This window comes from Thorsellia kenyensis, assembly GCF_042432445.1.
GTDB lineage: Bacteria > Pseudomonadota > Gammaproteobacteria > Enterobacterales > Thorselliaceae > Thorsellia > Thorsellia kenyensis.
The window spans coordinates 1-105406 of sequence record NZ_JBHLXE010000048.1 but is presented as its reverse complement, the minus strand read 5'-3'; the positions used below and the strand labels follow the sequence as shown (position 1 = coordinate 105406).

Genomic DNA, 105406 nt, shown 5'->3' with positions numbered 1-105406 from the left:
TGTTGTGGTGACCTTACCAAATGGTGAAGAGTTAGTGTTCAGTACCGATCCTAAAGAGGGCGAGTATCCACTGAGCTATGGTCCAACGGATGAGGATGGCAATGCAGAGTTTGAATTGCAAATTCCAGAAGGCAAATTAACTGACAATACGTCAGGTGATTTAAGCGTTAAACAACGTGATGACGCTGGTAATAACAGTCCAGCCTTGACCTATCCTGTGTTGGTGGATACCACACCACCAGGCTCAATCGAAAACTTGAACATCGAAGGGTACAACCCAGACACAGATGGCTTGAATACGACGACGCCAACCATCACAGGTAAAGGCGAAGCGGGTCAAGATGTTGTGGTTACGTTACCAAATGGTGAAGAGTTAGTGTTCAGTACAGATCCTAAAGGTGACGAGTACCCATTAACCTATGGTCCAACGGATGGTAACGGCAATGCGGACTTTACCTTAGAAATCCCTGAAGGCAAATTGACTGACAATACGTCAGGGGATTTAAGCGTTAAGCAACGTGATGACGCTGGTAATGACAGTCCAGCATTGACCTATCCAGTCATTGTCGATATTTCAGCACCTGAGAATATTGAGGTATTCATTACATCGATAAGTGATGATTCTGGTGTTATTGATGACTTTATAACCAATGATAAAACACTGGTTATTTCAGGAACGATCAGCCGTACATTAAATACAGATGAAAGAGTTGAAATAAGCATTGATGGTGGAAATACTTGGGCATTAGTAGATTTACAAGGTCAAAATTGGTCTTTTGAAAATACTAATAATTTATTGCTGGATGGAACTTTTACTGCTCAAGTTCGTGTCATTGATATCGCGAATAATGTCGGTGCTATTTATGAGCAAGACATTACTGTTGATACAGTAGGCCCAGGAAATAATGCTATTGAAATCTTAGCAATTACACCAGATACTGGTATAGATGGTGACTTCAAAACCAGTACAAATACAATTACAGTATCCGGTATCATTGATAATAAACTTGCAAATGATGAAATTATCAAAGTTACTTTTGATGGTGGTAAGACATGGAAAGACGCTATAGTCAATAACAACACTTGGAGTGTGGAACTTGGACCATTAGCAGATAATAATTATACATTGCAAGCTCAAATATTTGATATAGCAGGAAATCCAGGGGCTGTCGATAGTCAGGATTTACAAATAGATGGTACTGAGGTAGGTGAAAACACCATATTGATTCAGAGTATATCTGATGATTCTGGTGCAGAAAGTGATTTTATTACAAATGACAACACACTTATTGTAAATGGTACTTTAGACAAACCATTAGGTATTGGCGAGAGTATTGAAATTCGTATCAACAATGAAAACTGGATTAAAGTCCCAGCAGTAAATATTATTAATAATAATTGGGTATTTACTGGTTTTGAGGATAGGATATTAAATGATGGAGACTATATAATTGATGTCAGAATTGTTAACATAGTAGGCAATACTGGATCAATCGATACGAAACAAATCACTATTGATACCGTAGGACCGGATATTAATAACAAAGTTTACTTTGATAGAATTAGTGACGATGCAGGTTTTGCTGATAATGATTTCAAAACAAATGATACTTCATTGGAATTTTTTGGTCATCTCGACAAAGAATTAGAAGAAAACGAATATGTTGAAATTAGTTTTGATGATGGTCTGACTTGGAATAAAACGATTGTTTCAGGTACTGAATGGTACTATGACAGACAAGCAACACCGTTCGAAAATGGGACTTACAAAGTAAAAGTAAGAGTAATTGATTATACCGGTAATCTAGGGTATGTCACTGATAGTCAAGATCTTGTTATTGATGATTCTCAAATATTTCAGAATTCTATTGTAATTACAGATATTTCAGATGATAAGGGTGTAAGTAACACTGATTTTGTCACGAATGATAATACGCTTGTATTGCGTGGTACCATTGAGGAAACACTAGAAAGTGGACAATATATCCGCCTAAGTTTAGATGGTGGAAATAGTTGGCTAAGGGCGACAGTTAATCCTGATGGAAAAAGCTGGATCTTGGATTTATCGCAAAATACATTAGGTGATGGTATCTATGATTTGAAAGCACAAATCGTTAATGAATTTGGTACACCTGAGGCAGAATATGTACAATCGTTAACAATTGATACTGCTGTGACTCAAACCACTATTTCAATTGATGGAATAAGTGATGATACTAACATTGATAATGATTTTAATACTGCTGATGATACGCTAATCTTTTATGGTAGCTTATCGACTTCTCTTGATAAGGATGAATTTGTTCAAATTAGTTTAGACGGTGGCTTAACATGGAAACTTGCGACAGTAGATGGTAAAAATTGGACATATGATAATACGAGTCAACCACTTGCTGATAAACTAGACGGGTATGATGTTAAAGTCCGTGTGGTTGATGAAGCGGGTAACATCTCGGGACAAGATTCCCAGAATGTGATTATTAATAAAGCGCCTCCTGTTGGAGATGTGACTGTTGATCCTATTGCAACCCTTGATACGACTCCGACAATCACAGGAACTTTTTCAGGCCTTCGCAAAGGAGAAACCGTGCAAGTGACAATTGCTGGTAAAGTATATTCAGAGATAAATGGTAATCTTACAGTGAATAACTCTACAGGAAAATGGTCACTTAAAATTGCAGATGCGGATGCGATTAATTATAGTGGACGAAATAATTTGGAGTTAGATGTACAGGCTCAGATAGTTACCTTAAGTGGCGCTGTCAAAGAAGATAGTTCAACGGATGAATTAACTATCTATCGTGCTGCAACAGTCACTAAATCACCTGATTTTGATTATCTTGCAGATGATACACCAGCCTTTGTAGGACGTGGTAACGTAGGAAATGGTGATGTCATTACTGTGGTAATTAAAAACGAATTAGGCCAAACTATAACTACGTTTACCAGCAATCCTGGTGGTGGAATTGAGGTTGATAAGCTGAATAGTAGCTGGAAAATAACAGGGAATGCTTGGACTTCAAAAGGTTTATCTTTAGACAAGGGAACCTATACCATTACGACATCGACATCAACGCTAGATGGGCAAGGTCAACAATCAGGGAACACAGAAGAATTTACAATATTTAAGCCAGAGACAACACCTGCTGTCACAACAGTTAATAGACAAGATACAGCGTCTAAAGTCTATGCTCAACCTGATGGTTCATACTGGTTATTTTACGTAACTAATTCTGGAGCTAACTATAATAATGATTTTAACTTGTATGCCCGTAAATTTAATCAAAAAGGCGAGCCTATTTCTAATCAAATTACTATCGCAAACAGTCCTTATTCAGATGGTCACTCGTTAACGGATAATTTGCATTTTATTTATGCGTATGATGTTGTTTTCAATGACCAAGGTGAATTTAGGGTATTTTATACATCAGTAAATTCACAAACGCCTTATATCGCTAATTTTGATAAAGATGGTAATAGATTGTCACAAGGCCCAACGACTAATGTTCAGGCGTTCGAGTTAGATCCAACAATTGTTCAAATGGATAACGGGGATTATGTGGTCTTTTTCGCGTCAGGTACAATTCACGACTATAACTTGTATATGCAACGCTATAAAGCGGACGGTACAGCAATAGATACAACGCCAGTAGCACAAACTACAGGTGTCAATGCAGGTAATTCATTTACCTTCAATCTAGATGGTTTAGTTGGCGCAATTCAGGGCTCAACGAATACGTCTACTACAGATGGTTTAAATGCTACGCATGTTAGTGGTGATATATACGCAGTAACTTACATGTCATCAAAAAATAGATTTGATGATGGTAATACCCGTGATACTGATGTTTGGTTGCGTTTATATGACTTTAAAACTGGCAAGCCACTAGGGGAAGATGTGCAGGTTAATGTAGAAGATAAATTTTTACAAATATCACCCGTTGTTGCTTATTTAGCAGATGGAACGATTGTGGTAACTTATTTATCTAATCATACGTCAACGAATGGAACCGCTGGTAACATTCAGGATTTTGATATTTACTCAAGACGTTTTAAACTTGATGCTGAAAATAAACTAGTTGCTCTTGATGATACAGATGTGCGTGTCAATACGACTACGGACGGCGTAAATGGCATGTTATTTGATAGGGTATCAACCCATTATGATATGACAGCGCTAAAACACGGTGGATATGTTGTCACTTGGAGTAAATTTACAGCGGGCAACCGTGCTGAAGTTTATTCTCAAGCTTTTGATGCCGCGGGTAATAAACTAGGTGGTGAAACACTTGTTTCTACTAATAGTTCTGAATTCATAGATGCAAGACCATATGTATCGGCATTAGATGATGGTGGCTATGTTATTACGTGGACTAAGATGGCGGATAGTAATACAAATGCATGGACTAATTACACAGGCGATATTTATTCGGTTGTTGTTAATGCAGATGGCTCTATTCGTGGTCAAGGTGACGAAAATGTCTATCCTACAAATGCAAGTTATTTAGATGGTACTGGAGCGTTAGTTGGTAGCGACAGTGTCAATACACTAGATGATAAAAATGGTGCAACTTCATTCGATGCTGGAGAAGGAAATGACTATATAATTATTTCTGATTCTGATTTTGATTTTGTAGATGGTAATGAAGGGGATGATACTCTGATATGGAATAGCTTTGAAGATTTAAACCTTTCCGATATAAGTGGAAAAGTAACATCGATAGAATATATTCATATGAATGATGCATATGCAAATACACTGACATTAAATATCGAAGATGTATTAGCAATGACACCCGAAAACGATCATTTACTTGTTATTCAAGGAGGCGAAGAGGATACCGTAGATTTAGATTTATCTAACAATGAGTGGTCTTCATTAGGTGCACAGACATTCCGTGGTGAAACATATAACGTTTTTGTTCACGCCACAGAAGATGCACAACTTTGGATTCAACAAGATATTCCAGTAATCTAAACTAATTATTGTTGTTAAATTGCAATTTAAAAACCTAGGGCTAAAATCCTAGGTTTTTTTTGGTTTGCCCTGCAAAGCTGGCAAACCCGTCCAATTGAAAGAAAGTGTAAACACCCTGACTAAGGTATTAACGTATTAACACGGTGAACACATCTATTTTTTAAATTCAGAAACTCTAAACTGTCAGTCATTCCAACAAAATGAGGATATTACTGATGAATCTGATATTTGAAGATAAAATTAACCATTTAACTGCCTGGAGAAGTTCTGGATTAACCCAAAGGCAATACTGTGAATTGCACAAATTAAATTACAACACATTTAAAAGCTGGGGGTGTAATCCTCCCTAAAAATAATAAGAGCTAAAAATAGAATTTTCTCTTAAAATAAAGCAACATAGCTACAACTGCTTGACAATGATTGATATAACATGGCTTAGTTTTAGGAATGACGCGATCAATATAGTCTATCAATCCAACCTGTTTAATAAAACCAAGAACCAATCCAAGATGCACATAATCATATACGTCAGCATTATCAAAGTTCATAATCACCATCTAAACAGTCATAATTGGTCTTTTTTTGGAACTGTGGAATGTGGAGTGTTTACCTAATCGATAAAGCATTGATTAAACTCATCAGGTTTGATTAACCTAATCACTCGGGTAAACGTATCATCGATAGGGAAAACATTTTTAAATTCTAGAAATTCTCTGAGCTATTCCAGCTTTTCAACGCCAAGTTGTCTGATATATTTCCAACTGAGTACGCCTGAAATAACTGCACTAATGGTAAGAAAAAATATCAATAAAATCATGATTTTTATTAATATTTTCTCTAGAGTCTTTTACAGTTTTAAAAAAATTAAAGTAATTCTATAGCCTGCTCCTTTTTTTATTTATCGTATTATAAACAAGAAACAAAAAAATGAATTAAGCATAAATAATAATGTATTAAAAGGTCTATTTTTGAATCAATGATTTAGTGCATTCTTGTGAATATAAATTAATTGGAAGCGTAGAAAATATTATTTAAATTTTAGGAAACATTAAATCACTTATTTGCAATAGTTAATAGATTGGCTAACTCTTATTCTAATTTAGTTCTTAGCCAGGCAAGTGCAAATCTGAATGAGGTATAGTACCAAGCCCATTAATAAAGTGTATTTTAAATGTAATTTTAAAATTGAAACTTAACTGAAAAATAAGCTGCGTATTAAGTGAAATCACTTATTAGAGCATTAGAGCTACTAAAAGATAAAACGCTTTTTTGAAGTGAATAGTTACAATGATAAAGACGCTCAGTTAGAGCGCCTTTATATTGAAAATAATGAAATTATATAAATTAAACTTGTTTTAAAACCGCTTTTGGTCCTGTATCACTTAAGTAGTTAATGGTGGTTTATTAACCCCCCTATTACTTGATTGTGCATTTTTAAATCAGACTAATTAAATTGTATTAGTTTATATGAACAAAAGCGATAAATAAGTTATTTTAAATTAATCTGTAAACTAAATATTTTCAATAATTAGTGTAAAATCTGACTCGTTATGGAATTTAATCATTCCGTTTTCACAGTTATTTTCTTCGATGTCAATAGTTTTTTCTATTGGCAAATTTATGAATTGGCTGTCTGAGTTTTTTGAATTAATTACAATTTCATCACAAAAACTGTTTGTGTAAAAAGAATTCGTAACTTTTAACTCAGACTGCTTCTCTAATTTATCAAAACTATACTCAAAATCACAATCTAAGGATAAAGTTTCATATGCATCGAACATAAAGTCATCTACTAATTGTGTTTTTGTATTAATCATTGTTTTCCCTTTTATTATTTATAGAACAAATACTAAATGTTATATTATTTTAGTGTACTGGTTGGAGTTAATTGCTTTCAACGATTACAAGTATAAGATATTCAGAAAAAGAGACAATTCTATTTTATAAATATGACTTTTTATAACAAATTAATTCACTTTATTATTTAAATTTACATTTTGATGTATTGACTTTTTGAATGATAAGTTAATTAAAATTTGCGAATGGAAATTTATACTATATGATTTTAAAAGGAAATATTGGGAGTTGGTTTTATTTTATGAATTTTTGGTGCCAAAAAAGTGAATTTAAGTCAAAAAAAATGAATGAAAAATTAAATTATATTTAAATATTTTGAATAATAGCAGATTCTGACTTTCAGTAATTTCGATTTTAAAAAAATTATTAATGCATCTAGGGAAAATTCAAAAGAGATTCTAAAACGGTGAATCAAGTTTTGTTCTAAAAAAATGATCTTAGGATGTGAGGATAAACCAAACGATAGTTGGATATCATAAATCGATAATGTAACTACCACAAGGATTTGACGGGGGAAATTATCTAATTAAATATATGAATCAGCGTAGAGAATTTTTGTACAACTTAATTGAAGGTACAATCATGCTGGATCAACCAAAAAATTGCTTAGATCCGACATGATTTGTAGAGAGGATAAAGTTTATTATTCAATTTAGTCTATAAATAATTATTTAATCCTTAACTTGATTTAAAAGTGTTTGCCAGTTTTGTTGCGAAGCGTGTATTAATGAAATATAATGCAAAAAACCCTTTTTATTCAATAAGTTATATGTCTCTTCAGGCAATTGAAAGATCTTTTTGTCATTTAAAAATTGCAATCCGTGCATCTGTTCTATCTCTCCATTATTCTTTTTCAAGCTGATTTTTTTAGGGACAATCATTTGTAATTCTTCAATAGCCTGCACAAATTTTTTTGTTTTATTAAAACCATTTTGGAAAGATAAACAATATTTTAATGCACTATTAGTTATTTCAGTAGGTTTGTTTTCAATGAATAAAGGGTTCGCATAGTTAGATTCTAACAGGTTATTTGAAATAACGTTGGGTTCTTTTAAATCTATGCCTAAAATATTAACAGCGGGATTAACATTAGCATTTTTTATAATTAAAAAGGGGTACCTTTTTAAATATTGTGGCATATAGGTACCTACTTTCCATTCCCCATTTTCAATAAACTGATTTTTTCTATTTGCAATACCCATAACAGCAACTAAACAAGAAGGCACTGAAGTTGTAAAAACAATTGGAAAGTGTTTTACAGCAGATCTTAATTCAGAAAGTAAAATAGGTATAAGAAGATCTTCTTGTGCGAAGGAATAGTCTATTTTAGGAACTAAAAATAAATTGCTGTGTTTTTTTTGGTCAAGAGCGACTGGGTTCTTGTATAAAGGAATGCTATTAGTTTGCATAGTAATCATCCTTTGATGTTCTATGAAAAAAAATTTGATTATAAATCATATGAGTAAAATGTGTTAGTTCAATGCAGAACTATACATCATTACCTTCAACACATATAATCAAGTTATTACGAATATTCAAAAATCTAAATTATGTCAATGATTATCAATTAGTGGCTAAATAATGTCAAGCAACAAATTAATAACAATTAAAAATTGTAAAAATTAAGAAATACTTTTTGGTGGTAGTTTCTAGCATTACTTAATGCGCATTTAATCGCCATCGAAACATATTTACCCCTGAAAGTTAAACTAACGTCACTCTAGAGTTAACGCTGCATGTATATCTCCGCTTATAAAATCAAATCATTGCTTGCAATTTTTTTTGTAAATTTATGTACTTTATAATGCTTTGACCCTCCAACAGTATTTTCCTTATAGTTTCTAACATCCACTAAAAAAATAAGCAAAGCTATTGATAAATTATTTATCTTTTTAGGGCACTTATTCTAATTTATAAAGTAAAAAAGTGTTTTTTTTAACTTCTTCAAAGTGACGGGACGACAATTGAATGACTAACATTTTTTAACTTTATTACACGTCATAAATTTTAAATTAATTTTACTGTTGGCATTTAGAAAATAACTTATTAGTCACTCGAAGTTAAATCCTCGCTAAGGAAAAGTTGATTTTTTGTTGCGCTTATTTATTACACAGTTTAAGAGGTGTAACGGATACAAAAATTGATCTATATCAATATATAATGGAAATAGTTAGTTACTTTTGTAAAAAAAATTGTCAACTTTCTTACGTTAATTTACTTTTGCAGGGTTAAAAATTAGTAATTACTTGTGATTGTTACTTTTGGTTACTATGATTTTAGTTAAATGGAAATTTCAATTTCAATATTTCCGTAAGGAATGAAAATGAGAGTAACTTTGATAAACACTATCTACACTGGTAAGTTGTCATAATAAATTGAATTTAATGATGTTAAGGTGATTTTTTTGAAAACAATATTTGTAACTCTAAATGTAACGGTGAAAGCCATTACTTTAATTATTTTAACTCTATTGATAAATGTGAATTTTATACAAGCTGAATCTACCAAAATAATTGCTGAATCTAACTCAAATTATCAAATCAATATTCCTAAATTTAATCGTGAAATAGTCAATTCTGAAAATATTTCCATAGGAAATTATGCGCTTAATTTTGCTATAAATGCTCAAGAAAACTTAACAAGTTATAGTGATTTGGGATTCAATAAATCCGAGGTGAGAAATAAAATTAACCCTATAAATTTACCAGATATGCAAATAACGCACTCTGATGAATCAGCATCTAAGAAATTTATAGCTCCGTTAATTGAAAACTCCTTATTTAATTTAAATCAAGATATTGAATCATTTACTGCAAAAATGTCTAAATCTTTAGCAGCAGGAAAAACAGCAGAATCTATTGCGCAAGAAAATATAGAAATGATGGTAACAAATGCAGAAGCAGCATTTAATAATGAAACAAATCGTCAAATAAATACGAGAGCACAAAGCATTTTAGGTCAATTTGGCAAATCTCAAACAAATATTACTATTGATAGTAAAGGTAATATTACGAACTATGATTTAAGTGTTTTCTCTCCACTATATGACCGTGACCAACATGTGTTTTTTTCTCAAAATGCGATAAGAGAACAAGGTGATTCTGGCGAAAAACGAATTGTTGGGAATTTTGGCCTAGGTTACCGCTATTTTCAAACTGATGGTGATTTTGCCGTTGGTTTAAATTCTTTTATTGATCACGATTTTACCGGTAGTAATACACGTATGAGTCTGGGGGCCGAATATTGGAAAAATTATTTCAAATTGGCGGCAAACTATTATCTACCAATAAGTGAGTGGAAAGATTCCTCAGTTCTCCAAGGATACGATGAAAGACCCGCTAAGGGATATGACATTAGAATGCAAGGTTACTTACCAAGCAATCCCCACATTGGTGGTTCACTAGTTTTTGAACAATATCTAGGTGATGAAGTAGCCCTTTTTTCTAAAGAGGAATTACAACACAATCCTCTCGCATTAAGTGCAGGAATAGATTACACACCATTTCCTTTACTTACGGTAGGTGCGACGCACAAAATAGGTGAGAGTGGACACTCAGATACTCAAATAAATATGCAAATGAATCTACAAATGGGCATTCCATTAGAAGAGCAATTAAAAGCAGAAAATGTCGAATTAACCAGAAACCTAATGGGTAGTCGTTATGACTTAGTCGATAGAAATAATGAAATTGTTTTTGAATATAGAAAGCAGTCCTTTGAGGTAACTATAACTCCTCTAAATTATATTAATTCATCTGCTAATAACAGTTATGAATACTATTTATCTGATTTAATAAATATTTCAGCTAGTAATAACAGCAAAACACCAATTAAAAATTTTAGATGGGTGATTACCCCTGAATTTAATCAAAATACTGTTTTTACAAATGAAAATAAGCTTCAATTTAACGCTCTCAGTACAGGAACATTTTACGTTACCTTGTATTTAACTAATGAAGAGGGAATAACAGCGAAATCTAACACTTTATTACTTAAGGTCATTGATGGTAATAGTAATTATGTTGCTACATTATCCTTTATTCAACGAACCGACATAAACGAAGGACTGTTTGATTTTAATCGTAATGGACAAATAGATGAAAATGGATCGGATATAGATGACCGACCGAATTTACTTTATATTTTTAATGACACAAGTTTTATTCCATCACAAGTCCCCAATAAACTGACAAATCAATTTGTACATTTGACTGTGGATCTAGAAACCGTGGATGGACGAGAAGTTGATTTAAGTGATGCAGATACAGATATTAATATCAACTATATTTATGAGGAAGTGAAGACGCAAATTTCTCTTGATATCAATGAGGTAGATTCAAAATTAGTTGTATTAAAAAAATATCGTGATGCAACTAAAATAAACAGATGGCACTTTATTGTTGTTACTTCAAGTTTTGACGTGTACTTGGAATCTACAGAAGTTTCAGGTATTCCTTTACAAGCTGAAATTATTTATGCAGATGAAACAATTAAAACTAACAACGAAAAGCTATTTGTAAATTATCTACAAACAGATGCAGTAGCCACAGATCCTTTATTACAAATACAGCTTATTGAAAGAGGGCAGGATGGGTCTGAAAATGGCATAGTTATATTAGATACGGGCGGAATGCAGCGTCGTACAGTCAAAAAGAATATTAAGTTAGATACATATTATGAAGTGAAAGTATTCGAAACTGTATTAACTGAAATAGATGGCAAGCCAACTTGGTTTACTGCGGAAATTACACCTGAAATTCAAGATACTCTTGTGTGGCATTATTATAACCCAATACAAGAAAAGGCTATAGGTACTGTTAATAGAGATAATCAATATTATGGATTAGAAGCGTGTCAGGGTTTTACCATGTTCTCTACACAGGTAAATAATTTTCAGAATAACGAATTGGCTTGGGGAGAAATAGGGGATAACTTTATAAAAATAGCCAGTGAGGAGTTAAATAACAATCAAGCAATGAATTTAAATTCTAAAAAATTAACAGAGCAGTATCTTCAGTTAGAAGTTCAATTTGATATAAGTAGACGCGTCAGAACCAAGAGCGAGTTAAATAAAGAAAAAATACTATGCAGTGATAAAATTCCTGCATCTGAAAAATATTATGACTTGATGCTTAAGATTGCCGATATTGATCCTAAGGTCAATGAAAATCGCTCTACCATTGTTAAAACTGGAGCAAAATAAAATGCGTATATCAAGAACTTCAATTAATCTTATGTTTTGTTTCTTTTTTGGTTCGGTAGGGCTAACAAACTCTAATTATACAAAAGCTGCTTTTTTGTGTGAAGCGAGTGATGCAAGTTCTGCTAAGAATCTACTATGTTCTGGTTTAACAGAAACTTCCTTAGGAACTGCACCTGAATTAGAATTAAAATTCTTCGCAAGAAATTCACAAACCATGCCTTATGAAGGATTAGATAATTCAATTATTCCAAAAGAGATCACCTTGACTCAAGGAAGTGAATTAAAAATAGAGTATTTATTGGCTAATGGATTAGCTAATGCTTTGGTTGGTGAAGTCGATGTAAATGGTAATGTAATACGCAGCGAATCGATGCCTTTACCTAAGGGGAAATTTGATAAAGATGGCGATCCTATTGATAACACTGCAGTATATCAAAGTATCGAATGGGCCTTAATTCAATCAGATGGACAAAAGCGCATTATTGAGAAAACAGTGGACAAAGACATTTTACTCCTTGATGCAATGAATTGTATCAATGGCAGCAAAATAGAAGTGACTGCTACTCCATATACAGTAACAGGCGAACCTAAACAAGGTGATCCCATAACTGTCATACTGCAAGATGCTTCGGGCAATGACTACATTCTGAGTCAATGTGACAAGCAGATATCAGAAGACATGGTCAAGGTGACTATTCTAAATAAAACTCGCAATACGTATTTAGTTGATGAAACTAATTTAAACTCTACCAATAAAGATGCTCGGATAGGTGATGAATTGGTCGCATATATTTATTTACCGGTTCAGGACACTGCGAGCAATACGACTACTTATGAAGATGTGACCGAACAATTTGTTGAAACATTTGTTTGGGGTTATCAAACGAATCAAGGAGATGCTTTGTATTTTGAAAATGGTCAGCAAGCTGACTTTGAAGAAATTATATGGATGGATGGTTCTCAAAATGTAGCTTCTGGGATTTATGGCATTGAGGCTGATACTACAGGTAAACAAGAATTTAAAGTACAGACTACAAATAATAAAGCTCGCGCCTTGCATAAAGTCAATCAAAGTGAGCAGTCTATGAAAGTTATTTTTAAATTTGGAGGTAATGAAATGCAAAAAAACAATTAAAGTTGAGCTTAAGTTATCTACATATTTAAAGCGCACACGAAGTCAAATGTTAATATAAATAATTACTTAATAAAATAGGATGTAAAGCATGAAAAAAAATTTTTTCAATAAAACGACCATTGCATTATCTGTGGCAGGTCTAATAGTAGCGACAAATGTATCTTCAAGAAGTTTAGGTGTTACAAATCAAATCAAAGGTGATCGCCCTGAGCTACAGGCTGTTCAATTATCAGGGAAGTTGCAAGTCGGTATGGAGCTTGCAATTCCAGATAATTATGTAAAAGATGGTTTTGAAGGAGCCATTATTACAGATACTGATGGAGACGAACCTCTAACTTTTGCTGATTTAGCAACGTTAGTGAATTCGCCAGATGGTAATGTGTTTGAATTTATTGATACTGGAACTAAAAACCATATTGAATGGTTTTTAGTTCCAAAGAGCTACGAAGAAGTTGATGGTAAGAAGGAGAACTGGCTTACTCAAGAAGAGTTCGATAATCTAGATGCAGAAATCAAAGAAGACATTGTTTTTCTAAATGGTAATGCAGCAACAGTTGATGGGAAGCAAGTCACCACACCAAATTATACAGGTTTGCAAAAAATTATTTTACCAGCAATTGCATTAAATAAACGTATTGGTTTCAAAATTACAGCGAGAACAAAAACAGGTTTTCCTATTGATGCAGAACCTGTCTATGTTATGAATGCTTTTTTAACCGATAATAAAGGGCCAACAGATCCTAAACCTGATCCTGAAACTCCACCAGGTACAGTTGACTTATGGACTACGAAGGTAGTTATTCAAACAAGAGTTGCAGGGACACAGGAGTGGAAAACTGTCATAAACGAGCTAAAAGATGATATGCCAGACTTTTATCCTGTTGATACCACCTTAGAAGTAGACGACTATTCTGTTGTTAATCGTGAATTTAAGGCGATGTTGTTTGATGAAGAAGGCAGATCATTAGATCATTTATATCAAAGCGTTGATGCTTTTGCATGGCGTTTCGTAGTAAAAGAGGGAATGACTTACAATGGTAAACCTATAACTTCCGCAGACCTAGAAACAAATGATTTCAAACAAGCTTTAGCATTTAAAGCAAATAATTATACCTATGACAATACAACAAAAGAAGACTTCTTTATCTTCACAGTGCAAGACACTAACATTAATAGTAAAATCAAACCTTTAATTGAGCAGGGTATGCAGTTAAGTGTAGATATAGATGATACGAAGGCTGATATCGGTTTAGAAAATCCTGATCCAACATCACCACTATCAGTATTAGAGCAGTAATAGTTTAGTTGTTGACGTTTTCTAATAATAGTTCAAACACAATCTATGTAGGTGTTTGAACTATTCATTTGATCTGGAAGATTAAAATAATTTATTCTCTTATCCCATGTTTATTAGGATAAATTTGGAATGAGTATAGAATTCTAACGTAGCCTCAAGGTAAATATAAGACTAATGACGCACGTTTTATCGAATTGCAATAAATTATTATGGATGTCTATTCAAATTTTGATAAGAAGCCTATTGATTAGGAGTTTATACATTATACGAGTTTATTTTTTAGTTCATATCTAGTGACTTAAAAAATAATTCTTGTCGGATTTAACACTACTACTAAAGACAACAAAAGGTTTAGAAATGAAAAATAAAGATCAGTTATTTGCACCCATACGCATCCTAGGTAAATTCTTTTTGCTCAATGTGTGCTTTACTGCTTGTGTGTTAGCAGAACCTATTAAAGCTATGACAGTGACCAATCAGATTAAAGGCTCAGCGCCTATATTAAAATATGTAGGCGCACAGTTTGCAGAGGAAAATATTTTATCTGACATAACAATTTTGCCAACTAATGGGCAAGCACCACAGCCAATAATTCCACAATACACTATAATCAAACAAATCATTGATGCTAGAGAAGTGTTTCTTCCAACAGTTAACAGTGTCTTAGAAATACCTAAAGAGAACTTGAGTAGTCGACTATTTTATTATATCGATATCGATGGAGATGAATTTTTATCAAACAGTGAAGTCAAATGGTACAGTTCTGAACTTAAAAATCCTTTGAAACGATGGCCTGACTCATTTACTAATTTTACCGATGTCAGTGCAAGCCCTGAGAGTATGATTAATGAATCGGACTTAGAATTAACACCTATTCCTTCTTTTGAAAATAACCCATTCAAAATACAAGTACCAATCAGTGCTCTAAATAAGCGAATAAGTGTATCTATAACACCAAAATCTAAAACAGGTTTTCCTGCAAATGGACAAAAAATATTTATTGCTGATTTAAACTATTTTATGGGGCAAGAATATGACAAGGGAAAAAGTCCTGCAAATGTTATTCCTGCCGAGTTAGCGGGTAATAATTTTAATAGCGGTGGGGGGATTGTATCTTTAAGGCCTGGTTTAGATTCTAAAATCCTTAGTTACGAATTTTTTGCAAATTATGAGTATACTGTTAAGTATGAATTCATTTATAAGGTCTCGGATATATTATCTGAGAATGAATTAAATCTTATCGATTCTTCAATAGAAGAATTTCAAAATACTACATTGTTTATATTAAAGCGTGCAGACACTGGAAGGGAACTATTCAGAAAAGAGGCTGAGCCTATTCCTGGAGAAAAAAATAAATTCAAATTAGAATTTAAGGTAGAAGGAGAAGACAAATTCAAATTTTTACAACTAATAGTAATTCCCCAAAACAAAATGGGCATCATAGCCCCATCTTATACTTTAACTGTGTCTAATCCAGGTGGCATTGTCTCTATCATTGAGACAATAGACAAAGCCACTCGATTTTTCGAACAAAATATTTAAGGGGAAAATAATTGCTTACATTAACATTATTTTGATTTAGCTAAAGTTATTTTATAGCTAAATAAGTTACTATGGCCTTATAATACAAGCACAGAAATAATAAACTATGTTAGAATAGTTTTATTAAAATATATGATGTATAAATTATGGTATTTATACACAAGTCAGAATGTATTAAGGCTCAGAATGTTCAAAGCATTATTTCCCTATATCAAACTATATAAAAGTTATCTAGGCTGGGTTATTTTAGGCCTACTGTTAGCTATTATAACTATATTTTCTGGGATAGGATTATTGACTCTATCTGGATGGTTCTTAGCATCTAGTGCGATTGCAGGTATTGTAGTTTTTACAACATTCAACTATTTATTACCTGCGGCTTTTGTGCGCGGGCTTGCAATTAGTCGAACCGCTTTTAGATATTTTGAAAGGATTGTTTCACATGAAGCTACCTTCAGATTACTTGCTAAATTGCGAGTTTCCGTCTTTAAAATGATATTCCCGAGGCAACATGCATTATCGCAATCATATCGTCAAGCTGATGTTTTAAATCGATTAATTAGCGATGTTGAAACATTAGATAATTTATATTTACGCGTCATTACCCCCTTCATTAGTGCATTTGTAGTCATCTGCTTCATGACTTTAGTGCTGAGTTTTTTTAATGTCTCTCTGGCTTTATTGTTGGGGGCCGTTCTTCTTTTAATTCTTATAGTGTTTCCACCTGTATTTTATTACAAGTCAAATCCTCTAGGGGATGAAGTCGTTTTGTTAAAATCTAATTACAGGGATGAGTTTAACCGATTTTTAACGGGTCAAACCCTTTATTTGATTTATGCTAAGTGGCACCATCAGGCTAATAAATTAGATAATATTGATAGCAAACGAATGCTAATTGAAAAAAAACTTTCACTTTATCAACAATTGTCTAGTGCGGGCATTCTAATTTTATCTGGCTTAACAGTTTGTATAATGATATATTTTTCAGGTATTTGGATTAATGAACAAAATGTTACTGAATTATTCAAAAAGGTTGTACTAGATTCTCTCTCACAAGAAGAAACGTATACTAACCAAGTCATTTTTCCAGCGATGGCAGCCCTGTTTGTGTTCGCTACCCTAGCCGCGTTTGAAATGTTAGTGCCTATTAGTCATGCTTTTGTGCATTTAGGTTCCGTTGTATCTTCTGCCAATCGACTAAATGAAATTAATAACATACAGCCAATAGTAAAATTTGACTCAAAGGCGTCTGTTTTTGAGAAAAAATTAACAACATTAAAAAATATCATTTCCTTAGAATCTGTATCATTCACTTACCCTAATCAATCCTATAGAGTAATATATAAAGCAAGTTTCGACATTTTGCCTAATCAAAAGGTTGCCATTACAGGACATACTGGTGCAGGAAAATCAACGCTTTTTCACTTATTAACACGCGCTTATAGCCAGCATGAAGGGGTTATAAAACTATTTGAGGAAGACATAAAACAATACAATGAAAAATCACTAAGAGAGTCAATTTCAGTGATCCCTCAGACAATCTATTTATTCAATGACTCATTAAGAGATAATTTAATGTTGGCTTATAATCAAAGCTATGTCAATGAAACATCGAATGAATTAGATGACCAACTTAAGAGTGTATTAGATAAAGTGGGATTAAGCTATTTACATCATAATGAAGGATTAGAACAAATCATGGGAGATGGAGGTCGGCAGCTATCAGGAGGAGAATTGAGACGTATAGGCATCGCAAGGGCTTTACTTCATAACGCTCCTGTTTGGCTTTTTGATGAACCAACTGAAGGACTTGATCCTAATACTGAAGAGCAAATTATGTCATTAATCTTTCACCTATCAATAGACAAAACACTTTTAATGATAACTCATAAGATTAAGTCTTTATCTAAATTTGATAGGGTTCTTTCGGTTGAAAATGGACAATGGACAATTAATTAAGATGCATAAGCGGCTACTTTTATTGTCTCATATTGATAATTTGCCTGATCCTAACAGTGCACTTGAAGAGCCTAATGGGCTGGTAGCAATAAGCGAACAATTGACTCTAAAGCATTTAAAAAAAGCTTACAGTACAGGTATTTTTCCTTGGTATAGTGAAGGTGAGCCGGTGATGTGGTGGTCTCCTGATCCGCGGGCTGTACTTTTTGTTCATGATTATAAACCAAATAAGCGTTTTATTAGATTCTTAAAAGCAAGTCATTGGAGGGTAACTTTTAATCATGCTTTTGAACAGGTTGTTAGGCAGTGTGCAGTCAGAGAAGAGGGTACTTGGATCTCAGCGGAGATTATCAAGTACTATACTGCTTTAGCTAAAAAAGGGATGGCATCAAGTGTTGAAGTTTGGGATGATGAGCAATTAATCGGCGGTCTTTATGGCATACATCAAGGTAAAGTATTTTGTGGTGAATCAATGTTCAGTATAAAAAGCAATGCTTCTAAAGTGGCTTTTCACTCGATGGTACAAGAATTTAAATTACTTGGCGGTGAATTAATTGATTGCCAGATTTTGAATCCTCATACAGAGTCACTTGGAGCTATAGAGATCCCAAGAAGTGAATTTCTTTACTATTTAAAAATGTATCAAAATCAAGATGTTAGATTTTAATTTGTGAGTTTAATTCGCCATTGATAATTTTCATTAGATAAAAGCTAAAAATTAAGATTGATGAGAGCTAAAGGGCAATTAAATTAAATCTACAATTCACTCTATTATCCCCTCAAATAAACAATAAATACAAGCAATTTAAGGGGACAAACTTATATGTTATTGAGTGCTAATTAGCTCTTCGCCAAGTTTTTGAGTACCAGGTACAGATAAACCTACTTGAACTTCGGATTTAGTAGGTTCAGATTGGTTTTTACCTAATCTCTTTTGCAACTCATAATCCTGCAATAGTGCATTGATACGTTGTCTTTGCTCTTGTATTTGCAGTTGTCTTTGACTAATTGAATGAGTTGAATCAGAAGATGAACCAGGAACACCAAGGCTTACCGCTGTTGCTTCACCAATAATTGGTAAAGTATTGAATGTTGGGTTTTCACTAAACTGAAGTGTATTTTCCGCGTCAGATTTATTAATTTGCTGTACACCAATAATTAAAGCAAAAGCAAAAGAAGCAGCTAGACCAAACTGTAAAACATTTTGACCGAAGGTATTTAGCCTTCTTTTTGGTTCAACATTGCTTTTGCTTGATTTAGTTTTAGCCTGGGTTGAGCCATTAAAAATAATTGGTTCATCTTTTAATCGTTCTGCTACTTTATCCGCTATGTCAAGAGCAGTGAATTGCTCTTCTGTTGCTTGCAATTTTAAAGAATTTGCAACCTCTGCTCTGAGAGTATCTCTCATTAAATGATAACGCGACCATGTGTTGCGTAAATCGGCGTCTTTATTCATTTTGTTGATGAGTGAATTGGCAGTTTGATGATTGCTAATTTCACCATCCATTAATGCTGAAAGCGCTTCTTTTTGCATACTAAATTACCTTTAGTTAGTTAACGTTAAGTTTAAATATTAATTTAAACAAGATCTTACCGATTTTTTAAATGCGGTAAAATTAAATTATCGATATGTTCTCTTGCTCGAAATATACGAGAACGAACAGTACCAACAGGACAATTCATTTTTTCAGCAATCTCATCGTAACTTAGACCTTCTAATTCTCTGAGAACAATTGCTATTTTAAGATCATCAGGTAATGATTCAATTGCGGCAAAAACAACTTTATGCAATTGCTCTGAAATGATGATATTTTCAGGATTATCTATCGCATGCATATGCTCATTAGATTCTAAAAAAGAGGCATCATCAGAGTCAATATCCATTGAATCAATAGTTCTACTTTGTGCAGTAAGATGATTTTTAGCAACATTTACCGCAACACGGTATAACCATGTATAAAAAGCACTGTCTCCTCTAAAAGAATGCAGAGAGCGATATGCTTTTATAAAAACTTCCTGAGCAACATCTCCAATATCGCTTGGAGGAACAAATTTTGCCACAACATTTGCTATTTTACTCTGGTATCTGATGACAAGAAGATTAAATGCTTGTTGATCTCCAGATTGGACTTTTTCGACTAACATTTGATCTGTCAATTCTTCTTGCTTCATCTCTGACATCCTGTGTCTTACTTACTTAGTGTATTAAAAATACAACACAGTGAGTAAAATTGCTTACCTTACTTAGTCACTTTATTTTTTGAAAAGTTCCCTGAATTATGAGAAAAACTTTTAAATAACTTTACAAAAAACAATTTACTTTGTGTTATGTTATTAAAAAACAATGAGTTAAATGCATTCACTTACTTAATGTAAAGAAAATTTTGTTAAAAAAGGGACTCAACCCATTAAAAAAGAAACTATAAATACGCAACTTATAATTACTTTGAACAGTATTCTACCACAAAAAAAAAGGGTTTGGATAGATATTGAGAGGGGGGCGGTCACTGGACAATTATAAAAGTTTTTCGATTATACTCTGGAATAGATTAGACCGTTTTTTGAATTACACTATTTTGTCATTGTTTTTTTCTGTAAGAAAACCTATTATTCTGGTATCTGGATGGTTAAGCTGTTCTCTCTAAACTTATAAAATGGCGATACAAAATGGTTATACAAATTAAACGTAACACTTAATGCAGTGTGCAAATGAGCTATCAATTGATAATGCCTTCGATTTAATGATGCTCTTTTATTTGAACTTTTGAAAACATTGATAAATTTTACCTACAAATGGACTTATTATGCTAAAACCTTTATTTAATTCAACGACCCTATTAAACGCTACAACAAAAGAGAGTGCTAAAGTCATTAAGCATTCTAAATTGATTATTTTAGGTTCTGGACCAGCTGGATATACAGCCGCTATTTACGCGGCGAGGGCGAATTTAGAACCTTTACTCATTACCGGTATGGAAAAGGGGGGGCAGTTGATGACGACAACAGACGTTGAGAACTGGCCAGGAGATCCTTCAGGACTGCTTGGGCCTGCTTTAATGGATAGAATGCATCAACATGCAGAAAAATTTCAGACGCAAATAGAATTGGATCATATTCATCGTGTGAGTCTTAAAGAAAAGCCAATGAAGTTAGTTGGCGACAAGTATGAGTATACGTGTGATGCATTAATAATAGCGACAGGTGCTTCAGCTAAGTATTTAGGATTACCTTCAGAAACACTGTTTAAAGGTAAAGGTGTTTCTGCATGTGCTACCTGTGATGGTTTCTTTTATAAAAATAAAAAAGTTTGTCTCGTAGGTGGTGGAAATACGGCTGTAGAAGAGGCGTTATATCTTTCTAATATAGCAAGTGAAGTTCACTTAATCCACAGAAGAGAGAACTTTAAAGCAGAAAAAATTCAAGTAGATAGATTAATGAAACGTGTTGCTGAGGGGAAAATTATTTTGCACTTAAATCACATATTAGATGAAGTATTGGGTGATGATTCAGGAGTGACGGGAGTAAAGCTTGCTTCTACTGTGAATAATGAATTATCACAATTAGAAGTTCATGGTGTATTTATTGCTATTGGGCATTCGCCTAATACACAACTGTTTAAAGGTGAATTAGAACTTATTAATGACTATATAAAAATTAAATCAGGCACTGAAGGTTTTGCAACGCAAACGAGTATAGAGTCAGTGTTTGCTGCTGGAGATGTGACCGATCAAGTCTATAGACAAGCCATTACCTCGGCAGGTTCGGGCTGCATGGCTGCTTTAGATGCTGAAAAATACTTGGATGCTAAAGATGAGTGATTGTATTGAGCTTTTAATTAATATAACTCCCTCTGAAACACGCGTTGCACACATCGAAAATGGCTTATTACAAGAAATTCACATCGAACGAGAATCGAAACGTGGAATGGTGGGAAATATCTATAAAGGAAGAGTGATAAGAGTGCTTCCTGGCATGCAAGCTGCATTTGTTGATATTGGGTTGGATAAAGCTGCTTTTTTGCATGCTTCGGATATCATGCCTCATACTGAATGCGTTGCAGGCGATGAACAAAAGCAATTTCATGTCCATGATATTTCCAAATTAGTCAGTCAGGGTCAAGATATTATTGTCCAAGTTGTCAAAGATCCTTTGGGTACAAAAGGACCTAGATTAACCACAGATATAACAATTCCTTGTCGTTATCTTGTGCTGATGCCTGGAACTCCAAATGTGGGCGTTTCTCAACGGATTGAGAGTGATACAGAAAGAGAACGATTAAAAGAAATTGTAGCACCACATTGTGATGAATTTGGTGGCTTTATAGTGAGGACAGCTGCTGAGGGAGTTGGGGAAGAGGAGCTTATTCATGATGTGGTTTTTTTAAAAAGGCTATGGCAAAAAATTACAGAAAGAAAACAGAGATTAGGCAGTAGTAAACAGCTATATGCAGAATTGCCCCTTGAGCAAAGATTATTAAGAGATTTTTCTAAGGGGCATTTAGCTAAAATAAGGATAGATTCAAAAGAGTCTATGGATGAGTTGGTAAAATTTACCAATGAATATATTCCTGAATTAACCCAATTTATTGAACTCTACACCGGCAAACAGCCCATATTTGAGTTGCATGATGTTGAAAATGAAATTCAAAGGGCATTAAATAAGAAAGTTTTGATGAAATCAGGTGGGTATTTGATTATTGATCAAACTGAAGCTATGACGACCATTGATATCAACACAGGTGCTTTTGTTGGTCATAGAAATCTTGAAGATACAATATTTAATACTAATTTAGAAGCCACTCAGGTGATTGCAAGACAACTTAGATTAAGAAATTTAGGTGGGATCATTATAATAGATTTTATAGATATGAAGAATCCTGAACATCAGGAACGGGTGTTAAATGCTTTGAATGCAGCGCTTTCTTTTGATAGAGTTAAAACAGTAGTAAATGGCTTTTCGCAATTAGGCTTAGTTGAAATGACACGCAAAAGGACCCGTGAAAGTTTGGAACACATTTTATGTCAGCCTTGCCCTGCGTGTGAAGGGAGGGGGCGAGTAAAAAATATAGAAACTTTGTGTCATGATGTCATGAGAGAGATTGTTAGAATGAATCAATTATATCATGCTGATAGTTTTTTAATTTATGCGTCTAAAGAACTAGGAGAAGCTCTACAGGCTGAAGAAAGCCATAGTTTGGCGGAGTTAGGGATTTTTATAGGTAAACAAGTAAAAGTACAAATTGATCCCTTGTATTCACATGAGCAATTTGATGTTGTTCTCACTTAAGCTTTCGCTATGAGTATCAAGAGTATAGTGGTGGTGAGTAATAACCGAAAATTTCAAAAGATTTTCAACTAGATTTTTTCCAGTATATTCGTTGTCATTTCATACAAATTTGGGTCTCAATCTAAATGCCTTAAATAGGCGAAAAATAACGCACTTAAGTTTTTTTTTTAAATATATGTTTGCGATTTTGACATTACTCTGTATAATTCATCGACTTTAAGTGTATTGATGCGCAAGTTTTAAAGGGCTTTCAGTCTGCGTATCGATCTTGTGGTTTTAAATTTTAATATTATAGGTGATTATAATGAAACGTACTTTCCAACCTTCAAATACTAAACGCGTTCGTGCTCATGGTTTTCGTGCTCGCATGGCAACAAAAAATGGCCGTAAAGTTTTAGCAAACCGCCGTGCAAAAGGCCGTAAACGTTTAACAGTATCATCTAATTAATATTACGTACCTGATTTAAACTAACTCAGGTTTGACCTTTTTAAATCAGGTAATCATTATTGTGGTGAAACTGACATTTCCTCGGGTGTTGAGATTACTAACACCCAAACAATTCAGTCTTGTGTTTGAAATACCATCACGAGCAGGTACCCCCGAAGTAACAATTCTTGCCAGAAAAAATTCCCTAGATAACCCAAGACTTGGTTTGACCGTCGGTAAAAAACAGATCAAAAGGGCTCATGAAAGAAATAGAGTTAAGCGTCTAGTTCGAGAATCTTTTCGACTAAAGCAGCATGAATTGCCAGCGATGGACTTTGTGGTTATAGTGAAAAAGCCTGCTGAAAAATTAAGCAATAAAGAATTAGATTTAATTTTGGATAAATTATGGCACCGTCTGTCTCGTTTGGCTCTAAATGCTTGATCAAACTTGTTAAGGGTTATCAGCTTTTTATAAGTCCTTTATTTGGGCCGTCATGTCGGTTTTATCCTACTTGCTCGCATTATGCTATTGAAGCAATTGAGCGTTTTGGCATAATTAAAGGAATATTTTTAAGTGTAAAGCGACTTTCAAAATGCCATCCTTGGCATGAAGGTGGAGAGGATTTAGTTCCATGTAAACCGGTTAAGTTAAATAAAGATATACCAAAAAAGCAGACTTGTGCATGTTCAAAGGGGAAAAGGGAAACTCAGCCCTAAAATATTCAGTTTAATCAGTAGGAGAGAATGAAACGCAATGGAACAACAACGCCATCTTTTTTTGATTGCATTTCTTGTTGTAAGCTTTTTAGTTTGGAAAGCCTGGACAGATGATGCAACTAAAGCGCTTGAGCAAGCTAAAGCGATTGAACGTGTAACTATAGATCCTTTAGAGGTAGCAAAAACTGAAGGTAATTTAATTACAGTCAAAACCGATGTCTTAGAACTGACTATCAACACTTTAGGTGGTGATGTTATAAAAGCATCTTTATTGAATTATCCTGAAGCCCTCAATTCAGACACTCCTTTTAATCTACTGACTACATTACCTGGATATACCTATCACGCCCAAAGTGGATTAACAGGTCCGAACGCAATTGATACAAATGAAGGTAGAGCAAAATTTACCACCACACAAAATGAATTTGTATTAGAAGAAGGAAAAGATAGCTTAGTTGTCCCCCTTAGTTTCACCGCACAAGATGGTGCTGTGTATACAAAGAATTTCTTATTTCAACGCGGTCAGTATGTTATTGGAGTAGATTATAAAGTACAGAATAATACCAACGATCCATTAAGACTGCGCTTATATGGTCAATTGCAGCAATCAATTTCACTACCTAAGGGACGTGAAGGAGAAAGTGATAATTTTGCTTTGCACACCTATCGTGGTGCGGCCTATTCGACCACTGAAGATAAGTATAAGAAATATGGGTTTGATGACATCGAAGATGTTCAGTTAAATGTCGAAACACAAGGTGGCTGGATTGCCATGTTACAGCAATATTTTGCTACTGCGTGGATACCAAATAAAGAAGATAAGAATACTTTTTCAACTTATTTTAATGCGAGTACTGGTATTGCCTCTATCAATTTTATTGGAACTGAAATTGAAGTATTACCGGGCAATAATCATACATTTTCTTCTAGATTATGGGTTGGCCCTGAATTACAAGATGAGATGAAGAAAATAGCTGACAGTTTGGATTTAACCGTTGACTATGGTTGGTTGTGGTTCTTATCTCAACCACTATTTAAATTATTGAAAATAATTTATGGAATCGTAGGTAACTGGGGTTTTGCAATTATTGGTATTACTTTCATCGTAAGGGGTATTATGTATCCACTTACAAAAGCACAGTATACCTCTATGGCGAGAATGAAATTGCTTCAGCCAAGAATTCAAGAAATGCGTGAAAGATTTGGTGATGATCGCGCAAGAATGAGTCAAGAGATGATGAAACTCTACAAGGAAGAGAAAGTCAATCCGCTTAAAGGCTGTTTACCTGTTATTATCCAAATGCCAATCTTTTTATCACTTTACTATATGCTCATGAGTTCAGTGGAATTAAGACATGCTGACTTTATTTTCTGGATTAACGATCTCTCTGCACGTGATCCTTATTTCATCCTGCCGATACTTATGGGGGTGACTATGTTCTTTATACAGAAGTTTTCACCGACCACAGTAACAGATCCTATGCAACAAAAAATTATGACTTATATGCCAGTCGTATTTACTGTGTTTTTCTTATGGTTCCCTTCGGGGTTAGTTTTATACTATACCGTAAGTAATATCGTAACAATCGTTCAACAACAACTGATTTATCGTGGTCTTGAAAAACGGGGTCTTCACGTCAGAGAGAAAAAAGAAAAATAATTAAATCTTTTATTAGACGGTCTTTTTAAGGCCGTTTTTTTTGTCTTGCTAAAATCGAAAATTAAGAAACTGACCTGATGATTTTTATAGTACTGAAAGCATAATTGATTAAATCAATTGAACCTGAGGTTTTATGAATTTTTTAGCGCATGTCTATTTGTCAGACAACATCCCATTAAGAGCCATTGGTAATTTTATTGCTGATTCAGTGAAAGGAAAGGATTATCTCAATTATCATGGAGAGATGCGTATTGGTATTTTATTACACCGCAAAATTGATAGCTATACGGATGGACATCCTATTTTTAGACAAAGTGTTAGACGTCTGTTTGAACAATATAGGCACTATAGTCCTGTGATCGTTGATATGTTTTATGATCATTTTCTCGCCAAATATTTTAGCCAATTTCATTCAGTTAAGCTTGAAGTTTTCATCCGGAATTTTTATTTACAGCTAGAAGATCATCTGTCAATTTTACCTAAAAGCTCTCAAAGGATTGTCCCAATTTTATTAAGTGAAAATTGGTTTTTAAAGTATAAAACCATTGAAGGCTTGGAGGAAATTTTAGTGCAAATGGATAAGAGAAAGCCTCGCCAATCGATAATGCATCAATCGATAAGGGAATTACTATTAGATTATAGTGATTTTGAAAATGATTTTTTTCAGTTTATGCCATTAATAAAGACTTATGCAAAACACCAAGCAGATGACTTATTAATAAAAAATAACTTATAATTAAGTTTACTAGGGATGTTATCCTAATAGCAATAGGAAAGTTTATGTCAAATACAGAAGCACCACAAATTAGAAATATGAATGACTTAGCTGCAATGATGAGAATCATTGGTAATTTATTTTATCGTAATCCAGAATGCACAGTGTTAATTAGCCTTTATGATATGATTTTTGAAGGTAAAATTCAGTCTATTTGGCCTTTAAAGCATGATGATCTTTTTAAGCGATTAGAAAAATCGGATAAAGGGAAGATTATTTTGGAATACAAGAAATTATTTGAACTTCATAATGCACCGGTTTGCCTTGATATTATACATTTAATTGAGAATAATGAAAAAGAACAAGCTCTTGAATTTATAAATAGAGTAATTGAAGAGACAGCTATGCCTATCAGTCAGGAAAGTAACATAACACATTATGGCTTTTTATGGCTGCTTTTAGCATGGCTAGAGACTAAAAGAGAAGAACAAGTTTCTGAACAGCAAAGCTCAGGAAATTTAAGTGAACAAAAAAAACTGGTTTTAGAACAACTCAGTGAAAACCAGTCATTATTATTTTTTGATTTTATACTGCCATTAAGCAAAAAAATTCTTAGTAAAATAGAAACCTACAGTCAGAATGATTTTTATAAAGTACTGGCAACGATCACACGTGATCTTGTGGATGAATTTGAAATTGAATTATCAAACGATGAGCTTTCTAAGGCTATTGAATAAAATAATTTGCCATTTAATTGAAACTTTAATACAAAGGAGAGTTTATGAAGCCAGTATATAACTTTAGCGCAGGTCCTGCGATATTGCCAAGAGATGTTTTGCTTAAAGCACAATCTGAGCTCTTAGATTGGAAAAATCAAGGAACTTCGGTTATGGAAGTTAGTCATAGAGGTAAGCCATTTATGGATATTGCTGCTAAAGCTGAACAAGATTTACGGGACTTAATGAATATCCCTACTAATTATAAGATCTTATTTTGCCAAGGCGGAGGACGCGCACAATTTGCTGCAGTGCCATTAAATCTATTGGGTCATAAAACTACCGCTGATTATATTGATGGTGGGTACTGGGCTCATAGTGCGATCGAAGAAGCAACTAAATATTGCAAAGTGAATGCCATAAATATTAACCATATTCATCCGGATGGAATGAAAGGGGTCAAAGCAATGAAAGATTGGGCTGTATCTGATGATAGCGCATTTATTCATTATTGCCCTAATGAAACAATTGATGGAATTGCTATCCATGAAGCGCCAGATTTTGGAGATAAAGTTGTGGTTGCTGACTACTCATCCTCTATATTATCACGCGAAATTGATGTGACGCGTTTTGGTGTCATTTATGCTGGTGCACAAAAAAACATTGGCCCTGCAGGGTTAACCATCGTAATTATTAGGGAAGATTTACTTGATAGAGCTCATCTTCACACGCCATCGGTTTTAAATTATCAAGTACTTGCTAAAAATGACTCTATGTTTAATACTCCTCCTACGTTTGCTTGGTATATGACAGGACTTGTCTTTGAGTGGTTAAAACAACAAGGCGGCGTTAAAGGGATGGAAGCACGTAATGATGAAAAGCAAGCCTTACTTTATAAAACAATCGATGAAAATGATTTTTATATCAATCAAATTTGTGCACAAAATCGTTCATGGATGAATGTGCCATTTCAATTAGCTGACAATAGTTTAGACGCTCTGTTTTTAAAGGAAGCAGAACAAGAGGGTCTTCAAGCACTTAAAGGTCATAGAGCTGTTGGGGGCGTAAGAGCATCTATTTATAATGCGATGGGTTTAGATGGCGTTAAAGCACTGTGTGATTTTATGAATGAATTTGCTAGAAAAAGAGGATAGGCTTTTTAGAGTTGTTGGCATGAGATGAAAAAATAAGTAGGGCTAAGCGTCTGATAAATCAACAATTGAAATGAATAGAATTAATAAGTAGGCATGGCACATTAATAATTCGCTTATTAACCAATATTATTAAAGTGAAAGTGTCATGCCAAGATTAAATTTATCAGATATAAAGTGAGAGTACCAATAAGACTTTTTAAATACCTTAGTTTAGGTTATATCAAAGTATCATACCGATTATTGTTTGTGGCTGCTTGATATAAGTCCTCGCTGTTATCCCTGGCGTGAATTACCCTATTATGGGGGGCATTGGAATGATGTTTTAAACCATTTAATTGATGAGCTAATAAACAATGCTTTTTAGAGTTTTAAGGCAGTTGCCACGTACCGCAGATACAAAATGGGTTTTAGCTGAGGGTCAATTGGCACTGCACGTCAGCAGACTACCAGTGCAGTAAGAGATAGCTGTGAAGCTATTGTTAAAAGTTGTGGATGTAATTCTACTAAAATAAATCTTGTTATTGAAATTTTTTGACTCAAAAGTTTAAAGATAGATTGTTGTCAACTTTAACAAAACGTCCCTTATCCTAAAACTTATTTAAGCTAGGGAGTTAAAGCTCGGAGCAATTGATAAATACTTATTCAAAATACGGCACTTGGTTGGCAATGCTTTTGCTAAAATAAAGCAATATAGAGTAATTGTAACTTGGTATGATAAATTCCAAATGTGTTTTAGTTAGAAGATTGAAACTTCTTTTATTGTGATGTTGTCATGCAGATAGGCCAAATATGGTCTCAAAATATCAATAGCACCAAAAAATAACTAATGATCATTAATCTAACAAAGATAAACACCTCTCTATAATATATGTTAGAACTCTAACCTAAGATTAGGTAAAGTTAGCCCAAGAGAAACGGATTTAATCATCACTTAAACAATGATAGTATGGCAAAAAGATAGATAGAATTTCTTACAATAATTCAATGATCTCATTGAACTTTTAATGTGTCATTCAAAAATTTTTTATTTATTGTTCTTAATGCTTGCTTGACAATACGCTGAGTATAGGGGGTTTCACTTTCTGTCAACCATCTTGAGCATAAGTTAAATACAAAGGAAGGGGAGCTTTTACTCGCATCATTTAACCAGTTAGCAACGGAATCTTGGACATATTTTTCAGGTTCATTTTTTAATGGTTCAAGTATTATCAAAGCCATTTGTGGTGTTTTTTTGAGTTCAGCAATATGCTTACACCAAACCCCTCTGGGTCTTAAGCATTCAACAGCAAAACGTCTCATTAGGGGATTTAAATCCTCTACCCATGGTGACAATAATTTTATTGAGGTGGTTAATTCTAAAGCTAATTTTTCTCGTATCGCCATCCAAGCCCATTCTCGAACGCCAAAGTGATTATCAATGGCAAAAAGTTTAATTTTGTCTAATAGCTCAGGCACTGAAAGGTCAGGTGTTTGGAAAGCTAAACTAAAGCAGACCCATCCCCTCACTGTGTCTGATGGATGTTTTGACAGGTATGCATACGCTTCATTTGTAATATTTCCATGGGTAATTGCATCAGCTAGAACTTTTCCTATCCCTTTCATTTTTGATAAAATACCTTCTGTTGAATTCTTGTCAAGTGCAATTAGCATTTCATTCAAAGAAGATTGTTCACAAAATTCCGCAATAACCGATTTAAAAAGAAATTCTTGGTTTATTTGTAAACATTCCTGAAGATGGGTAGTGCTTTCAAGGCCTTGATTTAATTTATCTAATCTTTGCATTGCTGATTTTCTCAATTCATTATTTATCAATGACTACTTAATTTTTGGATACAGTGATTTTATTTAACAGGTTTGTTAAGGTCTCTAGTTCAAGAACAGAAAACTGCTTGGTAATACTTTCAATCCAAGAAATATGATCTTGAAATAGATTCATGATTAACTTTTTTCCTTTTTCAGTCAGTTTAATATCCACTTGTCGTCCATCCTGACTGGTTTTATTTTTATAAACTAATTCGTCCTTAAGTAAAGAGTGGATTAAAGATGTCATTGTAGGTTTAGTCACCCCGCATAACGTTGCAATTTTTTTTGACGACAGTACATCATATTCCAACAAAAGCGTAAGAATCATGAATCTACTCTCAGATAATTGATGTTCTCCTAATTTTTTAGCACAAGCTTGATTTATTTTGTCTGCATAGGAAAGTAGCATAAAACAAGCCTCAATACCCACAAGATTGTTTATATGCTGCTTTTTTAAAATACTCGTTAATGTTCTATATTTTGATTCTAAATACATAAAAATAGTCCGCTTATAATTTAGTTAGCCACCTAACTAAATTATAAGCGCGTAACACTTGTAGTGTCAAATTTTTTTGCAAGTACAAGGTATTTTATTTTTACTCAAAATACATATAACTTATTTGAACTGAGATACATAAATCCTCTACTATTTAAAAAAGTGTTAATTCATTTTTTATATATTCTAGTTATAGGAAATGTTCCGATTAGAGGATATAAATTTAAAAAGTAAATTATTGATTGTAAGGTTAAATTATGGATTGACCTAATCAGACCACACAGAACATTAGTTGTGTATTATGCAAGACTCCCTATTTCAAGAGATGAAAAATACTAGATTTAGCTCTATTCTTCTTTATACCTCGATTGTTAGGGACTTTAAACAGTATTGTATGCGAGATAGTTTTTGAAAAATCCACGATAGCCAATTAAATAAAAGATATGGTCCTGATGTTTAGAAATTATTAATCATGTTATTAGCAGGGCATAATTTTCAAATTCAATATTGTTTCAATGAATTATAAAAACAGAATCTTACTAATTCCCACTATGTTGTAAGAACAGCTGATTGTTCACTTTATGAAATGACACTTTGCATGGCGATGCAAATTTTTCAGGTGCATATTTCAACTTTCATGATGGTCGTATAATGGCTATTGAGAGATAAAATAGCCCAAGGGAGAGTGCCTAGATGAAAAATTTATCGGGTTATATAAGCATCAGTATAATAGTTTCACTATGACTTAAAGTGCACGGTTTATTTTTAAGCATCACATGATAGATACATTCAATTTTAATTGTATTTTTTAATATAACCTACAACGAGTAATAACTGATCATATTCTTTGATATCCGCATTATCAAAATTCATAATTATCACTAAGAAGGTTGCTTGACAACCATCGGTCTGTTAGATAATTCTACTGTTCAGCTTGTTAAATTAAACTTGGCATGACGCTTATATTTTTATAATGCTCTATTACAAGTAAATTATAAAAGTGTCATGCCTATTATCAAAGATATATAATTTGAAAGATCTATTTCCAATCATTTTGAATGTGATTGTGTTTTAAAGTTAAATGTCAACACAACTAAATAAACTATGAATCCTGATCAAACATTCCTGATTGGAGTATTATTGGCTTTAAAGTAAGGGGCATCTGATACAGGTAATGGCGCTTTTTTCATTATAATATCCGCAATTTTTTCAGCCATCATAATTGTACAAGCATTTAAATTACCAGTGATTATTTCAGGCATAATTGAAGCATCCACGACACGTATTCCTTCAATTTCATGTACTTTACCTGTTGCATCAACTACGCTCATATCATCGTAACCCATCTTATTTGAACAGGAAGGGTGATAAGCAGTTTCGCCAAATTGTTTTACAAAATTATCTAGCTCATTGTCAGTTGTGACATTGATACTCGGTGAAATCTCTTTACCTACATAAGGAGCTAACGCTGGTTGCTTGAATATTTCTCTTGTAATTCTAATGCCCGCTCGAAATTCCTTCCAATCCTGTTCATGGGACATATAGTTGAATAAGATACTAGGGTGATCAAATGGATTTTTAGACTTGACTTGAATTCTTCCTCTGCTAGGAGATCTCATTGAGCCCATATGCGCCTGAAAACTGTGGTAATTAATTGGATTGGAACCATTGTAATTAACAGCAATTGGTAAAAAATGATATTGAATATTAGGCCACTCAAATTCTTCATGAGTACGGATGAATCCCCCTGCTTCAAATTGATTACTGGCCCCTAGCCCTGTACCTTTAAATAACCATTGTGCACCGATCATCAGTTTTCTATGCCATTTTGTTGCAGGGTAAATAGAAACAGGCTTTTTACATTCAAATTGCAAATATAATTCTAGATGATCTTGAAGATTTTGCCCAACACCAGGAAGTTGATTGACTACGTGGATATCTAATTCTTCTAATAATTTACGTGGACCTATACCAGAACGTTGAAGAATTTGTGGAGAAGCAATAGCCCCTGCGCAGAGAATAACTTCGCGATTCACAAAAGTTTCATGTGTTTTCTTATTTTGAATCCATTTGACTCCAATCGCTGTTTTATTTGAAAACAAAATTGTATCAGTAGTTGCATGTGTGACAATAGTTAGATTATTTCTATTTTTCGATAGATCAAGGTAGCCTCTAGCTGTACTAGATCGCCTACCATTTGGTGTTACAGTTCTATCCATAGGTCCAAAACCCTCTTGTTGAAAACCATTCAAGTCATCCGTACGAGGAAATCCAGCTTGAACAGCAGCATCGACCATGGCATGAAAGAGCACATTATTATTTAATTTAGGCGTTGTAACACGGACAGGGCCTGAATCTCCATGATATTCATTAGCACCTATATCTCTTGTTTCAGATTTTTTAAAATAGGGCAGGCAATTGTTATAAGCCCATTGTTCCAAGCCTTTTATATTTGCCCAATTATCATAATCCATAGCATTACCGCGAATATAACACATTCCGTTTATCAAGGAGGAACCACCTAATCCTTTACCTCTTCCACAATCCATTCGTCGATTATTCATAAAAGGTTCAGGTTCCGTTTTATAGGCCCAATTATAACGGGTTCCTTGAAGTGGATAGGCTAGAGCTGCAGGCATTTGTGTTCTGAAGTCCAAACGATAATCAGGACCTCCTGCTTCTAGTAACAAAACTGAAATATTAGGGTCTTCAGTCAATCTAGTCGCTAGAACATTACCAGCTGAACCAGCACCAATAATAATGTAATCGTATTCTTTTTTGAGTGTATTGGGCATGTAAAATCCTCATAATAAAATTTAATGTGACAAACATAGAGCACTTTTCCACAGCAGGTCTAAGACGCATAAATATATTTGGGAGATTAAAATACAGAGTTAAAATCACCAAGTTCGATCTGTATTGATTTGATTTGTGTGTAATGTTCTAAAGTCGTTATTCCATTTTCACGGCCAATACCAGATTGTTTATATCCTCCTACAGGCATCTGTGCTGGGGACTCTCCCCATGTATTAATCCAACAAATTCCAGCTTCTAATTTATTTATTACACGATGAGCTTGGCTTAAATTATCAGTAACAATACCTGCAGCCAGGCCAAATTCAGTATCATTTGCACGCTGGATAACTTCATCTTCTGTTTGATAAGTAGTGACACACATTACAGGACCGAAAATTTCTTCTTTAAAAATTGACATATCATCCGTGCAATCAACAAAAACAGTAGGTTCAATGTATGCACCTTTGGCGAAATTACCTTTTGCTCTGTTGCCACCAGTAAGTAATCTAGCCCCTTCGGTCTTGCCCTTTTCTATATAGCGAAGTACGTTATTCATGTGTTCAAATCCAACCAGAGGGCCAAAATTTGTATCTGGATTTAAAGGATCTCCCATGTGAATATTTTTAATTTTTTCAATTATCTTTTCTTCGAATGCGGTTTTTAACTCTTGTGGGATGAATACTCGTGTTCCATTAGTGCAGACTTGACCAGTACTATAAAAATTTGCCATCATAGCGATATCAACGGCTCTGTTTAGATCGCAGTTTGCAAAAATAATGAGAGGTGATTTCCCTCCAAGTTCTAAAGTTGCTTCTTTTAAAGTCGACAGAGCCCCTTCTGACATTACTTCTTTGCCTGTTTCTACACTGCCAGTAAAAGAGATTTTTGCGATATTTGGATGAGTAATGAGTGACTGACCTACATCATGGCCAGAACCTTGAATTATATTAAACACACCAGGAGGAACCCCAGCTTCCATATAAATTTCAGCCAATTTTAGCGCCCCTAAAGGAGTCATTTCACTTGGTTTAAATACCATCGCATTTCCAGCAGCTAAAGCGGGTGCTGATTTCCACATGGCAATTTGTATAGGGTAATTCCAAGCGCCTATGCCTGCGATAACACCTAAAGGTTCTCTTCTTGTATAAAAAAAACTACTTTCTCTTAATGGTACTTGAATGCCCTGCAAACCTGTGATGAGGCCGGCAAAATATTCAATTACATCGGCGCCGGTGGCTATATCAACATACTTTGTTTCACTGATAGGTTTACCTGTATCTAAGGTTTCAATATGAGCAAGTTCGTCATTGCGTTCCCTAAGGAGTGCTACGGCCTTCAATAAAATTCTGCTTCTTTCAACCGCAGTTGTAGCAGCCCAAACTTTTTGACCTTCAAGAGCGCTTTTAACTGCGTCTTCCACATCTTGAGAACTTGCTTTTTGCACTTTTGCAATAAGGTTGCCATCTGCAGGATTGATAACATCAAAAGTTTGATTGCTAGTTGCATCAACATATTGACCATGAATAAATAATTTATGTATAGGCACATCACTCATACTAACCTCCTTAGGTTAATTAATTTACTTTTTGACAAGATGATCTTGATATTTAGCTAATTGCAAATCTAAATATTCAATAGCGATGTATATAGCTTCAGCTTTGTTAAACTCATCTTTTTGAGACAAACTGCCTCTTAACCAAAGACCATCAATAATAGCAGCTAAACCCTTAGCAACAATTCTTGCTTTTTCTGAGGGTAATAATTTTTTAAGATACCAGGTTAAGTTTGAATAAAGCCTATGATCATTTATTTTTTGCAATTGGCTTAATTCATCAGAATAAAGGCTACTAGCCCAAAAATTAAGCCATACTTTCATTGCTGCTCGATTCACTTGAGTAGTATCAAAATTTCCTTCTATTATAGAAACGATGCATCCTCGTGCTGAATTATCCTTATTTTGTTGCATCTTTAGATTTATCGCATGCTTCAGATCGCTTAATACCTTCTGCATGACGGCTCTCATTAACCCATTTTTATCACCAAAATAGTGGCTAACTATTCCTACTGACAATCCGGCAGTTTTAGCTACATGGTTAATTGTGGTTTGTTGTATTCCTCTAACTTCAATCACCGAAAATGTGGCTTCAATGAGTTGTTGCTTTCTAATTGCTGGTATTTCTGCTTTACGCATTTGATATCCTTTTTTGTAAAAATTGACTAGTAAGATAAAAAGAAAATTTAACAAAAGTGCAACAAAAGTATGCTTGATATCACAATTTCATTACACAATAGCAAAGATTGATTGAATGTTCAATCAATAATAAATAAACTTATACTATTCACATTAAAGACTGTGACCTTAGTCAAAAAAGTGAATGTTCTAAAAATTAAATTATGCTGTTAGTTATATTTTTTATAAACAGGGGCGTTCACTATGATGAAAAAATACAACACAGAAAATAAAATGCATGTTAATAAATTTGTTTTTTACAGCTCTGCGATTATATCAATATTATTAACTCTATTTATGGGTTTATTCCCAAAGCTAGCTGAAAGAGGACTAATAATTGCGCAACAATTTGTATCACATTATTTTGGGTGGTTCTACATGCTCGTAATGATAATTTGTTTAGTGTTTGTTTTTTGGTTGGCTTTTTCTAAATACGGGGCGTTACGTCTAGGTCCAGATAATGAAAAACCAGATTTCAGTTACCTAAGCTGGGTATCTATGTTATTTTCTTCTGGTATTGGTATTGCTCTACTTTATTTTGGAGCGTATGAACCTTTGCATCATTTTTTGAATCCCCCAACTGTCAGTACAGAAGATAAAATCTCACTAGCACAAGCTGCGATGGCACAAACCTTCCTACATTGGGGATTACATGGTTGGGCACTGTATGGACTTATGGCTGTTTCCATGGGGTATTTTACTTATAGAAGAAATTTGCCACTAGCACTAAGATCTGTATTACATGGCTTGCTAGGTAATAGATATGATGGTTGGATGGGCAATATGGTTGATGCTTTTGCTATAATTGCGACACTAATCGCTATGGTGACAAACCTTGGAATTGGAGCATTAGTGTGTCTTGCTGGTCTGAATTATCTTTTTGATCTTCCTGAATCCCCAATTATATTAGTATGTTTAGTTATATTCATGATGCTTGTTGCAACTTTTGCAGCAGTTTCAGGGGTTGAAAAAGGGATTGCTTGGCTCTCAAATTTTAATGTACGGTTATTGTGTGTTTTTTTATTTTTTGTCTTTATAACAGGCCCAACATCACTTTTACTAGATGGTTTTATTCAAAATACAGGGAATTATATCGGGTTTTTGTTGCCTAAAAGTTTTGAAATGTATCTTTTTAATGAAGAAGGTAAGGCCTGGTCTGGAATGTGGACGATATTTTATTGGGCATGGTGGATTGCTTGGGCGCCATTTGTCGGGATGTTTATTGCTAGGATATCAAAAGGTAGGACTATTAAAGAAGTTATACTAGGAGTACTTTTAATACCGTTAGGTTTTACTCTAGCTTGGTTATCGATTTTTGGTAACACAGCTTTAAATTTAGTACTTTCTTCAGAAAATGCATTAATTTTAGATGCTGTAATTAATGATCCACCAATGGTATTATTTCGTTTATTAGAAAATTTGCCTTTTACAACCTTTATGTCAGCCGTTACGACAGTCATTAGCTTTATGTTATTTTTAACACCTGTAGATTCAGGAACATTGATGATTGCAAATTTATCAATGAGATTTGAAGGTGAATTTAAAGATTCAGCTATTTGGATGAGAGTTTTTTGGGCGATAACTACAACAGCTATATCAATAGGATTATTGCTAGTCGGTAATTTTTCAACTATACAAATGGCGGTTGTATTATGTGGATTACCATTTTCTATTGTGATAGTTTTGTATATGATTAGTTTAAGAAAAGCGCTTTTTGAGGATATCAAAGCAAATGAGCAATTATCAGATGTTAATGACATTCGACCACTTAAGACTGTAATAAGCAAGTAATCAATCCTAGCTACTTTATAACTTATGAGTTAAAAACTTTTTATGTTGAAGTTTTTTGGGGCTAACTTATTTTAGAAATATTTTGAAAAGTATTATTGCAGTTGAAAAGATAAAGCAGTGGAAGGGTAGATGCAAGCTTTGTTTTTTGTCAATTGATTATTTTATCAAAAAATCTTGTTTTTCCTCATCACTACAGAAGCTTTTGTTAAGAACAATTTTCTAAACCTAATGGTAGTTGCCAAAGAGGCACAAATGAGAATCTGAATGGCTGGATTAAGCGCCATTATCCACAGAAAACAATATTAGGCAGTATATCTAAAAAAGACATAAGAAAGAATGGTAAATGAGATAAAAAACGGACCTATAAGAATACTAGGTGGGTGATTAGCAAATGACGTTTTCTATGATTATGTTGCAATTGCAGCTTAATACTAGCGTAAATCACTCAATACTATCACCAATAAAAAAGCCCTGAATCAGGGCTTTTTTATTGGTGATATAAACAAAAGAGTGTAAAAAAAATTGAACTTTAACATAAAAACTTAAAGAGATGATAAAGCTAAACTCTAGTGTTTATTTGTGAACCCACTGAACCAGTTGATAGTGCATCAGGAATTTTTTCAACAGCTCTGGCTGTTTCAATCACTTCTTCAGTCATGATTTTTCTGACTTCAGTAGCTTGGTTTTGTTGAGCAAGAACATTAGCTTGCATTTTTGATGATTCAACAGGCATATCTACAGCGGAAATATCCATGACGCCTCCTTAATAAATAAAGTATAAAAATATACAGAGTGGTTCTTTAAAAAAGTAACTGAGACTAAATCATGATTCTAGGATAGGGTAAAGTTAGGCTTAAATCAATCTTTTTTTCGTATATTTAATAACCAGAAATAAAAATGGATGCATCATTTATTCTTTAATAGTATTTTGTACAAAAAGGGTACGATATATTTGTGTACATGAAATTAAATTTTAAAATTAATAGAGAGATTTTATTGTGAAGCGTATAATGCACTTAATTATCAACATCAAGTTATAGCATAGGTAAATATATGAGTTCATTAAGTTACATACATCCAGAAAATCCACAGCCAAGATTAGTTAAGCAAGCGGTAGACGTAATTAAAAATGGCGGGGTTGTTATTTATCCGACTGACTCGGGTTACGCTATGGGATGTCAAATTGGTGATAAAAATGCATTAGAACGCATTTTAAGGATCAGGAAAATTGATGCAAAACATCACTTTACCTTAATGTGTAGAGATTTATCTGAACTTGCTACTTATGCATATGTAGATAATAAAGCCTTTAGAATGATAAAAAATAATACTCCAGGTAGTTATACATTTATACTTAAAGCAACGAAGGAAGTACCAAGACGTTTGATGAATGAAAAACGTAAAACTATCGGTTTAAGGGTTCCAAGTAATCCAATTGCCCTTGCAATTTTAGAAGAATTAAGTGAACCTATGATGTCATGTAGTCTTATTATTCCGGATGCTCCCGAAATGCTAAGCTCCCCAGAAGATATCTATGATTTTCTCTCTAACCAAGTAGATTTAGTGATTCATGGGGGAAACTTAGGTGAAAACCCAACAACTGTTGTTGATTTGACTGAAGATACACCCATCATTGTTCGTTATGGCATCGGTGATGCTTCACCTTTTGAAGTTTAAAATAACGAATGAAATTAAATGATGCACAACAGCAGGCGGTTACTTTTGTAACGGGGCCTTGTCTTGTTCTTGCGGGTGCAGGTTCAGGTAAAACTCGGGTAATTATTAATAAAATAGCATATCTCATCAGAGAGTGCGGTTATTTACCCAAACAAATAGCAGCTGTTACTTTCACTAATAAAGCAGCAAGAGAAATGAAAGAGCGTATTGCGTTTAGCTTGGGTAAACAAGAAGCTCGCGGATTGACGATTTCTACTTTTCATACTTTAGGCTTAACAATTTTGAAAAAGGAATATCGAGCAGCTGGAATTAAATCTAATTTTTCTCTATTTGACGATCAAGATCAATTAGCCCTTTTAAAAGAATTAACTGAGCCTTTGCTAAAAGAAGATAAAGATTTACTCAATCAATTGGTGAGTTATATCAGTCGATGTAAAAACCAAATGATTTTTCCAGATAAGGCTAAGGAATGTGCAAGAGATCAGAAAGAAAGTGCTTTTGCTGCCTGTTATGAGCTTTATAGTATTCAAACTCGAGCTCTTAATGTACTAGATTTTGATGATTTGATTTTACTCCCAACACAACTTTTTATTCACAATAGTGAGGTAAGAGAACGCTGGCAGCTTAGCATTCGCTATTTACTGGTTGATGAGTATCAAGATACAAATACAATGCAATACCAGTTGATTAAAATGTTAGTAGGAGATAGAGCTCGATTCACGGTGGTGGGGGATGATGATCAATCTATCTATTCTTGGCGAGGTGCACAGCCTCAAAATATGGCTTTATTAAAAGAAGATTTTCCGCATCTTAATGTAATTAAATTGGAACAAAACTACCGTTCTACCGCTGTTATTCTAAAGGCCGCAAACATATTAATTGCTAATAATCCTCATCTATTTGAAAAAAAATTGATTTCTTTCCATGGACAGGGCGACTTAATAAAAATCATAAGCGCTAAAGACGAAGAAAATGAAGCGCAAAGAGTAGTTGCTGAAATTATAGGACACAGATTTATTCACCAAACGAGTTATGGTCAATATGCTATTCTGTACCGAGGTAACCATCAGTCTAGATTAATTGAAAAAGTATTGGTTCAAAATAAGATCCCTTACCGAATATCAGGCGGAACTTCATTTTTTTCCCGAATTGAAATCAAAGACATTCTCGCTTATTTAAGGTTACTCACTAATAGTGAAGATGACACTGCATTCTTGAGAGTGGTAAATACTCCAAGAAGAGAAATTGGTCCTTCGACTCTGCAAAAACTTGGTGAGTTTGCAACATTGCAGCAGAAAAGTTTATTCAGCGCAAGTTTTGATATCGGTTCTACAGGGCTTCTAAATGCAAGACAATTAAGTGCTCTTCAAAGCTTTACTTACTGGATAGATAAACTATCTGAATATGCTAAAGAATCTCCACTAGAGGCTGTTAGAGATTTACTAACTGAAATTAATTATGACAGCTGGTTATTCGAAACATCGCCTTCACCTAAAGCTGCTGAGATGCGACTTAAAAATGTCAATCAACTTTATGAATGGTTAGGCGACATGTTAAATGGCAGTGATATTGAAGAGCCGATGACATTGACCCAGGCAGTTAATCGATTTACGCTCAGAGATATGCTAGAACGTGCCGAAGATGATGAAGAGAGCCATCAAGTACAGCTGATGACAATTCATGCATCTAAAGGTCTAGAATTCGATTTTGTCTATCTATTAGGGATGGAAGAGGGAATTTTACCTCACCAAAATAGTTTGAATGAAGGTCAAATAGAAGCTGTAGAAGAAGAGAGAAGGCTTGCTTATGTAGCTATTACAAGAGCTAAGAAAAATTTGACTATTACTCATTGCCTTGAAAGGAGATCGCAAGGAGAGGTGATTAAACCAGATCCCAGTCGTTTTTTAAAAGAATTACCACAAGATGAACTTAACTATGAATCGGGCGGGCAAAAAGTAACCGCTCAAGAGCGTATGGTAAAAGGACAAGCACATCTTGCGTTAATTAAAGCTAGATTAAATAAGAAGTAAGCAATAATATTCAAGACACCAGAAAAAAATAGTGAATATGTATAGGTTCGACTAAGATGTTCTTGTGCCTTGATATGATGTGTGGTTCGATTTTATTTCACTTCACACACCTCGCAAATAGCAAAAGTTTGAATATTTCCAATGCCATGAGTGGTATTTTGCATTAATACTTCTTGAATACTTAACTCTTGAAGGTAAGGTTTAAAGCGTTCTGGAATAAAAGCATTTAATTTGTTATCAAAAGCCATATTCATATTGAGCATGAAAGCTTCCATAAAAGTAGGCTTTACTTGGAACCACTTAATATTAGGTTTCTCAACGTTAGCAAGCTTAGCAGCGAAATCAATTGCATCTGCTAAATTTCCAATTTTATCAATGAGTTTATGATTGAGCGCATCTTGTGCTACCCAAACTTGACCTTGGGCTACTTTATCGACCGCTTCAATTGGCAACTCTCTAGACTCAGAGACAATAGTAAGAAATCTATCGTATCCATGATTAATATTGAGCTGGATAAGTGATTTAAAATCATCACTTAATGGTTCAGTAATGGAGCCCGCACCAAATTCAGTCGTAGCAACACTACTTGAGTAAACTCCTATTTTGGATAAAGTTTCCTCGAAAGTTTGTATTATGCCAAATATACCAATGGAACCTGTTAGAGTATTTTTATTAGCAAAAATGTGATCAGCAGGCATAGCCACCCAATACCCACCAGAAGCAGCAACACCACCAAACGATGCAATAATAGGCCGTTTGGTTGCCTTAAATTCCATAAGCTCTGAGTAAATAAGTTCAGCTGCCGTTACTGAACCGCCTGGGCTATTAACTCTTAGTACTAAAGCAGCTATATTTTCATCCATCTTAGCATCGAATATTTGTTCAGATATCGTTTCTGAACCTGTAAAACCAGGACCGCTTAATCCATCCACTATAGGACCTTCAATATGAATGATTGCGATATTTGGTGAAGTTAAAAATGCATCAGAAGAATCTTCAAGTTCATAATCATAGATACTGATGAAACTCATTTCTTGCGTACCAAAAATACTATCAATTCTATCTTGAATTTGTTTTCGTGAAGAGAGTTTATCAATCCACTTATTATTAAGTGCCATTTTAGCCATATCGCCATTGGCATTTTCAAGTGAGGTTATAAGTGTCTTTGTGTCTTTAAAAAATTGTGTTGTAGAATCTAATCCACGATTGTGAGACACTGTTTCAAGATAATTTTGCCACAAAAGTGATAAAAAGCGTGTAGTCATAGCTTTTGCTTCAGGTGACATATCATCTCTTATATAAGGCTCAACAGCCGATTTATGAGTGCCTACACGAAATATATGTGTATTTACACCTAATGTTTCTAACAATGACTTAAAATAGACGTTTGATGTACCTATGCCGTGAATATCTACATGACCGAAGGGGGTTATGTGTATTTCGTTTGCAAAACTTGCGAGGTAGTAACTTTGTTGGTTCAGGTTATCAGCAAATGCAATAATAGGTTTTCCTGTTTGCTTAAATGTTGCTATTGCTTCACCTAAGGCTTCAAGATTAGCGTTATTTGCACCATAAAATTGATTTAGAGCGATGACTAATCCTGTAATTTCGGGATCATCTTTTGCTTGCTCAATTTTATTAATGAATTCAAATACGCTATTTTCTTTATATTTAGAAGTATCGTTACCTAAGAACTCTTCAATACTTGCCTTTAAAGCATTTTCACTGGAGGGATTATCCACTAATAAACCTTCGATATTTAAAAGTAGCGCACTATTTTTAGGCTTGATACTATTGTCTTTAAATAGAGCGGTAAAAAGAGATATAAAAAGGATAATAAATAGGATATTCCAAAAGGTTTCCCTTGAATATCTTAATGTAAGCCAAGTAAAACGAGGTGTTTTTTTTAATAATCGCCACATAAATGGGGAGTCCTTAAAGCATTTTGAATTAATCGTTCTATGAAATGTTCGGGTATAGCGTTATAATTATAGCCTATATTAATAAAAAAGAGAGGAGTTAAGTGCTTTTATCTTTAATAACTTTTAAAAGGGCTTAACTTGTTCTAATATACACTAAACCTTTTTAGATTATAGAAATTGTGAGTGTAATGAAACCGATACTTGTTTCATTAATAAAAAAGAATAATTGGAGTATATATGGACGCTATAAGTTTACTTTTAAAAAGGCAGTCTCACTCAAAATTAATTAAACCTGCTCCAGATCTGCAGGCAATAAACACCATTATAGCTGCTGGATTAAGGGTTCCTGATCACGGTCATCTTTCTCCATTTAAATTCATTATCATTGAAAATGAGGGGATAATACGCCTCAGTGAGCTATTTGTTAAAGCATCACCTGATGCCGATGAAGAAAAAAAACGTCAAGTAGCAGCGCTTCCTTTTCGTGCGCCATTGATTATTGCAGTGATAGCCAAAGTAGTAGAGCACCCTAAAGTACCTGACTGGGAACAAATAGTAACTGCTGGCTGTGCGGTTCATGCAATGCAAATGGCTGCATTTTCTCTAAATTTTGGTGGTATATGGAGAAGTGGGGCCTGGTGTGATAATCCCGTCGTAAAAGAAGCTTTTGAGTGTAAAGAGAGAGATAAGATTGTGGGATTTTTATATTTAGGCACACCTGAAGGAGCACTCAAACCATTACCGTCAATTGATCCCAACCAGCATGTTTCTTATTTTTAAATACAAAATTTTATACATTAAAATTTAATGAGGCACCATGAATTTACATAAAACACTTTGTGAAATTGCTACCTGTCCAATTTGTCATACTCAACTTCATTTAGACAAAGAAAATGAGCAATTTATTTGTGATAAAGACAAAAAAATCTATCCAATTAGAGAAGGAATAGCCGTGTTGTTAACGGAAGAAGCTAAAGATTTTTAAGATAATAAGCTGAGGGTTTATGACAAATTTTATTGCAATTATACCTGCAAGATATGGTTCTACGCGATTGCCTGGGAAACCTTTATTAGATATTTTAGGTAAGCCAATGATAGCCCACGTCATTGAAAAGGCGCAATCTGCTGGTGCAAAAAAGGTGATTGTTGCAACAGACAATCGCAATGTATTTGATACAGTTGAAAAATTTGGGGCTACAGCATGCATGACTCGAGAAGATCACGAGTCGGGAACTGAGAGGTTGGCTGAAGTAATCACTCAAATGGGCATAGATGATAATGAAATTGTTATTAATGTTCAAGGTGATGAACCTTTAGCGCCTCCAAGCATTATAAGACAATTAGCAGATAACCTGGCTAATACAGATTATGAGATGGCTACATTAGCGACGCCTATAACTTCATGGGAAGAAGTATTTAATCCCAATGTTGTCAAAGTCGTAAGAGGAATTCATCAGCAAGCACTTTACTTTTCTAGAGCGACAATCCCCTGGGATAGAGAACATTTTGCTAAGCTGGCAGGTGGAGCTTTAGGTCATCATTCTAATAGTGATAGCAACCTTACGAATTTATTAAATGATATGTCACTTCTAAGGCATCTTGGTATCTATGCTTATAGAGCAGGCTTTATTAATAAATATATTAATTTAACCCCGAGTCCACTTGAAAAAATTGAATTACTAGAGCAACTTCGTGTGCTTTGGCACGGTATTGCTTTGCATGTTGATCTAGCAAAAGAAGTTCCTCAGGCAGGAGTCGATACTCAAGATGACATTGAACGAGTGAGAAAGTATTTAAACGATAAAGTTAGGGAATAAACTAAAACAGCTTCTTGTATAGGTAATATATTTATTTTTGATGGTTTACTAAAGGGTGAATTACCTAAAAAACTTGTGCTAGAAGTAATTTTTACAACTAGTATAAATATAATAATAAAAGCTGCCCATAAAAAAATTTTTATAAGAGCAGCTTTTATCTGTGCAAAAAATTAGCTATCTATTTAAAGAGATCTACATAAATAGTTTTATTTGTACCATTACCTTCTTTTGTCAGTGTAATTCTGTAGTATTTCGCTCCGCGTTTATTTGCTTCTTTTGCGACTTTATGGGAGATGTCCACAGACGTATTAAAGCTTCCTCGTATTTCTATAGAGTCAAAAGGTTCCATTTTTGCCGCAGTTGCACGGTTAACTTCTTGTACTTTTGTACCATCAGCCAGAGTCACTGTATAGCGTTTTTCAGGTGAAGATGAGTCACCCTCCCAAAATTTAACTCTACTTCCATCAGCCTTAATATCTTGTGGTGATTCAACCAGTTCAGGACGTCCTTCTGCAATAGCTTTAGCCGCTGCTTCTGAGCCTGCAGGAATTAAGTCGTATTGTTTTCTCTCATTTCTTGGCGCATCTTTCTTGTATAGAAGTGCTTTAATTGATTTTCGAGTACCACTATTGTTAGCATCGCGAGACTCAATAATATAAAAAGCGGCAGCGTCTTTTTCAATTGCTAATTTAGCAATACGATTATTGATATCTATTGGATTAGTAAAAGTCTCTTCAATATCAATATAATCAAAAGGCTCAAGTACTTCATAATCATCTCTAGAGAGTTCCTTTATGCCTCGATAGGTCAGACGAGTGTCTTCGGTATTTTTTTCTGCATTTTCCTCATAAAGTGCTACAGAAATATTATAGCGCCCATTGCTATTTTCAATTGAGTCAGTGATATAAAATGCATGAGCACCTTCTTTTTCTGCACGTTTTTTTGCAGCGTCATTTTGTGCAGAAATTGATGCAAATCGACCTTGAAATTTAATTTCTTTATAAGGTTTTAATTGTGCAGCTTGTTCTGCATCATATTCTATCGCTGAAAACGCACTCATAGAGGTGACAATTGCTATAGGTAACAATGCAAGACGAGCTGTGTTTAAGAAACATTTAAGGGTTTTGCTCGATTTGTTCATAATAAATTTATCCATTAGAAATTAAATAATAATCCTATTCGCTTTTTCTAGGCGAAACAGGGGAAGAAAATCCATTGGGTTTAATAACCAGTAAATCGCAAGTAATATGGTTTATTACTTCCTCAGCCGTATTGCCAATGAAGGCTGCGGATAAGCCGGTTCTACCCATAGTACCGATGACTACAATACCTGCTTGTAACTCATTTGATTTTTGAGGAATAATTTGTTCAGCACTACCGCTTAAGACATGAGTTTTGTCTTCATCAATTTCAAATTTCTGTCTTAGAGATTTCATCGCTAAAAGATGCTGACCACGAATGGCGTCATTATAAGCACTTGGATCAAAATCAGGGATCTCAATGGCTATATTTATGGGGGTTTCAGGATATGCGGTAACCAAATGTACTTCAGTTTTATCTACATGAGAAGCTAATTCAATTGACTCAGAAATAAGTTTTTCATTTAAGCTTGCGTGATAAGATTCTTCAGAGGATAAATTGACTGCTACAAGTGCGGTGCCTCCTTCAGGCCAAGGTTTATCCTTGACCATCCAAACAGGACAAGGACATTTTCTTAATACATGCCAATCAGTAGGAGTAAATATCAATGATTCTAGCTTATCGTGTTGTTTTGCCATCTTAAGGACTAAGTCATGGTTATATTCCATGACTTCTTGAATGATTGCTTCAAAAGGTCTATTGTGCCAAATAACTTTAATATCAATAGGTACGCCAGCTTCAAGGTAGTATCTTGCTTGGTATTTAATCCATTCAACACGCTCATCGATAACACTTTGGCGCATAGAGGCTCTGTCTGTTGGTGAAAGCAGGGTTGTCATCTCGTAAGAAAAATCATAGATAGGTAAAAATGCCTTAATTTTTCCGCCATTTTTTCTTATGAGATAAACTGCACGTCTTAAAGCGGGCTGTTCATCCTGACTAGGATCGATAGCGACAAGTAGATTTTGATAGATTGACATAGTTAAACTCCTTTTTAATTACAGACGCATCGGCATAATGACATATTTGGCTTTGTCATCAAATTTATCTGTGATAAGAACACTTGAAACCGAATCCGTTAGATGAAAAATGGTTTCGCCGGTTTTGATGGTATTTAATACATCCAACAAGTAAACAATATTTAATCCTATTTCTATGTCAGGACCTGCATAGTCAACATCCAATATTTCCTCTGCTTCTTCATGTTCTGGATTATTGGTTTGAATAACTGCTTGATTTAGGCTAAGAATCAAACGAACACCTTTATAACGATCTGTAGATAAGACATTTGCCCTAATAAATGCTTGTTTAATTGTTTCAGTATCTACACTAAATACTTTATCCGGTGCTCTAGGAAGTGTACGGCGATAATCAGGGTATTTTCCATCAATCAATTTAGTTGTAAAAATGGTATCTCCAAAATTTGCTTCTAAATTACCCTGATTAATTTTAAGGGACACTTTGGTTTCACAGGTGTCTAATAATTTGATGAGTTCTAGGATACTTTTTCTTGGAATGATGACGGATTGAGGGGCAATAGGCTCTTCTATTAATTTTTCACTTAAAGCCAGTCTGTGTCCATCCGTAGCAACAGTTCTAATATGTGATGCATCAATTTCGAGTAACAAGCCATTAAGATAAAAACGGATGTCTTGTTGTGCCATCGAAAACTGAGTTGAATCAATTAATTGCTTTAAGGTGATCTGCGGTATTTCAAATGATGAGATGGAATCAAACTCTTTTAAATTAGGAAAGTCTTCAGCTCTTAATGTATTGAGTTGATAGCGACTTTTCCCTGAGGAAATAGAAACTCTGTCCTTGTCATGTTTAAAAGTGATGTCAACACCATTAGGAAATGCTCTGATGATATCTAATAATTTTTTAGCGGGCACCGTAATCGCTGCTTCTTCGCAAAATTCATTGAGTGTCACCTTACTCAACATTTCAATTTCTAAGTCAGTACCAATTAAAATCAGTTCATTGTTTTTTACTTTGATAAGAACATTAGATAAAATTGGCATTTGATGCTTAGTTTGGATACAGTTGTTAACAAGCTGTAAAGGCTTTAAAATTAACTCTCTATTAATTGTAATTTTCATGTGTTTTTCCAAAATATGCAGATTCAACTCTTATTATGATTTAATTTACTTAAATAAGCAATTAAGACAAGATAAACAAGACTTCTAACAATAATTAACGCACTAAGAAGATAGAATTCTTATAAGATTAGCATAATCCTCTTTGATGTCATTGCTCTCTTTTTTGAGCTCGTCAATTTTACGGCACGCATGTAAGACTGTAGTGTGATCACGACCGCCAAAACCATTGCCTATTTCAGGTAGGCTATGGTTGGTCAATTCTTTTGCTAAAGCCATGGCTACCTGCCTTGGTCTCGCAACAGAACGCGAACGACGTTTTGAATGAAGATCAGCCACTTTTATTTTATAGTAATCAGCCACTGTTTTTTGAATATTTTCGATAGTGACCAACTTTTCTTGGAGCGCAAGTAAGTCTTTAAGAGCTTCGCGAACAAAATCGATTGTTATAGGTCGCCCTGTAAAATTTGCATTCGCAGTGACTCGGTTTAATGCCCCTTCGAGTTCTCTTACATTTGAACGCAATCGTTTCGCAATAAAAAAAGCCGCTTCACTTGGTAATCGAATGCCGTTTTCGTCTGCTTTTTTCATTAAAATAGCAACACGAGTTTCAAGTTCTGGTGGTTCTACTGCAATTGTTAGCCCCCAACCAAATCTTGATTTAAGCCTGTCTTCCACCCCATCAATTTCTTTGGGGTATCTATCGGAAGTGAGAATAATTTGTTGATTCCCTTCCAAGAGTGCATTGAAAGTATGAAAAAACTCTTCTTGAGATCTCTCTTTTTTGGCAAAAAATTGGATATCATCAATCAATAAAGCATCTACTGAACGATAAAATCTTTTAAAACTTTCAATTTCATTTTTTCTGAGTGCTTTGACCATATCCTGCACGAAGCGCTCTGAGTGCATATAAATCACCTTTGCATTCTTATTTTTAGCACAAATGCTATTACCTACAGCATGAAGTAAATGTGTTTTTCCAAGCCCTGTACCACCATAAATAAAAAGGGGATTATAGCCTTGACCTGGATTTTCTGCTATTTGTTGGGCTGCAGCCCGTGCTAATTGATTAGAATTTCCCTCAACAAAATTAGAAAATTGATGTTTAGGGTTTAGGTTAGAACGATAATTTAGACTGGACGTTTTGAGCTGTTGTTGCCATCCTGCTTGAGCTTCATTATCATGAACTGAATGAGTTTTTTGCACGCTAGAATTTTTATGAACATTTTCTTGGTTAGTCGTATTTAAGGGCGTCGAATCCGAGTGTTCTTTTGATTCCTTTTGAATAGAGGCTGTTTTATCTAAGTGAGAAGGTAATGTTTTTTCCCTTGGAGCCTCTTTTTTTTCAACGGGTTTACTTCCTTCTTTTAGACTAAGAAGGGGAGCATTGTCAGCAAGTTGTTCATTTAAAAATTCGGTAATTTTAGTGGCATATTTATCCTTAACCCATTCAAGAACAAAGCGATTAGGAGCATAGAGTACAATTGACTTTTCAGTTTCAGAGGCTTGTAGTGGTCTAATCCACATATTGAATTCTGTTGAAGTCAAAATTTCTTGCAAATAATCGCAACAGCTTGACCAGTTTGAGGCTGACATACTAAAACTCCATTGATATAAATTTAAAAGGCGTACAATTATAACAATTTAAACAAATGAGATAAAATTTTTTGTGGAAAATATGAGAGTAAAGTTAAACTCTATTTTGATAAATTCTATTAAAGTAAGTCTAATTGAGACTTACTGATAATAAATACGCCATCACCACCTTTTTTAAATTCAATCCATTCAAATTGAAAATGTGGATAGGCATCAATAAGATGGACCATACTGTTGCCCACTTCGCATATTAAAAACCCCTCTTCTTTAAGATGATGTTTGGCTTCTTTTAAAATGCGCTTTGTGATATCTAATCCATCAGATCCTGATGCCAGAGCAAGTTCAGGTTCATGTAAAAACTCTTCTGGTAGATCACTCATATCTTCTGCATCAACATAAGGAGGGTTAGTGATGATAAAGTCATATTGCGTATGACCAAGGGCATCAAAAAGGTCGGACTGAATAGGAAAAACTCTATGAGTTAATTGATGAGCTTGAATATTTTCATCACAAACAGCGAGGGCATCAAAAGAAATATCTACAGCATCTATTGAAGCATTCTCAAAAGCATAAGCTAATGCGATAGCAATGCATCCGCTTCCAGTGCATAAATCTAAAATCATCAATTCTTCATTTTCAATCTTACGTTTTTTAACTAAATTGTCCGCATAAGGAGATAATTTTTCTGTGATAAGTTGCCCAATAGGAGATCGAGGAATTAAAACATGTTCATTCACATAAAACATTAGGTCAGCGAAAAAAGCTCTTTGTGTAAGGTATGCCGTTGGAATTTTATCAAAGATTCTTTTTTCTAATAAAGCGAGAATTTCTTTTTTTTCCGTGGAAGTCAGTCTTGCATCTAGATCAAGATCTCCTAGTGTAATAGGCATACCTAAAGGAACAAGCGTTAAATGGCGTGCTTCGGTAATATAATCATTTGTCCCGTGACCAAGATAAATATCAGAATGAGTCAATTGAGTGGATACCCAACGTATCATATCACGCAGGGTAACTAATTCATTTTGAGCTTCCAGAAATTGAGCTGTATGCACTGGCAATCCTTATTTTACGTTAAGTGAGTAAATGAAAATCATATAATTAGAATAGCATCGTCTATTTTGTATTTAGCTTAATAATTCACTGTTATTTTCTAACCACATCACAATCTCTTTACCGAAGATAGGATCTTTAGTGGCATACTCAATAAATGTGGTAATGTAGCCAATTTTATTGCCGCAATCATGGCTGCGTCCCTTAATATGATGTGCTTCTATTGTTTCTTGGTTAAGTAAAAGCTTGAGTGCATCGGTTAATTGAATTTCATCGCCAGCACCAAGAGGTGTTTTTTCCAGCATAGACCAAATAGCAGGTGATAGAACATATCTACCTACAATTGATAAATTGGATGGTGCCTCGTCTTCGGTAGGTTTCTCTATCATATTTTTAATGGTTTTGCTTTCACCTGGTAATAAGTCGTCGCCATCAAAATCAACAATACCATAATTTTTCACCTCAGAGTAAGCAACAGGTTCTACAAGAATTTGGCTATTTTGGGTCATTTCATATCTTTTTATCATTTCGCTTAAGTTATCTCTAGATAAATCCGAAGCATATTGATTTAAAATAACATCGGGTAAAACGACCGCAAAAGGATGGTTCCCTACGATGGGTTTTGCACACAAAACAGCGTGTCCTAGTCCTTTGGCTATACCTTGTCTCACCTGAATAATAGTCACATCCTTTGGACATATTGATTGGACTTCGTCAAGTAATTGTCTCTTAACACGTTTTTCTAGAATCGCTTCAAGTTCAAAACTTGTATCAAAGTGGTTTTCGATAGAATTTTTTGATGAGTGAGTGACTAGGATGATTTCTTTTATTCCTGCCGCAATACACTCATTGACCACATACTGAATCAGGGGTTTATCAACAATAGGGAGCATTTCTTTAGGAATCGCTTTAGTAGCAGGCAACATTCTCGTTCCCAACCCAGCGACTGGAATAACTGCTTTAGTGATGAGTCTGGTATTCGATTTCATAAAACCTCTGAATGAATAATTGTTCGATAGGTAGAAATTGTGCTCATAGTATTTTTAATTCTATCAATTATAGCAGTTAGCTAACTTAGAGTACACTGCAATTAGTTTTGCTGATCTGCTCTTTATGAAAAAGCATTTTGAATCATCACAAAACGCTTTAAATTACCTATTTCAATAAGAAAATCTATTTGCCTAAATGTCATTATTCATTTAAAATAGTATGGCTTTATCGACGATAAAGCTCAATTTTTATTGCTGGGTCGCCTGTAGTAGGAGTTGGTCACTTTTTTATAATTGAAATAAGAGATATATTATGTTAAAAATTAATGCAGAAGTACGTAAAGAGCAGGGAAAGAGTGCGAGCCGCCGCCTGCGTAGAGCTGATAAATTTCCAGCGATCGTATATGGTGGAAATGAAGCTGCTGTTTCAGTTGAATTAGATCATAATCAAATCATTAATATGGAACCTAATCCAGCATTTTATGACGTTGTTGCTCTAGTAATCGATGGAAAAGAGCACAAAGTGAAAGTTCAAGCAGTTCAACGCCATCCATTCAAACCAAAAATTACTCATATCGACTTCGTTCGCCAATAAAAGTAAATTTTCACAGCCTCTTTTGAGGTTGTGAAATCTAAAATCTCTAAATCTTCATAAGCACTTTACATTTATAAACAATCGCTTAGTGATAAACCCTAATAAATATTAATCTCTTGTTTATGTGATCTACAGACAGTACTCATTACTTAGTTATTCTCAACACCCACAGTATTGTTCGTTTGATTAGTTGTAACTTTTATCGAGGTAATATTTGGCTAAATAACTCTCTACTTTTGAACGGTTTACTGCCAACATAAGGTTTTAATGCTATCCGGGTAAATTGTTTTGCACAATTCAAAGTCTCTTTATCTAAAAAATCCAAATGTCCCATTGCTAAAATATACTGTCCCAAAAAAACATTTTTATTGTTCATCATACTTGCCACAAAGCCTTTTTCTGGATAATAAATATATGTCATATCAGTAGCTATTTTTTGGCCGCTCCCTGCACAATGAAAAAAATCGACTGAATAGCCAAGATGTTTTAAAAGGATAAGTTCGAATCTTCTTAATACAGCTTCTATTGAGAGTTCTTGGGAAGCAAGGCTTTGTATCGCAAGTAAGTATTCAGAATAAAGCAATGTACAATCAACTTCTGACTCAAGCACTCTTTGAATCAGTTCATTGAGGTATATTCCGCTGTAGAGATAAGTATTGGATAACGGCAAAGTGAGTGATATAGGTTCAACAGCGACTAATGTTTTTACCTCTCCTTTGCCTAAGAATTTAACTAATAATGGTGTAAATGGCTGCAAGTATGCTTTTTGAGCTGAACGTTTAGTTCTTGCCCCTTTGGCTATTGCAGTAATGGCTCCTTGTTTTTCACAAAACAAAGAGACGATTAAGCTGCTCTCGCTATAAGGGCGACCATGAAGCACAAAAGCTCTTTGCCATTGACTTGCTACATTTTGCTCTTTAGACATTTTTGTGTCGCCAAAAAACAATTAGTTTATATCCAGATCTTCAAAACTTTTAACTAAATCATCAATGGCTTTCATCTGTGTTAAAAATGCTTCCAATTTTGCTAATGGTAGCGCTGAAGGACCATCACATTTTGCTGTATCAGGAGAGGGATGAGACTCCAAAAAAAGCCCCGCTATTTTAACGGCCATACCTGCACGGGCTAATTCAGCAACTTGTGAACGACGACCACCTGAGGCTGCGCCGAATGGATCACGACATTGAAGTGCATGCGTTACATCAAAAATCACAGGAGAACCTTGTGTTGCTTTTTTCATTACGCCAAATCCTAGCATGTCTACAACCAAATTATCATAGCCAAAATTCGAACCTCTATCACAAAGAATTATTTTGTTATTACCACACTCTTCAAATTTTTCCACGATATTACCCATTTGGCCTGGACTTAGGAATTGTGGTTTTTTTACATTAATAACCGCACCTGTTTTCGCCATTGCTTCAACTAGATCAGTTTGTCTGGCTAAAAACGCCGGCAGTTGTATTACATCTACAACTTCACTTACTGGTTGTGCTTGGTGAATTTCATGAATATCAGTGATGAGTTTCACTCCAAACTTTTCTTTAAGGGCGCTAAATATTCTAAGTCCCTCATCCATACCAGGACCTCTATAAGAATGAATAGATGAGCGATTCGCTTTATCAAATGATGCTTTAAATACAAAAGGGATATTCAGTTTTTGAGTTACCTCAACATAGTGCTCACAAACACTCATTGCCATGTCATAGGATTCTAGTACGTTCATTCCCGCGAATAATACGAATGGTTTATCGTTGGCAACAGCAATTTCTCCGATAGAAACGATTTTTTCTTTAAGTATGCTCATAAAATGACCTTATGTAGTATTAATTAGTTGTAAATTAAATGCTCATGAATAAGATTTTTGTGAAAAAATACCTTATTGTATTCAAATGAGCCTTTTGTTGTAATAGATTAATTGACTATTTTGAAGCATCAATAAATTGTAAAGGAATTTCTTTTTTTTGTTTTTTTGCGCAATTTGAATAAGTCATCGCAGCAACTCGCGCAGCTAAATTGGTAAAGATTTCTGTTATGCGATGATTTGGTCTAGCTATTGTTGTTGGACATCCAGCATCTAAATCTTCACGAAGAACAATATCCAAAGGGATATTGGCCAGTAAAGGTAATTTAAATTCTTCTGCAATTTTTTTTGCGCCATCTATTCCAAATGGATGTGATTCATGTCCGCATGATTCACAGGTGTGCCAACTCATGTTTTCGATGATACCTAATAAAGGTACTTTAACTTCATTAAACATCATAACACCTTTTTTAACATCTAATAACGCAATATCCTGAGGGGTTGTGATAATGATTGCACCACTTAACTCAATCTGTTGGCCAAGGGTAATTTGTATGTCCCCTGTGCCAGGGGGCATATCTAAAATAAGATAATCCAAATCTGGCCAGTTTGTTTCTTGTAATAATTGAATTAGAGCCTTACTTGCCATTGGGCCTCTCCAAATCATTGCATCATTTCCTTTAGATAGATACCCAATAGAATTAGTTACGAGGCCAAAACTTTTTACAGGTTCCATCAGCTTACCATCAAGAGAGGTTAAATCAGCATCAGCCATACTCAGCATAGTAGGAATAGAAGGGCCGTATATGTCAGCATCTAAAATACCAACTTTTGCCCCTTGAACGGATAAAGCTGCAGCCAGATTTACTGCAGTACTAGATTTTCCAACACCTCCTTTGCCAGAACTTATAGCAATAATATGTTTTACTCCTTTAACATGAGTAAGTGGTTTATGGATGAGTACTTGGCTATTATAAATCCATTTTATTGATGGTATTGAGAGTTTATGTAGTAAAAGAGGCTCTAGCTGTTCTTTCATTTTTAAAAAACCAGCCTGCCACGCAAAAGGGAAGTGGAAATTTAAAAATAGCTCTAAAGATTCATCAATAGAGCAGTTGAGGAGGCAATTTTCAGAAATTAAAAAATCAGTTGTTAGTGAAGTTTCTAAAGTGAAACTTGAATATTCTTTAAAAACAGAGGTTAAAACTTCTAACTGATGATCGTTTAAAGAATTAAAACGTTTAGAGGACGCAGGCATATCAAATAAACTCTGTATGGTAAAATGAAAACAATTAAATAATTATATTATAACATGCAGCTAGCAAAAGCATTATCCTTAAATGATAAATCACATAAAATAAGAAGCAATATTTCATTTTTGAGTAGAATTGAAGTTAATCAATTAGGATATCAAATATTTCAGTAGATTTTATGTTAATGAAATAAACGATTCTAGAGGAATATTTTCATAAATTCAGGTTCAAGAAAATAATAGAAAGTTTATAAGATATTTAAATTTGAGAGTAATTTACATAGGCGAATCGAGGATGTCTCCTTATTTTAATAACGAAATAAAAATAAGGAGAGAACAGACTATTTATTTGTGATAAGCATGGGACATTAATTTGTCAGTCCATGCAATGCCTAAGGCAGAAAGTACAAAAATAACATGGATAATAACCTGCCACATGATTCCTTCAGAGGTAATTGTGGCACAATTAACAGTAATTTCTGAAGTACAAGAAGGCAGTCTACCTAATTGAGAAGCGGAAATGAATGTTTTAAGAAGATGAATAGAACTAATCCCAATAATAGCCATGGCCAATTTTACTTTTAAGACACTCGCATTGACATGGCTTAACCATTCAGGTTGATCTGGATGACTATCTAAGCCCAGTTTAGAAACAAATGTTTCGTAACCACCAACGATGACCATCACTAAAAGATTTGAAATCATAACAACGTCGATAAGCCCAAGAACCATGAGCATCACATCAGCTTCTTTCAAATTTGTAATATTGTGCACTAGGTGCCAGAGCTCTTTACCAAATAAAACGACATAAACACATTGCGCTGCAATTAGCCCTAGATACAGAGGGAATTGCAACCAACGAGTTGCAAAAATTAATCGAGGGAGAAGACGTATTCTTGTATGTTGTTCGGACATCATCGTTAACCTATTTGTAAATATTCCAATTGTGGTTTAAGTGTGAATTCTATAACTAAAATGTTAGCAATAGATTTCTTTTGTAAAATTTTTATTAAATACAAATGGGTATTTTATATTAAAAATTTTAATCTCGCATATATTTTTAATCAGTAGGCTAAAAAATCATTAATAGTAAATAATAGGAACTTTGATGGGGGATCAGCTTAGTTTCCTGTGAAGCAAATCATTAAGAAATTCATATGTTTTATTTGTGATGATGAAAAGGTAAGCAACATCGGCTAGCAACAGTTAGTATGAAACGGCTCGAGGTGCGTTATCTGAGAAATATCTTGTTGAACGTGGAGTTAAAAGCAATGCATAAATTGACATATATAAGATAAAAAGCTAAAGGAAGATTAACGATTGTAGATCTATCATTAACTTATGCAATAGGGCTACTTTTGATAATTTAAAACTGTTTGTTGGATAAACTCGATAGGTACGCTCCTGATATTTAAGAACGTGATCCAAAAAGAGCGAGGGGACATTCGAAAGATATATAAACAAAATGACTAACTTTTGAATGCCTATAAAATTACACTTGTAAATAAATGTATTTTACTTACAAAAAAAATAATAAATTTACATTTTTATGTTGTAATCTTGCGTAAAGTCAATACACCAATAACGATAGTGACTAGATCTTAGGCAATAGCCCAAATGTAAAAAGTTTTAAATTCAATTTTTTAGTTCATTATACAATTAATGGCTAAACGATTTATAAATCATCATTCAGAAATATTGTCTGAATATATTTAACTAAAATAGACTTTATCGAAATAATTAATCCCTGGCTTTATGATATTACTTATTCAGGTAAGAAATAGATAAGAGATAGAAAACCTATGACAATACTCATAAATTTTAATAAACCTAAAAGTTTTACTTTAAGGCCTTTTATTTTTCTGGTATAAATGTAATATTGTGTAACTAATTGTTTTGGCATTTATAGCTTTAAATGCTTTTGCTGACAGCGAAATAAATTATTAGTAAACATAATTTATTGAAAAATAATTGCTTATAAATTGATCGTTATCAATTTATATACTGGCTTGTTTACTCACTAATCAATTAAGGTCGTTATAAGATGAAACTTAACAAAATTGCTCAATTTATTAAATCACAAGTAACAAGTAAAAACTCTTTTAAATCAAATTTTCACGGCAGTTTAAGTGAAAGAGGGATGAATAATACAAGTTTGACTAAAGTAGGACTGCTTACAGGAATACTTTTAGCTACAGCTTTACCCATGGGAGCAAATGCTATAACTGCACAGGATTGCCTTGTGGAGTCAAACTGTACTGTGGTTTCTAATAGCACTCAATTAAGCAATGCGTTAAGCACAACAGGTTCGGCCACAAGGATAGTATTAGCTAATGATATTACTTTGAATGCTGATATTAATGTAAGAATGATCGAGTCTGGCCGAAAGAATATAGTCATTGATGGTAATGGTTTTTCTCTAAATACCGGCTTATTTGATTTTAATATAAATGGTAATACTAGTAGCGTCTGGGGTGAGGAATTAGGATCATTTAAATTTGAAAATATAAATGAATTAACTTCTAGTACAGCAAGTGATACTTGGGTGATTAATGTTGGTCAATTTACAGGTGTTAATGTCATATTTGACGATATTAAACGTTTTACAGATAGCATGTATGCAGTAATGGGCCAACAAGGTAGTAACATCAATGGTAATCGTATTGCAGAAGTGGTTTTTGGCAATATTGAAAAAATGGATAAATTTACTCTAAAAATAGGGCATCAAATTGTTGAAGGCGGGCCTCTAAGGTTTACTGGGGATTTTTCTGTTTTCTCTGATGGTGCAGCTGGTGAATTCAACACTATCTTTTGGTCAAATTCACCTAATGAATTTAATGTTATGAATTTTGAAAGTAATGCCAATTTTTCAGCCCAGGTTACATTTCTTACACTAGGTTCAATTGCCAACAATGATGCATATAAATATATAATGCAAGATGGTGCTAAAATTAAATTATTAACGCCACAAAATATTTTTGGTCTTGTTAATAATGGACTTAAAATTGGATCATACGATCCTAATAAGGGCTTTGGTGCAGGTGTTCAACTTGATATTGGTAATTTTCAAGGTGGGGCTGTAGTCGGTCACGGTATCAGTAACCTCGGCGGTGATGCTACTGGAGGACTAAAAAATGGAGCCGCAAGTAATGGGGATGTAATTTATAATATTGCTTCAGGTTCAACCTTAAGATATTCCGGCTCAGATAATGCAGGAATATTTGTCCAAAAAAATAAAGGTGTAGGAGGCGATGTATTTGTTCGCAGTGATGCGATATTACAAGCTACTAATGCTAATGGTATTAAACTTAACATGAATGGAACCGGACAAGTTCTCATTTTGAATGATACTAATTCTATTATAAATGCGAAAAAAGGCATCGATATTACAAGTTCTGGTTCAGGGGACCCATTTAATATTTATCACTTAGGAACCATTAATAGTTCGATTGATGGTCTATCTATTAATACTACTGTTCCTCGAGAAACAAATATTAATATGGACGGGGGTATAATCAATGCAATCAGTGGTAATGCGATTAACATTCTGGGGCAGTCTAATTTAAACTTAAACGGCGGTACAATCAATTTAAGTTCTGGCTCTACAGGATTAAATGTCAGTACAGCAGGCGAAGTTACTATATCTAATTTGACACTTAATAATTCTAATGCTAGCAGTAAGAGTATTGTTAAATCAGGATCATCAGTTCTTAATTTATTAAATAGTACTCTTGACATATCAGGAACGGCAAAAGGGTTAGAAAATATCGGTAGTATTAAATTATCAAATACTAAAATAAATGTAAGTGATTTTGCTACAGGTATTGATATTACAACCCAAGATATAGCAAATTGGATAGTTGAAAATTTAGTCATTAATGTTTTTGGTGATGGTAAAGGTATTGTTTTAGCCAGCGGACAAAAAATAGATCAAGATATTAGTATTAATATTGCTGACAATGTGACTGGTTCTGGCCTTGTAATTACTGATGGTGCATCAGAAGTAACATCTATAGATTCAAACTTACATATATCAAGCGGTACAGGTACAGCCATAAGATTAACAGGTACCTCTAATAAAACACTTAATTTAAATCAATCTCTCTCAGGCAATATTTTATTAGATAACCAAAATCAGAGCACCCTTAATATAAATAATGCTTTAAATGGTGAAGTTATTGCAAATTCTGGAAATTTGCATACGTTGAATTTTGGTTCTAATTCTGACTTTTTAGGTAATATTAAGTTAAATTCTGGAGAAAATAACCTACTATTTAACGCAGGTTCTTCTTCAGAGGGCAATTTAGTTACTGGAAATTTGGCTGATAGTGTTATTTTAGCTAATGGGACTTTAAGCCATTTAAATATTAATTTAGGTCAAGGCGATAATAGTCTAATTCTTAATGAAAACAGTACTTTGTTGAATAGTGTTTTAATGGGAGATGAAGACGATACAATTAGATTAAGTTCAAATGCCTCAATTACAGGGATGATAGATTTAGGTGCCGGCAATAACCAAATTTTTACCAACGGTAAATTTAATCTAACTGATCTTCAAACTGGCTCTGGTGACGATTCCTTCGTTTTTTCAAATCTCACAGCAGACTCTTATTTCAATTCACTTGATGCGGGAGACGGATCAAACTTACTTAATCTGACATCGCAGTCAAACTTAGTTTTATCAGAAGAACAAAAAATAATAAATTTTAGTAACATAAATGTAGAAAAAAATTCGCAATTAACATTTGCTAATTTAAATAATACAGGTAATAGTCTTATTTCATTAGATGGAACCTCCTCACTTAATTTATCAAATGAATTATTTGGGACGCTAAATAATTCTGTAGCAGGGCAAGGTCGAGTGAATATTTATGGCGATATTTTAGTAGAAAAAGGTAATGCTAATTTTGAAGGAATATGGTCAATTGCACAGGGAGCTATATTATCTTCTTCATCTGATAATGTCTTCGGTAAATTAGCTTTCGCGTCTATAGACAATAATGGATTATTAAATTTAAATAATAGCAGTCAATTAGGTTATAGCTTGACTGGTAATGGAATAGTTAAAATCAATCAAAATTCTCTCGTACCATTGGACTTCGCTTTTACAAATAATGTGGGGGGGGCTTTCACTGGTATTTATGAGTTAATGAATAGCCGAATAGTTTTAAATCAGAATGACAATCAAATAGCATTGGCTAATTCAAATTTGAATTTATCAAATAATTCAGTGGGAATTATATCCGCTAATTCTAAGATAGGCGATTTGAGCTTAAGTGGCGGTGAACTAGATTTCATATTTTCTGGTCCAACAACATCCCCCGTATTAACAGTAAATTCTCTTGATATTACTAATCAAAAGCTTAGCCGAATTGATTTAGCAGGAAACGTTAATTTAGACGTTAGTCAACTGCCAGATGCCCCTCTAGCAGGTAATTTTTTAGATCAAGATAGTCAAGTAGGCAATAAGGGAATTCTTCTTGTAAAAGCTGGTTCTGTATTAGATGATGGAAAACAAATAACACTCAGTGTAAATGGAAATGCTACAGATACTAGTAAGCAATTTAATGGTGTTTCTGATGGAACGAATAATGATATAACTGCAATTTACGATTATACAGCTGTTACATCTAATAGCAGCGTCAGTGGCTCAGGAATTTATGTTGAATATTTACTAAAAGAATTAGTGTCTAATTCTAATATTATTTTTAATTCTATAACAAGTGCTAGTAAATCGTTAGATGCTTTAGTATCAGGTGTAGGTGGTATTGAAATCATCGCGAGTAATGAGGAACCATTAATAATTACAAACGAAAATAATAGCTATTCTGGAGAAACTAAGCTAACTGCGGGCTCAGTCAGGTTAGGTGGAAATAATGTGCTAGGCTCTACATCACTTTTAAACATGGGGATAGGGACTAAGTTAGAAATAAATGGTTACTCCCTTTCGTTAAATGGTTTAGCTGGTTCTGGTAACGTAAATATCGATTCAGGTGAATTGCTAATTCAAAATGGTCAAGAAACTGTTGGCACTAATTTTATTGGTTCATTTAGTGGGGATACGGGTTCTCTCATAATTGCAGGAGGGGAGTTTGGTATTACTGGCGAACAAACATTTACAGGCACAACACTAATTAATCAAGGTGCCAAATTCAATCTAGGTTTTGGTGTTGATAATATAGTAAGTTACCTAGGCGATATTGTAAATAATGGCACAGTAATTTTTGATAGCCTCCGACCAATTTTTTATAATGGTGTAGTTAGTGGCTCTGGTAATGTAGAAATAAAAGATCTAACCATAACTGAAGCACAAACATATTCAGGCAAAACGACTATTTTTGAGCAATTAACTTTATTGAATGAGGGCAATTTATCTGGAAGTGTACAATTAGATAAATTTGCAAAATTAAATTTCAATAATCAAAGTGACCTTGACTTCAATAACTTCATTGAAGGGGAAGGGGGGATTTCTGTCAATACTAATGGGCGTATCAGCTTAACTAATAACAATATTTTCAGTGGAGATACGGTTATCAATAATGGTACGCTTGCATTAACCCAATCAGATGCCGCTGGTACTAGCAATATTAGTATTTCTACTAATGGGGTTCTCGAACTTAATTTTGATAATATGAAATTTGATAATACTTTATCTTCTTCTGGAACAGTAAATGTACAAGGGAAAAGTATTACATTTAATGCGGATAACACAGCCTTTAATGGACAATTAAATATTTTAGAAGAGGCAAGTTTAGGTGTTACCTCTTACAACCAAATAGGTGCAAGCACGGTTAATTTGGCCGGTAGATTAGACCTATCACAAGATGAAAATCTTATTTGGGCTAATAGACTTAAAGGTGATGGCTATTTAAATGTAGACTTGAATAAGAACATGTTTACATTTTCTCCAGCTTCTAACGAATTTACTGGGACCTTAGCGCTAAACAATACATATTTTGATTTAAGTGATCTTACAAACAGATCAGCTATTGAAAACGGGACCTTAACCCTTAACAGTGGTTCAATTACAGAGTCAACAGTTAATGGCGCAAACATTGGGAATTTAAATATCAATGGCGGTGAATTAATCATTTCTATGATTAACCCTACAGAAGCAAACGAATTAAATGTGAAAAATCTAGCTGTTGATCCAGTTAACACAGGAAAGCTCAATTTAAAAGGAATTACGTTAGAGGTTCCTGAAGGGGTTAGCGGAAGCACTTTGCTTGATCAAAATACATTAGATTTGAGTTCTGGATTTATTGTAGTAAATGCTGAGACGGTTTCAACACCAGGTCAATTCCTAGATTTATTTATCGAAGGCTTAGCTGTCGAGCCTCAAGAAGCTGTTATCAAAGATGACAAAGGAAATGATATCAATGCTACTTATAAATATATCTCAGTGGCTGCAGATAACAATTTTGCTGAAGGAATAGACGCAGGATTATATGTTACTTATCAACTCACTAAACTTGAATCCTTAACAAATTTAATAATTGATTCATCTAATTCAGTTTTTAATAATCTTATCGCGAAAGTAACAGGAGAAGGAAATCTAACTCTTCAAGGAAAAAATGCAATACAAATCAGTAATGCCAATAACGATTATACAGGTCAAACATTAATAGAGGGTACTACTGTAATGCTAGGCGCTAATAATGCGCTTGGAAAGACTAGCCTTGTTGAATTAAAGGATGGAGGTTCATTAAATTTATCTGAAACAAGCCAGACTATTGGTGGGCTTTCAGGTTCAGGAAATTTCAATATAGGTAAAGGCGAGCTTACCATAAATGGAACTGGTCAGGGAAATGTTTTTTCGGGCACTTTATCAGGCAGCTCTGAAGGACAATTTTTATTAGGGGGTAATCTTACCTTAACTGGTGTAAATACATTTAAAGGTAAAACAGCAATCCAAGAAACTGGTGTGTTAACTATTGGACATGATACTTCTTCAAGTAGTTATGTTAGTGATATAGAAAACAATGGTCAGTTGAGTTTTAAAACAAATGAACTAAATGGGATAACATATGAAAATGTGATTTCGGGTTCAGGAAACTTAGATAAGTATGGAGCTGGAACCTTAATCCTTACAAATGATAATACATTCGAAGGAATAACAAATTTATTTGCTGGTACAATTCAATTAGGTAATGGTGGTCAAACAGGTTCTGTCAAAGGTAATATTTTCTTAGATAGTGACTCTTCGCTGCTTAAAATTAACCGCTCAGATAACTTTGAGTTGCAAAATAACCTCAGTGGTTTAGGTAAACTATCACAATCAGGAGAGGGATTAATCACTCTAACAAATGTCAATAACACCTTTGCTGGAGGGATAGACATAGCTGAAGAAAGTGGTGGGATTTCAATTGACAATAATGCTAAGTCTGCTGGAACAGGAGCAATTCAGAATAATTCCTTGTTAAAGTTAAATTTTAGTGATCAAGAGTTTTCAAATGTCATTTCAGGTGTCGGAGTTACAGAAATAGTGGGTAACAATATTACACTTAACGGACAGTATGATGATTTTCAAGGTAATTGGCTTATTGAAGGATCGGCAGTTATAAACACCCTATCATCTGAACCTGCACTTGGAACAGGATTAGTCAATTTAAATGGGGAATTACGTTTTAACCTGGCCGATAACCTAGAAAAATTCACCCTTTCAAATCGTTTTGAAGGAGAAGGTTTACTCGATATTTTTGGTGGGCAAAACGTTGAAGGATTGACAGAACTCAATATTTTAGCGAATAAGGGCCATAACTTTAAAGGTACAATAGGCTTAACCGACCTCAAACTTACGCTTAATAATACAAATAATTCATTTTTAAGCCAAGCTAATCTACAAATTAATTCAGGTACTAATTTGATTAATGATAGTTATAAGGCAATAGGTGATTTAACGTTAAATGGCGGAATTTTCACTTCTGTTTTTGCTAATACAACTGAAGCATTCTTATTGACAGTGAATACACTGAATTTAGGAGATGGAGCGAATAGCGGTGATGTAGATATAGGCACTGTTAATCTCGATACAACAGGTATTGATACGGCTATTAGTGATAAATCATTCTTAGACCAAAATACAGCGGATGGTGATGCAATTCAATTAATCTTAGCAAATAATGTCTCTCAAGATGGTGTCATGCTTGATTTACTGGTGAATGGTCTAGCGGTTGATACTACGACAATTGATAATTTGAGTGATGGCTTTGGTAACAATGATATTGGTGCGGAATATTCTTATGAAGCTGTTTCTAGTGCTAATGCTGGCGCTAATGGTAAAGCAGGTCTGTTTGTTGACTATGTTCTTAAGTCATTAATTACTAAAACCGATTTAGTTATTTCCACAAGCAATAGTACATCTAAAACATTGGGAGCTCTGGTACAAGGTGCTGGCAACCTAAATCTCAGAGGGGATGATGGTATTTTGACTATCGCAAACAGCCTGAACAGCTACGAGGGAAATACTGTGATTTCTCATGGTGGTGTTAAACTTGGTGCTGATAATAGTTTAGGTAAAATTGGACACGTTATCCTAGAAGAAATGAGTTATTTAGATTTGGGGGGCTATGATCAATTAATTAATGGACTATTTACTGCAAATGGAAGTACGCTTGATTTGAATGGGGGTACGCTAACTTATGCAGGTGCTGCAGATAGTTCTATTGAACAAATAGTCAATGGGAATATGAAGGGAGCTGGTGTATTAAATATTCAAGGTGGTTCAGTCAGCATCAATAGCGAAAATGAAGATCTTAGCGCTGATATTAATCTTAACAATGATGCTAGTTTAGTACTGTCAGGCAAAAGTCAAATAGGTTCTGGAATATTAAACATTAGTGAAATGGCTAAACTAGAATTAAATGGCAGTAGTTCCTTAATTAATAATATATTATCAGGCAATGGAACGATTGATTTGAATGGCAGTCAAGTATCCCTAACAGAAAATAGTGAATCGTTCGAGGGGCTCTTTAATGTAGATGGGAAAAGTAGATTAACTTTAAATAATTTGAATAACCTTGGAAATGCTACGGTTAATAATTTGGGTACAGTTGCTTTTGATTTTGTTAAAGCACTTGATCAAACTCTGAATGCCAATATTTCTGGTGAAGGTGATTTAAACAAATTAGGAGAGGGAATTTTACGAATTAAATCGGATTATTCAAATCTAGGTTCATTCAATGTAGAAAATGGGTTTTTAATTTTGGATTCTAAAGATGCTATGATTAGCGCACTTTCAATTACCGAAAGTGGGTCTGCGGGTGGTTATGGTGTAATAGATGGAGATGTTATTAATGAAGGTATTCTTTATGTTGGAGATGCTTCAGGAAAAACTGATTTAGCATTACAAACTCTAAATATTGATGGTGATTTATATAATTTTAATACGATATCTTTAGCTGGTAGCAAAGCAGGAAACGTTTTGAATGTGGGTGGTAACTATGAAGCTCGTAGTGATTTAGTTTTTAACACTGTACTTGACGGTGATAATTCGAAAACTGACAAATTAAATATTTTAGGTAATACTAAAGGTCATACCACTGTTTTTGTAAATAATAAAGGTGGTAGAGGTTCGCAGACAGATAAAGGGATTGAATTAATATCTGTCACAGGGGAATCAGTAGGTACATTTAGTTTAGCGTCACGTCTCGTCGCTGGAAGTTATGACTATCAATTAGTTAAAGTAGACAAAAACTGGTTCTTACAATCTGATTTAAGGGCGATACGACCTGAAATAGGTGCGTATCTTGCTAATATTGATATAACGAACGCTAATACTATTATGACCTACCATGACCGGGTTAACAGTATCAAATCGAATGCTATAAAAAATGAACAACCTAATAATAGCGAACTTAATATTTGGGGACGGATTGTTGGTGGGGTAACTGATAGCCAAGCTGCAAATGAAATAGAACAACGCTTTTATCATAGCTATGTTCAATTGGGTGGAGACTTAATTCATTTAACAACTGACCAAGATAATAGTTATACTGCAGGGGTTATGGGTGCAATTGGTCAATCACATTCGAGTAACACTAATAGTATATCCCGTTTTGTTGCGAACACAAATCAAGATAATTATCGTCTAGGGGCTTATGGAACGCTTGAATTTAGTGGTTTGTCGCAAAACCAACCAGCCTATCTAGATACTTGGATGCAAGTTGGCTGGTCAAAAAATGAAGTAAGAGGTCAAGATTTATCTGGAACAGAAAAATATGATTCTAACAATTTTGCTTCGTCTTTAGAGTTCGGTTATCCCATTAATTTTTATCAACAAAGGAATACATATGTTGATCTAGTTCCAGAAGCACAGTTAACTTATAAATACCTTTCAGCGGATGATTTTACGGAGTCAAATGGCACAGTAATCACGCATCCGACCACGGATGGAATTGAAACACGCTTAGGTGGGAAAATAAAATACAGTTATAACATGGCAAATGGAACTGATTTTAAAAGTAATGTAGGTTTAAACTGGATACATGATAATGTTAATGCTTCTGTAAAATTAAATGATCTTATTTATTACTCTGATAGGCCTGCTGATATTCTAGACATTAATTTTGGAGTTTCCTTAGATTATAAATCAAGACTATCCTCACACATTGATATCAGTAGTAAGCATGGTAGTAATGGTTTTGAAGAAATATCTGGTCGATTAGGTATAAGTTACTCCTTCTAGATTTTAAAACTATTTAACTACTATTAAAGTCAAAAAAATGACCTACTCCCTCAAACTGTACTTTTTATCTTACTTGAGGGAGTTGTTTAGTAAGTGGGTTAGACTTAACGCTTTTAGGTTGTCTAAAATATATTTGGTATATCTTGAGGCAAGTATAAAAACAGGAAAGAATGAATGTAGCTCACCACAAAAGAAGTACTAATAAACGCACTAAATGTCTATTATCTGGTGCCTTTTATAATCAAGAAAGTAAAGAATGCTATAAAATAGAAGATCAAATCTATCCTTTGACAAATGATTCAACTAAAAGGCCCAAACATACTAGCTTAAATGATTAATCCTTAGTTGCATGGGATAAAGAATTTATATCGGATTCTGTCATTCGGATTAAGTGGCATATTGCAGATATTTGACACACTTCTACTACTCTAGTTGATGAAAAAGAGTAAGGAAATCAAAGGAAAGTAAATAAAAGTGTACTGGTATACTGATTACTTGCTGAGATCAAATAACATGTTGAATGAAGATGATTTTTTCATATTGAATATTAGAATTAATGATAAGACTTAAAAGAAAACTTAGCACAAGTGAGATGCCTTTCTTACACTATATAATTGGGGTAAAGAAAGTTATGCAGTGAGTGGTTTTATTAGTAAAAAACTTATAGGTCTTATTAGTTTAATTATATTTTTGTGGCTTTTTTGGGGAGACACAGAGCATCTACCGAGAGGATTTAAAGTTAAAAATAGAGTAGAAGAACTAAATCTATCAAAAATATAAAAATATTAAGTATAGTCTGGCCATGTTTATTAAAAATTTGAACCTAAGACAACAAATATTAGCTAAATTGAAGACCGGAAAAAAGATTGTAAGGATAAAATCATACACTTTTTTGTTAAAAGCTAAATTAGAAAATGTGTAAAAAGCATAGCCGACTAAAAGTGTTTAAGTGGCTATGCGACTACAAATTAAATCAACTTATATTGATTAAACTTTAGGTAGTTCTAACCCTCTATCTATGATTGCTTGCGCATATCTTTTATGCATTACCTTAGTTGTAGCAAAAGGTACTACGCCAAAAATTATAGCAATTAAAGCTTTTGCAACAAAGACTAATACAACAGCAAAGAAAACTGATAAAACAATATTCATCAGAAGACGACTACCTTTATAGGCCTTAATAAGCCTTTCATCAGATAATGAAGCTATTTTTTTTGTATAGATCTTCACGCCCAGATAAAACATACCATAACCGAATGCAGCAATAATAACTATAAGCAAAATTATCCCAAAAATTTCTTTAATTGACATATTAGTTTCCTTGATAAAATTAAATGTATAAAGAATTAATTTTAACAAATTAACCATTTCAAATCTATTACATAGTTGCATTTTTGCATAATAATTTGTTGAAATATGATAAGACATTTAGAGTTTTGTTTTTTTGTATAAAATTAAATTCTTCAACGCTGAATTAATTCATATTTAATAATTGCCATCTAGGGTTATTGTTCCTACATTAAGTTATCAAGATGCAAGAAAAGTTTTTGCTATGTTTAGTGATGGTAGTTTACGTTGACTAAATAAATATGCTTTTGACATACCAAACAGAGCCAAAATTATTCATTAATCGACTACTAGAAAGTTAACATTCAAAGAAGGGAAATAATACTTTCAGACTTAAATAATAAAGAAATGCCTATTAATGAAGTTAGGATTTGAGTTGTTTTATATGATCAATGCTACATGATAAGCATTTTTTTAAGATTTAAGAACAAGAGTATTAACACATTTCAGCACTTTGTTGTATTATGCAATCAAGGCATATTAACTCTCTAAGACATTTAACAGAAAGGAAACCACTATGGCTACAGATAATGATAGTTATTTAATCAACAATAATTACGCCACATTGAATGTTACAAGAAACGATTTTGAGCAATGGATTGTCCCTACTTATAGTCCAGCAGATTTTATTATTACACATGGGCAGGGATCATTAGTTTTTGATCAAAATAACAATAAGTATATTGATTTTGCAGGGGGGATTGCTGTTAATGCTCTTGGGCATGCTCATCCTGAATTAGTCAAAACAATTATAGAACAGGCTCAAAAAGTATGGCATCTTGCAAATACTTATACTAATGAGCCAGTTTTGAGACTTGCAAAAATGCTCATAGATAACACCTTTGCGGATAAGGCATTTTTCTGTAACTCAGGTGCAGAAGCTAATGAAGCGGCATTAAAATTGGCAAGAAAATATGCATTAGATATTTTCGGTCCAGAATCTGGAAAAAATGAGATTTTAGCATTTAATAATTCTTTTCATGGTAGAACTTTGTTCACTGTTTCAACTGGTGGTCAGCCAAAATATTCTCAAGATTTTGTACCGTTGCCTCCGGGTATTCACCACTCAGCATTTAATGATTTATCTGCAGCAGAACAATTAATAACCGAAAAAACAGCAGCCGTGATTGTAGAACCTATTCAGGGTGAGGGCGGAGTGCTGCCAGCGCAAACAGAATTTTTGCAAGGATTAAGATCATTGTGCGATAAATATAACGCAGTTTTAATTTTTGATGAGGTCCAGACGGGAGTCGGGAGGACTGGTAAACTCTATGCTTATATGCATCATGGCGTATTACCCGATGTCTTAACAACTGCAAAATCTTTGGGTGGTGGTTTTCCTATTGGTGCTATGCTAACGACAGATAAATTTGCTAGGCATTTCACTGTAGGCACACATGGCACTACGTATGGAGGTAATCCTCTTGCTGCCTCTGTTTCACTTAAAGTATTAAGCCTAATAAATCAGCCAGAAGTATTAAATAATGTGGATCTGAAACATCAAATTTTTAGAGAGAAACTAGAAAAAATTAATGATCAGTTTGATGCATTTAATAGTATAAGAGGAAAAGGTATGCTAATAGGCGCTGAGCTTAAAGGGAAATATCAGAACCATGCTAAGGAAATTATTGCCTCAGCACATAAGGAAGGTGTTATGTTATTAATGGCAGGTCCAAATGTCTTACGTTTTGCCCCTTCATTAATCATTCCTGATGATTTGATTATTGATGGCCTTGATAGATTGCAAAATGCGTTTGTTAAATTAAAAGAATTTGGCTAATAATGCTAAGCTAAAATATGATAAATCAATTCAGTATGATGACATAAGCTCTATAATAAATATCTCAAATAAGGATTTTTTATGATTATTATGCGCCCAGCAATAGAAAAGGATGTTCAAGATATTTTAGATCTTTCCTTGTTTACGGGGGGAGGACTAACCACTCTGCCGAATGATGAACAGACTATTGCAAACAGAGTCATGCGCTCATTGAGAACATGGTCTAAAGAATTGCCTTTGAGTGAACAAGGTTATCTTTTTGTGATGGAAGATACTTCGTTAAACAAAGTTGTTGGTGTTTGTGCGATAGAGGTAGCTGTTGGGCTCAGCGAGCCATGGTATAGTTATAGAGTAACAAAAGAAGTACATGCTTCAAAAGCCTTAAATGTCTACCAAACACTTTCGACCTTAGTTCTTAGTAATGACCATACAGGGTATAGCGAATTATGTACTTTGTTTCTGTCTCCTAACTATCGTAAAGGTGCCCTAGGAAGATTGCTATCAAAATCAAGACTCCTATTTATTGCCGCGAATCGTGAACTTTTTCCTGACGTTATTATTGCAGAATTAAGAGGATTCCGTGATGAAAATAATCAATCTCCTTTCTGGGAGAATATAGGTAAACATTTTTTTTCTATGGAATTTGATGATGTTGACTTTCTTTCTGGTACAGGCCAAAAAGCGTTTATTGCAGAGTTAATGCCTAAACATCCTTTATATGTTGATCTAATGCCTCAACAAGTTAAAAATTGCATAGGTGAAGTGCATCTACAAACAATACCTGCACGAAAAATGTTAGAAAGGGAAGGGCTCAGATTTCAAAATCATATAGACATTTTTGACGGTGGTCCAGCCTTAGAAGCCCAAATTGATGAAGTTAAAACCATCAAAGAGAGTCAGCTGATGGTTTGGGATATCGATGAGACCATTTCACTTTATGATCATGAAAATTCAGAGGCTGAATTTGATAAAATCCATTCCACCATACTTTGCCTAGTTGCTAATGAACAAATTGAGGTCGAACTTTATAAAGTGACAGTGTGCTTTGCTAAGATTTTAGAAAATAGGCTCTATTTACATCCAGCTGTAATTAAAGCACTTCATCTAAAATCAGGGCATTTAGTCAGAATGAAACAATTATCTTAGGAGCCATATTATGCTAAATCCTTTTGAGAATATTGAAAAGCATATCCACGATGGATTAGATATAGACAAAAACCATATAATAAATGGTGAATGGCTCAAAGGTAAGGGCGATATATTCACTAAAAGAGATCCTTTTTATGATATTCCTCTTTTTGATGGTAATTATGCAGATGAAGCACTTGTTAATGAAGCGGTCCAAATTGCCAAAAATTCTGGTTTCGGCTGGTATTTAAAAGGAATAGAGCATAGAGTCAGCGTGCTTAAAAATTACAGTAATCTGCTGCTGAAATTTAAAAATGAATTGGCAGTATCTATTTCTAAAGAGACTGGTAAACCTTTTTGGGAGTCTTTGACCGAAGTCCAAGCCATGATTGGCAAAGTAGACATTTCAATTGATGCTTATCATGCAAGAACGCCAACTAATTCATCTAATAACGGGGCAGATCTTCAAGCCTTAATGCATAAGCCACACGGAGTTCTAGTCGTTTTAGGTCCTTATAATTTTCCAGGACATCTACCCAATGGTCATATCGTACCTGCATTAATTGCTGGGAATAGTGTCCTTTTTAAACCGAGTGAATTGACCCCTTTAACGGGCACTTTATTAGTGAGACTTTTATTAGCAGCTGGCGTGGATAAAGGTGTTGTTCATTTAATCAATGGGGCAAGAGAAACAGGGCAACAGCTACTTAATCATCCTGATATAAATGGTGTATTATTTACTGGGAGTGCTTCAACTGGCATATCTATCCATAAACAATTAGCAGGCGATGTGCATAAACTGATTGCACTTGAAATGGGGGGTAATAATCCCTTGATAATCGACGATTTCGATTCATTAAAAGCTGCTTTATATACGACAACATTTTCTTCTTTTATTTCTGCAGGACAACGCTGCACATGTGCACGCCGTCTTATTGTTAAAAATAGTATCAAATGTGATGACTTTTTAACTCAATTTATCTCTGCCACCAGAGAAATTTCTTTGGGGGCATGGGATGATAATCCCTCTCCTTTTATGGGAACAGTCATAAATACAGTGACTGCTGATAAATTATTACGAACAGAAAGTAAATTGCAGCACTTGGGGGCAAAAGCCTTACTTAATATGAAGCAGTCAACGAGAATTAAAGCATTGCTAAGTCCAGGTGTGATAGATGCAACCGGATTACGTTTACCTGATGAAGAGTACTTTGGGCCTTTGGTTACAGTCTACAGATATGATTCATTTGAAGAAGCGATTGATATAGCTAATGATACTCAATTTGGTTTAGCAGCTGGTTTAATTTCTAAATCACCTGAGTTATTTGAAGAATTTAAATATAAAATAAATGCAGGTATCGTTAATTGGAATAAGCCATTAACGGGTGCATCTAGCATGGCACCTTTTGGTGGCATAGGTAAATCAGGTAATCATAGACCTAGTGCGTATTATGCCGCTGATTATTGCGCCTATCCCGTTGCAAGTATGATGAGTGAATTACTCAAGTGCCCTGAGGTTTTACCTTCTGGATTAATATTAAAAGATGATTAAAAATGAGGCCTTATATGTCAAGTGATCACTCTTTATTACCTCTTGCTCAGCAAGGTGTGGAAGTGAATTTCGATGGGTTAGTAGGTTCAACACATCATTATGCGGGTTTAGCATTCGGCAATAAAGCTTCAATGCAACATCAGTTTAAAGCTTCAAATCCTAAAGCTGCCGCTAAGCAAGGACTTTATAAAATGAAGTCTCTTATGGATAGAGGGTTTAAGCAGGCGGTACTTCCCCCACAACAGCGGCCATTTATACCTGGATTAAGGCAATTAGGCTTTGAAGGAACAGAAACACAAGTTTTACAAAAGGCAAAAGATACAGCACCTGAGTTGCTCTCTATGCTCGCTTCGGCCTCTAATATGTGGGTTGCAAATGCGGCAACTATCTCTCCTTCTGCAGATACTGGTGATGGAAGAATGCATATAACGCCTGCGAATCTGCAAAATAAATTTCATCGTTCATTTGAACATGAAACTACTAGCAGGGTACTCCAGGCAATTTTTAACAATCCTCAAAGGTTTGCACATCATCGAGTCTTACCACATAATCTAATGTTTGGGGATGAAGGCGCTGCAAATCATAATCGTTTAAGTGCAGACTACGGTAAGGAGGGAGTGGAACTTTTTGTTTATGGTGTTGATTGTTATGATTTAGATAATGGACCAAAACGCTTTCCTGCAAGGCAAACCAAGCAATCCTGTGAAGCTATTATACGTTTGCACCAATTGCAAGATAAGCATGTTGTTCTTGCTAAACAAAATCGATTAGCTATAGATTCAGGTGTATTTCACAACGATGTTATAGCGGTCAGCAATAAAAATGTTTTATTTTACCACGAGCAAGCATTTGAACAGAGCCATTTGGTAATAGAAGAAATCAGAAGAAAACTCAACACTTTTGAAGTGGAATTTAATCCTATCCTTGCCCCTAAAGAGTGGGTGACTCTAGATGATTGTGTTCAAACTTATCTATTTAATAGTCAATTATTAAGTAAACCGAATGGAAAAATGCTTTTGATAGTCCCATCCGAAGTTGAAGAAAATCCAAGGGTATGGGATTTTTTGCATAATCATATTTTACGTAATTCCTTAATTGATGAAATGATGATCTTTAATTTAACTGAAAGTATGCAAAATGGGGGAGGGCCTGCATGTTTAAGACTACGTGTTGCGATGAACTATGCGGAGTTGACCTCAATGAATCAAGGTGTTATCTTAGATGAGGAATTATTTAATAAATTAGAGACATGGATTGATATTCATTATCGAGACAGATTAACGGTTGCCGATTTAGCAGATCCTCTTCTTCTTCAAGAAAATTATAGAGCACTTGATGAGTTAACTAAGATATTAAATCTAGGAAATATTTATGAATTTCAGTCCCCAGACGCAATGTATTAGAGGCGGATTAGAATAAGGATTTTTTATGCAAGAAAATAATAATACTTTAGATAGTAATAATGGGCAACTGGATTTAGATTCATCTTTTGATCAAGTGATATTGTTATTTAATCAATACCAAGCCTTGATTGAAGATAAGCATCAAGATTTGAAGCGCATGGTAGAATTAAAAGATATCGAAAATAAAAAATTAGCTGAAAAAAATCAAGAGCTTGTTGATTCTATGAAACAAGTCACTATTGTGCCCGATGATCATGTTTTTTCTCTGCATATTAACCAATTAAAGGTTAAAGCGTGTGAACTGTTAGATGAAGCTGTACTGTTTAGACAGTACTCGGAAGAATTACTTAATAGATATACATCCACTAAATCTAAATATAAATAAAACCAATTTTATCTCATAGTGATGTTTATCTATTGCAGACCTATTTGCCATAACACCTATTAGATTTTAATAGGTGTTATGGATAGTGAATGCATAATCCTGCTTAAATAGGCTTTTTTTGTAGTTATTATTTAATTAAAAATAAAATACATGAAGAAATGTATGCTTTTTAAGGAGTAATAATATCTTGATCAGCCCCTTCTTTTTCAACTTTAGCAATTAGCATGTGCTCTCTTTTAATTCCTAAGCTTAAAGTAATTGCACAAGCAACATATATTGAAGAAATTGTACCAAGTGATACCCCAATAAGCATTACAGATGAAAATCCTCTTAAAATATCACCACCAAAAATAAACATCATGGCAACAACCATTAATGTGGTTCCTGAAGTAACAAGTGTTCTTGCTAAAGTCTGTGTAATCGATACATTAAGAATTTCGTAGGGAGTACCTATGCGTAATTTTCTAAAATTTTCTCTAATTCTATCTGATATAACGATACTGTCATTTAATGAATATCCAATGACAGACATTAAAGAAGCAATAATCGTTAAATCAATTTCAATTTGAAAAAGAGATAAAATACCTAACGTGATAATTACATCATGTGCTAAAGATAGCACAGCTCCTAGAGCAAGACGCCATTCAAAACGGAACCCCACATAAATCAAAATGGCTACTAGCGCAGATATTAATGCCACTGTTCCACTTTCAGCGAGTTCTGCACCTACAGTAGGGCCTGAAACATCGAGACTATTAATCGTTGGATTACCACTTATATTCTTACTGAGCAATATTTTTAAATCTTCACCAATAGTTTGGGTTATTGATGGATCATCAATGGGTGGGATACGTAATAAAATGGTGTCTAAACTACCAAAATTTTGTACAACAGCTTGGTTAAAACCATTTGCTGAAAGGGTATCTCTTATTTCATCAAGATCTGCAGCTTGTTCAAATTTTATTTCCGCAACTAATCCCCCTGTAAAATCAAGCCCCAAGTTAAACCCTTTTAAATAAATAATTACGATGGAAGCTATAAGCAGGAAAATAGATAAAGCATAAGCTGTTTTAGACCAACGCATAAAATCAAAAACTCTACGGCCATTATTTAATGATTCTACTGTATATTCACTAGACACAATTCACTCCTAATTTATAGCCCTCAATGGCTATATTGATAATTTATTGATACGTTTGTTGCCGTATTTAAGATTAACGATTGCTCTTGTACCTGCAATTGCAGTGACCATAGAGGTTGCTACACCGATAGTGGTCGTGATCGCAAACCCTTTGATAGAACCTGTGCCTACAGCATATAGAATTATCGCTGTAATGATAGTGGTCAAGTTTGCGTCCAAAATAGTGGAAAATGCACCTTTATATCCTTCGTGTATAGCTTGTTGAACTGAGCGGCCATTTTTTAATTCTTCCTTTATTCGCTCATAGATAAGCACATTAGCATCAACCGCAATGGCCACAGTTAGCACAATCCCAGCTATCCCTGGCATTGTAAGTGTCGCCCCAGGGATCATAGACATTACACCAATTATCATGATTAAGTTGACTGTTAAAGCAAAACTTGCAATTAAACCAAAGCCACGATAATAAATAAGCATGAACAGCACGGATGCAATAAATCCACCGATAGAGGCTTGAAAACCTTTAATTATATTTTGTGCACCAAGAGAAGGCCCTACAGTACTTTCTTCAATGATTTGAATGGGTGCAATAAGTGCCCCAGCTCGAAGTAAAATAGAGAGTTGACGAGCTTCTTCTGGATTATCAAGGCCTGTAATTTGAAATTGGCTACCAAATATACCTGCAATATTGGCCGTATTAATAATTTCTTCATGTTTTTCAAGAATAGGTCGGCCATTTTCATCCAACTTATCCCCTTCCCTGTATTCTACAAAAAGTGTCGCCATAGGCTTATTTAAGTTTTGTTGTGAGACCTTTTGCATGATAGCGCCACCAGCACTATCTAAAGAAATACTTACAGAAGGTAGCCCTTTATCATCCGGAGCATAAGTGGCATCGTTGATATGATCGCCAGTAAGTGCTGCTTTTTTAAATACTGCAATTGGTGTATTATTTTTATCAAATTTGATTTCGGTATCCCCAGGAATTCTTCCACGGCTGATGTTAGCTTGAGATACGTTTTGATTAATTAAACGAAATTCAAGTGTTGCAGTAGCGCCAAGAATCTCTTTAGCTCTAGCTGTATCTTGAATACCTGGTAAGTCAATCACAATTCTATCATTGCCTTGGCGTTGGACTACTGGCTCTGCAACACCTAATTGGTTGACACGATTTCTTATGATAGTTAAGTTTTGGGTCAGCGCATTATTTTTGGCTTCATTTAGTCTAATATCAGATGATCTGACTAGGATTGAGTTGTCACTATGCGGAGTAACTGTTATTTCTTGGCTTAAAGTATTTAAAATAGCAAATGCTCTATCTTTAGTCTCTACATCAACGAAAAGAAACTCGGTGGAGAAATCCTCTGCTTTTTGAATTTTAGTTAGGTCAATTTTTTTATCACTAAGTGTTGATTTTACTGTATCTATTGTTTGTTCTTGTAGTTTAGCTAATACTGTATCTGTGTCGATTTCCACTAGGAAATGTACACCACCACGCAGATCTAATCCTAATTTTAAAGGTTCTGCATTGATCGCTTTGAGCCAAGCTGGGGTTGCAGGGGCTAAATTAAGGGCTATTATGTAGTCTTTACCGAGTTCATCGAGTAATGCAGTTTTTGCAGAGAGCTGATCTTTTTGATCTAAGAATCTTATCAGGATTGATCCGTTAGACAGATTAATATTTGAAAAGGTAATATCCTTTGTTCTTAATACATTTTCTACTCTATCTCTAGTAGCTAAAGAGACTTCTGTCCCCCTAGCCCCGTTGATTTGAATGGCAGGATCTTCACCATATAGATTAGGTAAGGCAAAAATTATACCGACTAAGATAGCTATAATAAGTAGGATATATTTCCATAAGGGATATTTATTAATCACAACAATTCCTTGAAATTTGATTCATTAGAAAAATGACTGTATTTAACAGTGGGTAGGTTAATTTAATTACTAGTAGGCGATTGAATGAAATAGTCAATCGCCTTAAAATTATTCTAACTCCTTGATTGTGCCTTTTGGCAATACAGCTGCAATGAAATCACGCTTAATAACGACTTCATTTGTTTCATTTAAAGCAATGGTAATATAACCAGAGTCAGACACTTTAGTCACCCTGCCAACTAAACCACCATTAGTGAGTACTTCATTGCCTTTTGAAATTGAATTCATTAATTCACGATGAGCCTTTGCTCTTTTTTGTTGCGGACGAATTATCATAAAATAAAAAATAAGTCCAAATGCAACCATAATTATAATGGTACCGTAATCTCCGTAAGCATTTGCTGCTGCGGCATTTGCAGCACCTGATGCAGCTTCGTTAGCATGCGCAGAAGAAATAAAAAAACTCATAAAAACTCCTTATTGTTGTAGTGATGGTTAATCGTTTAACCGTTTAAAAAAATTAAGCGGGTGTTTTACCAATTTTCGCATAAAAAGCATCGGCAAATTGTTCAAATCTATTCTCTTCAATCGCAGAGCGAATATCGCTCATAAGTTTTTGATAATAGCGTAAGTTATGGATAGTGTTTAATCTTGCACCTAAAATTTCATTGCATTTATCTAGATGATGTAGATAAGCTAGTGTATAGTTTTTGCAAGTATAACAATCACATTCAGGATCTAAACGGCCTGTATCGTTTTTATACTTAGCATTGCGGATTTTAATTACCCCATGTGATACAAATAAATGTCCATTTCTTGCATTTCTTGTTGGCATTACACAGTCAAACATGTCTATACCCCGTCTAACACCCTCAACTAAATCTTCGGGTTTTCCAACGCCCATCAAATAGCGAGGTTTATCTTCAGGGATCTTTGGGCATATATATTCTAAAATTCGATGCATATCTTCTTTGGGTTCTCCCACAGCAAGTCCACCGACTGCGTAGCCATCGAAACCTATATTCATAAGCCCATTTAAGGATTGATCACGTAACTCTTCGTAAACACCACCCTGTATTATACCAAATAAAGCATTAGGATTATTCAGCTCTTCAAATTTGATTTTACTACGAGCGGACCATCTTAAAGAAAGATTCATGGAATCTTCAGCATATTTTTTATCAGCGGGATATGGTGTGCATTCATCAAAAATCATAACAATATCAGATCCCAAATCATATTGTATTTCCATTGATTTTTCAGGACTTAAAAAAATTGTAGACCCATTGATAGGGTGTTTAAATGATACCCCTTCTTCAGATATTTTTCTCATGGCACCAAGACTGAAAACTTGAAATCCACCTGAATCTGTTAAGATGGGACCTTGCCACTGCATAAAATCATGCAAATCCCCATGCGCTTTAATCACTTCTTGACCAGGCCGTAACCATAAATGGAAAGTATTGCCCAAAAGTATATGGGCTCCAGTTTCTTTCACTTCTTCTGGTGTCATTCCTTTCACCGTACCATAGGTACCTACTGGCATAAAAGCAGGCGTTTCAACGACTCCCCTTTTAAAGTGTAGTCGACCACGTCTTGCATTATTATCGGTATTAATAAGTTCGTATTTCATTTTAGTTTGCTGTTCAGACATTTTAAATTCATAACCTTTCATATCATTTTAGTCGTGTTATATTCTAATCTTTTTCTAATTTTTTGTTAATTTAATTATACTTTTTTATAAGCATAGCATCGCCATAGCTAAAAAATTGATATTTATTTTTAATAGCATGTTCGTAGGCATTCATAGTATGTTCATAGCCAGCAAAAGCACTAACAAGCATAATAAGTGTTGATTCAGGGAGATGGAAATTAGTAATTAAGGTATCTACTAGTTTAAAAGTATAACCTGGATAAATAAAAATATTTGTATCATTTTGAAAACTGTTTAATGCCTCAACATCAAATTCAACTGTTCTTTTATCAATCTCAGTCAAAGAATTTGGTAAACTTGCGAGTGCAGCGCTCTCAAGTGATCGCATTGAAGTCGTTCCAACTGCGATTACTCTACCTCCTTGCCGTTTGCACATTTTTATTGCTTCAACAGTTTCCGCAGATACCACTGCATACTCACTATGCATTTGGTGATCTAAAATATTTTCGACTCTAACAGGCTGAAAAGTACCCGCCCCAACATGCAAAGTTACATAAGCTATTTGAGCTCCTTTGGATTTAATTGATTCTATGAGTTCTTCATCAAAATGTAGTCCTGCTGTAGGTGCAGCAACCGCCCCTTCCGTTTTAGCATATACCGTTTGATAGCGTTCTTTGTCAGAAATTTCATCGGCTCTATTAATGTAAGGAGGTAGAGGCATATGCCCAATCGTGTTTAAAATAGTTAATATGGGGGTATTACCCGAGTTAATTTCAAACAAAGTATCATGTCTCTTAGTCATAATAACTTCAAAGATACAAGAGGGATTCTCTTTAGCTGTATTTAAGTCTAAATGAGTTGAACTATTGTTCTGACAAAGAAGAAGCTTTGTTCCTGGTTTTGGGGACTTAGACGATCTTATATGTGCTAAAGCCCTATATTCATCAAGAAGTCGCTCGACTAAAATTTCAATTTTACCACCACTTTCCTTGTATCCATATACTCTTGCAGGGATCACTTTAGTGTTATTGAAAATAAGTAGATCATGTTCACTTATCTCATCTACCACATCACTAAATGTTTTATCAAAGAGCTCTCCAGAATGGCCATTAAGTTCAAGTAAACGACAGTCACGCCTTTTGGGACTTGGATATTTAGCAATTAATTCTTCTGGTAAATCGAAATAAAAATCTTTAAGGTTCATAAGTCGTTATACTAATTAGGGTTTATAATTAAGTTTAATGGCAATTCAATATATTTATGTATATACCACAAGTGCGTTTATTATAGGCATCAAAGCGTTTAGTTTATAGAGGCTATTGCAAATGTTCAAGTAATTAGCACTAAACTTCACTAGAATAAATTAAACACTTAATTATTAATAGAATGATAAATTTCCTCTAAGACTGAAATTGGATTATCTGATTGAGTTATGGGTCGGCCAATAACCATATGATCTACTCCGAGTTCTTTTGCCTTTAATGGGGTAACAACTCTTTTCTGATCGTCGCTATTATCCATAGATAATCTAATGCCTGGTGTGACTAATCTAAAATTTTGTCCTAATTTATTTTTTATGTTTTGAGCTTCTTGTGCTGAGCATACTACTCCGTCTAACCCAACTTTTTGCGCCAGCTCCGCCAATGAAAGAGTGTGGTCGAGTAATCTATTTGTGATACCAACCAAAGTTAGATCTTCTTGCTGAAGACTGGTTAGTACGGTCACACCAATAAGTAGTGGTGCATCTTTGCCATACGCATGCAAAGCTTCTTTTGCAGCTGTCATCATCTTTTCTCCACCACTAGAGTGAACATTGACCATCCAAACACCTAAGTCTGCAGATGCTTTAATAGCTTTAGCCACTGTATTTGGGATGTCATGAAATTTTAAGTCTAAGAAAACTTTAAATTCACGAGAATGGAGTTGTTGAACTAGGCTAGGTCCATAGCGAGTAAACATCTCTTTGCCAACTTTTAATTTCGCCATATTAGGATCAATCTTATCTACAAGTGCTAACGCATCTGTATCATTTTCATAGTCTAATGCAATGATTATATCTGTCATTTTTTCTATCCTTATATACTTTATTTAAATTTTTCTTTTGTGTTATTTTTAATGAAACAGTTATATATTTGTTGTCGAAAATCCGATAGATGATTCAATTTAACGTAAAATTTGTTCTCAATATACTTGATGTAGAGTAGAACCTTTAGCTTGTATTCATTGTTTTTAATGCGTTTATAAAGATAATGACTATTGGCCATCGATGCCCTTTATCAAATAAATTGAAGCCCACTGTTTGCAAGATGGACAATGCCAATAAAGCGTATGACTTGCAAAACCACAACCACGACATCGATACTTAGGTTTTTTCATGATCTGCTCATTAATAATATCACGCAGTATCATTAAGGATGTGTGAGTATTTGCATTTGATTGAGACTCAATTTGTAACTCGATAAATAGTTTGAGTAATTTCAGTGTAGGCCTTTTAAAGATAGATTTTTTTAGATGTTCGATTGCAGCGTTTAATTGGTCTTTTTCTCTTAAAAAATTAACATAAAATATATGCGCTTCACTGCCAATGTCTTGTTCCACTATATTATGTAAAAAGTCTAATAAACTCATTATTTTAATATCTTCTGGTTTTAAATCTAATCTACTTAAAAATTTTGAATGCTCATCAATTGACTCAATATCTGCATTCAATTCAGTATAGCAATTAATGATGATTTCTAGAGAATCTAATAAAATGAGTTCATCTTGCTCTAAAATTTTTTGATAGAAAAAAAGCGCGATATAAGGTGAATTAAATTCTCTGAAAATTTTTGCTAACATTAAACTTGCTCTAGCACATCTGTTATCTATTTTTAATGCATATTTTAAATTATCCACTGCGCCGATATGATTTTTGTTATTCAGCTGTATCGTGGCTAATTCACAATAAATTTGGCTAATGATGGTTTCATAGTAATCACCATCAGTTTTAAGTAGATTCTTAGCGTATATTAATGCTTTGTCCCATTCACTGGTAGATTGATGAATGGTCAGTAGTTGTTTAGAAGCATGGATTTTATAATCATCTTCATCAAGAAGAGAATTAAAAATAGTTTCTGCTCTATCTAGTAGGCCGGCTTGAAGATATGTTTTACCAAGATGCTCTTTCGCCAATAATCTTTGTTCAAAAGTAAGAGCATCACTGGCTAGAATGGATTCGTGAATCTGCAGGGCACTGTCAATTTGCCCTCGAGTTCTTAATAGATTACCCAAGGTAAGGTGAGCTTCGAAATCGTCTCCTTTTTCTTTTGCGAGCGCGCTGAAAAGCTCAAGGGCTTGTTCTTTTTGATCACTCAGTAAAAAGTTTATACCGTTGACAATATTTTTTGATATTCTTTCTTCGTCACTCTGCTTTTCATATTTAACACTTCTTTTTCCCATGTACCAACCATAGGCAACTGCAATAGGCAAGAGAAGAAAAAGGAGTTCTAACATTTAGGAGACCATATGAATTAATATTATTCTGTTTTTTTGTTACTAAGCATAAAATCGGCATCAAGTTGTTGAGAATGTTTCAACTGATTAATACTTTCTTCTTTTTTAAGGATTTGTTTGGAAGATTTATCTATTTTACGCTTAAGAAATTTATTAGCTATGTATAATCTAAAATAGAGAAAACCACAAATAATCCAAGTAAATAAAAAACCTAGGCCAAAACAGATTGCCATAACAATAGATAAAGATAACGACATTTTTGCAATTAAGAAATTGACCTCTACGACATTACCATTTCTCATTCCTATCATAACACCGAAAGTGATAATCATAAGAACTAAAACTGAACTGATAAATAACTTCATTATATCTACCTCTTGTATACGGGTTAAATTCAGTAAGATTTACCCATTAAGCATATCACGCTACAAATAGCTTTTAATATTAAGCTTTCATAAAGTGATAATACCATATTTTGGTAGATGTGTATAAAACTTTGCTTTATGTTGCTAAATCATAAGACCTGTACAACCTGACTGTAGACGGTTTTTCTAATAGAAAAATATCTATGGTGATCTTAAGTTGATTTGAGAAGTAACCAATAAAAAATTAAGTCAGGCTGGCAATACACACTTTAAGTTTGAGGAGGGTGAGAAAAAGTATCTTGCAAATTCTAAGTAAGTTGTATATTTCCTTACCAAAATGCTAAGGTGTATATAAATAAAACACCTTAGCTATTTTAACTCTAATAGACGTTAACTAAAAGAGTCTATTTAATCCATTTAATGCAGCAACACGATAGGCTTCAGCCATCGTTGGATAATTAAAAGTTGTATTAACAAAATATTCGATGGTATTCCCACCATTTTTTTGTTCCATTATGGCTTGGCCTATGTGAACTATCTCAGCAGCCTGTTCACCAAAACAGTGAATACCCAAAATTTCTTTTGTATCCCTGTGGAAAAGTAATTTCAAACTACCTACATCCATTCCAGCAATTTGGGCTCTTGCTAAGTGCTTAAATTGAGAACGGCCGACTTCATAAGGAATTTTTTGTGCAGTTAACTCTTGTTCAGTTTTTCCAACTGAACTAATTTCTGGTATGGTATAAATTCCTGTTGGAATGTTTTCGATTAATCTAGCGCTTTCTTTGCCACCGAGTATCACTTCTGCAACAATTCTCCCTTGATCGTATGCAGCTGAGGCTAAACTTGGGTATCCTATAACATCCCCTACAGCGTAAATAGTTTCTATGGGCGTATGATAAAGATGATCTACATGTAAAAGGCCTCTTGAATCGGCATCAAGTCCTACTGCATTTAGGTTTAGGTCTTTAGTATTCCCCGTTCTACCATTCGCATAGAGAATACAATCCGCTTTTACTTTTTTTCCAGATTGCAAGTGAACAATTACTGAGTCGTCCAAACCTTCAATACGCTCAAATTCTTCATTATGTCTTATGACCACACCATTATTCCAAAAATGATATGAGAGGGCATCAGACATTTCTTGGTCTAAAAAGGAGAGTAAGCGATCACGTGTATTGATTAAATCAACTTTTACACCAAGTCCTCTAAAAATCGAAGCATATTCACATCCAATTACACCTGCTCCATAAATTATGATGTGCTTTGGGGCATGTTTTAGCTGTAAAATCGTGTCACTATCATAAATACGCGGATGTTTAAAATCAACTGATGGTGGTCTAAATGGTGTTGACCCTGTTGCTATTACAATATGATTTGCACTTAAAATATCAATTGAATTATCTTGGTGTTCTACTTTTACTGTTTTTTCATCAACGAAGCTCGCATTTCCGACAAAAACGGTACAATTATTTCTATCATAGAAATTTTGCCTCATATTTGTTTGCTTACTTATGACTTTATCGGCATGCTTTAAAATATCAGGAAATGTGACAGTAAGTTTTTTATTCGCAACATTAAAAAGAGGGGTTTGGTTTATTTCAATCACTCGACTTACAGCTTGCCTAAGAGCTTTTGATGGTATAGTCCCCCAGTGAGTACATCCTCCACCAACTGATGTAAAACGTTCAATTACAGCAACTTTATACCCTTTTTTTACTAAACCCATTGCGGCGCCTTCACCACCTGGACCGGTCCCAATAACTATTGCATCAAACTTATAATGTTGTGGCATATATACTCCTAAAAAATGGACAAAATAGTAAAATAAAAACAATCAGATTTAAAAAAATAATATGAGTTATCTTAACATATTTAAGGATCAAATCTAGAAAGGTTCTGATATATGTATGATACTTGCAAAAATTAATAGTAAAGTTAAATAATTATGTGTGTGAATATCATAATTCTGTTAAAATTGATTATAGATCGTTTTTATTTAGAATTATTGAGGTGTTATATGAGTTTTTTTATTGAAATGGTTATTTTTTTTGTTTTAGTGTTACTTGTTCTGGCTTTGCTTTTTATAATTGTGAGAATCAGCACAAAGACTAATGAAAAAGTAGCTCTCCTAGAAACACTTGTTGATCAGCAAGATTATCAAATTGAACTACTAAGAAAAGTTTGTAGTGCATTAGGTTCAGATCTTTCAAAAGAGACAGTTGTACAGCAGCCTAAGTCAGAAGCTGTCACTGACCATAATCTTTACACTACACCTTATGCGCAAGCTAAACAGAATGAGAAGATTTTTTCTCCTGTAGAGCAACAGGAAGAGAATAGAAAAATACCAAAAGATCCATTTCTTGAAGAAGTTGAAAATATTAAAATTATTGCTAAAAGGTAATATTATTCTTCAACGCCAGGTGGTAATGCCCTCCAAGGAATTTCTGGTTTAGAAAGAGAGTATCCTACGTCATACAATTTTTTCATTAAAACCGGATCAAAAAGCTGTTCTCCTTCGGTTAAGTCAATGCCTAAAGGGATGGTTATCCAGGCAAAATCATAATTTTGCCTTAATGCAAGGGAGTATAGTCTATGGATATCTCCTACCGCAGCGGCTTTTGTAACGGAATCGAATGTTCTTTGTGCTATTCCTGCAATCGAGCGTGATGTAGCATCAGGTACAGCACCTAATTGGCCATTATGTATAATAAAAAGTGACTCAGTTGCATTTTTTATTTGGGCCAACTGTCTTGCTTGTAATGTATTAAATACTCCAGCGCTATAAAACATGTTTGCACCTACAGCTCCATCAACATGGAGCTCATCATATATTTTCCCCTCGTGCTCAACAGCAAACATAACTGGCGGAAAAGCAACAGGAATTGATGCAGAAGCAAGCATTACTTGGCGAAAAAGTTGTAAGGATTTCTCATCGTTTCGCTGCGCAATTAAGCCCATATTCCAGATCATTAGGCTTTGAGCATCTAAATTTGTAGTAGCCATATAGAGGCGTCTTCCATTTTTATGTTCATCAGCTATTTTAGCCAGCAAATCGGCCGTAATGTCTTGCTCTATAAGCCTAGCTAAAGGGGTAGTGTCAGCAAATGAATCACTGAACAACAATCTAAATAAAGGATTGCTTAACAGAAAAACATCACTTGACTTAGTGGTCGTATAAAATTTATGAAGCTCATCATCATATTCACTACCTAAAAAAGCAAAGGGTGCCATTAATGCCCCCGTAGACACACCGGTAACAATTTTAAATATTGGGCGATCTTGAGTACTCCAGCCAGCAAGAATTCCTGCACCAAAAGCACCATTAGGTCCTCCTCCGGACAGTACTAAATGTGGATAAATTTTGGTTTGAGTTGTTGAGTCCAAAAAACTATTTTCTGGTTCTTGTTGATAGGATAACACTAAGTCATCCATGAAAAAATCACTGATTCTACCTGCAGTTGCTCGATAGGGTTGATAGTTAGAATCACTGATGGTTTTAATCGATTCAATAGGAGGGGCATTTCTTGGGATCTCACTGCATCCTGCAAGCAAAAAAAATGTTAAGCTAAAAAAAAATATGCCTCGCATCTTTAAAGCAGGCTTAATTATTAAATAAGGCATTTGTGTTACCAAGTTTTATATTGTTCATAGTTATGCAAATAAATTACTGTTTTATTCATTGTTATATAATGAGCCGAATCATATTAAATAAGCAAGAACAAAAAAGAATTTTTTTATCGAAATTATATATATTTTAATCTATTTTAAACTATAATGCTTTTATGTTAGGTTTGTGTATTATTTACATTTTCTTTCACACATTTTAAATAGCACTGCCTGATGGAAGTTGTTGTTATGTTTTTTTTTAAATTTCAACTTATTTATGTGATTGTTTTATCTACAGGATTTCATCAGTATAATGTATAATTACAATTTAAATTTTTTTAAGATGTTTTCTTTTTGGTTTATTATGACCATTTTTTGTTCTAACACCAGTCTTGCAAATAGTTTTTTAGATGATTTATCTTCATTAAAACCTAAAAGCAAACCTATCTTTATTCAAATTTTTAAACAAGAACAAAGACTAGACCTATATCAGCAAAAAGGAATTCAGTATGAACTAATAAAAAGTTATCCAATTTGCAAATATTCAGGTGGTTTAGGCCCCAAAAAAAGACAAGGCGATTTTAAAAGCCCTGAAGGATTTTATTCCGCAGATATTTCTCAATTAAAGCCAGATAGCCAATATCATAGGGCTATTAATGTGGGATTTCCAAATGAATATGATAGACAATACGGTTATACTGGTGATTACCTGATGATTCATGGGGATTGTGTTTCTGTTGGTTGCTATGCGATGCTTGATGGCCCTATGCAGGAAATTTATGAGTATGCTGAGGCTGCATTATATTCAGGCCAAACTTCTATTCCGATCCATATCTATCCTTTCGAAATGACTGAATCAAATCTTTCAAAATATAAAGGCTTAGAAGACTATGATTTTTGGGTTCAACTCTCGGCGGGCTATAATTATTTCAAAAAAAATAAACGACCACCTGAGGTTGAAGTTTATGGTGGTAAATATGTTGTTACATCTAAACTTCAGAATAATCAAATGCTGGCTTCAAGTTCTGAGCACTCTATAGATAGACAGAATAAAAAACCTTTTACTAGTCAAAGCTATAAAATTCAAGATATGATAGACTATAATAAACATAAAGGCCCTATGCTTACACCAACTGACGAAAATGAACAGAAGTTACTGAATTCAATAAAACTGGCTCAAGAGCAGCCAAATTTCTAATATTAAGGAGCATGTAATGTCAACTATGAATCATTCACGTAAAGAACTTGCAAATGCTATACGAGCACTCAGTATGGACGCTGTACAAAAAGCAAATTCAGGGCATCCAGGGGCGCCAATGGGGATGGCTGACATGGCAGAAGTTTTATGGAGAGATTTTTTAAATCATAACCCTAGCAATCCTTCTTGGGTAAATAGAGACAGATTCGTTTTATCCAATGGTCATGCATCTATGCTCTTATATAGTCTATTACACCTTACAGGTTATGATCTATCTATAGAGAGCATTAAAAATTTTAGACAACTTCATTCAGTGACTGCAGGGCATCCTGAGTATGGTTATGTTCCTGGTATTGAAACCACTACTGGTCCATTAGGTCAAGGTATAGCAAATGCTGTTGGTTTTGCAATTGCAGAAAAAACGCTCAGTGAACAATTCAACAAGCCTAATCATACTATTGTAGATCATCATACTTACGTATTTTTAGGCGACGGTTGTATGATGGAAGGAATATCTCATGAAGTTTGCTCGCTTGCTGGAACACTTAAATTAAACAAGCTAATTGCCCTCTATGATGACAATGGCATTTCAATTGATGGTGAAGTAGAAGGATGGTTTACAGATGATACAGCAAAGCGTTTTGAATCTTATGGCTGGAATGTAATCAGATCAGTTGATGGCCATAATCCTGAGGCGATTGCTCAAGCTATTACAAACGCAAAATCAGAACAAACTAAACCAACTTTAATTATTTGTAAAACTATTATTGGTTATGGATCACCTAATAAGCAGGGCAAAGAAGATAGCCATGGCGCACCTTTAGGTAATGATGAAATCATTGCTACAAAAGAAAAATTGGGTTGGACATATCCAGCTTTTGAAATTCCTAAAAGCATTTATAACGAATGGGATGCAAAAGAAAAAGGGGCTCGTATTGAAAATGAATGGAAAAATACCTTTGAAGCCTATGCTAAAGCTTACCCTGAATTAGCAAAAGAATTTACTAGAAGAATGAGCGGTGAGCTTCCTTCGAATTGGAGTAAAGAAGCTAATGAATTCATTGAAAATCTACAGGCTAATCCTGCTAAGATAGCAAGTAGAAAGGCCTCACAAAATGCTTTAGAATCTTTTGGTAAAATATTACCTGAATTTCTAGGTGGTTCAGCAGATTTAGCTCCAAGTAACCTAACTATGTGGTCAGGATCGATGCCAATTAATAAAAATGCATCTGGTAACTATATTCATTACGGTGTTAGGGAATTTGGGATGAGTGCTATAATGAATGGTATCGCATTGCATGGAGGATTCATACCTTATGGTGCCACTTTCTTAATGTTTATGGAATATGCGCGTAATGCACTTCGCATGGCTGCATTGATGAAAATCCAATCAATATTTGTCTATACGCATGACTCAATAGGCTTAGGTGAAGATGGTCCTACTCATCAACCAGTTGAACAAATGGCTAATTTAAGACTCACACCAAATATGAGTATGTGGCGTCCATGTGATCAGGTTGAATCTGCTGTTTCATGGAAGTATGCGATAGAAAGAAAAGAGGGTCCAACCTCACTAATTTTTTCTAGACAAAATTTAACTCAAATGGATAGAACGCCTGAGCAATTGAAGAATATTGAAAAAGGTGGTTATACTTTAGTTGATTGTGGAAGCCGACCTGATTTAATTATTATAGCAACAGGTTCTGAAATTGAATTAGCAGTTTCTTCTGCAAATGTAATTTCTAGCAAAGGTTTTAAAGTCAATGTGGTTTCTATGCCTGCATGTGATGTTTTTGATAAACAAGATAAAGCTTATAAAGAAAGTGTTCTACCTTCTACGGTAACAAAACGTATTGCAATCGAAGCTGGAATTGCTGATTTTTGGTATAAATATGTTGGTTTAGAGGGCGATGTTGTAGGAATGACAACGTTTGGTGAATCCGCTCCAGCAGATTTATTATTTAAAGAGTTTGGATTTACCGTTGAAAATATAGTTGAAAAAGCGCTTACAGTTCTAGGCTAAAATAAAACAACTCATATCACATATTTAACTAAAAACGGTACCTTAATGGTGCCGTTTTTAGTTAAATATGTGATATGAAAACTAGATATGAAAACAAAAGGATATAAGTATGGATTGTTCCTATGTAATTGATGAATTATTACACGCTAATGAGTTAACACGTGAAAGTTTGAATCATTCATTAGATTTATTGCAAGAAAGACGAATTGATTACGGAGATTTATTTTTTCAATCTAGCTTTCATGAAGCCTGGGTTCTTGAAAATTGTATGATAAAAGAAGCCTCTTATCATGTAGATCAAGGGGTAGGAGTCAGAGCGAATATTGGTGACAAAACAGGATTCGCGTATAGTGATTTAATTAATCAAAAAGCATTAGATAAATCAATTTTAGCAGCTAGAACCATCTCTAATATACAAGCAGCAATTAAAACGAAGCCCTTTGTCGAGGTCATAACACCAAATAGATATCAGCCGATAAACCCACTGACGTCAATGACACCTGAAGATAAAGTGGCTCTGTTAAATTTAGTTGATAAGACAGCGAGAAATGCAGATAAGAGAGTTAAGGAAGTAACTGCCAGCCTTACTGGGGTTTTTGAAATGGTTCTTATAGCAGCAACAGATGGTACCTTTGCAACAGATATTCGTCCATTAGTAAGAATGTCTGTATCTGTAATTATGGAGGATAAAGGCAAGCGTGAGCGAGGCACTTCAGGTGGTGGGGTAAGAAAAGGATTTGATTATTTTCATCAATTTCCGATGAGTAATAATGTGATTTTTACTTTCGGTTCACTCCAAGGTAATCCTATACACAGACAAAAACTTACTTTCGCAGAACACTATGCTCTAGAAGCAGTTAGAATTGCCACAGTTAATTTAGAAGCCAGGGAGGCTCCCGCAGGTAAATTACCTGTCGTCTTAGGATCCGGATGGCCTGGGGTGCTTTTACATGAAGCTGTCGGACACGGACTTGAAGGTGATTTCAACAGAAAAGAAACCTCTATATTTACAGGGAAACTCGGACAAAAGGTTTGTTCAAGTCTATGTACAATTGTAGACGATGGTACACTGCCTGATAGGCGAGGCTCTGTTGCTATCGATGATGAAGGAACAATAGGTAAACATAATGTTCTGATTGAAGACGGAATCTTAAAAAGATACATAAAAGACAAATTAAACGCAAGATTAATGAATACAAAACCTACAGGCAATGGCAGAAGAGAATCATATGCACACTTACCTATGCCTAGAATGACAAATACCTACATGCTTCCTGGTGAATCAAAACCAACCGACATTATTGCGAGTGTAGAAAAAGGAATATATGCACCTAATTTTGCAGGTGGTCAAGTAGACATAACATCTGGAAATTTTGTATTTTCAGCTTCTGAAGCCTATATGATAGAAAATGGCAAAATTACCCATCCAATTAAAGGAGCAACTTTGATTGGCTCAGGTATAGAAGTAATGCAGAATATTACTATGGTAGGTAATGATTTAGCTCTAGATCCAGGTGTAGGTGTTTGTGGTAAAGATGGGCAAAGTGTTCCGGTGGGAGTTGGACAACCTACCGTTCAGATTAAAGAACTGACGATAGGTGGAACGCAAGGTGTCTGAAAGAGTTAACATAAATGAAACTGTCAAAAGTGAATTAATTAATCTTTTAAATAGATATGTATCGGCATGGAAAAATACTGAGTTAAGTTTACCTATTGCAGAAGGTTATGCGCATTTAATGTCTCCTTGTATTCAAACAAATATTGATAATGAAAAGACAACCTGGTTACCAAAAATACACGAACAGCTAATTCCTTTAGCAGGTGTTGAAAAAGGGATGGAAATGCTCATTCATCAAGATATTCATACCTTCTATGGCATACAGTTCTCGGCAGATATTGCTGTTTTGTATAAAGATATAGCTATAAATTTAATACAAGTTTGGAATGAAGAGGATCATATAAGATTGCAAGAGAATATTATTTGTCATCTCGTCGCACAACGCAAAGCGAAAAGAATGCCTTCTGTATTTATAGGCAGTATTGATGATGAGGATAAAATAATTGCTTGTTGCAATATGACGGGTAGAGTCTTTCTAGAGTCATTAACAAATGGAAGTAGGGTATATTTAAGCGAAACTATTCCTGACTTTTTAAGTACATTAACAATTAACACAGTAAAATGTAATCTATGAAACAAATTAATAGTCATCTTTTATTAATAAGACAAGAGTTGGAAAAACTCAACGTTTGGGAAATAAAAAAACCTAAAGCTGAGCTTTTAGCAAGTCAACAGCCATTCGCCATAGATACCCTAAGAGCAACTCAGTGGCTGCAATGGATTCTAATACCACGAATGAATGAAATACTTTCTAGTGGTAACAAATTACCTACTCCATTTAGTATAGCTCCATATTTTGAACAAGTTTACCAGCAGCAAGATGAATACTCCCAGTTAATTAAATTGATAACTGAATTAGATACTTTGGTAAATGAACTGGTAATGTAAATGGATGATAAAACAAAAATACCGATTCTATATAGAGATGAATATATTGTTATAGTTAATAAACCCAGTGGCTGGCTCGTTCATAGAAGTTGGCTGGATAAGGATGAACATAACATTTTGATGACGAAAGTCAGAGATACAATTCAGCAGCATGTATACACTGTACACAGATTAGATAAAGCGACATCAGGTGTCATATTGATGGCTTTAAATCCAGAGATTGCTAGAATTCTTTCGCAAGCATTTGAAAAAAATGAAATACAAAAAAAATATCACGCTCTCGTCCGTGGCTATATTCTTGATAGTGGGGAAATAGATTATCCTTTAACTGTAGTTAGAGATAAAATTGCCGATAAATTTTCAAGAGAAAATAAACTACCTCAGGAAGCTCAAACACTATATACGCCGATTTCTTTATTCGAAGTACCTTTAAAAAATGAACTGCATCCTACAAGTCGCTATTCCTTAGTAGAGTTAACACCTATTACAGGAAGAAAACATCAATTAAGACGGCATATGTCACATTTGAGACATCCAATTATTGGCGATACAGCACATGGCGATTTAAAGAAAAACAGACAATTTTCTGAATTTTTTAAAATAGACAGATTACTACTCCATGCATCCTATTTAGCTTTTAAACATCCAGTCAATTCCACGAATATGATTATACAAACTCCTTTAGAATGCAATGTAGATTTATATGAAATGCTCAAACTACTCTTAGACTATAAAATAAGAAATTAAAATGATGAAAATGAACAAAGCAGTTTTTTTAGACAGAGATGGAACAATTAATCTTGATAAGGGTTATGTATTTAAGGTTGATGATTTTATTTTTTTTCCTGGCGTGATTGATACATTGAAGGAAATAAAAGAAAAAGGGTACCTACTTGTCTTGATTACGAATCAATCTGGAATAGCAAGGGGGTATTTTAGTGAGGAAGACTTCATTAATCTAACCGAATGGATGGATTGGTCTCTAGCTGACAGAGGCGTTGACTTAGATGGGATCTACTATTGCCCTCATCATGAGGAAGGTCTTGTAGATGAATTTGCAATCAAATGTGACTGCAGAAAACCAAATGATGGAATGATTAAAACTGCGCAAAAAGAACTCAATATCGATCTAAATATATCATTTATTGTTGGAGATAAAGTCTCCGATATGATGACAGGTAAAAAAGCTGGGATAAAAGAGCGGTATCTCATTCAATGGCCTGATCAGGTGAAATTTGACTTAAATCAAAATAAAGTGAAAGTAAATGATAAACATAAGGATGATTTAAAAGAAGATGATTATTATATGATCACTAATTTAAAAGAGTTGTTAAAGAAATTATAAAACCTAAAACAACAGAAAATAGATAATAAAATCATTATTTTGAAAAAATACTTACTCAATAAGTTTAAAGAGGTTTATTTTTTCTTCGAAATGTAATAAATTGTGCTTATAAAAACGTTTTGTTACAGTATTTTTTTAGGTTAAGCTAACGTATTGATTTTTTTAAGTTCATACTTCCCAAAATGTTTCAAGTGTAAAAAAATAGTAAATTCATACTGTTATTTTTTGTAAAGAGTCCTTATACTAGTATCATTAGAGTAAGAGCAGCTGTTCGAGACTAAATGCTTCACATTGATAATACAATTAGATAAAGGGAAATATCGTGTTAATAATTATTGGTTACGTAGTAGTTACTTTTTGTGTCCTCGGTGGCTTTGTCATAGCGGGGGGTAAACTTAGTGCTTTGAATCAACCAGTGGAAGTGCTGATTATTGGTGGAGCCGCTATAGGTGGAATGATAGTTGGTAATAACGGAAAAGCATTAAAAGCTTCGATGGCCGCTATACCTATGGTATTAAAACCCTCTAAATTTAATAAGGCATTATACCTAGACATTATCTCAGTTTTATTTCTTATTTTGTCCAAAGCCCGTTCGCAAGGAATGCTATCTTTAGAAGCGGATATTGATGCACCAAAAGACAGTGAAATATTTTCTGCTTATCCCAAATTGCTTGAAGATCATGAAATTATTGAATTTATCACGGACTATTTGAGACTGATGGTCAGTGGTAATATGAGTGCATTTGAAATTGAAGCATTGATGGATGAAGAACTCGAAACTCATCATCATGAATTAGAGGTTCCCGCTAATGCGTTCCAAAACGTTGGTGATGGTCTCCCAGCTTTTGGTATCGTTGCTGCAGTACTTGGGGTAATTAAAGCGCTGAGTAATGCTGATCTTCCACCTGCAGAATTAGGCCTCTTGATCGCTCATGCGATGGTCGGAACATTCCTTGGTATTTTATTAGCTTATGGATATATCTCTCCTATAGCCGCTATCATCAGGCAAAGAAATGCAGAACATTCAAAAGTTTACCAATGTATTAAAGTAATTCTACTATCAAGCCTTAATGGATATGCGCCTCAAATAGCTGTTGAGTTTGGTCGAAAAACATTATTTAGCCATGATAGACCTACATTTACTCAACTAGAAGACCACATTAGAGAAGTCAAAGCTTCTAATAAAGCACAATAACTATGAAACAACATAAGCCCATAATAATCAAAAAAAAGAAGGGAGGCGGCCACGGTCACCATGGAGGTGCATGGAAGATTGCTCTTGCTGACTTTATGACAGCAATGATGGCATTCTTCCTAGTAATGTGGTTGATTGCAGTGGCCAGTCCTCAAGAGTTGACAATGATTGCAGAATATTTTAGAACACCACTAAAGGTCACTGTAACAGGAGGCAAGCAAAGTAGCTCTGATGACAGTATTATTCCAGGTGGTGGTCAAGATGCAAGTCAAACAGAAGGAGTAGTTAGGAGGACTTTAAGTTCTTCAACCCAGGTCAAACAAAATAAAGAAGTAAATAACGAAGACTTCAAAAGAAATATTCAAGACAGAGGGGCTAGCAAAAATCAAAAAACTGAAGCTGAAGCTACAATAGAACAACTGAGACTAGAAAAGCTCCAATCTGATCTGCAACAAGCAATTAGAATAGATCCCAGACTACGTGAATTGCAGCCACAATTGCTTATTGACTTAGTAGATCAGGGATTGAGAATACAAATTGTAGATAGTCAAAACAGACCTATGTTTAAAAGAGGAAGTGATGTCGTAGAACCCTATATGCGTGACATACTAAGAGCTTTAGCTCCAATAATCAATGAAGTACCCAATAAAATTAGTTTAGCAGGGCACACAGATGACTATCAGTTTGCAACTGGAGAACTATTTTATAGCAACTGGGAGCTTTCAACAGATAGGGCTAATTCTTCTAGAAGAGAGTTAATGGCAGGGGGATTATCAACAGGGAAATTATTAAGAATTGTTGGCATGGCTGATACAATGAATCTGAATCCTTTGAATAGTTCAGACCCTAAAAATAGAAGGATTAGTATTATTATTTTAAATAAGCAAGCCCAAGAAAGCATTGAAAGGGAAAATCAAGAAGGCATTCGAAACAAGTTAAATCTTGTTGAAGAATAACTATATGTTTACTATGTAATTTATAAAGTCACACAAATTATTGACTTTATTAAATTACTTAACTCTTGCATAAGGTGGTCGCTAGTGAGTATGGATATAAGTGCTTTTTATCAAACATTTTTTGATGAAGCTGACGAATTAATTGCAGATATGGAACAGCATCTCTTGATGTTAGATGCTGATGAACCTGATATAGAACAACTTAATGCAATATTTAGAGCAGCACATTCAATTAAGGGCGGTGCAGCTACATTTGGTTTTACTGTTTTGCAAGAAACCACACATATTTTTGAAAATTTATTAGATGGTGCACGCCGGCAAGAATTAAGTTTAAATACTGATATCGTAAATTTATTTTTGGAAACTAAAGATATTATGCAAGAGCAACTTGATGCTTATAAAAATAACCAAGAGCAAGACCAAGAGACCTTTAAAATAATTTGTGAAAAATTAAAATCATTAGCAGATAATTCACTGGGTCAAAAAAAAGCAGTAATAGCTGAATTACCAAAAGAAGAAACTGCAATAGCTTTCGAAAGTAAAATTGAAGGTGGTGAAATTCTAGAAATTTCACTCAATAAAGTGTCTGAAGATGATCAAAAAACCATTGTTGATGAATTAGGACATTTAGGTACAGTATTAAATTCAACCACGAATGGTGAAAACTTAACTGTACACATAGATACTGCAGTAACTAAAGATGACATTATTGCAGTGCTCTGTTTTATTATTGATGAAAAGCAGATAACTATAGCCAAGCAATCACTGGTTGCAGAGAATAACGCTATAGAAGATGCGGTCAGTGATAAGCAACCAACTTCTACTCCACAAACACATGTAGATCCAGCCAAAGAGACAAAAGCTGCTCCAACTAATACAGTGTTAACTGAGGAAAAGAAAGAAAAAGCAAATAAACCTAGTGCGACAAAAGCAACTGAACTTACAAGTATCCGAGTTGCAGTAGAAAAGGTAGATCAGATAATTAATCTAGTAGGTGAATTAGTAATAACCCAATCTATGCTTGCGCAGCGCTCAGATCTTTTAGATCCTGTAACCCATGGTGAATTACTTTCCAGTATGACCCAACTACAGCGTAATGCTAGGGATTTACAAGAATCTGTTATGTCTATACGTATGATGCCTATGGAATATGTTTTTAGTCGTTTCCCAAGACAGGTTAGAGACTTAGCTACCAAACTGAATAAAAAAATAGAACTTGTTTTACAAGGAAGCTCTACTGAACTAGATAAAAGCTTAATTGAGCGAATTATTGATCCGTTAACACATCTCGTCAGAAATAGTGTTGATCACGGTGTAGAACCCCCAGATGTAAGAAGATCAAAAGGTAAACCTGAAACAGGTATATTGACTCTATCTGCTGAGCATCAAGGTGGAAACATTTGTATTGAAGTAAAAGATGATGGTGGCGGTCTAAATAGAGAAAAAATATTAAATAAAGCAATTTCTCAAGGTATGCAGCTACCTGAAAATATTACTGATGAAGAAGTGCATATGCTTATTTTAGCTCCAGGCTTTTCTACAGCAGACGTCATTACAGATGTTTCTGGTCGTGGAGTAGGTCTAGATGTCGTAAAAAGAAATATTCAGGAAATGGGTGGACAAATCGAAATATATTCACAGCAAGGTGTAGGAACATCCTTTAAAATATTGCTACCATTAACCCTTGCCATATTAGATGGAATGTCAGTAAAAGTAGGCGAGGAAGTTTTTATCTTGCCACTTGGCGCAGTTATGGAATCATTACAACCTATGTCCGAAGATATTCATTCTATGGCAGGAGATGAAAAAGTTTTACAGGTAAGGGGAGAATATCTTCCACTTGTTGAACTTTACCAAATATTTGAAGTTAAAGATGCTAAGCCAGATCCAACTGAAGCTATAGTCGTTATTATCCAATCAGGTAATCGCCGGTACGCTCTGCAAGTAGATCAATTGATAGGTCAACATCAAGTTGTTGTTAAAAACCTTGAAAGTAATTATAAAAAAGTTCCAGGTGTATCAGCGGCCACAATACTTGGTGACGGGAGTGTTGCATTAATTGTCGATGTTTCTGTGTTGCAATCTCTACACAGAGATAAGCGTTTTTTGCATGTTAGCTAATTGCATTTACTAAATATCAGAACAGTTAGGTGGTAAAATGAATAGTAATGAGATAATTGAAAAAAATAAGAAGAGTGAAGAAATTAAACAAGAGTTCCTAGTTTTTACGCTCGGCAATGATGAATATGGTATCGATATTCTTAAAGTTCAAGAAATAAGAGGATATGATCAGGTGACGAGAATTGCGAATACACCTGATTTTATCAAGGGCGTGACTAATTTAAGAGGTGTTATAGTTCCTATTGTAGATTTAAGAGTTAAATTTGTACGTCAAAACATTACTTATGATGAGAATACGGTAGTTATCGTATTAAACTTAGACCATAGAGTGGTTGGAATAGTTGTTGATGGAGTTTCAGATGTGCTTTCATTGCCTAAAAGTGAAATCAGATCTGCTCCAGAATACGCAGTGACCCTAGCTACAGAATATTTGAATGGACTGGGTTCAGTAGGTGACAGAATGCTTATTCTAGTTGATATAGAAAAGCTTATGAGTAGTAAAGAAATGGAACTCGTTGATCATAACTCGAAGATCTAATCATAAGGACATTAAATGAATCGTATTCCTTTGACAGATGCAGATTTTAAATTTATTTCAAAGCTTATTTATCAAAGAGCAGGAATTGTTCTATCTGATAATAAAAGGGAAATGGTTTACAATAGATTAGCTCGTCGAGTTCAAGCGCTTGATTTTGATGATTTTGCTGAATATTTGCGATTTATTGAAGTTAATCCAAATCATGATGAATGGCAGAATTTTACCAATTCTTTAACAACAAATTTAACCTCTTTTTTTCGAGAATCTCATCACTTTAAAGTGCTAAAAGAACATGCAGAACAATCTAGGGGAGCTTATAAAGTCTGGTCTGCTGCTGCATCAACAGGAGAGGAACCCTATTCGATTGCATTTAGTTTGACAGAAGTCTACCAAAATAAGTATGACGCATTTCAGATATTTGCCAGTGATATAGATACAAATGTGCTGGAGACTGCACAAAATGCTATATATAAGTTAGAGCAACTTAGGGATGTATCTCCTGAAATTTTACAGAATTTCTTTTTAAGAGGAACTGGCGCCAGAGCCGGAATGGTCAAAGTTAAACCTGAAATTGCCAATAAGGTTAAATTTTCTCAAGTCAATTTGCTAGACAATGATTGGGCAGTTCAAGGTCCCTTTGATGCAATATTTTGTCGAAATGTGATGATATATTTCGATAAAGATACACAAGAAAGGATATTGAAAAAATTTGTACCTCTGTTGAAGCCTAATGGTATCATTTTTGCAGGCCATTCTGAAAATTTTACTCAAATCAGTAAAGATTTATACTCCAAGGGCCAAACAGTATATGGATTACTTAGGGATAAGAAATGAGTAGAATAAGGGTTTTATGTGTTGATGATTCTGCCTTGATGAGGCAGATTTTGACTGAAATGATTAATAGCCAACCTGATATGGAAGTTATTGCTACTGCACCAGATCCTTTAATCGCAAGAGATTTGATAAAGCAATTGAATCCTGATGTATTGACACTAGATGTTGAAATGCCAAAGATGGACGGTCTTGATTTTTTGTCCAGAATTATGCGATTAAGACCAATGCCGGTTGTTATGGTATCTACACTTACAGAGAAAGGCTCAGACATTACGTTAAAGGCATTAGAGCTAGGTGCCGTAGATTTTATCACTAAACCACAAGTAGGTATAAGGGATAGGATGCTTAGCTATACTGATTTGTTGGCTGATAAAATCAGGATCGCTGCAAAGGCTAGAATAAGTAAAAAAATTGAAACTACTGCACCACCGAGCCTATTTAAATATCAATCGACAAGTTTAGTGAGCTCAGTTATTGCAATAGGCGCTTCAACAGGAGGCACCGAAGCAATAAGAATCGTTCTAGAGAGGATGCCTACAGGAGTGCCACCAATAGTAATAACTCAGCATATGCCAGCTGGTTTCACCTACTCATTCGCCGAAAGATTGAATAAAATATGCACAATAAGAGTAAAGGAAGCAGAAGATGGCGATGTTTTAGAGAAAGGCCTTGCGCTTATTGCTCCTGGAGATAAACATTTAGAAATAAGAAAAGTTGGAGCGGGATTTCAGGCTTTTTTAAATGATGGACCTAATGTAAATAGACATAAGCCTTCAGTCGATGTTCTATTTAATTCAGTCGCTCAGCATGCAGGTAAGAATGCTGTGGGTGTCTTACTAACTGGAATGGGTGCTGATGGCGCAAAAGGATTGCTTCAAATGAAAAACAAAGGTGCCTGGACAATAGCGCAAAATGAACAAAGCTGCGTTGTCTTTGGCATGCCAAGAGAAGCGATTGTGTTAAATGCAGCAAGTGATGTATTAGATTTAAAAGATATTACAAAACAAATATTAACAAAAGTTGGTAGTTATTAGCTTTTTATATTATTTAAATTAGCATTAAATTCTAGGAGTTAAAGAGTATGGCAAATTCAGATTTACGGTTTTTAGTCGTTGATGATTTTTCAACTATGCGACGCATTGTTAGAGGGTTACTTAAGGAACTCGGTTACAATAACGTGGAAGATGCAGAAGATGGTGTGGATGCATTAAATAAATTAAAAGCAGGTAATTTTGATTTCGTTGTGACAGATTGGAATATGCCGAATATGGATGGTCTTGAATTACTTAAAACAATTAGAGCTGATCCTAAATTCGCTAATATGCCAGTTCTCATGGTTACTGCTGAAGCAAAAAAAGAAAATATCATTGCAGCTGCTCAAGCAGGAGCAAGTGGATATGTTGTTAAACCTTTTACTGCTGGGACTTTAGAAGAAAAACTGACGAAAATCTTTGAAAAACTTGGAATGTAGAGGATATTATGGAAAGACCGGTTGCACCTCCGAATGATTCAGCTTCTTCATTAGACATAATTTCCAGGATTGGACAATTAACAAGGATGTTAAGAGAAAGCTTGAAAGAGTTAGGATTAGATAAGACTATCAGTGAAGCCGCTGATGCCATTCCTGACGCTAGAGATAGGCTAGATTATGTAATTCAAATGACATCACAAGCAGCTGAAAGGGCGTTGACAAGTGTCGATTTATGTCAACCTGTCCAACAAGCTCTGGAAAGTAATGCAACTTCTTTATCTAAAAGATGGGACGATTGGTTTAGTAATCCTACAGATTTAGCTGATGAAGGTGTTAAGGGGCTTGTAGATGATACTAGAGCTTTTTTGAAACAAGTACCTGAAGATGCTAGCTTTACTAATGCTCAATTACTAGAAATTATGATGGCACAGGATTTCCAAGACTTAACAGGGCAAGTCATAAAAAAAATGATGGAAGTAGTTCAAAGTCTTGAAAGAGAACTCGTGTCAGTACTCATGGAAAGTATCCCGGATAAACCAGAAGTGAAAGCCAAAGATGATAGTCTTCTGAATGGTCCTCAAATGCCTGGTGCAGTAAATGCCTTATCTAATCAATCTCAAGTTGATGATTTACTTGATAGTTTAGGTTTTTAATCCTCCTTTGGATGGATGTAGATAAAACATCCATCCAATTATATTGAAATCGAAGTGAATGGCTGAAGATAGCGATTTAGAAAAAACAGAATCCCCCACGCAACATAAGATAGATAAAGCACGCGAAAAGGGACAAATTGCCAGATCAAGAGAACTCACCTCAGTTTTGATGATTATAGCTGGGTTATCCGCATTTTTAATTTTAGGTGAAAGTTTAGCCGCTGACTTGGCCTTTATTTTTAAAACGTCCCTCATGATTGATCCTTCATTAATACATGATACTAATCAATTATTAAACTTTGTTGTTTACATTGCCCATCTAGCAATATTGGCCTTGATCCCCATATTTTTAGTTTTTGTAATTTTTGCATTATTTGCACCGATGATATTAGGTGGATTTTATTTTAATCCAGGATCCATTAAATTTGATATGAAAAAGTGGAATCCTATCACTGGATTAAAACGAATTTTCTCAGCGCAAATGTTTGCAGAATTAATTAAAGGTATATTAAAAGCATCTTTAGTCACAATCGTTGTAGTCATATTTTTGAATTTTTATTTGGATGATTTTTTAGGGCTCCTCTATGAAAATCATATCCAAGCTCTATCAGACTTTATGCATTTAATTATATATTGTGGGTATTTTGCTATGCTAGGATTAGTACCAATGGTAGGATTTGATATTGCTTATCAACTTTGGTCTCATTTTAAGAAATTAAAAATGACTAAGCAAGAAATCAAAGATGAACATAAGCAACATGAAGGTGATCCCTATCTTAAAGCTAGAATAAGACAGCTTCAAAGAGCAATGGCAAGAAGACGTATGATGTCTGATGTACCCACAGCTGATGTAATTGTTACAAATCCTACACATTTTTCAGTTGCATTGAAATATGATGAGACTAAAATGCAAGCCCCAATAGTTGTTGCAAAAGGTATGGGGGATATCGCTTCAAAGATCAGACAATTAGGTATAGATAACAAAGTACCTATACTTGAAGCGCCACCTCTTGCACGATCGCTATATCGGTATTGTGAAATAGGAGATGTGATCCCAACTAATTTATACGCTGCAGTGGCAGAAGTTTTAGCTTGGGTATATCAGCTCAAGCATTGGAAAAAACATGGTGGAGAAAAACCAAAAGCTCCAGAAAAACTACCGATACCAGAGAATATGAAAGTTAATATTAAGAGGGAAGAAGATGGCGAATCTAGCGTCTAAACTCAGATTACCTAGTAGTTTAAAAGATACCAACTGGCAAATCCTGGCTGGACCTATTCTTATCATGCTGATTTTAGCGATGATGGTTCTGCCAATGTCACCTTTTATGTTGGATTTGCTTTTTACATTTAATATAGCGATATCAATTATGGTATTACTCGTTGCTATGTTTACTAAACAGACGCTGGAATTCGCAGCTTTTCCGACTATATTACTATTTACAACATTGCTGCGTCTTTCATTAAATATCGCATCTACTCGTGTTGTTTTATTACATGGGCATGAAGGGCCTGACGCTGCGGGTCAGGTAATCGAAGCTTTCGCACATTTCTTAGTTGGTGGTAACTTTGCTATCGGTTTAATTGTCTTTATTATTCTCGTCATTATAAATTTTATGGTTATTACAAAAGGTGCTGGTCGCATAGCAGAAGTAGGCGCACGTTTTGTACTTGATGGAATGCCAGGAAAACAAATGGCTATAGATGCAGATTTAAATGCAGGCCTAATTGGTGAAGAAGAAGCAAAGAAGCGCCGTCAAGAAGTAACACAAGAAGCAGATTTTTATGGTTCAATGGATGGTGCAAGTAAATTTGTGCGAGGTGATGCGATCGCGGGTCTTATTATAATGATAATCAACGTAGTCGGTGGATTAATCGTAGGCATGCTACAACATGATATGTCTGCTGGTGATGCGGCCACAGCATACACATTATTAACAATTGGTGATGGTCTTGTAGCTCAGATCCCAGCGCTCGTGATTTCTACCGCTGCAGGCGTTATTGTATCAAGAGTTGGCACAAATGAAAATGTTGGCGATCAAATGGTTAGCCAGTTATTCAAAAATCCCCAAGTTCTATTACTTACTGCAGCAGTTATTGGTATTTTAGGCTTAGTTCCGGGTATGCCAAATTTCATATTTCTTTTGTTTACTGTACTACTTTTAGCCGCAGCTTGGTGGATACGTGGTAAATCATTACAAACAAATCAACCTACTACTGCATTGGATGAACTTATTCCTATACAAAGTCCTCAAATGCATAATATAGAGGCTAGTTGGTCAGATGTTCAACTAGAAGATCCATTAGGGTTAGAAGTTGGCTACAAATTAATACCAATGGTCGATTTTCAACAAAATGGCGAACTACTAGGGCGTATCCGTAGTATTCGTAAAAAATTTGCTCAAGAAATGGGCTTCTTACCTCCAGTAGTCCATGTCCGTGATAATTTAGATATTGCCCCTCAAGCTTACAGAATTACTCTAAAAGGGGTTGAAGTAGGGCAGGGTGAAGCAATACCTGGCCGCTGGCTAGCAATAAATCCAGGTAACGCAATAGGTAAATTAGATGGACAAGATACAATAGATCCAGCTTTTGGATTACCAGCAACTTGGATCGATGGTAGTTTACGAGAGCAAGCCCAAACACAAGGATATACAGTTGTTGATCCAAGCACGGTTATAGCAACTCATTTAAACCATTTAATTAGTTCTCATGCCAGCGAATTATTTGGCAGACTCGAAGCACAGCAATTAGTTGATAGATTAGCCCAAGAAATGCCTAAAATGGTAGAAGATCTTATTCCATCAGTAATTTCCCTTACTAACTTTCATAAAGTCCTGCAGAATTTATTGCAAGAATCAGTTTCAATACGTGACATGCGAACCATTCTAGAAACCTTAGCTGAGCATGCCCCATTACAGCCCGATCCTCTTGAATTAACCGCGGTTGTGAGGGTATCCCTTGGTCGTTCTATTTGTCAGCAATATTTTCCTGGCACGGGTGAGATGAAAGTTATTGGTCTAGATGTAGGTTTAGAAAGATTGATTTTACAAGCAATGCAAGGAGGGACAGGTATTGAGCCCAATCTTGCAGAAAGGTTACTTCAACAAGCTGCAGCAGCTGTAGAGGCACAAGAACGTGCAGGATTAGCTCCTGTTCTAGTAGTAAATCATCCAATAAGAGCTCAGCTGTCAAAATTTATTAGACGAGTTATACCTTCTATAGCGGTGTTATCGAATTTAGAAATTGGCGATAATCGACCCATACAGGTTGTGATCAGTATTGGTAATTAGCAGTTTTTTTAATTAAACTGAAGCTATTATAGAAAAAAGCTTTAGTTTAATATGACATGGTGAATTCAAGACATAAGTGCATACCCCACGATAATTTTTTCTCTGGTTATGCCTGTTAGTTCT

Annotated in this window: 80 protein-coding genes and 3 pseudogenes; 49 read left to right on the top strand and 34 right to left on the bottom strand. The window is 34.5% G+C overall.

Annotated features, from left to right (window positions below; genetic code table 11):
- Nucleotides 1–4978, top strand: a 4978-nt coding sequence (locus ACFFIT_RS05115; RefSeq protein ID WP_385876575.1) for an Ig-like domain-containing protein, incomplete at its 5' end; no start/stop codon positions are given.
- 200 nt (nt 4979–5178) lie between these two features.
- On the top strand, nt 5179–5328 hold the full coding sequence (gene tnpA, locus ACFFIT_RS13315) for an IS66 family insertion sequence element accessory protein TnpA (RefSeq protein ID WP_446697446.1): 150 nt from the start codon (nt 5179–5181) through the stop codon (nt 5326–5328).
- Between the two features lie 12 nt (nt 5329–5340).
- On the opposite strand, the gene ACFFIT_RS05110 is transcribed toward tnpA, so the two are convergent.
- From ACFFIT_RS05110 to ACFFIT_RS05095, 4 genes and pseudogenes are all read right to left on the bottom strand, one after another.
- A complete protein-coding gene (locus tag ACFFIT_RS05110; RefSeq protein ID WP_385876574.1) occupies nt 5341–5526 on the bottom strand; it encodes a DUF4277 domain-containing protein in 186 nt (61 codons plus the stop codon).
- A 62-nt stretch (nt 5527–5588) separates the two neighbouring features.
- Nucleotides 5589–5684, bottom strand: a pseudogene (locus tag ACFFIT_RS05105) (hypothetical protein); the annotation flags it as partial.
- An 805-nt stretch (nt 5685–6489) separates the two neighbouring features.
- Complete coding sequence (locus ACFFIT_RS05100; RefSeq protein WP_385876573.1) at nt 6490–6795, bottom strand: hypothetical protein; 306 nt, start codon at nt 6793–6795, stop codon at nt 6490–6492.
- A gap of 711 nt (nt 6796–7506) precedes the next feature.
- A complete protein-coding gene (locus tag ACFFIT_RS05095; RefSeq protein WP_385876572.1) occupies nt 7507–8244 on the bottom strand; it encodes a SapC family protein in 738 nt (245 codons plus the stop codon).
- Between the two features lie 995 nt (nt 8245–9239).
- Between ACFFIT_RS05095 and ACFFIT_RS05090 the strand changes: the two genes are divergently transcribed.
- The 6 genes from ACFFIT_RS05090 to aat all read left to right on the top strand — a co-directional run bounded on the left by ACFFIT_RS05090 (nt 9240) and on the right by aat (nt 18638).
- Nucleotides 9240–12038, top strand: a complete 2799-nt coding sequence (locus ACFFIT_RS05090) for an inverse autotransporter beta domain-containing protein (RefSeq protein WP_385876571.1) — start codon at nt 9240–9242, stop codon at nt 12036–12038.
- A gap of 1 nt (nt 12039) precedes the next feature.
- Nucleotides 12040–13173: a hypothetical protein gene (locus tag ACFFIT_RS05085; RefSeq protein ID WP_385876570.1), complete on the top strand. Its 1134-nt coding sequence runs from the start codon at nt 12040–12042 to the stop codon at nt 13171–13173.
- A gap of 88 nt (nt 13174–13261) precedes the next feature.
- Nucleotides 13262–14470 (top strand): hypothetical protein, encoded by a 1209-nt coding sequence (locus tag ACFFIT_RS05080; protein ID WP_385876569.1) that lies wholly within the window; start codon nt 13262–13264, stop codon nt 14468–14470.
- A 357-nt stretch (nt 14471–14827) separates the two neighbouring features.
- Nucleotides 14828–16012, top strand: a complete 1185-nt coding sequence (locus ACFFIT_RS05075) for a hypothetical protein (protein ID WP_385876568.1) — start codon at nt 14828–14830, stop codon at nt 16010–16012.
- A gap of 186 nt (nt 16013–16198) precedes the next feature.
- Nucleotides 16199–17971 carry a heme ABC transporter ATP-binding protein/permease CydC gene (cydC, locus tag ACFFIT_RS05070; protein WP_385876567.1) on the top strand — a complete coding sequence of 591 codons (1773 nt, stop codon included), beginning with the start codon at nt 16199–16201 and terminating at the stop codon, nt 17969–17971.
- 1 nt (nt 17972) lies between these two features.
- Entirely contained in the window at nt 17973–18638 is a 666-nt protein-coding gene (gene aat, locus ACFFIT_RS05065; protein ID WP_385876566.1) for a leucyl/phenylalanyl-tRNA--protein transferase, read from the top strand.
- Nucleotides 18639–18797: 159 nt separating this feature from the next.
- Here the strand turns inward: aat and ACFFIT_RS05060 are convergent, their stop codons facing one another.
- Nucleotides 18798–19505: an RseA family anti-sigma factor gene (locus ACFFIT_RS05060; protein WP_385876565.1), complete on the bottom strand. Its 708-nt coding sequence runs from the start codon at nt 19503–19505 to the stop codon at nt 18798–18800.
- Between the two features lie 56 nt (nt 19506–19561).
- Entirely contained in the window at nt 19562–20143 is a 582-nt protein-coding gene (gene rpoE / locus ACFFIT_RS05055; protein ID WP_385876564.1) for an RNA polymerase sigma factor RpoE, read from the bottom strand.
- A 632-nt stretch (nt 20144–20775) separates the two neighbouring features.
- Between rpoE and trxB the strand changes: the two genes are divergently transcribed.
- The 10 genes and pseudogenes from trxB to ACFFIT_RS05005 all read left to right on the top strand — a co-directional run.
- Nucleotides 20776–21789: a thioredoxin-disulfide reductase gene (gene trxB, locus ACFFIT_RS05050; protein WP_385876563.1), complete on the top strand. Its 1014-nt coding sequence runs from the start codon at nt 20776–20778 to the stop codon at nt 21787–21789.
- Entirely contained in the window at nt 21782–23257 is a 1476-nt protein-coding gene (rng, locus tag ACFFIT_RS05045) for a ribonuclease G (protein ID WP_385876562.1), read from the top strand. Before trxB ends, rng begins: the two co-directional genes overlap by 8 nt.
- A 304-nt stretch (nt 23258–23561) precedes the next feature.
- A complete protein-coding gene (gene rpmH / locus ACFFIT_RS05040) occupies nt 23562–23705 on the top strand; it encodes a 50S ribosomal protein L34 (RefSeq protein ID WP_385876561.1) in 144 nt (47 codons plus the stop codon).
- Nucleotides 23706–23766: 61 nt separating this feature from the next.
- On the top strand, nt 23767–24126 hold the full coding sequence (gene rnpA / locus ACFFIT_RS05035) for a ribonuclease P protein component (RefSeq protein ID WP_385876560.1): 360 nt from the start codon (nt 23767–23769) through the stop codon (nt 24124–24126).
- Nucleotides 24090–24401 (top strand): membrane protein insertion efficiency factor YidD, encoded by a 312-nt coding sequence (gene yidD / locus ACFFIT_RS05030; protein ID WP_385876559.1) that lies wholly within the window; start codon nt 24090–24092, stop codon nt 24399–24401. The genes rnpA and yidD overlap by 37 nt, the downstream gene beginning before the upstream one ends.
- A 37-nt stretch (nt 24402–24438) precedes the next feature.
- Nucleotides 24439–26061: a membrane protein insertase YidC gene (gene yidC, locus ACFFIT_RS05025; RefSeq protein ID WP_385876558.1), complete on the top strand. Its 1623-nt coding sequence runs from the start codon at nt 24439–24441 to the stop codon at nt 26059–26061.
- Nucleotides 26062–26194: 133 nt separating this feature from the next.
- Nucleotides 26195–26797: an acyl carrier protein phosphodiesterase gene (locus ACFFIT_RS05020; RefSeq protein WP_385876557.1), complete on the top strand. Its 603-nt coding sequence runs from the start codon at nt 26195–26197 to the stop codon at nt 26795–26797.
- A gap of 44 nt (nt 26798–26841) precedes the next feature.
- Nucleotides 26842–27513 carry a hypothetical protein gene (locus tag ACFFIT_RS05015; protein ID WP_385876556.1) on the top strand — a complete coding sequence of 224 codons (672 nt, stop codon included), beginning with the start codon at nt 26842–26844 and terminating at the stop codon, nt 27511–27513.
- A 44-nt stretch (nt 27514–27557) separates the two neighbouring features.
- The gene (gene serC, locus ACFFIT_RS05010) at nt 27558–28646 is read left to right on the top strand and encodes a 3-phosphoserine/phosphohydroxythreonine transaminase (protein ID WP_385876555.1); all 1089 of its coding nucleotides are present in this window, start codon (nt 27558–27560) and stop codon (nt 28644–28646) included.
- A 626-nt stretch (nt 28647–29272) separates the two neighbouring features.
- A pseudogene (locus ACFFIT_RS05005) lies at nt 29273–29371 on the top strand (IS5/IS1182 family transposase); the annotation flags it as partial.
- 265 nt (nt 29372–29636) lie between these two features.
- On the opposite strand, the gene ACFFIT_RS05000 reads toward ACFFIT_RS05005, so the two are convergent.
- From ACFFIT_RS05000 to betI, 5 genes are all read right to left on the bottom strand, one after another.
- The gene (locus tag ACFFIT_RS05000; RefSeq protein WP_385876554.1) at nt 29637–30428 is read right to left on the bottom strand and encodes a DNA alkylation repair protein; all 792 of its coding nucleotides are present in this window, start codon (nt 30426–30428) and stop codon (nt 29637–29639) included.
- 37 nt (nt 30429–30465) lie between these two features.
- On the bottom strand, nt 30466–30945 hold the full coding sequence (locus tag ACFFIT_RS04995) for a MarR family winged helix-turn-helix transcriptional regulator (protein ID WP_385876553.1): 480 nt from the start codon (nt 30943–30945) through the stop codon (nt 30466–30468).
- A gap of 1115 nt (nt 30946–32060) precedes the next feature.
- On the bottom strand, nt 32061–33740 hold the full coding sequence (betA, locus tag ACFFIT_RS04990; RefSeq protein ID WP_385876552.1) for a choline dehydrogenase: 1680 nt from the start codon (nt 33738–33740) through the stop codon (nt 32061–32063).
- Between the two features lie 86 nt (nt 33741–33826).
- Complete coding sequence (gene betB, locus ACFFIT_RS04985; protein ID WP_385876551.1) at nt 33827–35296, bottom strand: betaine-aldehyde dehydrogenase; 1470 nt, start codon at nt 35294–35296, stop codon at nt 33827–33829.
- A gap of 24 nt (nt 35297–35320) precedes the next feature.
- Nucleotides 35321–35932: a transcriptional regulator BetI gene (betI, locus tag ACFFIT_RS04980; RefSeq protein ID WP_385876550.1), complete on the bottom strand. Its 612-nt coding sequence runs from the start codon at nt 35930–35932 to the stop codon at nt 35321–35323.
- A gap of 243 nt (nt 35933–36175) precedes the next feature.
- On the opposite strand from betI, the gene ACFFIT_RS04975 reads away from it, so the two are divergent.
- Nucleotides 36176–37762, top strand: a complete 1587-nt coding sequence (locus ACFFIT_RS04975; RefSeq protein WP_385876549.1) for a BCCT family transporter — start codon at nt 36176–36178, stop codon at nt 37760–37762.
- A 559-nt stretch (nt 37763–38321) separates the two neighbouring features.
- On the opposite strand, the gene ACFFIT_RS04970 is transcribed toward ACFFIT_RS04975, so the two are convergent.
- The gene (locus ACFFIT_RS04970; protein ID WP_385876548.1) at nt 38322–38516 is read right to left on the bottom strand and encodes a hypothetical protein; all 195 of its coding nucleotides are present in this window, start codon (nt 38514–38516) and stop codon (nt 38322–38324) included.
- A gap of 299 nt (nt 38517–38815) precedes the next feature.
- Between ACFFIT_RS04970 and ACFFIT_RS04965 the strand changes: the two genes are divergently transcribed.
- Nucleotides 38816–39439 carry an L-threonylcarbamoyladenylate synthase gene (locus tag ACFFIT_RS04965; RefSeq protein ID WP_385876547.1) on the top strand — a complete coding sequence of 208 codons (624 nt, stop codon included), beginning with the start codon at nt 38816–38818 and terminating at the stop codon, nt 39437–39439.
- A gap of 8 nt (nt 39440–39447) precedes the next feature.
- On the top strand, nt 39448–41469 hold the full coding sequence (rep, locus tag ACFFIT_RS04960; RefSeq protein WP_385876546.1) for a DNA helicase Rep: 2022 nt from the start codon (nt 39448–39450) through the stop codon (nt 41467–41469).
- 92 nt (nt 41470–41561) lie between these two features.
- Here the strand turns inward: rep and sppA are convergent, their stop codons facing one another.
- Nucleotides 41562–43391, bottom strand: coding sequence for a signal peptide peptidase SppA (sppA, locus tag ACFFIT_RS04955; RefSeq protein ID WP_385876545.1), 1830 nt, complete (start codon nt 43389–43391; stop codon nt 41562–41564).
- Between the two features lie 237 nt (nt 43392–43628).
- Between sppA and ACFFIT_RS04950 the strand changes: the two genes are divergently transcribed.
- The 3 genes from ACFFIT_RS04950 to kdsB are packed head-to-tail and all read left to right on the top strand — an operon-like array spanning nt 43629 to nt 45208.
- A complete protein-coding gene (locus ACFFIT_RS04950; RefSeq protein ID WP_385876544.1) occupies nt 43629–44171 on the top strand; it encodes an NAD(P)H nitroreductase in 543 nt (180 codons plus the stop codon).
- A gap of 37 nt (nt 44172–44208) precedes the next feature.
- On the top strand, nt 44209–44376 hold the full coding sequence (locus ACFFIT_RS04945; protein ID WP_385876543.1) for a Trm112 family protein: 168 nt from the start codon (nt 44209–44211) through the stop codon (nt 44374–44376).
- A gap of 19 nt (nt 44377–44395) precedes the next feature.
- Nucleotides 44396–45208 carry a 3-deoxy-manno-octulosonate cytidylyltransferase gene (gene kdsB / locus ACFFIT_RS04940; protein ID WP_385876542.1) on the top strand — a complete coding sequence of 271 codons (813 nt, stop codon included), beginning with the start codon at nt 44396–44398 and terminating at the stop codon, nt 45206–45208.
- Nucleotides 45209–45386: 178 nt separating this feature from the next.
- On the opposite strand, the gene ACFFIT_RS04935 is transcribed toward kdsB, so the two are convergent.
- The 6 genes from ACFFIT_RS04935 to galU form a co-directional block, all read right to left on the bottom strand.
- A complete protein-coding gene (locus ACFFIT_RS04935; RefSeq protein ID WP_385876541.1) occupies nt 45387–46349 on the bottom strand; it encodes a YdgH/BhsA/McbA-like domain containing protein in 963 nt (320 codons plus the stop codon).
- Nucleotides 46350–46383: 34 nt separating this feature from the next.
- Nucleotides 46384–47328, bottom strand: coding sequence for a universal stress protein UspE (uspE, locus tag ACFFIT_RS04930; RefSeq protein WP_385876540.1), 945 nt, complete (start codon nt 47326–47328; stop codon nt 46384–46386).
- Between the two features lie 18 nt (nt 47329–47346).
- Complete coding sequence (gene dnaN / locus ACFFIT_RS04925; RefSeq protein WP_385876539.1) at nt 47347–48447, bottom strand: DNA polymerase III subunit beta; 1101 nt, start codon at nt 48445–48447, stop codon at nt 47347–47349.
- 102 nt (nt 48448–48549) lie between these two features.
- On the bottom strand, nt 48550–50040 hold the full coding sequence (gene dnaA, locus ACFFIT_RS04920; RefSeq protein ID WP_385876538.1) for a chromosomal replication initiator protein DnaA: 1491 nt from the start codon (nt 50038–50040) through the stop codon (nt 48550–48552).
- A 119-nt stretch (nt 50041–50159) separates the two neighbouring features.
- Nucleotides 50160–51092, bottom strand: a complete 933-nt coding sequence (gene prmB, locus ACFFIT_RS04915; RefSeq protein WP_385876537.1) for a 50S ribosomal protein L3 N(5)-glutamine methyltransferase — start codon at nt 51090–51092, stop codon at nt 50160–50162.
- Between the two features lie 72 nt (nt 51093–51164).
- The gene (gene galU / locus ACFFIT_RS04910) at nt 51165–52079 is read right to left on the bottom strand and encodes a UTP--glucose-1-phosphate uridylyltransferase GalU (protein ID WP_385876536.1); all 915 of its coding nucleotides are present in this window, start codon (nt 52077–52079) and stop codon (nt 51165–51167) included.
- A gap of 313 nt (nt 52080–52392) precedes the next feature.
- Between galU and rplY the strand changes: the two genes are divergently transcribed.
- Entirely contained in the window at nt 52393–52674 is a 282-nt protein-coding gene (gene rplY, locus ACFFIT_RS04905; RefSeq protein WP_385876534.1) for a 50S ribosomal protein L25, read from the top strand.
- Between the two features lie 199 nt (nt 52675–52873).
- Here rplY and recO read toward each other — a convergent pair whose 3' ends face one another.
- The 4 genes from recO to ACFFIT_RS04885 form a co-directional block, all read right to left on the bottom strand.
- Nucleotides 52874–53599 (bottom strand): DNA repair protein RecO, encoded by a 726-nt coding sequence (gene recO, locus ACFFIT_RS04900; RefSeq protein ID WP_385876533.1) that lies wholly within the window; start codon nt 53597–53599, stop codon nt 52874–52876.
- 21 nt (nt 53600–53620) lie between these two features.
- Nucleotides 53621–54481, bottom strand: coding sequence for a 3-deoxy-8-phosphooctulonate synthase (kdsA, locus tag ACFFIT_RS04895; RefSeq protein WP_385876532.1), 861 nt, complete (start codon nt 54479–54481; stop codon nt 53621–53623).
- Between the two features lie 115 nt (nt 54482–54596).
- The gene (gene apbC / locus ACFFIT_RS04890; protein WP_385876531.1) at nt 54597–55736 is read right to left on the bottom strand and encodes an iron-sulfur cluster carrier protein ApbC; all 1140 of its coding nucleotides are present in this window, start codon (nt 55734–55736) and stop codon (nt 54597–54599) included.
- 339 nt (nt 55737–56075) lie between these two features.
- Nucleotides 56076–56648, bottom strand: a complete 573-nt coding sequence (locus ACFFIT_RS04885) for a TIGR00645 family protein (RefSeq protein ID WP_385876530.1) — start codon at nt 56646–56648, stop codon at nt 56076–56078.
- Nucleotides 56649–57774: 1126 nt separating this feature from the next.
- On the opposite strand from ACFFIT_RS04885, the gene ACFFIT_RS04880 reads away from it, so the two are divergent.
- Nucleotides 57775–67416 (top strand): autotransporter outer membrane beta-barrel domain-containing protein, encoded by a 9642-nt coding sequence (locus tag ACFFIT_RS04880; RefSeq protein WP_385876529.1) that lies wholly within the window; start codon nt 57775–57777, stop codon nt 67414–67416.
- Between the two features lie 987 nt (nt 67417–68403).
- On the opposite strand, the gene ACFFIT_RS04875 is transcribed toward ACFFIT_RS04880, so the two are convergent.
- Complete coding sequence (locus ACFFIT_RS04875) at nt 68404–68727, bottom strand: hypothetical protein (protein ID WP_385876528.1); 324 nt, start codon at nt 68725–68727, stop codon at nt 68404–68406.
- A gap of 553 nt (nt 68728–69280) precedes the next feature.
- Between ACFFIT_RS04875 and ACFFIT_RS04870 the strand changes: the two genes are divergently transcribed.
- The 5 genes from ACFFIT_RS04870 to ACFFIT_RS04850 all read left to right on the top strand — a co-directional run bounded on the left by ACFFIT_RS04870 (nt 69281) and on the right by ACFFIT_RS04850 (nt 75011).
- Nucleotides 69281–70543 carry a bifunctional succinylornithine transaminase/acetylornithine transaminase gene (locus ACFFIT_RS04870; protein WP_385876527.1) on the top strand — a complete coding sequence of 421 codons (1263 nt, stop codon included), beginning with the start codon at nt 69281–69283 and terminating at the stop codon, nt 70541–70543.
- An 81-nt stretch (nt 70544–70624) separates the two neighbouring features.
- Nucleotides 70625–71689, top strand: coding sequence for an arginine N-succinyltransferase (astA, locus tag ACFFIT_RS04865; protein WP_385876526.1), 1065 nt, complete (start codon nt 70625–70627; stop codon nt 71687–71689).
- A 10-nt stretch (nt 71690–71699) separates the two neighbouring features.
- On the top strand, nt 71700–73223 hold the full coding sequence (gene astD / locus ACFFIT_RS04860) for a succinylglutamate-semialdehyde dehydrogenase (RefSeq protein ID WP_385876525.1): 1524 nt from the start codon (nt 71700–71702) through the stop codon (nt 73221–73223).
- A gap of 14 nt (nt 73224–73237) precedes the next feature.
- Entirely contained in the window at nt 73238–74626 is a 1389-nt protein-coding gene (gene astB / locus ACFFIT_RS04855) for an N-succinylarginine dihydrolase (RefSeq protein ID WP_385876524.1), read from the top strand.
- A 25-nt stretch (nt 74627–74651) separates the two neighbouring features.
- Entirely contained in the window at nt 74652–75011 is a 360-nt protein-coding gene (locus tag ACFFIT_RS04850; protein ID WP_385876523.1) for a hypothetical protein, read from the top strand.
- Between the two features lie 169 nt (nt 75012–75180).
- Here the strand turns inward: ACFFIT_RS04850 and secF are convergent, their stop codons facing one another.
- From secF to sthA, 9 genes are all read right to left on the bottom strand, one after another.
- Nucleotides 75181–76152: a protein translocase subunit SecF gene (gene secF, locus ACFFIT_RS04845; protein WP_385876522.1), complete on the bottom strand. Its 972-nt coding sequence runs from the start codon at nt 76150–76152 to the stop codon at nt 75181–75183.
- A 30-nt stretch (nt 76153–76182) separates the two neighbouring features.
- A complete protein-coding gene (gene secD / locus ACFFIT_RS04840) occupies nt 76183–78030 on the bottom strand; it encodes a protein translocase subunit SecD (protein WP_385876521.1) in 1848 nt (615 codons plus the stop codon).
- A gap of 108 nt (nt 78031–78138) precedes the next feature.
- Nucleotides 78139–78498, bottom strand: coding sequence for a preprotein translocase subunit YajC (gene yajC, locus ACFFIT_RS04835; RefSeq protein WP_385876520.1), 360 nt, complete (start codon nt 78496–78498; stop codon nt 78139–78141).
- Nucleotides 78499–78550: 52 nt separating this feature from the next.
- Nucleotides 78551–79663 (bottom strand): tRNA guanosine(34) transglycosylase Tgt, encoded by a 1113-nt coding sequence (gene tgt / locus ACFFIT_RS04830; RefSeq protein WP_385876577.1) that lies wholly within the window; start codon nt 79661–79663, stop codon nt 78551–78553.
- 91 nt (nt 79664–79754) lie between these two features.
- Complete coding sequence (gene queA / locus ACFFIT_RS04825) at nt 79755–80888, bottom strand: tRNA preQ1(34) S-adenosylmethionine ribosyltransferase-isomerase QueA (protein WP_385876519.1); 1134 nt, start codon at nt 80886–80888, stop codon at nt 79755–79757.
- 167 nt (nt 80889–81055) lie between these two features.
- Nucleotides 81056–81748, bottom strand: a complete 693-nt coding sequence (gene pyrF, locus ACFFIT_RS04820; RefSeq protein ID WP_385876518.1) for an orotidine-5'-phosphate decarboxylase — start codon at nt 81746–81748, stop codon at nt 81056–81058.
- 189 nt (nt 81749–81937) lie between these two features.
- Nucleotides 81938–83176 (bottom strand): lipopolysaccharide assembly protein LapB, encoded by a 1239-nt coding sequence (locus tag ACFFIT_RS04815; protein WP_385876517.1) that lies wholly within the window; start codon nt 83174–83176, stop codon nt 81938–81940.
- A 23-nt stretch (nt 83177–83199) separates the two neighbouring features.
- A complete protein-coding gene (locus ACFFIT_RS04810) occupies nt 83200–83541 on the bottom strand; it encodes a LapA family protein (protein ID WP_385876516.1) in 342 nt (113 codons plus the stop codon).
- 394 nt (nt 83542–83935) lie between these two features.
- Nucleotides 83936–85336 carry a Si-specific NAD(P)(+) transhydrogenase gene (gene sthA / locus ACFFIT_RS04805; RefSeq protein WP_385876515.1) on the bottom strand — a complete coding sequence of 467 codons (1401 nt, stop codon included), beginning with the start codon at nt 85334–85336 and terminating at the stop codon, nt 83936–83938.
- Between the two features lie 225 nt (nt 85337–85561).
- Between sthA and ACFFIT_RS04800 the strand changes: the two genes are divergently transcribed.
- On the top strand, nt 85562–85945 hold the full coding sequence (locus ACFFIT_RS04800) for a YebO family protein (RefSeq protein WP_385876513.1): 384 nt from the start codon (nt 85562–85564) through the stop codon (nt 85943–85945).
- Nucleotides 85946–85947: 2 nt separating this feature from the next.
- Here the strand turns inward: ACFFIT_RS04800 and ACFFIT_RS04795 are convergent, their stop codons facing one another.
- Nucleotides 85948–87165, bottom strand: coding sequence for a patatin-like phospholipase family protein (locus ACFFIT_RS04795; RefSeq protein WP_385876512.1), 1218 nt, complete (start codon nt 87163–87165; stop codon nt 85948–85950).
- A gap of 298 nt (nt 87166–87463) precedes the next feature.
- On the opposite strand from ACFFIT_RS04795, the pseudogene ACFFIT_RS04790 reads away from it, so the two are divergent.
- From ACFFIT_RS04790 to flhA, 17 genes and pseudogenes are all read left to right on the top strand, one after another.
- Nucleotides 87464–88153 (top strand): annotated as a pseudogene (locus tag ACFFIT_RS04790) (L,D-transpeptidase family protein); the annotation flags it as partial.
- Between the two features lie 220 nt (nt 88154–88373).
- Nucleotides 88374–90371 carry a transketolase gene (gene tkt, locus ACFFIT_RS04785; RefSeq protein WP_385876576.1) on the top strand — a complete coding sequence of 666 codons (1998 nt, stop codon included), beginning with the start codon at nt 88374–88376 and terminating at the stop codon, nt 90369–90371.
- A 109-nt stretch (nt 90372–90480) separates the two neighbouring features.
- Nucleotides 90481–91989 (top strand): metalloprotease TldD, encoded by a 1509-nt coding sequence (gene tldD, locus ACFFIT_RS04780; RefSeq protein WP_385876511.1) that lies wholly within the window; start codon nt 90481–90483, stop codon nt 91987–91989.
- Nucleotides 91982–92563: a SecY-interacting protein gene (gene syd, locus ACFFIT_RS04775; protein ID WP_385876510.1), complete on the top strand. Its 582-nt coding sequence runs from the start codon at nt 91982–91984 to the stop codon at nt 92561–92563. Before tldD ends, syd begins: the two co-directional genes overlap by 8 nt.
- Nucleotides 92560–92877, top strand: a complete 318-nt coding sequence (locus ACFFIT_RS04770; RefSeq protein WP_385876509.1) for a YqcC family protein — start codon at nt 92560–92562, stop codon at nt 92875–92877. Before syd ends, ACFFIT_RS04770 begins: the two co-directional genes overlap by 4 nt.
- Nucleotides 92878–93624, top strand: coding sequence for a tRNA pseudouridine(65) synthase TruC (truC, locus tag ACFFIT_RS04765; RefSeq protein WP_385876508.1), 747 nt, complete (start codon nt 92878–92880; stop codon nt 93622–93624).
- Nucleotide 93625: 1 nt separating this feature from the next.
- Nucleotides 93626–94222: a D-glycero-beta-D-manno-heptose 1,7-bisphosphate 7-phosphatase gene (gmhB, locus tag ACFFIT_RS04760; RefSeq protein ID WP_385876507.1), complete on the top strand. Its 597-nt coding sequence runs from the start codon at nt 93626–93628 to the stop codon at nt 94220–94222.
- Between the two features lie 322 nt (nt 94223–94544).
- Complete coding sequence (motA, locus tag ACFFIT_RS04755; RefSeq protein WP_385876506.1) at nt 94545–95417, top strand: flagellar motor stator protein MotA; 873 nt, start codon at nt 94545–94547, stop codon at nt 95415–95417.
- A 2-nt stretch (nt 95418–95419) separates the two neighbouring features.
- Nucleotides 95420–96373 (top strand): flagellar motor protein MotB, encoded by a 954-nt coding sequence (motB, locus tag ACFFIT_RS04750; protein WP_385876505.1) that lies wholly within the window; start codon nt 95420–95422, stop codon nt 96371–96373.
- 84 nt (nt 96374–96457) lie between these two features.
- Entirely contained in the window at nt 96458–98494 is a 2037-nt protein-coding gene (cheA, locus tag ACFFIT_RS04745) for a chemotaxis protein CheA (RefSeq protein WP_385876504.1), read from the top strand.
- 37 nt (nt 98495–98531) lie between these two features.
- Nucleotides 98532–99032, top strand: a complete 501-nt coding sequence (gene cheW, locus ACFFIT_RS04740; protein ID WP_385876503.1) for a chemotaxis protein CheW — start codon at nt 98532–98534, stop codon at nt 99030–99032.
- A 15-nt stretch (nt 99033–99047) separates the two neighbouring features.
- A complete protein-coding gene (gene cheR, locus ACFFIT_RS04735) occupies nt 99048–99866 on the top strand; it encodes a protein-glutamate O-methyltransferase CheR (protein WP_385876502.1) in 819 nt (272 codons plus the stop codon).
- On the top strand, nt 99863–100900 hold the full coding sequence (locus ACFFIT_RS04730) for a protein-glutamate methylesterase/protein-glutamine glutaminase (protein ID WP_385876501.1): 1038 nt from the start codon (nt 99863–99865) through the stop codon (nt 100898–100900). Before cheR ends, ACFFIT_RS04730 begins: the two co-directional genes overlap by 4 nt.
- A gap of 47 nt (nt 100901–100947) precedes the next feature.
- A complete protein-coding gene (gene cheY / locus ACFFIT_RS04725; protein WP_385876500.1) occupies nt 100948–101337 on the top strand; it encodes a chemotaxis response regulator CheY in 390 nt (129 codons plus the stop codon).
- Between the two features lie 8 nt (nt 101338–101345).
- Complete coding sequence (gene cheZ, locus ACFFIT_RS04720; RefSeq protein ID WP_385876499.1) at nt 101346–101990, top strand: protein phosphatase CheZ; 645 nt, start codon at nt 101346–101348, stop codon at nt 101988–101990.
- A gap of 58 nt (nt 101991–102048) precedes the next feature.
- The gene (gene flhB / locus ACFFIT_RS04715; protein ID WP_385876498.1) at nt 102049–103212 is read left to right on the top strand and encodes a flagellar biosynthesis protein FlhB; all 1164 of its coding nucleotides are present in this window, start codon (nt 102049–102051) and stop codon (nt 103210–103212) included.
- The gene (flhA, locus tag ACFFIT_RS04710; RefSeq protein ID WP_385876497.1) at nt 103193–105283 is read left to right on the top strand and encodes a flagellar biosynthesis protein FlhA; all 2091 of its coding nucleotides are present in this window, start codon (nt 103193–103195) and stop codon (nt 105281–105283) included. Before flhB ends, flhA begins: the two co-directional genes overlap by 20 nt.
- Nucleotides 105284–105406 lie beyond the last annotated feature (123 nt).

What these genes read in the sequence shown, in the direction of transcription:
- tnpA (WP_446697446.1), top strand. Translation starts at nt 5,179, where the DNA reads ATGAGGATATTACTGATGAATCTGATATTTGAAGATAAAATTAACCAT.
- ACFFIT_RS05110 (WP_385876574.1), bottom strand. Translation starts at nt 5,526, where the DNA reads ATGAACTTTGATAATGCTGACGTATATGATTATGTGCATCTTGGATTG.
- ACFFIT_RS05100 (WP_385876573.1), bottom strand. Translation starts at nt 6,795, where the DNA reads ATGATTAATACAAAAACACAATTAGTAGATGACTTTATGTTCGATGCA.
- ACFFIT_RS05095 (WP_385876572.1), bottom strand. Translation starts at nt 8,244, where the DNA reads ATGCAAACTAATAGCATTCCTTTATACAAGAACCCAGTCGCTCTTGAC.
- ACFFIT_RS05085 (WP_385876570.1), top strand. Translation starts at nt 12,040, where the DNA reads ATGCGTATATCAAGAACTTCAATTAATCTTATGTTTTGTTTCTTTTTT.
- ACFFIT_RS05080 (WP_385876569.1), top strand. Translation starts at nt 13,262, where the DNA reads ATGAAAAAAAATTTTTTCAATAAAACGACCATTGCATTATCTGTGGCA.
- ACFFIT_RS05075 (WP_385876568.1), top strand. Translation starts at nt 14,828, where the DNA reads ATGAAAAATAAAGATCAGTTATTTGCACCCATACGCATCCTAGGTAAA.
- cydC (WP_385876567.1), top strand. Translation starts at nt 16,199, where the DNA reads ATGTTCAAAGCATTATTTCCCTATATCAAACTATATAAAAGTTATCTA.
- aat (WP_385876566.1), top strand. Translation starts at nt 17,973, where the DNA reads ATGCATAAGCGGCTACTTTTATTGTCTCATATTGATAATTTGCCTGAT.
- ACFFIT_RS05060 (WP_385876565.1), bottom strand. Translation starts at nt 19,505, where the DNA reads ATGCAAAAAGAAGCGCTTTCAGCATTAATGGATGGTGAAATTAGCAAT.
- rpoE (WP_385876564.1), bottom strand. Translation starts at nt 20,143, where the DNA reads ATGAAGCAAGAAGAATTGACAGATCAAATGTTAGTCGAAAAAGTCCAA.
- trxB (WP_385876563.1), top strand. Translation starts at nt 20,776, where the DNA reads ATGCTAAAACCTTTATTTAATTCAACGACCCTATTAAACGCTACAACA.
- rng (WP_385876562.1), top strand. Translation starts at nt 21,782, where the DNA reads ATGAGTGATTGTATTGAGCTTTTAATTAATATAACTCCCTCTGAAACA.
- rpmH (WP_385876561.1), top strand. Translation starts at nt 23,562, where the DNA reads ATGAAACGTACTTTCCAACCTTCAAATACTAAACGCGTTCGTGCTCAT.
- yidD (WP_385876559.1), top strand. Translation starts at nt 24,090, where the DNA reads ATGGCACCGTCTGTCTCGTTTGGCTCTAAATGCTTGATCAAACTTGTT.
- yidC (WP_385876558.1), top strand. Translation starts at nt 24,439, where the DNA reads ATGGAACAACAACGCCATCTTTTTTTGATTGCATTTCTTGTTGTAAGC.
- ACFFIT_RS05020 (WP_385876557.1), top strand. Translation starts at nt 26,195, where the DNA reads ATGAATTTTTTAGCGCATGTCTATTTGTCAGACAACATCCCATTAAGA.
- ACFFIT_RS05015 (WP_385876556.1), top strand. Translation starts at nt 26,842, where the DNA reads ATGTCAAATACAGAAGCACCACAAATTAGAAATATGAATGACTTAGCT.
- serC (WP_385876555.1), top strand. Translation starts at nt 27,558, where the DNA reads ATGAAGCCAGTATATAACTTTAGCGCAGGTCCTGCGATATTGCCAAGA.
- ACFFIT_RS05000 (WP_385876554.1), bottom strand. Translation starts at nt 30,428, where the DNA reads ATGCAAAGATTAGATAAATTAAATCAAGGCCTTGAAAGCACTACCCAT.
- ACFFIT_RS04995 (WP_385876553.1), bottom strand. Translation starts at nt 30,945, where the DNA reads ATGTATTTAGAATCAAAATATAGAACATTAACGAGTATTTTAAAAAAG.
- betA (WP_385876552.1), bottom strand. Translation starts at nt 33,740, where the DNA reads ATGCCCAATACACTCAAAAAAGAATACGATTACATTATTATTGGTGCT.
- betB (WP_385876551.1), bottom strand. Translation starts at nt 35,296, where the DNA reads ATGAGTGATGTGCCTATACATAAATTATTTATTCATGGTCAATATGTT.
- betI (WP_385876550.1), bottom strand. Translation starts at nt 35,932, where the DNA reads ATGCGTAAAGCAGAAATACCAGCAATTAGAAAGCAACAACTCATTGAA.
- ACFFIT_RS04975 (WP_385876549.1), top strand. Translation starts at nt 36,176, where the DNA reads ATGATGAAAAAATACAACACAGAAAATAAAATGCATGTTAATAAATTT.
- ACFFIT_RS04970 (WP_385876548.1), bottom strand. Translation starts at nt 38,516, where the DNA reads ATGGATATTTCCGCTGTAGATATGCCTGTTGAATCATCAAAAATGCAA.
- ACFFIT_RS04965 (WP_385876547.1), top strand. Translation starts at nt 38,816, where the DNA reads ATGAGTTCATTAAGTTACATACATCCAGAAAATCCACAGCCAAGATTA.
- rep (WP_385876546.1), top strand. Translation starts at nt 39,448, where the DNA reads ATGAAATTAAATGATGCACAACAGCAGGCGGTTACTTTTGTAACGGGG.
- sppA (WP_385876545.1), bottom strand. Translation starts at nt 43,391, where the DNA reads ATGTGGCGATTATTAAAAAAAACACCTCGTTTTACTTGGCTTACATTA.
- ACFFIT_RS04950 (WP_385876544.1), top strand. Translation starts at nt 43,629, where the DNA reads ATGGACGCTATAAGTTTACTTTTAAAAAGGCAGTCTCACTCAAAATTA.
- ACFFIT_RS04945 (WP_385876543.1), top strand. Translation starts at nt 44,209, where the DNA reads ATGAATTTACATAAAACACTTTGTGAAATTGCTACCTGTCCAATTTGT.
- kdsB (WP_385876542.1), top strand. Translation starts at nt 44,396, where the DNA reads ATGACAAATTTTATTGCAATTATACCTGCAAGATATGGTTCTACGCGA.
- ACFFIT_RS04935 (WP_385876541.1), bottom strand. Translation starts at nt 46,349, where the DNA reads ATGAACAAATCGAGCAAAACCCTTAAATGTTTCTTAAACACAGCTCGT.
- uspE (WP_385876540.1), bottom strand. Translation starts at nt 47,328, where the DNA reads ATGTCAATCTATCAAAATCTACTTGTCGCTATCGATCCTAGTCAGGAT.
- dnaN (WP_385876539.1), bottom strand. Translation starts at nt 48,447, where the DNA reads ATGAAAATTACAATTAATAGAGAGTTAATTTTAAAGCCTTTACAGCTT.
- dnaA (WP_385876538.1), bottom strand. Translation starts at nt 50,040, where the DNA reads ATGTCAGCCTCAAACTGGTCAAGCTGTTGCGATTATTTGCAAGAAATT.
- galU (WP_385876536.1), bottom strand. Translation starts at nt 52,079, where the DNA reads ATGAAATCGAATACCAGACTCATCACTAAAGCAGTTATTCCAGTCGCT.
- rplY (WP_385876534.1), top strand. Translation starts at nt 52,393, where the DNA reads ATGTTAAAAATTAATGCAGAAGTACGTAAAGAGCAGGGAAAGAGTGCG.
- recO (WP_385876533.1), bottom strand. Translation starts at nt 53,599, where the DNA reads ATGTCTAAAGAGCAAAATGTAGCAAGTCAATGGCAAAGAGCTTTTGTG.
- kdsA (WP_385876532.1), bottom strand. Translation starts at nt 54,481, where the DNA reads ATGAGCATACTTAAAGAAAAAATCGTTTCTATCGGAGAAATTGCTGTT.
- apbC (WP_385876531.1), bottom strand. Translation starts at nt 55,736, where the DNA reads ATGCCTGCGTCCTCTAAACGTTTTAATTCTTTAAACGATCATCAGTTA.
- ACFFIT_RS04885 (WP_385876530.1), bottom strand. Translation starts at nt 56,648, where the DNA reads ATGATGTCCGAACAACATACAAGAATACGTCTTCTCCCTCGATTAATT.
- ACFFIT_RS04880 (WP_385876529.1), top strand. Translation starts at nt 57,775, where the DNA reads ATGAAACTTAACAAAATTGCTCAATTTATTAAATCACAAGTAACAAGT.
- ACFFIT_RS04875 (WP_385876528.1), bottom strand. Translation starts at nt 68,727, where the DNA reads ATGTCAATTAAAGAAATTTTTGGGATAATTTTGCTTATAGTTATTATT.
- ACFFIT_RS04870 (WP_385876527.1), top strand. Translation starts at nt 69,281, where the DNA reads ATGGCTACAGATAATGATAGTTATTTAATCAACAATAATTACGCCACA.
- astA (WP_385876526.1), top strand. Translation starts at nt 70,625, where the DNA reads ATGATTATTATGCGCCCAGCAATAGAAAAGGATGTTCAAGATATTTTA.
- astD (WP_385876525.1), top strand. Translation starts at nt 71,700, where the DNA reads ATGCTAAATCCTTTTGAGAATATTGAAAAGCATATCCACGATGGATTA.
- astB (WP_385876524.1), top strand. Translation starts at nt 73,238, where the DNA reads ATGTCAAGTGATCACTCTTTATTACCTCTTGCTCAGCAAGGTGTGGAA.
- ACFFIT_RS04850 (WP_385876523.1), top strand. Translation starts at nt 74,652, where the DNA reads ATGCAAGAAAATAATAATACTTTAGATAGTAATAATGGGCAACTGGAT.
- yajC (WP_385876520.1), bottom strand. Translation starts at nt 78,498, where the DNA reads ATGAGTTTTTTTATTTCTTCTGCGCATGCTAACGAAGCTGCATCAGGT.
- tgt (WP_385876577.1), bottom strand. Translation starts at nt 79,663, where the DNA reads ATGAAATACGAACTTATTAATACCGATAATAATGCAAGACGTGGTCGA.
- queA (WP_385876519.1), bottom strand. Translation starts at nt 80,888, where the DNA reads ATGAACCTTAAAGATTTTTATTTCGATTTACCAGAAGAATTAATTGCT.
- pyrF (WP_385876518.1), bottom strand. Translation starts at nt 81,748, where the DNA reads ATGACAGATATAATCATTGCATTAGACTATGAAAATGATACAGATGCG.
- ACFFIT_RS04815 (WP_385876517.1), bottom strand. Translation starts at nt 83,176, where the DNA reads ATGTTAGAACTCCTTTTTCTTCTCTTGCCTATTGCAGTTGCCTATGGT.
- ACFFIT_RS04810 (WP_385876516.1), bottom strand. Translation starts at nt 83,541, where the DNA reads ATGAAGTTATTTATCAGTTCAGTTTTAGTTCTTATGATTATCACTTTC.
- sthA (WP_385876515.1), bottom strand. Translation starts at nt 85,336, where the DNA reads ATGCCACAACATTATAAGTTTGATGCAATAGTTATTGGGACCGGTCCA.
- ACFFIT_RS04800 (WP_385876513.1), top strand. Translation starts at nt 85,562, where the DNA reads ATGAGTTTTTTTATTGAAATGGTTATTTTTTTTGTTTTAGTGTTACTT.
- ACFFIT_RS04795 (WP_385876512.1), bottom strand. Translation starts at nt 87,165, where the DNA reads ATGCCTTATTTAATAATTAAGCCTGCTTTAAAGATGCGAGGCATATTT.
- tkt (WP_385876576.1), top strand. Translation starts at nt 88,374, where the DNA reads ATGAATCATTCACGTAAAGAACTTGCAAATGCTATACGAGCACTCAGT.
- tldD (WP_385876511.1), top strand. Translation starts at nt 90,481, where the DNA reads ATGGATTGTTCCTATGTAATTGATGAATTATTACACGCTAATGAGTTA.
- ACFFIT_RS04770 (WP_385876509.1), top strand. Translation starts at nt 92,560, where the DNA reads ATGAAACAAATTAATAGTCATCTTTTATTAATAAGACAAGAGTTGGAA.
- truC (WP_385876508.1), top strand. Translation starts at nt 92,878, where the DNA reads ATGGATGATAAAACAAAAATACCGATTCTATATAGAGATGAATATATT.
- gmhB (WP_385876507.1), top strand. Translation starts at nt 93,626, where the DNA reads ATGATGAAAATGAACAAAGCAGTTTTTTTAGACAGAGATGGAACAATT.
- motB (WP_385876505.1), top strand. Translation starts at nt 95,420, where the DNA reads ATGAAACAACATAAGCCCATAATAATCAAAAAAAAGAAGGGAGGCGGC.
- cheW (WP_385876503.1), top strand. Translation starts at nt 98,532, where the DNA reads ATGAATAGTAATGAGATAATTGAAAAAAATAAGAAGAGTGAAGAAATT.
- cheR (WP_385876502.1), top strand. Translation starts at nt 99,048, where the DNA reads ATGAATCGTATTCCTTTGACAGATGCAGATTTTAAATTTATTTCAAAG.
- ACFFIT_RS04730 (WP_385876501.1), top strand. Translation starts at nt 99,863, where the DNA reads ATGAGTAGAATAAGGGTTTTATGTGTTGATGATTCTGCCTTGATGAGG.
- cheY (WP_385876500.1), top strand. Translation starts at nt 100,948, where the DNA reads ATGGCAAATTCAGATTTACGGTTTTTAGTCGTTGATGATTTTTCAACT.
- cheZ (WP_385876499.1), top strand. Translation starts at nt 101,346, where the DNA reads ATGGAAAGACCGGTTGCACCTCCGAATGATTCAGCTTCTTCATTAGAC.
- flhB (WP_385876498.1), top strand. Translation starts at nt 102,049, where the DNA reads ATGGCTGAAGATAGCGATTTAGAAAAAACAGAATCCCCCACGCAACAT.
- flhA (WP_385876497.1), top strand. Translation starts at nt 103,193, where the DNA reads ATGGCGAATCTAGCGTCTAAACTCAGATTACCTAGTAGTTTAAAAGAT.